At 58.5% G+C, this 88,476-nt stretch carries 75 protein-coding genes, 2 tRNA genes and 1 other RNA gene; 32 read left to right on the top strand and 46 right to left on the bottom strand.

Annotated features, from left to right (window positions below):
* Positions 1 to 134: 134 nt before the first annotated feature.
* From msrQ to mrcB, 9 genes are all read right to left on the bottom strand, one after another.
* The gene (gene msrQ / locus HBR93_RS21850; RefSeq protein WP_169961060.1) at positions 135 to 755 is read right to left on the bottom strand and encodes a protein-methionine-sulfoxide reductase heme-binding subunit MsrQ; all 621 of its coding nucleotides are present in this window, start codon (positions 753 to 755) and stop codon (positions 135 to 137) included.
* Positions 755 to 1,768, bottom strand: a complete 1,014-nt coding sequence (gene msrP, locus HBR93_RS21845) for a protein-methionine-sulfoxide reductase catalytic subunit MsrP (RefSeq protein WP_120731579.1) — start codon at positions 1,766 to 1,768, stop codon at positions 755 to 757. The genes msrQ and msrP overlap by 1 nt, the downstream gene beginning before the upstream one ends.
* Before the next feature lie 63 nt (positions 1,769 to 1,831).
* Positions 1,832 to 2,689, bottom strand: a complete 858-nt coding sequence (gene pssA / locus HBR93_RS21840) for a CDP-diacylglycerol--serine O-phosphatidyltransferase (protein ID WP_029298897.1) — start codon at positions 2,687 to 2,689, stop codon at positions 1,832 to 1,834.
* Positions 2,690 to 2,832: 143 nt separating this feature from the next.
* Positions 2,833 to 3,849 carry a ketol-acid reductoisomerase gene (gene ilvC, locus HBR93_RS21835; protein WP_003194132.1) on the bottom strand — a complete coding sequence of 339 codons (1,017 nt, stop codon included), beginning with the start codon at positions 3,847 to 3,849 and terminating at the stop codon, positions 2,833 to 2,835.
* A gap of 47 nt (positions 3,850 to 3,896) precedes the next feature.
* Positions 3,897 to 4,388: an acetolactate synthase small subunit gene (gene ilvN, locus HBR93_RS21830; RefSeq protein ID WP_003176102.1), complete on the bottom strand. Its 492-nt coding sequence runs from the start codon at positions 4,386 to 4,388 to the stop codon at positions 3,897 to 3,899.
* A gap of 2 nt (positions 4,389 to 4,390) precedes the next feature.
* Positions 4,391 to 6,115: an acetolactate synthase 3 large subunit gene (locus HBR93_RS21825; RefSeq protein ID WP_057960672.1), complete on the bottom strand. Its 1,725-nt coding sequence runs from the start codon at positions 6,113 to 6,115 to the stop codon at positions 4,391 to 4,393.
* Between the two features lie 431 nt (positions 6,116 to 6,546).
* On the bottom strand, positions 6,547 to 6,876 hold the full coding sequence (locus HBR93_RS21820) for a YqcC family protein (RefSeq protein ID WP_057960637.1): 330 nt from the start codon (positions 6,874 to 6,876) through the stop codon (positions 6,547 to 6,549).
* Positions 6,876 to 7,607 (bottom strand): tetratricopeptide repeat protein, encoded by a 732-nt coding sequence (locus HBR93_RS21815; RefSeq protein WP_057440150.1) that lies wholly within the window; start codon positions 7,605 to 7,607, stop codon positions 6,876 to 6,878. The genes HBR93_RS21820 and HBR93_RS21815 overlap by 1 nt, the downstream gene beginning before the upstream one ends.
* Before the next feature lie 16 nt (positions 7,608 to 7,623).
* Positions 7,624 to 9,948 (bottom strand): penicillin-binding protein 1B, encoded by a 2,325-nt coding sequence (mrcB, locus tag HBR93_RS21810; RefSeq protein ID WP_057444144.1) that lies wholly within the window; start codon positions 9,946 to 9,948, stop codon positions 7,624 to 7,626.
* A 117-nt stretch (positions 9,949 to 10,065) separates the two neighbouring features.
* On the opposite strand from mrcB, the gene HBR93_RS21805 reads away from it, so the two are divergent.
* From HBR93_RS21805 to HBR93_RS21795, 3 genes are all read left to right on the top strand, one after another.
* Entirely contained in the window at positions 10,066 to 11,622 is a 1,557-nt protein-coding gene (locus HBR93_RS21805) for a bifunctional aminoglycoside phosphotransferase/ATP-binding protein (RefSeq protein ID WP_169961059.1), read from the top strand.
* A gap of 91 nt (positions 11,623 to 11,713) precedes the next feature.
* Positions 11,714 to 12,058: a pentapeptide repeat-containing protein gene (locus tag HBR93_RS21800; protein WP_057960641.1), complete on the top strand. Its 345-nt coding sequence runs from the start codon at positions 11,714 to 11,716 to the stop codon at positions 12,056 to 12,058.
* Positions 12,059 to 12,259: 201 nt separating this feature from the next.
* Positions 12,260 to 12,532, top strand: a complete 273-nt coding sequence (locus HBR93_RS21795) for a TfoX/Sxy family protein (RefSeq protein WP_057440152.1) — start codon at positions 12,260 to 12,262, stop codon at positions 12,530 to 12,532.
* Between the two features lie 270 nt (positions 12,533 to 12,802).
* Here the strand turns inward: HBR93_RS21795 and HBR93_RS21790 are convergent, their stop codons facing one another.
* From HBR93_RS21790 to HBR93_RS21780, 3 genes are read right to left on the bottom strand one after another with little or no spacing between them, the layout of a single operon-like run.
* Positions 12,803 to 13,570 (bottom strand): heme ABC transporter ATP-binding protein, encoded by a 768-nt coding sequence (locus tag HBR93_RS21790; protein ID WP_120731575.1) that lies wholly within the window; start codon positions 13,568 to 13,570, stop codon positions 12,803 to 12,805.
* A complete protein-coding gene (locus tag HBR93_RS21785) occupies positions 13,570 to 14,607 on the bottom strand; it encodes an iron ABC transporter permease (protein WP_057440154.1) in 1,038 nt (345 codons plus the stop codon). Before HBR93_RS21785 ends, HBR93_RS21790 begins: the two co-directional genes overlap by 1 nt.
* A complete protein-coding gene (locus HBR93_RS21780) occupies positions 14,604 to 15,482 on the bottom strand; it encodes an ABC transporter substrate-binding protein (protein WP_169961058.1) in 879 nt (292 codons plus the stop codon). Before HBR93_RS21780 ends, HBR93_RS21785 begins: the two co-directional genes overlap by 4 nt.
* A 174-nt stretch (positions 15,483 to 15,656) precedes the next feature.
* Between HBR93_RS21780 and HBR93_RS21775 the strand changes: the two genes are divergently transcribed.
* Positions 15,657 to 15,974, top strand: a complete 318-nt coding sequence (locus tag HBR93_RS21775; RefSeq protein ID WP_057440156.1) for a Rieske (2Fe-2S) protein — start codon at positions 15,657 to 15,659, stop codon at positions 15,972 to 15,974.
* Here the strand turns inward: HBR93_RS21775 and sfsA are convergent.
* Both sfsA and HBR93_RS21765 read right to left on the bottom strand, forming a co-directional pair.
* Entirely contained in the window at positions 15,971 to 16,684 is a 714-nt protein-coding gene (sfsA, locus tag HBR93_RS21770; protein WP_057440157.1) for a DNA/RNA nuclease SfsA, read from the bottom strand. The genes HBR93_RS21775 and sfsA overlap by 4 nt on opposite strands.
* The gene (locus HBR93_RS21765; RefSeq protein WP_057960645.1) at positions 16,684 to 17,856 is read right to left on the bottom strand and encodes a pyridoxal phosphate-dependent aminotransferase; all 1,173 of its coding nucleotides are present in this window, start codon (positions 17,854 to 17,856) and stop codon (positions 16,684 to 16,686) included. Before HBR93_RS21765 ends, sfsA begins: the two co-directional genes overlap by 1 nt.
* A gap of 320 nt (positions 17,857 to 18,176) precedes the next feature.
* Here HBR93_RS21765 and dksA point away from each other — a divergent pair, with 320 nt between their 5' ends.
* From dksA to HBR93_RS21690, 15 genes are all read left to right on the top strand, one after another.
* Positions 18,177 to 18,620, top strand: coding sequence for an RNA polymerase-binding protein DksA (dksA, locus tag HBR93_RS21760; protein ID WP_057440158.1), 444 nt, complete (start codon positions 18,177 to 18,179; stop codon positions 18,618 to 18,620).
* Between the two features lie 84 nt (positions 18,621 to 18,704).
* On the top strand, positions 18,705 to 19,592 hold the full coding sequence (gene gluQRS, locus HBR93_RS21755) for a tRNA glutamyl-Q(34) synthetase GluQRS (protein WP_057960646.1): 888 nt from the start codon (positions 18,705 to 18,707) through the stop codon (positions 19,590 to 19,592).
* Between the two features lie 62 nt (positions 19,593 to 19,654).
* The gene (locus HBR93_RS21750; protein WP_003176118.1) at positions 19,655 to 19,831 is read left to right on the top strand and encodes a hypothetical protein; all 177 of its coding nucleotides are present in this window, start codon (positions 19,655 to 19,657) and stop codon (positions 19,829 to 19,831) included.
* Positions 19,815 to 22,769: a sensor histidine kinase gene (locus HBR93_RS21745; protein WP_169961057.1), complete on the top strand. Its 2,955-nt coding sequence runs from the start codon at positions 19,815 to 19,817 to the stop codon at positions 22,767 to 22,769. Before HBR93_RS21750 ends, HBR93_RS21745 begins: the two co-directional genes overlap by 17 nt.
* Positions 22,770 to 22,791: 22 nt before the next feature.
* The gene (locus HBR93_RS21740; RefSeq protein ID WP_057960648.1) at positions 22,792 to 24,219 is read left to right on the top strand and encodes a sigma-54 dependent transcriptional regulator; all 1,428 of its coding nucleotides are present in this window, start codon (positions 22,792 to 22,794) and stop codon (positions 24,217 to 24,219) included.
* A gap of 712 nt (positions 24,220 to 24,931) precedes the next feature.
* Positions 24,932 to 26,329 (top strand): polynucleotide adenylyltransferase PcnB, encoded by a 1,398-nt coding sequence (locus HBR93_RS21735; protein WP_057960649.1) that lies wholly within the window; start codon positions 24,932 to 24,934, stop codon positions 26,327 to 26,329.
* 5 nt (positions 26,330 to 26,334) lie between these two features.
* Positions 26,335 to 26,820, top strand: a complete 486-nt coding sequence (gene folK, locus HBR93_RS21730) for a 2-amino-4-hydroxy-6-hydroxymethyldihydropteridine diphosphokinase (protein ID WP_057440161.1) — start codon at positions 26,335 to 26,337, stop codon at positions 26,818 to 26,820.
* 272 nt (positions 26,821 to 27,092) lie between these two features.
* Complete coding sequence (gene panB / locus HBR93_RS21725; RefSeq protein WP_057960650.1) at positions 27,093 to 27,893, top strand: 3-methyl-2-oxobutanoate hydroxymethyltransferase; 801 nt, start codon at positions 27,093 to 27,095, stop codon at positions 27,891 to 27,893.
* A complete protein-coding gene (panC, locus tag HBR93_RS21720) occupies positions 27,890 to 28,744 on the top strand; it encodes a pantoate--beta-alanine ligase (RefSeq protein WP_169961056.1) in 855 nt (284 codons plus the stop codon). The genes panB and panC overlap by 4 nt, the downstream gene beginning before the upstream one ends.
* 298 nt (positions 28,745 to 29,042) lie before the next feature.
* A complete protein-coding gene (locus HBR93_RS21715) occupies positions 29,043 to 29,195 on the top strand; it encodes a hypothetical protein (RefSeq protein ID WP_178112233.1) in 153 nt (50 codons plus the stop codon).
* Positions 29,196 to 29,394: 199 nt separating this feature from the next.
* On the top strand, positions 29,395 to 31,059 hold the full coding sequence (gene pgi / locus HBR93_RS21710) for a glucose-6-phosphate isomerase (RefSeq protein ID WP_115127384.1): 1,665 nt from the start codon (positions 29,395 to 29,397) through the stop codon (positions 31,057 to 31,059).
* A gap of 122 nt (positions 31,060 to 31,181) precedes the next feature.
* On the top strand, positions 31,182 to 33,119 hold the full coding sequence (gene acs / locus HBR93_RS21705; RefSeq protein ID WP_169961055.1) for an acetate--CoA ligase: 1,938 nt from the start codon (positions 31,182 to 31,184) through the stop codon (positions 33,117 to 33,119).
* Positions 33,120 to 33,135: 16 nt separating this feature from the next.
* On the top strand, positions 33,136 to 34,005 hold the full coding sequence (locus HBR93_RS21700) for an oxygenase MpaB family protein (RefSeq protein WP_169961054.1): 870 nt from the start codon (positions 33,136 to 33,138) through the stop codon (positions 34,003 to 34,005).
* A gap of 130 nt (positions 34,006 to 34,135) precedes the next feature.
* Positions 34,136 to 35,152, top strand: coding sequence for a class I SAM-dependent methyltransferase (locus HBR93_RS21695; protein WP_115127382.1), 1,017 nt, complete (start codon positions 34,136 to 34,138; stop codon positions 35,150 to 35,152).
* 107 nt (positions 35,153 to 35,259) lie between these two features.
* A complete protein-coding gene (locus HBR93_RS21690) occupies positions 35,260 to 38,193 on the top strand; it encodes a DUF748 domain-containing protein (RefSeq protein WP_169961053.1) in 2,934 nt (977 codons plus the stop codon).
* 232 nt (positions 38,194 to 38,425) lie between these two features.
* Here HBR93_RS21690 and HBR93_RS21685 read toward each other — a convergent pair whose 3' ends face one another.
* The 16 genes from HBR93_RS21685 to rlmE all read right to left on the bottom strand — a co-directional run bounded on the left by HBR93_RS21685 (position 38,426) and on the right by rlmE (position 54,389).
* Positions 38,426 to 38,773, bottom strand: coding sequence for a BON domain-containing protein (locus HBR93_RS21685; protein ID WP_057440167.1), 348 nt, complete (start codon positions 38,771 to 38,773; stop codon positions 38,426 to 38,428).
* Between the two features lie 296 nt (positions 38,774 to 39,069).
* The gene (gene pnp / locus HBR93_RS21680) at positions 39,070 to 41,175 is read right to left on the bottom strand and encodes a polyribonucleotide nucleotidyltransferase (protein ID WP_057960656.1); all 2,106 of its coding nucleotides are present in this window, start codon (positions 41,173 to 41,175) and stop codon (positions 39,070 to 39,072) included.
* Positions 41,176 to 41,369: 194 nt separating this feature from the next.
* Complete coding sequence (gene rpsO, locus HBR93_RS21675) at positions 41,370 to 41,639, bottom strand: 30S ribosomal protein S15 (protein ID WP_003176135.1); 270 nt, start codon at positions 41,637 to 41,639, stop codon at positions 41,370 to 41,372.
* Positions 41,640 to 41,754: 115 nt separating this feature from the next.
* The gene (truB, locus tag HBR93_RS21670) at positions 41,755 to 42,672 is read right to left on the bottom strand and encodes a tRNA pseudouridine(55) synthase TruB (RefSeq protein ID WP_060764100.1); all 918 of its coding nucleotides are present in this window, start codon (positions 42,670 to 42,672) and stop codon (positions 41,755 to 41,757) included.
* A gap of 3 nt (positions 42,673 to 42,675) precedes the next feature.
* Positions 42,676 to 43,071: a 30S ribosome-binding factor RbfA gene (gene rbfA, locus HBR93_RS21665; protein WP_029298974.1), complete on the bottom strand. Its 396-nt coding sequence runs from the start codon at positions 43,069 to 43,071 to the stop codon at positions 42,676 to 42,678.
* Positions 43,072 to 43,230: 159 nt separating this feature from the next.
* Positions 43,231 to 45,756: a translation initiation factor IF-2 gene (infB, locus tag HBR93_RS21660; RefSeq protein ID WP_057440169.1), complete on the bottom strand. Its 2,526-nt coding sequence runs from the start codon at positions 45,754 to 45,756 to the stop codon at positions 43,231 to 43,233.
* Between the two features lie 27 nt (positions 45,757 to 45,783).
* Positions 45,784 to 47,265 carry a transcription termination factor NusA gene (gene nusA / locus HBR93_RS21655; RefSeq protein WP_038445977.1) on the bottom strand — a complete coding sequence of 494 codons (1,482 nt, stop codon included), beginning with the start codon at positions 47,263 to 47,265 and terminating at the stop codon, positions 45,784 to 45,786.
* A 59-nt stretch (positions 47,266 to 47,324) separates the two neighbouring features.
* A complete protein-coding gene (gene rimP, locus HBR93_RS21650) occupies positions 47,325 to 47,783 on the bottom strand; it encodes a ribosome maturation factor RimP (RefSeq protein ID WP_032862957.1) in 459 nt (152 codons plus the stop codon).
* A gap of 140 nt (positions 47,784 to 47,923) precedes the next feature.
* Positions 47,924 to 48,000 (bottom strand) — tRNA-Met (locus HBR93_RS21645).
* A 96-nt stretch (positions 48,001 to 48,096) separates the two neighbouring features.
* A tRNA-Leu gene (locus tag HBR93_RS21640) sits at positions 48,097 to 48,182 on the bottom strand.
* Positions 48,183 to 48,203: 21 nt separating this feature from the next.
* Entirely contained in the window at positions 48,204 to 48,587 is a 384-nt protein-coding gene (gene secG / locus HBR93_RS21635) for a preprotein translocase subunit SecG (RefSeq protein WP_029298979.1), read from the bottom strand.
* A 4-nt stretch (positions 48,588 to 48,591) separates the two neighbouring features.
* A complete protein-coding gene (gene tpiA / locus HBR93_RS21630; protein WP_169961052.1) occupies positions 48,592 to 49,347 on the bottom strand; it encodes a triose-phosphate isomerase in 756 nt (251 codons plus the stop codon).
* Between the two features lie 66 nt (positions 49,348 to 49,413).
* Positions 49,414 to 50,751, bottom strand: coding sequence for a phosphoglucosamine mutase (gene glmM, locus HBR93_RS21625; protein WP_169961051.1), 1,338 nt, complete (start codon positions 50,749 to 50,751; stop codon positions 49,414 to 49,416).
* Positions 50,752 to 50,767: 16 nt separating this feature from the next.
* Positions 50,768 to 51,619, bottom strand: coding sequence for a dihydropteroate synthase (folP, locus tag HBR93_RS21620; RefSeq protein ID WP_169961050.1), 852 nt, complete (start codon positions 51,617 to 51,619; stop codon positions 50,768 to 50,770).
* A gap of 8 nt (positions 51,620 to 51,627) precedes the next feature.
* Entirely contained in the window at positions 51,628 to 53,538 is a 1,911-nt protein-coding gene (gene ftsH / locus HBR93_RS21615) for an ATP-dependent zinc metalloprotease FtsH (RefSeq protein WP_029298988.1), read from the bottom strand.
* A 200-nt stretch (positions 53,539 to 53,738) separates the two neighbouring features.
* Positions 53,739 to 54,389 (bottom strand): 23S rRNA (uridine(2552)-2'-O)-methyltransferase RlmE, encoded by a 651-nt coding sequence (rlmE, locus tag HBR93_RS21610; RefSeq protein WP_038445965.1) that lies wholly within the window; start codon positions 54,387 to 54,389, stop codon positions 53,739 to 53,741.
* 105 nt (positions 54,390 to 54,494) lie between these two features.
* Here rlmE and HBR93_RS21605 point away from each other — a divergent pair, with 105 nt between their 5' ends.
* Positions 54,495 to 54,803 (top strand): YhbY family RNA-binding protein, encoded by a 309-nt coding sequence (locus HBR93_RS21605; protein WP_029298992.1) that lies wholly within the window; start codon positions 54,495 to 54,497, stop codon positions 54,801 to 54,803.
* A gap of 8 nt (positions 54,804 to 54,811) precedes the next feature.
* Here HBR93_RS21605 and HBR93_RS21600 read toward each other — a convergent pair whose 3' ends face one another.
* The 8 genes from HBR93_RS21600 to grpE form a co-directional block, all read right to left on the bottom strand.
* On the bottom strand, positions 54,812 to 55,216 hold the full coding sequence (locus HBR93_RS21600; protein WP_057444151.1) for a hypothetical protein: 405 nt from the start codon (positions 55,214 to 55,216) through the stop codon (positions 54,812 to 54,814).
* 28 nt (positions 55,217 to 55,244) lie between these two features.
* A complete protein-coding gene (gene greA, locus HBR93_RS21595) occupies positions 55,245 to 55,721 on the bottom strand; it encodes a transcription elongation factor GreA (protein WP_032862903.1) in 477 nt (158 codons plus the stop codon).
* Entirely contained in the window at positions 55,718 to 58,939 is a 3,222-nt protein-coding gene (gene carB / locus HBR93_RS21590; protein ID WP_057960660.1) for a carbamoyl-phosphate synthase large subunit, read from the bottom strand. The genes greA and carB overlap by 4 nt, the downstream gene beginning before the upstream one ends.
* A 105-nt stretch (positions 58,940 to 59,044) precedes the next feature.
* Positions 59,045 to 60,181, bottom strand: coding sequence for a glutamine-hydrolyzing carbamoyl-phosphate synthase small subunit (carA, locus tag HBR93_RS21585; RefSeq protein WP_057440173.1), 1,137 nt, complete (start codon positions 60,179 to 60,181; stop codon positions 59,045 to 59,047).
* Between the two features lie 259 nt (positions 60,182 to 60,440).
* Positions 60,441 to 61,247 (bottom strand): 4-hydroxy-tetrahydrodipicolinate reductase, encoded by an 807-nt coding sequence (gene dapB / locus HBR93_RS21580; RefSeq protein ID WP_057440174.1) that lies wholly within the window; start codon positions 61,245 to 61,247, stop codon positions 60,441 to 60,443.
* Positions 61,248 to 61,257: 10 nt separating this feature from the next.
* A complete protein-coding gene (gene dnaJ, locus HBR93_RS21575; protein WP_057440175.1) occupies positions 61,258 to 62,382 on the bottom strand; it encodes a molecular chaperone DnaJ in 1,125 nt (374 codons plus the stop codon).
* Positions 62,383 to 62,698: 316 nt separating this feature from the next.
* Complete coding sequence (gene dnaK / locus HBR93_RS21570) at positions 62,699 to 64,621, bottom strand: molecular chaperone DnaK (protein ID WP_169961049.1); 1,923 nt, start codon at positions 64,619 to 64,621, stop codon at positions 62,699 to 62,701.
* A gap of 103 nt (positions 64,622 to 64,724) precedes the next feature.
* On the bottom strand, positions 64,725 to 65,294 hold the full coding sequence (grpE, locus tag HBR93_RS21565; protein ID WP_038445951.1) for a nucleotide exchange factor GrpE: 570 nt from the start codon (positions 65,292 to 65,294) through the stop codon (positions 64,725 to 64,727).
* Between the two features lie 232 nt (positions 65,295 to 65,526).
* Here grpE and recN point away from each other — a divergent pair, with 232 nt between their 5' ends.
* Positions 65,527 to 67,200, top strand: a complete 1,674-nt coding sequence (recN, locus tag HBR93_RS21560; protein ID WP_128593140.1) for a DNA repair protein RecN — start codon at positions 65,527 to 65,529, stop codon at positions 67,198 to 67,200.
* Positions 67,201 to 67,296: 96 nt separating this feature from the next.
* Here the strand turns inward: recN and fur are convergent, their stop codons facing one another.
* On the bottom strand, positions 67,297 to 67,701 hold the full coding sequence (fur, locus tag HBR93_RS21555) for a ferric iron uptake transcriptional regulator (protein WP_010562662.1): 405 nt from the start codon (positions 67,699 to 67,701) through the stop codon (positions 67,297 to 67,299).
* Between the two features lie 98 nt (positions 67,702 to 67,799).
* Between fur and HBR93_RS21550 the strand changes: the two genes are divergently transcribed.
* A complete protein-coding gene (locus HBR93_RS21550; protein ID WP_057960664.1) occupies positions 67,800 to 68,327 on the top strand; it encodes an outer membrane protein assembly factor BamE in 528 nt (175 codons plus the stop codon).
* A gap of 61 nt (positions 68,328 to 68,388) precedes the next feature.
* On the opposite strand, the gene HBR93_RS21545 is transcribed toward HBR93_RS21550, so the two are convergent.
* Complete coding sequence (locus HBR93_RS21545) at positions 68,389 to 68,703, bottom strand: RnfH family protein (protein WP_057440178.1); 315 nt, start codon at positions 68,701 to 68,703, stop codon at positions 68,389 to 68,391.
* Positions 68,696 to 69,130 carry a type II toxin-antitoxin system RatA family toxin gene (locus tag HBR93_RS21540; protein WP_057440179.1) on the bottom strand — a complete coding sequence of 145 codons (435 nt, stop codon included), beginning with the start codon at positions 69,128 to 69,130 and terminating at the stop codon, positions 68,696 to 68,698. The genes HBR93_RS21545 and HBR93_RS21540 overlap by 8 nt, the downstream gene beginning before the upstream one ends.
* 168 nt (positions 69,131 to 69,298) lie before the next feature.
* Between HBR93_RS21540 and smpB the strand changes: the two genes are divergently transcribed.
* Positions 69,299 to 69,781: an SsrA-binding protein SmpB gene (gene smpB / locus HBR93_RS21535; protein ID WP_029299012.1), complete on the top strand. Its 483-nt coding sequence runs from the start codon at positions 69,299 to 69,301 to the stop codon at positions 69,779 to 69,781.
* A gap of 66 nt (positions 69,782 to 69,847) precedes the next feature.
* Here the strand turns inward: smpB and HBR93_RS21530 are convergent, their stop codons facing one another.
* Complete coding sequence (locus HBR93_RS21530; protein WP_057440180.1) at positions 69,848 to 70,615, bottom strand: FCD domain-containing protein; 768 nt, start codon at positions 70,613 to 70,615, stop codon at positions 69,848 to 69,850.
* 259 nt (positions 70,616 to 70,874) lie between these two features.
* On the opposite strand from HBR93_RS21530, the gene HBR93_RS21525 reads away from it, so the two are divergent.
* The 9 genes from HBR93_RS21525 (at position 70,875) to HBR93_RS21480 (ending at position 82,821) form a co-directional block, all read left to right on the top strand.
* The gene (locus tag HBR93_RS21525; RefSeq protein WP_057440181.1) at positions 70,875 to 72,569 is read left to right on the top strand and encodes a lactate permease LctP family transporter; all 1,695 of its coding nucleotides are present in this window, start codon (positions 70,875 to 70,877) and stop codon (positions 72,567 to 72,569) included.
* Positions 72,570 to 72,695: 126 nt separating this feature from the next.
* A complete protein-coding gene (locus HBR93_RS21520) occupies positions 72,696 to 75,530 on the top strand; it encodes an FAD-binding and (Fe-S)-binding domain-containing protein (protein ID WP_057960665.1) in 2,835 nt (944 codons plus the stop codon).
* 101 nt (positions 75,531 to 75,631) lie between these two features.
* Positions 75,632 to 75,916: a hypothetical protein gene (locus tag HBR93_RS21515; protein ID WP_057440183.1), complete on the top strand. Its 285-nt coding sequence runs from the start codon at positions 75,632 to 75,634 to the stop codon at positions 75,914 to 75,916.
* Between the two features lie 102 nt (positions 75,917 to 76,018).
* Positions 76,019 to 76,412: a transfer-messenger RNA gene (ssrA, locus tag HBR93_RS21510) on the top strand.
* Positions 76,413 to 76,585: 173 nt separating this feature from the next.
* The gene (locus tag HBR93_RS21505) at positions 76,586 to 77,791 is read left to right on the top strand and encodes an integrase arm-type DNA-binding domain-containing protein (RefSeq protein ID WP_169961048.1); all 1,206 of its coding nucleotides are present in this window, start codon (positions 76,586 to 76,588) and stop codon (positions 77,789 to 77,791) included.
* A 460-nt stretch (positions 77,792 to 78,251) separates the two neighbouring features.
* Positions 78,252 to 78,500 (top strand): AlpA family phage regulatory protein, encoded by a 249-nt coding sequence (locus tag HBR93_RS21500; RefSeq protein ID WP_169961047.1) that lies wholly within the window; start codon positions 78,252 to 78,254, stop codon positions 78,498 to 78,500.
* A 2,052-nt stretch (positions 78,501 to 80,552) separates the two neighbouring features.
* The gene (locus HBR93_RS21490; RefSeq protein ID WP_169961045.1) at positions 80,553 to 80,933 is read left to right on the top strand and encodes a hypothetical protein; all 381 of its coding nucleotides are present in this window, start codon (positions 80,553 to 80,555) and stop codon (positions 80,931 to 80,933) included.
* A 499-nt stretch (positions 80,934 to 81,432) separates the two neighbouring features.
* On the top strand, positions 81,433 to 81,891 hold the full coding sequence (locus tag HBR93_RS27065; RefSeq protein ID WP_262377352.1) for a hypothetical protein: 459 nt from the start codon (positions 81,433 to 81,435) through the stop codon (positions 81,889 to 81,891).
* 564 nt (positions 81,892 to 82,455) lie between these two features.
* Complete coding sequence (locus HBR93_RS21480; protein ID WP_169961044.1) at positions 82,456 to 82,821, top strand: hypothetical protein; 366 nt, start codon at positions 82,456 to 82,458, stop codon at positions 82,819 to 82,821.
* 384 nt (positions 82,822 to 83,205) lie between these two features.
* Here HBR93_RS21480 and mobI read toward each other — a convergent pair whose 3' ends face one another.
* The 4 genes from mobI to HBR93_RS21460 all read right to left on the bottom strand — a co-directional run.
* Positions 83,206 to 83,667: a conjugative transfer protein MobI(A/C) gene (gene mobI / locus HBR93_RS21475; RefSeq protein ID WP_169961043.1), complete on the bottom strand. Its 462-nt coding sequence runs from the start codon at positions 83,665 to 83,667 to the stop codon at positions 83,206 to 83,208.
* Between the two features lie 901 nt (positions 83,668 to 84,568).
* On the bottom strand, positions 84,569 to 84,955 hold the full coding sequence (locus HBR93_RS21470; RefSeq protein ID WP_169961042.1) for a hypothetical protein: 387 nt from the start codon (positions 84,953 to 84,955) through the stop codon (positions 84,569 to 84,571).
* Between the two features lie 358 nt (positions 84,956 to 85,313).
* Positions 85,314 to 86,168 (bottom strand): hypothetical protein, encoded by an 855-nt coding sequence (locus HBR93_RS21465; protein ID WP_169961041.1) that lies wholly within the window; start codon positions 86,166 to 86,168, stop codon positions 85,314 to 85,316.
* 80 nt (positions 86,169 to 86,248) lie between these two features.
* A partial coding sequence (locus tag HBR93_RS21460) for a YadA family autotransporter adhesin (RefSeq protein ID WP_169961040.1) occupies positions 86,249 to 88,476 on the bottom strand: 2,228 nt, incomplete at its 5' end.

Below are 88,476 nucleotides of genomic sequence, written 5' to 3'. Positions count from 1 at the left end.
TCTGGGCTTCGATGAACTGAAGCAACTCGCTGTCGAATTCTGCGTAACTCTTTGTTTACCAAGGAGTTTTCCGTTTCGACTGCGCCGGAAGTGGGGCGAATTATAGACTTCCAGAATCTGCCGTCAAGCGTTAATTACGCTTTTGTTGCAGAAGGTGCTTTTTTAGCAATAAGGCGGGGAATTCGGCGCATCACCGGTGGAATCCGCAGGACCAAAAGCAGCGCCCCTATAGAAGCATAGATAACCCACTCCTTCAGGTCGGCACGCACGATCCACAGCATATGCAACAAACCAAGCCCCAGAATCACATACACCAGGCGATGCAACTTCTTCCAACGGGCACCCAATCGACGCTGGCTATAGCGATTGGATGTCACCGCCAACGCCAGCAAACACAGGAACGCCAACGCTCCCACAATAATGTAGGGGCGTTTGCGCAGCTCGACGCCCAACTGCGACCAATCCAACCCAAGGATAAATACACAATAAGCCGCAAGGTGCAGCACCACATAAGCAAAGCACCACAACCCCAACTGCCGGCGCACAGCGATCCACCCCGCCCAACCGCTCAACTTTTGCAGAGGCGTCATCGTAAGCGTGACCAGCAGCAAGATCAGCGTTCCCAGCCCCAGCCGATCAACCAGCACTTTGCCGGGATCAGGCCCCAAGGTAAGACTCCAGGCCTCATACAACCAGTACAACGGCCACACTGCCGCAGCTATAAAGACGCCAAGGCGCCAGAGGGGGTAGCGCATCAGTAGTTCTTCCGCAGATCAAGACCCGTATAAAGAGAAGCGACCTCATCCGAGTAGCCATTGAACATCTGCGTCTCGCGCACATTCGGGCTGAACAAGCCGCTAGGCAGACGTCGCTCCCGCGCCTGAGTCCAGCGAGGATGATCGACCGTGGGGTTCACATTTGCATAAAACCCATACTCATCCGCCGCAATGCTCTGCCAGGTGGTTTTCGGCTGCTCACTCACCAGACTGATCCGCACGATGGACTTCACACTCTTGAAGCCATACTTCCAAGGCACCACCAGCCGCAGCGGCGCGCCATTCTGGTTGGGCAGTTCACGGCCATACATGCCCACCGCAAGGATTGCCAAAGGGTTCATCGCTTCATCCAGACGTAACCCTTCTATATAAGGCCAGTCGATCAGGCCGAAACTCGAACGCTGGCCCGGCATGCTCTTGGGATCCTGCAGAGTTTCAAAGCGGATGTACCTGGCCTTGGAAGTGGGTTCGACCTGTTTAAGCAAGGCCGATATAGGGAAGCCGATCCAGGGAATGACCATCGACCACGCCTCGACACAGCGTAAACGGTAGATCCGCTCCTCCAGCTGATACGGCTTCATGAAGTCCTCCAAGGCATAACGCCCAGGCTTGGCGACCTCACCATCAATCACGACGCTCCACGGCTCCGTCTTGAGGGAACCAGCATTCGCCGCCGGGTCGCCCTTGTCGGTACCGAACTCATAGAAGTTGTTGTAGTGGGTCGCATCTTTGAACGGGGTGATGGCTTCGTCTTTGACCGTCACCGCCTGCCATTGGGTGCCTGGCAGCTTCTCGGCAAACCAGCCGGGAGCCTTGCCCGGCTCGACATCGGCATAACGCGCGGTATCAGCTGCACTCGCCCAACGCGGCAGGCTGCTGGCAGCAATACCGGCAAGCGCACCACCGAGCAAACTGCGGCGGGAGAAATAGAGGGATTCCGGGGTGACATCCGATTCGTGGCAATCGGACGCTTTAGGCAACTTGATTAACATGGCAACTCCGCAGCATTGGAGAACTGATGCACCAATAGACTGCGGAGTATGGGGGAAATTACATTAAGGCAATGTTTTGTCCCGGCGCAGATGCAACAGGTACTGAACCGGACCCGAAGCCGCATACACCAGGAACGCCAGCAACAGAATCCGCGGCGGATCGCTGAAGACCACTGCGAAAACCAGCACCACCACCAGAATCGCCACGAAAGGCACCCGCCCCTTCAGGTCGAACTCCTTGAAGCTGTTGTACTTGATATTGCTGACCATCAGCATGCCGGCCGCCGCAACCATCAAGGCCACCAGGAACGACATCTTCGATCCCTGGATACCGTAGTCACTGAACGCCCAGACAATACCCGCCACCACACCTGCCGCAGCAGGACTGGCAAGGCCAATGAAGTAACGCTTGTCGGCAGTCCCCACCTGGGTATTGAAACGCGCCAGGCGCAGTGCAGCACCGGCCACGTAGATGAAGGCAACCATCCAGCCGACCTTGCCCATATCACCCAGGGCCCAGGCAAACGCCAACAGCGCAGGTGCGACACCAAAGGCAACCATGTCCGACAGCGAGTCGTATTCGGCACCGAAGGCACTTTGGGTATTGGTCATGCGCGCTACGCGGCCATCCAGGCCGTCAAGGACCATGGCCACAAAGATCGCGATGGCAGCAAAACCGAAGTATTTGCTGGCACTCGCCGCATCACCTGCCGCCAGCGCACTCTGGGCACTCATGGAATTGATGATGGAGTAGAAACCGGCAAACAGGTTCGCCGTGGTGAACAGGTTGGGCAGAAGATAGATGCCACGATGCCGGACCTTGCGGCCTTCCGCGTCATGCCCTTCTTCGACATGCTCATCGATCGGTAGCAGGCTTTCGGCGTCAGAGGCCTGGTTTGGCTCTTCGGGACGTTCGCTCATGGACTTTACCTTGCAACGGTGTGAAAAAATTCGACAGACACTTGCGGCGAGTGTTCGCCCGCAAACGATGCAGCTTTATACCAGAACCGGCCCGCAAACGAAAAAACGCGGCCTAGGCCGCGTTTTCCCTTGATGCATCCGACTTAGTTTTTGGCTTTGTCGACGATCTTGTTGGCACCGATCCACGGCATCATGGAGCGCAGTTGCTCGCCGATGACTTCGATACCGTGAGCAGCGTTGTTACGACGCTTGGCGGTCATCGAAGGGTAGCCGGTTGCACCTTCGCTGATGAACATTTTGGCGTACTCGCCGTCCTGAATACGTTTCAGGGCGTTGCGCATGGCCTGACGGGATTCGGCGTTGATCACTTCCGGACCTGTCACGTACTCGCCGTACTCAGCGTTGTTGGAGATCGAGTAGTTCATGTTGGCGATACCGCCTTCGTACATGAGGTCAACGATCAGCTTCAGTTCGTGCAGGCACTCGAAGTAGGCCATTTCTGGCGCGTAGCCAGCTTCAACCAGGGTTTCGAAACCGGCTTTTACCAGCTCAACGGTACCGCCACACAGAACGGCTTGCTCGCCGAACAGGTCGGTTTCGGTCTCGTCCTTGAAAGTGGTTTCGATGATGCCGGTACGACCGCCACCGACGCCAGCAGCGTAGGACAGTGCAACGTTCTTGGCGTTGCCCGAAGCGTCCTGGTAGATCGCGATCAGGTCAGGGATACCACCGCCTTTGACGAACTCGGAACGCACGGTGTGGCCCGGTGCTTTCGGCGCGATCATGATCACGTCGAGGTCAGCACGCGGCACGACCTGGTTGTAGTGGATCGCGAAGCCGTGGGAGAAGGCCAGGGTGGCGCCTTTCTTGATGTTCGGCTCGATTTCGTTCTTGTACAGCGAGGACTGGAACTCGTCCGGGGTCAGGATCATGACCAGGTCGGCAGCCGCAACAGCAGAAGCCACGTCAGTGACTTTCAGGCCGTGGGCTTCAGCCTTGGCAACGGTAGCCGAGCCTTTACGCAGGCCGACAGTGACGTCGACGCCGGAGTCTTTCAGGTTGCACGCCTGGGCGTGGCCCTGGGAGCCGTAACCGATGATGGCGACTTTCTTGCCCTGGATGATCGACAGGTCACAATCTTTATCGTAATAAACTTTCATGAGGTTCCTCTATATATCCAGGCCGTAAGGCCATTCGCTAATTTGGGTTAGATGCTGAGTACTTTGTCGCCACGGGCAATCCCGGTGACGCCACTGCGTACGGTTTCCAGAATCGAGGCCGTCCCGATCGACTGGATGAAGCTGTCCAGCTTGTCGCTGGTACCGGTCAGTTGAACGGTATAAACGCTGGCGCTCACATCGACGATCTGCCCACGATAAATATCGGTAGTCCGCTTGATCTCGGCACGTTGGGCGCCCGTGGCCTTGACCTTAACCAGCATCAGCTCACGCTCGATGTGGGCACTTTCCGACAAATCGACCAGCTTGACCACTTCGATCAGCTTGTTGAGGTTCTTGGTGATCTGCTCGATCACTTCATCATGGCCCACAGTGGTCAACGTCAGACGCGACAGGGTCGGGTCTTCGGTCGGGGCCACCGTCAGGCTTTCGATGTTGTAGTTGCGCTGCGAAAACAGGCCGACCACACGAGACAGAGCGCCCGGTTCGTTCTCCAGAAGCAGGGAGATAATGTGCCGCATGATTAGGTCCGCTCCGTCTTGTTCAGCCACATGTCGCGCATAGAGCCGTCTTTGATCTGCATCGGGTAGACGTGCTCGCTGGTGTCGACCTGGATGTCGATAAACACCAGACGATCCTTCATGGCGAACGCCTCTTCCATCTTCGGCTTGAGATCCTTCAAATCGGTGATGCGCATGCCGACATGGCCATAGGCTTCAACCAACTTGACGAAATCTGGCAGCGATTCCATGTAGGAATGGGAGTGGCGACTGTTGTAGCTCATGTCCTGCCATTGGCGAACCATGCCCAACACACCGTTGTTCAGGCAGACGATCTTCACCGGCAAGCCATATTGCAGGCAGGTCGACAGCTCCTGGATGTTCATCTGGATGCTGCCTTCACCGGTGACACAGGCCACGTCAGTGTCCGGGAAGCTCAGCTTCACACCCATGGCCGCCGGGAAACCGAAGCCCATCGTGCCCAGGCCACCGGAGTTGATCCAGCGGTTAGGCTTGTCGAACTTGTAGTACTGCGCAGCAAACATCTGGTGCTGGCCCACGTCCGAGGTCACAAAGGCGTCGCCCTTGGTCACTTCACACAGGGTTTCGATCACGGTCTGTGGCTTGATGATGCTGCCATCGCCCTTGTCGTAAGGGAACAGGCCGCGATCACCGCGCCATTCGTCGATCTGCTTCCACCAGCTGGCGACCGACTCCTTGTTCGGAGTTTCGCCAATGTCCTTGAGCGCGGCGACCATTTCGGTCAATACGCTCTCCACAGGACCGACAATCGGCACGTCGGCCTTGATGGTCTTGGAGATGGACGCCGGGTCGATGTCGATGTGGATGATCTTGGCATTCGGGCAGAACTTGCTCGCGCCATTGATCACCCGGTCATCGAACCGTGCACCCACGGCCAGGATCACATCAGCGTGGTGCATAGTCAGGTTGGCCGTGTAGCTGCCGTGCATGCCGAGCATGCCGACGAACTGACGATCCGAACCCGGGAAGGCGCCGAGGCCCATCAAGGTGTTGGTCACCGGCAGGTTGAGCATCTTGGCCAGTTCGGTCAAAGGTGCGGAACCGCCGCCCAGGATCACGCCGCCACCCGAGTACAGCACTGGACGCTTGGCCGCCAGGAGCATTTCTGCCGCCTTGCGGATTTGCCCCGAGTGCCCACGAACGGCCGGGCTGTAGGAACGCAGCTTGGCTTTCTTCGGGAAAACGTATTCGAATTTTTCCGCTGGGTTGGTCATGTCTTTCGGGATATCGACCACCACAGGACCCGGACGACCGGACTGCGCGAGGTAGAAGGCCTTTTTCATGATTTCCGGGATTTCCGAGGCGTGCTTGATCATGAAGCTGTGTTTCACGATCGGCCGGGAAATACCGATCATGTCGGTTTCCTGGAATGCATCAGTGCCCACCATGGTGCTCGCCACCTGGCCGGAAATGATCACCATCGGAATAGAGTCCATATACGCAGTCGCGATGCCAGTAATGGCATTGGTTGCGCCTGGGCCGGACGTTACCAGTACCACGCCGGCTTTGCCGGTGGCACGGGCATAACCGTCAGCCATATGGGTCGCGGCCTGCTCATGGCGAACCAGGATGTGGTTGACAGCCGGTTCCTTGAACAGTGCGTCGTAGACATGCAGCAGAGCACCACCTGGGTACCCGTAGATATAGTCGACGCCTTCGTCACGCAAAAAGCGGACGAGCATCTCACCGCCAGATAAAAGCTCCACGTTGTTCACCTCTAAAACGCCAGAATACCGTCCGTTAAAAACCGACGGGTCTTAATAGGTTTACTTCTCAACAGAGCATGAGCGACGGTGGTCGCCGACTACGTCAGCACTGACTGAGCAAGTATTGGGATCGTCCCAAGTGTTGCGGGCTTTTCCCACCCAGCGCGAGGTAACGCGTTGCGGGTGTAACAGGTCGGCGCGGATGTGCGCCTCATGATCTGCTGAGCGGGCCTGCTTCTGGCAGTCCCGATACAGCGGACTTTGGATTCTTCTGTTTCAGCCCCTTCAAGTCAAGCAATAATTGCGCTTTTTTCCAACTAAGCGCATGTGAACGTAGAAGAAAGGGCTTTGAGGAGGGATAAAACTCGCCTGAATGTCGTCAAGCGGTAGAAATGTGCGCAAGACTGCCGGAAAACCCGGCAGTCAGGCAATTAACGAGCGCCGACGATCAGTTGGTCGAACTTTTTCAGCGCCGACCGTAGGCCGAGGCTCTCTTGAAGACGATCGGCGTAGACCATCTCGGCCATCTCCAGAATGCCCGAGGCATTGGGCAACGGCAGGTCCTGCTCGAGGATCTGTTTCATGCGACCCAGGAAGATCCACTGCAACCACTGATGAAAATCCAGGGTATCAACCGAAAACGGCTCGACGCTGCTCAGCGCCTCGGCACTGGGGGACACTTCATCCCACCAGCCCGCCAGGCGCAATTCGCGCTCAATCAGCAATAACTGCTCGGCAATTGCCGGAAAACGAGGATCCATCAGAGACTGACCTTGGCCTTTTGCCGAGCCTGGGCAGCACCGGCAGCATCACCTTGCGCAGCGCGCGCGTCGCCAATCAGGGCCCACAGACTGGCCTGCAGGTCAGGACGACCGTTAGCCATGGTCAGGCCACGACGGGCGAACTGTTCGGCTTGTGGCGCATCCCCCTGGGCCATGCGCACTTGCGCCAGGCGGTAGAGCACCTGCGGTTCACGTGGCGCGACACGCTGGGCGCGCTCGAGGCTGGAGGATGCACCGTTCAAGTCGCCACCGGCCTGCTGTTGCTGGGCAGTGGTGAGCAAGGCCAGGACCGGACCGTCCAACTGCTCGTCGGCGGACAGGCCGCCGGCGTTGGCCGAAGGAATCCCGCTCGGGGTCGATGGCATGTTGTAGGTGCCCTGGTTGATCGGCGCGGTATCAATCGGCGCGGAGTTCGACGGCCCAGGTGTGATCGGGCCCGGTGTCCATGGCGCCGAGCTGATCGGCGCAGACGTAGTAGCGCCGCCCCCCGGAACCATTACCACCACTCCGGAATCCTGGGGTACAGCCTGGGTTGTGGCAGGGTTTGGACGCGTGGTCACGGTCTGGCGGAAGCCGCCGTTGGCCGAGATCCGGTCATTGTTGGACACGGCCGTGCCGGAATCCACCACCGGGATGGACCCGCGCTGCACGCTGGAGCAACCACTGAGCAAAGCTAACGTTGTAATAGCCGGAATCAACCACTTGTTCACTTGAAATCCTCTTTGCTTAATTCATCCAGCCCTTGACCCAATCCATCACCGAATCGGCATCCGTGGGCACACCTGTGCCACATGGAGCGCCGGCTGGCGGTTCACTGCCGCGAATATACGGCATCTGCACCGCGCCCGGACAGTTGGCATCCGAGCCCTGCCCGGTATGGGGGTCGATCCAGGCCTGCACGATGTTGTCGGGTTGCGGCATGTTCAGTGGCAGCGGGTCGGCCTTGCGCATAAAACTGGTCCAGACCTGCAAGGCGCCGGTCGCCCCCGTGAAGGGTGTCTTGCCATTGTCATCGCGCCCCAGCCACACCACCGCGAGCAGGTCCTGGCTGAAACCGGCGAACCAACTGTCCCGGGAATCGTTACTGGTGCCGGTCTTGCCGGCCAGCGTCAGGTTGCCCGGCAGTGAGCTGTACACCGAGCGCCCGGTCCCTTCGCGCATGACCCGCTGCATGGCGTTCTGGATCAGGTAGATGGAGGCCGGATCAAAGCGCTGCTCGATCTGGAACGGGTAGCGCTTGAGCGGCTCGCCTTCCGCCGTGAGCACACTGCGGATCCCGCGCATCGGTGTATTGAAACCACCGTTGGCCAGGGTCTGGTACATGGTCGCCACTTCCATCGGGCTCAAGCCCCCCGCCCCCAGCAACATCGAAGGGAACGCCGGGAACTCGCGGCTCACGCCCAGGCGCGCCAGGGTCTTGAGGACGTTCGGCACCCCCAGCTCCAGGCCCAGCCGCGCCGTGGACAGGTTGTAGGAATGTGCCAGGCCCTGGTACAGGAACACCGTACCGTGGGAGCGACGGTCATAGTTCTGCGGCTTCCACACCTGGCCATCGGCGCCCTTGACCGAAAACGCTTCGTCGGACAACCAACTGGTCAGGGTGTACTTGCTCGGTTTTTCCAACGCCGTGAGGTACACCGCCGGCTTGATCAGCGAGCCAATCGGCCGTACGGCATCCAGGGCACGGTTGAAGCCGGCAAAACTGGCCTGGCGGCTGCCGATCATGGCCTGGACTTCACCGGTTTCCGGATTGGTCACCACCATGGCTGCCTCAACCTCATCCGAACCCTTGCGCCCGGCCAGGCGCTTGAAGGTATCGCTGACCGAAGCTTCGGCCTTCATCTGCAGGATCGGGTCGAAACTGGTGAAGATCCGCAGGCCTTCTTCGGTCAAGTCCTCGTCGCGATAGTCTTCGCGCAACTGGCGCTTGACCAGGTCGATAAAGCCGGGGAATGAACTGTCGGCCAACTTGCCACGGGTAGTGACACCCAGGGGCATCTTCTTCGCGGCGGCGACCTGTTCTGCGGTGGCCACGCCCTGCTGTTCCAGCACGTCGAGGACCAGGTTACGACGTTCCAGGGCCCGCTCCGGGTTGCGGCGCGGGTTGTAATAGGACGGCCCCTTGACCATGCCCACCAGCAACGCCACCTGATGCAGCTTGAGCTCGGACAATGGCTGGCCGAAGAAGAACTGACTGGCCAGGCCGAAACCATGCACGGCGCGCTGGCCATCCTGGCCGACGAACACCTCGTTGAGGTAGGCCTCCAGGATCTCCTGCTTGCTGTAATGCAGCTCCAGCAACATAGCCATCATGGCTTCAGTGAGTTTACGGGTCAGGCTGCGCTCACTGGTCAGGTAGAAATTCTTGACCAATTGTTGCGTCAGCGTACTGCCGCCCTGGGTCATGCGGCCACCCGAGGTGTTGACCCAGATGGCGCGGGCGATGGACTTGGGCGATACGCCCCAGTGGCTGTAGAAATCCCGGTCTTCAACCGCGACCAGGGTTTCCAACAGATACGGCGGGACCTGATCAATCTTGATCAGGATGCGATCTTCAAGGTTCTTCGGGTAAATCCCGCCGATCAGCAATGGCTCAAGGCGCACCACCGGCAGCTTGCCGCCGTTGAGTGCGGAAAGCTCGGCCACGTAATCCCCGGAGAAACGCACACGCACCGGCTGGGCCTTTTCCAGGCCTTCATAGAACTGGAAGCCCCGGGTGTTCAAGTCCACGGTATTGCCGCTGACCGCCGCCGCCCCCGGACCGTTGGCCACGGCTTCGCGCCGGTAGCCCAGCGCATCGAGTTCGGTGAGAAAGTCTTCCTTGCTCAGCTTCTGGCCGGTAAACAGCTCCAGCGGGCGAGCGTAGACCTTCGCCGGGATGGTCCAGCGCTTGCCAGAGAACTTCTCCTGGACCACGGCATCGAGGTACACCGCGACGCCTGCGAGTGCCACCAGGCCAACCAGGCCGAGCTTGATCGCCCAGCCCAGCCAGGGGCGCAGGCTGCGGGGAGGAGGTTTTTTACGGGAACGGGGAGATCGGGTACGAGTCATGGCGGCGGATTATACGCATTTTATTGATGATCAACATGAACCGGACGGCGGTTTGCATGACCGACTTGAGCGGCCATAATGCGCTCCATTATTTTCCCAGACTCCGAAGGATCGCCCGTGAGCCAGCCCCTGATTGCCGCCCTGCAAAACCCGGCCCTGTTTCCTCATCCGGTCGAAGCGTTTCAAGTCATCGAAACCCATATTTCCTGGGTTCTGCTCACTGGCCCCTACGCCTACAAGATCAAGAAACCGGTGAACTTCGGCTTCCTCGACTTTACCCAGTTGGACGCCCGCTCCCACTTCTGCAACGAGGAACTGCGCCTCAACCAGCGCCTGACACAAGATTTGTATCTTGAAGTGTTACCGATCACCGGCAGCGTTGAAGCCCCGCAACTGGGCGGCGAAGGTCCGGCCATCGAATATGTGCTGAAAATGCGCCAGTTCCCGCAAAGCCAACTGCTGAGCACCTTGCAGGCCAATGGCGAGCTGACCAGCAGCCACATCGACGAAATGGCCAGCCAGATTGCGCAGTTCCACTTGAACGCGCCCAAGGTTCCCGAGGCGCACCCGGCCGGCACGCCGGACGAGGTGATGGCACCTGTACAGCAGAACTTCGAGCAGATCCGCCCGTTCCTCAGCGACAAGGCCGACCTGGCCCAACTGCAAGCACTGCAAGCCTGGGCCCAGAGCAGCTTCGAACGCCTCAAGCCACTGCTGGAGCAACGCAAGCTCAATGGCTTTATCCGCGAGTGCCACGGCGACATTCACCTGGGCAACGCAACGATGATCGACGATCACGTGGTGATCTTCGACTGCATCGAGTTCAACGAGCCGTTCCGCTTCACCGACGTGTGTGCCGACACTGGCTTCCTGGCCATGGACCTGGAAGACCGTGGCCTCAAGTCCCTGGCCCGACGCTTTATCAGCCAGTATCTGGAACTGACTGGCGATTACCAGAGCCTCGAACTGCTGAACTTCTATAAGGCCTACCGTGCCCTGGTGCGGGCCAAGGTCGCCCTGTTCAGCATGCCGTCCGAAGCAACGCCTGTAGAGCGTGCGACCACCCTGCGCCAATACCGTAACTACGCCAACCTGGCCGAAAGCTACAGCACCATCCCTTCACGCTTCCTGGCAATTACCCACGGTGTGTCGGCCACCGGCAAAAGCCATGTGGCAATGCGCCTGGTCGACGCGCTCGGAGCCATACGCCTGCGCTCGGATGTAGAACGCAAGCGCCTGTTTGGCGAGCAGCAAGTGGAGAACACCCCACAAGCCGGGATCTATGCCTCGGATGCCAGCGCAGCGACCTACGCCCGCCTGCATACTCTCGCCGAAACCGTGCTGCGCGCGGGCTTCCCGGTGGTCCTGGACGCCACCTACCTCAAGCGTGAACAACGCGACGCCGCCGCCAAAGTCGCAGAGGCCACTGGCGCGCCCTTCCTGATCCTCGATTGCAATGCACCACAGGCAGTGATCGCCAACTGGCTGGCGAAACGTCAGGCAGATAAAAACGATCCTTCTGACGCCACCCTGGAGGTCATTGAGCAGCAGCAAGCCAGCCGCGATCCTCTGAGCGCCGAGGAACTGCTACTGAGCAAGCGGGTCGAGACCAATGAAAGCGGGACGCTGGACGCGTTGGTTGCCCATGTTCGTCAACACCTGCCAGGGCTGTAAGAAATATTTCCTGGCTGTGAAGCAGTTAACAGCTCACAGCCAGCAATAGTGGCACTATAATGGCGCCATAAATCCAACAGGAGATGCCGCCATGGGCCAGCCGAAGTTGCTTGATACCCCACTCTACGCGCTGCTGCATAAAGATGACATCCATGGCTTCAATCAGGAACGCCCCAAGGATGGCCCCATTGATATGCGTGGCGGGGACTTCCGCGGGCTCGACCTGCGCCACCTGGATGCCGAGGGCGTGGATTTTACCGACGCCTATTTCCGTTCGGCCGATTTGCGTGGCCTGGACCTGCGCGCTTGCGCGCTGGAAGGCGCCAGCCTGGCCCATGCGCAGATTTCGGGCACTTACTTCCCGCCTGAGCTGAGCGCTGACGAGATCCTAATGTCAGTCAATTTCGGCACTCGCCTGCGTTACCGCACCCGCTGACAACACGCCCTTATCCCCAGTTACGCGCAACGCGGGCTGGGGGCTTGCGCCACTCGCCGTCAATAATCCAGCGCCAGCCTTAGAAGCGTTTACATCGTTTCTGAGCAAAGAACTACGCTTTTCCTACTGAGCGCTACACTCCTTTCAGGCTTGCCTGGTCACGATACCCACCGAACCATTCGGCCGTCGCAAGGAGGCTTAATGAACGATGAGCTGCAACACCTGAAAAACCTTGGCAAGACCTCTGCGCAATGGCTGCATGCGGTGGGCATCCATAGCGCTTCAGACCTGCGTCGCCTGGGCGCCGTGGACGCCTATCGGGCGGTACGCAGTCGTGGCTTTCGGGCGTCCAAAGTCCTGCTGTATGCCATCGAAGGCGCATTGATGGATGTGCATTGGAACGATATTCCAACTGAGCGCAAGGAAGCCTTGAATCGCCAATTGGAAGTTTTGTCGGTACGCAACAAGAACTGAAACAGTCAGGAACCCAGGGTTTACGGGGATTTCAAACATGCGTTTGAGGAAAGGCCCCCTGGGCGTAAAAACAAATGTTGACTCTCAAATGAGAATCGTTATGATTATCACAACTGGTCGCGAGATCAGCCGATAACTGAAAGACCCTTGGTTCGGACTCTCAGTTTATCTCCTCATCAGGCTAATCACGGTTATTTGACCCGGCTCTTGCCGGGTCTTTTTTTGCCTGGGTTTTATGAACCCGGCACATGGCTGCAGCCACGACGAACCTCAGCGGGCAATGACCAATGGATGACCTAGTTCAGGATGGGGCTGCACCAGCACATCCAGGCCAAACACGGCCTTGAGCAATTCCGGGCGCAATACCTGCGCCGGCGTACCCAGGGCATGGGGGCGGCCGTTTTCCAGCAGCAGAATGCGGTCACAGTAGCGCGCCGCCAGGTTCAGGTCGTGGAGGATCACCAGCACAGCCGCGCCACGATCAGCAAAGCTGCGGATCGCCTGTAAGGTGGTGTGCTGGTGCAGCGGGTCGAGCATCGACGTCGGTTCGTCCAGCAACAATGTCTGCCCCGCCTCGCCCGGCCAGAGCTGCGCCAGCACTCGCGCCAGGTGCACACGCTGGCGCTCGCCGCCAGACAAGGCCAGGTAACTGCGCCCGCTCAAGTGGCTCACGTCAGCGGCCTGCAAGGCGGCGTCGATGATTTCAGCGTCGCGCGCCCGACCGGTCTGATGGGGCAGTCGCCCCATGCCCACCACTTCCTCGACGCGAAACGCGAAATCCAGGGTCGACACCTGGGGCAGCACCGCCAGCCGCTGGGCCCGTTGCGCCCCCTGCCAATCCTTGAGTTCGCGGTCATCCAGCCAGACCTGGCCTTCATCCGCCTGCAACTGCGCGCACAACGCGCCCAGCAACGTACTTTTGCCGGCGCCATTGGGGCCGAGCACACCCAGGACTTCACTGGGCTTCAGGTCCAGGGTCACGTCGGCCAAGACGGTTTTGCGACCGCGGCGGATCTGCAGGTTTTCCACTCGCAGCATCAGGCGCGCCCTCGCAACAGCAGGTAAAGAAAAAACGGCGCGCCAATAAAGGCGGTAACAATGCCAATGGGCAACTCAGCGGGCGCCAGGGCCAGGCGGGCCACCAGGTCGGCGAATAACAACAGGCTCGCCCCCGCCAGCACCGAGGCCGGCAGCAGCACGCGATGATCCGGCCCCGCCAGCAGGCGCACCAGATGCGGCACCACCAGCCCGACAAAACCAATCAACCCCGCTGCGGCGACTGCCGCGCCAACCCCCAGGGCCGTGCAAAACACCAGCTCACGCTTGAGCCCCTCGACATTGATCCCCAGATGACTGGCTTCCGACTCCCCGAGGAGCAAGGCATTGAGCGCCTTGGCCCGGCGCGGCAGCCACAGCGCCACCCCGGCACTGACCAGCAGCAACGGCCACAGCCGCGAGTAACTGGCGCCATTGAGGCTGCCGAGGTTCCAGAACGTCAGGGTGCGCAAGGTGGCGTCATCTGCCAGGTAAGTGAACAGGCCCACCGCCGAGGCCGCCAGGGCGGTCAGGGCGATACCGGCCAACAGCATGGTTGCGACATTGGTCTGGCCATCACGCCGGCCCAGGCGATAGACCAGCGCCGTCACACCCAATCCACCGAGGAATGCACACAGCGACAGCAGATACGGCCCCACCGCATCCGGCAGGCCACCAAAGGCCGCGCCACCAACGATAGCCACCGCCGCCCCGAGCGCGGCGCCACTGGACACACCGACCAGCCCCGGGTCGGCCAAGGGGTTGCGAAACAACCCCTGCATGGCCACCCCCGACAGCGCCAGCACCCCGCCGACCGCCAACCCCAACAAGGTGCGCGGCAAACGGATCTGCCCCAGAATCAACTCCGCCTGCTCCAACCCCTGAGCCTCAAGGGGCACGCCAAGCAAGCGTAACGCGGCGCGCAATGTGTCGAGCAACGGCAGGCTGACCGGCCCCAGGGCCAAGGACAGCCAGATCGCCAATACACACAACAGGCTCAGGCCGATAAACAGGGCGCGTGGTTTAACCAGAGTGGTCATGGGGCAGCTTGGGTTTTAGCGGGGTAGAACCCGGCGGACAAGGTTTGCAGATTGGCCGGCAACCGTGGGCCCAGGCCCCCGACCAACAAGGTGGGGTCCAACTCAACGACCCGACCGGTCTTGGCCGCCGAGGTGTTCGCCAGAATCGGATTTTCCTTGAACAAGGCTGCGCGGGCCGCCTCGCCACTCAGGGCACGGTCGGAGAACACCAGCACTTCAGGGCTCAGCCCCGCCAGGGACTCCACCGAAAACGGCTTGTACCCGGTGTGCGTCGCCAGATTGCGCCCACCGGCTTGTTGCAGTACCCAATCGGCGGCGGTGTCCTTGCCGGCGATCAACGGCTTGCCGCCGGCATGTCCGAGCACCAACAGCACGCCTGGGGCCTTTTGCCGGGTTTGCGCCTGGGTCACGGCGGCTTTTTGCAGGTTTAGTTGCTGTTGATACGTACTGAACAGCGCCATGGCCCGGTCTTCAGCCCCCAGCAACGCGCCCAAATGTTGCAGGTTGCCTTGCAGGGTCGGCAGGTCCGGCTGTGCGGAGAACAGCTCCACTTGCACCCCGGCATTGCGAATCTGCGCCAGCACCGGGGGCGGTCCCATTTCCTCAGTGCCCACCAGGATTTGCGGGCGCAGGCTCAAGATCCCTTCGGCCGACAGCTGGCGCTGGTAACCGATACTGGGTAATGCCTTGAGCGATTGTGGGTGCTGGCTAGTGGTATCGACGCCCACCAGCTTTGACTCGCCCCCCAGGGCCACCACCCACTCCGACAACGCCCCGCCGGCGCTGACCCAGCGTTGTGGCGGTTCAGCGGCTTGCGCCACGTGGTTGACCAGCAGTCCGACAACAAGCGCAATAGCGCTGGTACTCAGGCGCATAAAAGGGTTTCCTTCCAGGGGGTGGAGCCAGTCATGCGACCGTCTGAGCACGCAGTCAGCTAACAGGCGAAGCCGGCATTTGATAATTGTTTGCATTTGAACGTCAAGCACCGGGCTCACCCGCAAACCCCGGATCACTCTACAGCCCTTGACCCGCACCACCTGAGAACGCTTATGAAGTTTCTATGCCCCTCCCACGAACTGGCACCCGACAGCAGCCGCGGCTTCGATATCGACGGCCGCAAGCTGTTTGTCGTGCGCCGCGAAGGCCGGGTATATTTCTATATCAACCGCTGCCCTCATCGCGGCGTTCCGCTGGAATGGCAGCCGGACCGCTTTCTCGATCCCAGCGCGAGCATGATCCAATGCGCCACCCACGGCGCGCTGTTTCTGATCGAAAACGGTGAGTGCGTGGCCGGCCCGTGCGCGGGCCAAAGCCTCAGCCCCCTGCCCGGCCGCGAAGACGCACAGGGGTTGTGGGTGCAACTCTAGTCGTTGAGCAACACCGTCAATGGCCGATCAATATAGATTTGCTGCGCCCCCACCTGGACGCCGTACGCCAGGACTTCCACCCCGGCAGCTTTGGCTTCACGCAGTGCCGCCGCGTAGCCCGCGTCGATTTCCTCGGCCGGCCTTACGCTGTCGATGCCCGACAGGTTCACACAGTACAACTGCACCGCCCGCACGCCGCTGCGGGCCAAATGCGCCAATTCGCGCAAATGCTTGGCCCCACGCTGAGTCACCGCATCGGGAAACGCCGCGACAGAGGTGCCGTCAAACCCCAGGGTGACACTTTTGACTTCGACATAGGCCGCGCCGTCGGGATAGTCCAGGCGAAAGTCGATGCGGCTTTTTTCCTGGCCATACGGCACTTCACGCTTTAGTCCGGTAAAGCCATTGAGCTCGGTGATCACCCCGGCATGCAGCGCTTCTTCGACCAACGGGTTGGCGCGCGCGGTGTTGACGCACGCCAGGCGCCCCTGGGGCGTTTCAGCGATTTCCCAGGTGCCCGGCAGCTTGCGCTTGGGGTCGTTGGAGCGGCTGAACCAGACTTGTCCGCCCTCGACCATGCAATTGAACATCGAGCCCGTGTTCGGGCAGTGAATGGTGAGCAATTCGCCGGTAGCGGTTTCGATATCGGCCAGAAAACGCTTGTAGCGGCGAATCAGCCGACCTTCTTCGAGGGGAGGATGAAAGCGCATCAGCCTTGCCAGCTCCGCAAACCACGGGCAATCCGCTCCACCGCCTCCTGTAGTCGATCGAGATTTTGCGTGTAGGCAAAACGCACATGATGCCCCGCCTGGAAGCGACCAAAATCCAACCCGGGCGTGAATGCCACGTGCTCGGTTTCAAGAAAATGCCGGCAAAATGCAAAGGCATCGCCACCAAAGGCGCTGATATCGGCATACAGGTAAAACGCCCCTTCAGGCTCGACCGCAATACCAAAACCCAACTCGCGCAAGGCCGGTAGCAAAAAGTCTCGCCGGCGACCGAATTCGGCCCGTCGCTCTTCAAGGATCGCCAGAGTCTGCGGGGTAAAGCAGGCCAATGCCGCATGCTGGGCCATGCTCGGCGCGCTGATGTACAGGTTCTGCGCCAGCTTCTCCAGTTCGCCCACGGCTGCGGGGGGTGCCACCAGCCAGCCCAGACGCCAGCCGGTCATGCCGAAATACTTCGAAAAACTGTTTAAGACAAACGCCTCGTCATCCACTTCCAGCACGCTGGCCGCGTCAGTGCCGTAGGTCAGGCCGTGATAGATCTCATCCACTACCAGGTGGCCGTTGCGGGCCTTGATCGCGCTGGACAGGCCCGCCAGTTCATCACGGGTCAGGATGGTCCCGGTCGGGTTGGCCGGCGAAGCGACCAAGGCCCCCACGCTGTCCTGGTCCCAGTAGCGCTCCACCAGATCGGCAGTCAGTTGGTAGCGCACCTCGGGGCCGACCGGCACCAGTTGCGCCGCACCCTCCACCAAGCGCAGGAAATGCCGGTTGCAGGGGTAGCCCGGGTCCGCGAGTAGCCAATGCTTGCCGGGGTCCACCAGCAGGCTACTGGCCAGGAGCAAGGCTCCGGAGCCGCCCGGGGTGATCAGGATGCGCTCGGGGTCGATACTCAAGCCATAACGCTGCTGGTAGAAACCACTGATGGCCTCGCGCAGTTCCGGCAAGCCACGGGCGGCGGTGTAGCGGGTTTTGCCGTTGGCCAGCGCGGCCTGGCCGGCCTGGATGATCGGTTCGGCGGTGGTGAAGTCCGGCTCGCCGATTTCCAAATGAATCACATCATGGCCTGCGGCCTGTAGCTCATTGGCCCGCGCCAGTAACGCCATGACATGAAAAGGTTCGATAGCTCGACTGCGAGCACTGTAGGGCTGAGCCATTATCCTTCCTTAACAATGAGGACAAAATCGGGATTCTACCGAACCCGCGAGGTAAAACATGCTCTATTGCCTGCCTGGCCCAGGGCAATGAGCCGGGCAAGCACCTGCAAAACGACTAAAATCAACATTCGAGACAATGTATACCCAGCCATTGCCGGTCGCAGCAGTTTGCAACCCCGGCACGACGGGCCTCGACAACCGGGAGTGGCGCACCCCGAAGCTATCTGGTAAGTTCGCCCGCTTGCAGCCGCAGGGCCGGCAGGTGTCGGTGATGTTGCAATCCTGCGCAATGGATTAGAAGAGTGAGAGGCGGTCTATTCATGTCCACCCAAGCAAAGCAACAGCAGACTCAAGGTCTCGGCGGCTTCGAACCTTACGTAGAAAAGAAGGGCGAAGAATACATGGGCGAGCCCATGCGCGAGCACTTCACCAAGATCCTGAACAAGTGGAAACAGGACTTGATGCAGGAGGTCGATCGTACCGTTGGCCATATGAAGGACGAAGCAGCCAACTTTCCTGACCCGGCAGACCGTGCCAGCCAGGAAGAAGAATTTGCCCTGGAATTGCGTGCGCGCGATCGCGAGCGCAAGTTGATCAAGAAGATCGACAAGACGCTGCAACTGATCAAGGACGAAGAATACGGCTGGTGCGAATCCTGTGGCATCGAGATCGGTATTCGTCGCCTGGAAGCCCGTCCGACCGCAGACATGTGTGTGGACTGCAAGAACCTTGCAGAAATCAAGGAAAAACAGGTCGGCAAGTAATCCCTGCCGGGCCGAACAAATGGGGCGTGCAAACGCCCCATTTTTGTTTCTGGGGTTTGGCGGTTTTCCAGTAATATCCAGGCCATGACAGCCTCTCCTTATATCGGGCGTTTCGCCCCCACCCCCAGCGGCCATTTGCACTTCGGCTCCCTGGTTGCAGCCCTCGCTTCCTATCTCGACGCCCGCGCCAATCAAGGCCGCTGGCTGATGCGCATGGAAGACCTCGACCCTCCCCGTGAAGAGCCCGGCGCCCAGGCGGCGATCCTGCATGCTCTGGAAAGCTATGGTTTTGAATGGGACGGGGAACTGGTCCGACAAAGCGAGCGGCATGATGCCTACGCCAAAGTCCTGAACGACATGTTCAACCATGGCCTGGCCTACGCCTGCACCTGCTCACGCAAGCAACTGGAACCGTATAACGGCATTTACCCGGGCCTGTGCCGCAACGCCGGCCACGCTCAGCAGGATGCCGCCATTCGCCTACGGGTACCCGAACTGGAATACCATTTCACCGACCGTGTACAAGGCCAATTCCGACAACACCTGGGCCGCGATGTAGGCGATTTCGTCATCCGCCGCCGCGACGGCCTGTATGCCTACCAACTGGCGGTGGTGCTCGACGATGCCTGGCAAGGTGTCACCGATATCGTGCGCGGCGCCGACCTGCTGGACTCCACGCCGCGCCAGCTGTACCTGCAAGAACTGCTGGGCCTGCGCCAGCCGCGCTACCTGCATGTACCGCTGATCATCCAGCCGGACGGTAACAAGCTGGGTAAATCCTACCGCTCGCCACCGCTAACGCCCGACCAGGCCACACCTCTGCTACTCAGAGCCCTGCGCGCCCTCGGCCAGCAGCCGGGGGATGAGCTGCTCCACGCCAGCCCACAGGAACTGCTGGGTTGGGGCATCCGGCACTGGGATGCCACCCGGATCCCGCGCACACTGACCCTGGCCGAAGCGCAATTGCACTGAAGACGCTTGCAGCCTGCCAACCATCCGTTAACATCGCCGCAGTTTTTCAATCAGAGGCCAACATGTACATCTATCGATTGGTCCTGCTGCTGGTCGTCGGGATCTACCTGTTTTCTCCCGCCATCATGGACTGGTGGATCGACGCCACGGGCGCCTGGTATCGCCCCTATCTGCTGTGGTTGATCCTGATCGTCGTGACTTTCATCCTGCAGAGCCAAAAAGATGCCGATGAGCTTTAGCCTGACCCAGATGCTGCTGATCAGCGCCGCCTACCTGGCCGCGCTGTTCGGGGTGGCCTGGATCAGTGAGCGTGGGATGATCCCGCGGGCGATCATTCGCCACCCGCTGACCTACACCTTGTCCCTGGGCGTCTATGCCAGCGCTTGGGCGTTCTATGGCACGGTGGGCCTGGCCTACCAATATGGCTATGGGTTTCTTTCCAGCTACCTCGGGGTATCCGGGGCCTTCCTGCTGGCGCCGGTGCTGCTGTACCCGATCCTGAAAATCACCCGCACCTACCAACTGTCGTCGCTGGCCGACCTGTTTGCCTTCCGCTTTCGCAGCACCTGGGCCGGCGCGCTGACCACGATCTTCATGCTGATCGGCGTACTGCCGCTGCTGGCCCTGCAGATCCAGGCGGTGGCCGACTCCATTGGCATTCTCACCCACGAGCCGGTGCAACATCGGGTGGCCCTGAGCTTTTGTGCGCTGATCACCCTGTTCACGATTTTTTTCGGCTCGCGGCATATCGCCACCCGGGAAAAACACGAAGGCCTGGTATTTGCGATTGCCTTCGAGTCGGTGATCAAGCTGATCGCCATCGGTGGCGTGGGCTTGTACGCGCTGTATGGGGTGTTCGACGGCCCGCAACAACTTGAGCTGTGGCTGCTGCAAAACCAGACCGCCCTCGCCGCCCTGCACACCCCGCTGCAGGAAGGCCCCTGGCGCACGTTGCTGCTGGTGTTCTTTGCCTCGGCCATCGTCATGCCGCACATGTACCACATGACCTTCACCGAGAACCTCAATCCGCGTTCGCTGGTCAGCGCCAGCTGGGGCCTGCCCCTGTTCCTGTTGCTGATGAGCCTGGCGGTGCCGCTGATCCTCTGGGCCGGGCTGAAACTGGGGGCCACCACCAACCCGGAATACTTCACCCTCGGCATCGGCATCGCCGCCAACAGTAAATCCCTGGCGCTGCTGGCCTATGTCGGTGGGTTATCGGCGGCCAGTGGCTTGATTATCGTCACCACCCTGGCGCTGTCGGGCATGGCCCTCAACCACCTGGTGCTGCCGCTGTATCAGCCGCCCGCCGAAGGCAATATCTACCGCTGGCTGAAATGGACACGCCGCGCGCTGATCGTGGCCATCATCATGGCCGGCTATGGCTTCTACCTGCTGATGGCGGCCGAGCAAGACCTGGCCAACCTCGGCATTGTGGCCTTCGTCGCCACCTTGCAGTTCCTGCCGGGGGTGTTGTCGGTGCTGTACTGGCCAACCGCCAATCGGCGTGGGTTTATCGCCGGGCTGCTGGCGGGGATCCTGGTGTGGCTGGTGACCATGCTGCTACCACTGGTCGGCAACCTGCAGGGTTTCTACATCCCGCTGCTGAACATGATCTACGTGCTGGATGACACCAGTTGGCACATGGCAGCCATCGCCTCACTGGCGGCCAACGTACTGATGTTCACCCTGATCTCCCTGTTCACCAACGCCAGCCCCGAAGAAACCAGCGCGGCCGAAGCCTGCGCGGTGGATAACGTACGCCGCCCGCAACGCCGCGAACTGCATGCCGCCTCGCCCCAGGAATTCGCCACGCAACTGGCCAAGCCCCTGGGCGCCAAGGCTGCACAAAAGGAAGTGGAACAGGCACTGCGCGACCTGTACCTGCCTTTCGACGAGCGCCGCCCCTATGCCCTGCGCCGCCTGCGCGACCGCATCGAGGCCAACCTGTCCGGGTTGATGGGCCCCAGCGTGTCCCAGGACATGGTCGAGACCTTCCTGCCCTACAAGGCCGGCGGCGAAAACTATGTAACTGAAGATATCCACTTTATCGAGAGCCGGCTGGAAGACTACCACTCACGCCTCACCGGCCTTGCCGCCGAACTTGATGCCCTGCGCCGCTACCACCGCCAGACCCTGCAGGAACTGCCCATGGGCGTGTGCTCCCTGGCCAAGGACCAGGAGATCCTGATGTGGAACAAGGCCATGGAAGAGCTGACCGGCATCGCCGCCCAGCGCGTGGTCGGCTCGCGCCTGACCACCATCGGCGATCCCTGGCGAGAGTTGCTGCAGGGCTTTATCAACCTGCCAGACGAACACTTGCACAAACAGCACCTGGCCCTGGATGGCCAGACCCGCTGGCTGAACCTGCACAAAGCGGCCATCGACGAACCCCTGGCCCCAGGCAACAGTGGCTTGGTATTGCTGGTCGAAGACCTCACTGAAACCCAGATGCTCGAAGACAAGCTGGTGCATTCCGAGCGCCTGGCCAGTATCGGGCGCCTGGCGGCAGGCGTGGCCCACGAGATCGGCAATCCGATCACCGGTATCGCGTGCCTGGCGCAGAACCTGCGCGAGGAGCGCGAAAAAGACGACGAAATCACCGAAATCAGCGGGCAGATCCTCGAGCAGACCAAACGCGTCTCGCGCATCGTGCAATCGCTGATGAGCTTCGCCCATGCCGGCGGCCACCAGAATCACGATGAAGCGGTGTGCCTGGCTGAAGTCGCCCAGGATGCCATTGGGCTGCTGGCCTTGAACCGGCGTAATTTCGAAGTACAGTTCTATAACTTGTGCGATCCGGAACACTGGGTGGTCGGCGACTCACAACGCCTGGCCCAGGTGCTGATCAACCTGCTGTCCAATGCCCGCGACGCGACACCCGCCGGCAGTGCGGTAAGGGTCAAGAGCGAGGCTTACGAGCACACGGTAGACCTGATCGTCGAAGACGAAGGCAGCGGTATTCCACAGAACATCATGGACCGATTGTTCGAACCCTTCTTCACCACCAAGGATCCTGGTGAAGGTACCGGTCTGGGCCTTGCACTGGTCTATTCCATCGTTGAAGAGCATTATGGACAAATCACCATCGACAGCCCGGCTGACACCGAAAGCCAACGCGGCACCCGTATTCGGGTGACCTTGCCGCGTCATGTCGAAGCGACGTCCGCTGTGAACTGAGACCGTCGAGAGAATTGAATCAATGCCGCACATTTTGATCGTCGAAGACGAAACCATTATCCGCTCTGCCTTGCGTCGCCTGCTTGAACGTAATCAGTACCAGGTCAGCGAAGCCGGCTCGGTGCAGGAAGCCCAAGAGCGTTTCAGCATTCCCACATTCGACCTGATTGTCAGTGACCTGCGCCTGCCTGGCGCGCCCGGTACCGAACTGATCAAGCTGGGCCAGGGCACGCCGGTGCTGATCATGACCAGCTATGCCAGCCTGCGCTCGGCCGTAGACTCCATGAAGATGGGCGCGGTGGACTACATCGCCAAGCCCTTCGACCACGACGAAATGCTCCAGGCCGTGGCGCGCATCCTGCGTGACCGCCAGTCCACCAACAGTGCCCCGGCGGAACGGCCGGCCGGCAAGGCCGCCAGCGACAAACCCGGGGTCGACAACAGCAATGGCGAAATCGGCATCATCGGCTCCTGCCCGCCCATGCAGGACCTGTACGTCAAGATCCGCAAGGTTGCGCCCACGGACTCCAATGTCCTGATCCAGGGCGAGTCCGGCACCGGCAAAGAGCTGGTGGCCCGCGCCCTGCACAACCTGTCCAAGCGCGCCAAGGCCCCGATGATCTCGGTGAACTGCGCGGCAATCCCCGAATCCTTGATCGAATCCGAACTGTTCGGCCACGAGAAAGGTGCCTTTACCGGCGCCAGCGCCGGACGCGCCGGCCTGGTGGAAGCGGCGGACGGCGGCACGCTGTTCCTCGACGAAATCGGTGAGCTGCCCCTGGAAGCCCAGGCACGCCTGCTGCGCGTATTGCAGGAAGGCGAGATTCGCCGGGTCGGCTCGGTGCAGTCACAAAAAGTCGATGTGCGCCTGATCGCCGCGACTCACCGGGACCTGAAGAGCCTGGCGAAAATCGGCCAGTTCCGCGAAGACCTGTATTACCGCCTGCACGTAATCGCCCTCAAGCTGCCGGCCCTGCGCGAACGCGGTGCCGACGTCAACGAGATTGCCAATGCGTTCCTGTTGCGCCAGAGCGCGCGCGTCAACCGTACCGACCTGACGTTTGCGGCCGACGCCGAGCAAGCCATCCGCCACTATTCGTGGCCAGGTAACGTGCGCGAGCTGGAAAACGCTGTGGAGCGAGCAGTGATTCTTTCGGAGAGCCCGCAGATCTCCGCCGAGCTGCTGGGCATTGATATCGAACTGAGTGACCTGGACGATGACGACTTCATTGGCCTGGCACCACAACAGGGCGGCAGTAACACCAGCCATGAGCCTACGGAAGACTTGTCCCTGGAAGACTACTTCCAGCACTTCGTCCTGGAGCACCAGGACCATATGACCGAGACCGAACTGGCGCGCAAACTGGGCGTCAGCCGCAAATGCCTGTGGGAACGGCGCCAGCGCCTGGGCATTCCACGGCGCAAGACCGGGGTTGCCAGCGAAAGCTGAGGTCAACTCACATTGGGTAACACCCCAAACGTGAAAAAACTGTTACCTCAGATATTCACGTAACAAAAAGCCGGGGCTTACGGTAACGAAGCCCCGGCTTTTTTTCGTCCTCCAAACACCCAAAACCCGGCCAACCCCCTGATTTTGCTGGGGCTCGCAAAAGTTGGCACGCACCCTGCTATATGCTTAGTACAAGAACAATAAAAAGCACCGTACACACACAATAAAAATAAGACGAATCGACTCACGCACAATAAAAACAACACGGCGGAGGCGCAGCTAACTGATTCTTTTGGAGAGGCGTTGCATTTGGGGCTTGCCCCGCAACCAGGCCGAGAACAACAAAAAATGCCCTAAGGCAGAGCCTGAACTGGTTGGATCATTGATCATCGCAACACAGCGACCAAAGCAATCCGTTTGCTCTTGACTCCCGATTGGGAGTGTCATGAAGGTCAAATCTCATGGCGAGGGCGATCAACAAAAACAAGAAGCCCGAAACCAATAATAAAAATAGAGCACGCAACTACTTTCTGGGGGAGCTTCGGCTCCCCTTGTAGTTTCTGTGATTTGAGCGCCACACCGGCTTATTTAAGCATCTGGCTCAACGCTTGCAGCTAGTTCCTACACCATCCCCTGACTAAATGCTAGAATCCCGGCCCATCATGCGGTCATTCTTCGTTATGGCCGAACATTCCTTCAAACAGTGCATCCCATGCTGAAGAAGTTGTTCCAGTCATTCCGTTCCCCCTTGCGTCGTACGCAACACATTCGCAGCACGCCTGAAGTGCTCAACAGCAATCAACATTCGCTGCAGCGCGCCCAGTTCAGCCGTTATGCGGTGAACATCGTCGAACGCCTGCAGAACGCTGGCTACCAGGCCTACCTGGTCGGTGGTTGTGTGCGCGACATGTTGCTCAACATCACTCCCAAGGATTTCGACGTCGCCACCAGCGCCACGCCTGAACAAGTGCGCGCCGAGTTTCGCAACGCGCGGATCATCGGTCGGCGCTTCAAGTTGGTGCATATCCACTTTGGTCGCGAGATCATCGAGGTCGCCACCTTCCGAGCAGGCCACCCGCAAAACGATGAAGAGGAAGACAGCAACCAGTCTTCCCGCAACGAAAGCGGACGCATCCTGCGGGACAATGTGTACGGCACCCTGGAAGAAGACGCGCAACGCCGCGACTTCACCATCAATGCCCTCTATTACGATCCGGTCAGCGAGCGCATCCTCGATTACGCCAACGGCGTACACGATATTCGCAACCACCTGATCCGCCTGATCGGCGACCCTACGCAGCGCTACCAGGAAGACCCGGTGCGCATGCTGCGGGCCGTGCGCTTTGCCGCCAAGCTGAACTTCGGCATCGAGAAACATACGGCCGCGCCGATTCGCGAGCTGGCGCCGATGCTGCGGGAAATCCCTTCGGCACGCCTGTTCGAGGAAGTGCTCAAGCTGTTCCTTTCCGGGCATGCCGCCGACACCTTCGAAATGCTGGTGGACCTGCAGTTGTTCGACCCACTGTTCCCGGCCAGCGCCGATGCACTGGAGCACAACCCCACGTACACCCACACGCTGATCAGTGAAGCGTTGATCAACACTGACCTGCGGATCAAACAGAACAAACCGGTGACCCCGGCATTCCTGTTTGCCGCCCTGCTCTGGCCGGCGCTGCCCGCCCGCGTGCTGCGCCTGCAGAACCGTGGCATGCCGCCGATTCCAGCGATGCAGGAAGCGGCGCACGAGTTGATCGCCGAGCAATGCCAGCGCATCGCAATCCCCAAGCGTTTCACCATGCCGATCCGCGAGATCTGGGACATGCAGGAACGCCTGCCACGGCGCAGTGGCAAACGTGCCGACCTGCTGCTGGACAACCCGCGCTTCCGTGCCGGCTATGACTTCCTGCTGCTGCGTGAAAGCGCCGGCGAGCAGACTGATGGCCTGGGCGAATGGTGGACCGACTACCAGGACGCCAATGACAGCGAACGTCGCGAGATGATTCGTGAACTGAGCAGCAAAGGCGAACCCACTGGCGACGGCCCGAAAAAGCGCCGCCGCAGCAGCGGTAGCAAACGCAAGCGCAGTGCCGCCGATACCTCTGGCGAATAAGCACCGTGGAGCGTATCTACATCGGTATGGGCAGCAACCTTGCTGCCCCGCAGCAACAATTGCGCAACGCCATCGAGGCGTTGGCGCAGTTGCCGAACACCACATTCGTCGGTGTTTCTGCCTTCTACCAAAGTGATTCCCTACTTCCCGGCCAGCCGCGCTATACCAATGCGGTGGCGGCGCTGGACAGCACCCTCGCGCCACTGGAACTGCTGGATGCGCTGCAAGCCATCGAGAACGACCAGGGCCGCGAACGCCTTGAGCGTTGGGGCCCACGCACCCTGGACCTGGATATCCTGCTGTTTGGCGATCGCCTGATTGATGAGCCGCGCCTCAAGGTGCCTCATTACCAGATGCATCTAAGGGCTTTTGTGTTGTATCCACTTGCCGAACTGGCACCGGCCACTTTGCAACTGCCTGACGGTCGCCTACTCAGTGATCTGCTCGATCAATGCCCATTCGTCGGCCTGGAACGCCTGCCTCCTGCTTGACTCAAGCCCTGTAGGCGCTGGCCGAACACGCCTTTTACCTGCTGAATCGCATCAGTAACAGCGGTAACACCCCGCTCGTAACAATGCGGTAACACATCCAATTGACTTCCAGAGTCCTCCTCACGACTATAGGCGTCCCGCTGCCGCCAACCCGGCGCTGAAGGGCGCAATCCAGGCCTTATAAGCACTGCTCTGAAGAAAGTGCGCCTGTATAAACGAAGACTCACGCGCGTTACTCGCTGTTTCCAAGCGCCTGAACGAGGACCCTTTTCATGCCAGACATTACCCTGACCACCTTGCAGAGCCTCAAACTCAAGGGTGAAAAAATCACCATGCTGACCTGCTATGACGCCACGTTCGCCCAGGCTTGCTGCCAGGCCGGGGTCGAGGTGTTACTGGTGGGCGACTCCCTGGGCATGGTTCTTCAAGGGAATGACAGCACCCTCCCGGTCACCACCGATGAACTCGCCTACCACACCGCCAGCGTCAAGCGCGGTAACGAAGGCGCCTTTATCATCGCCGACCTGCCGTTCATGGCTTACGCAACGCTTGAGCAGACCTTCCAGAACGCCGGCAAGCTGATGCAGGCCGGGGCACATATGATCAAGGTCGAAGGTGCCTTGTGGCTTGCCGAGTCGATCCGCTTGTTAGCTGAACGCGGCGTTCCGGTATGCGCACACATGGGCCTCACGCCACAGTCTGTCAATATCCTGGGTGGCTACAAGGTCCAGGGCCGTAATGAAGCCCAAGCCCGGCAGATGCGGGCCGACGCCATCGCCCTGGAGCAGGCCGGCGCTGCAATGATTGTGCTCGAGTGCGTGCCTAGCGAACTGGCGGAAGAAATCACCCAGGCGGTGAAAATCCCGGTGATCGGCATTGGCGCCGGCAGCGCGACCGACGGCCAGGTCCTGGTGCTGCACGACATGCTCGGCCTGAACCTCACCGGCCGCGCCCCCAAATTCGTGAAGAACTTCATGACCGGCCAGGACAACATCCAGGCCGCGCTGAGCGCCTATGTGGCTGAAGTCAAAGCCGTTACCTTCCCTGGCCTCGAACACGGATTCTCTGCATGAACACCGTAAAAACCCTGCGCGAACTGCGGGCCGCCGTCACTCACGCGCGTAACGCCGGCAAGCGCATTGGCTTCGTGCCGACCATGGGCAACCTGCATGCCGGCCACGCTACGCTGGTGACGCGCGCCGCCGAACAAGCCGACTTCGTGGTGGCGAGCATTTTCGTCAACCCGCTGCAGTTTGGCGCCGGTGAAGACCTGGACAAGTACCCGCGCACTCTGGCCGCCGACCAGGAAAAGCTGCTGGTGGCGGGCTGCAACCTGCTGTTCGCCCCCACCGTCGACGAGATGTACCCCGACGGCATGACGGTGCAGACCCGGGTCAGCGTGCCGCAACTGTCCGAAGGCCTGTGCGGCGCCAGCCGCCCGGGTCACTTCGAGGGCGTGGCGACGGTGGTGAGCAAGCTGTTCAACATGGTCCAGCCTGACCTCGCAGTGTTCGGGCAAAAGGACTACCAGCAACTGGCGGTGATCCGCGCCATGGTGCGCGACCTGAACATGCCGATCCAGATCATTGGCGAGCCCACCGTGCGCGCCGAGGACGGCCTGGCGCTGTCCTCGCGCAACGGTTACCTGACTGAAGAACAGCGCGCCATCGCCCCGGTGCTGTACCGCAGCCTCCGTCATATCGCCGCCGCCATTGAAAACGGCGACCGCGACTTCGCCAAGCTAAGGGCCGAGCAGGTCCAGCACATCGAGGCCGCCGGCCTGCGCATGGACTACCTGGAAGTCTGCCAGGGCCAGCACCTGCGTCCGGCAACCGCCGAGGATCGTGATGTGGTGATCCTGGTCGCCGCGTACATGGGCGCGACCCGGTTGATCGACAACCTGCACCTCAACCTCAGCGCTTAAGCCTGGCAATCTCCCCATGTGGGAGCGGGCTTGCCCGCGATGGCGGGCGGTCAGTCGATGTATTTGTCGCTGACCCAGCACCATCGCGGGCAAGCCTGCTTGTATGGTTAGACTTGTAGGGGTGGTGGGACTAAAAGCCAGCATCTGACTCTAGCCAGTACAGACCGTGGGAGACTTCGCCCCACCCCTTCACCAAAGCGCCGATAAGGAATGCATCGGCCATGACCGACGATAGAAGCAAGCCAGCGCAACGGTGAAGCCCCGACAAGCCCGTAAACCCTAACCCGGAGCTTTTCTCATGGCAATGACTGTCTCGCAATCAATCATTGGAGTGGATGTCGCTAAAGCCGAAGTAGTTGTTTATCACAGTGAAACTGCTGAAACAAAGATCGTATCGAACAAGAAAAACGAGCTGAAGGCATGGCTGAAGTCTCCCACATTCGGTTTTTAGCGTCTCCCAGGCCCCGGTATAAAAAAGTACCGGCTTGCGCGCAGACAAAGCCAAGACATATCGACACGCTAGGTTTAATGTAATCGCCCGGCGTTATAGTTAGCGCTGTCTGGAACCCAAACCTTGATACAAAACTGGATGTTCCGGGTTTAGAAGTGTCCTAAAAGCAGTCCCAGTAATAAAAAGGAAACCCGCAGCGATGGCGTACTACCGCACCCCTCATGACGTTACCGCTCTGCCCGCCTGGCAAGCGCTCAATCAACATCGCCAAGCCATGCAGGATTTCAGCATGCGCGAAGCGTTTAATGCCGATCCCCAGCGCTTTACCCAGTTCACGTTGAGCAGCTGCGGACTTTTCCTCGATTACTCGAAAAACCTGATTACCCCTGAAACCCGCGACCTGCTGGTGGGCCTGGCCAACGAAGTCGATCTCAAAAGCGCAATCAAGGCGCTGTTCGATGGCGAGCCGGTCAACTCTTCGGAAGGTCGTCCGGCGCTGCACACCGCACTGCGCCGCCCGGTGGGCGACAAGTTGTCGGTCAACGGCACCAATATCATGCCCGACGTGCACAAGGTGCTGAACCAGATTACCGACCTGGTGGGCCGCATCCATGACGGCCTGTGGCGCGGCTACACCGAGAAGCCGATCACCGACGTGGTCAACATCGGCATCGGCGGTTCGTTCCTCGGCCCAGAGCTGGTCTCCGAGGCACTGTTGTCCTACGCCCATAAAGGCGTGCGCTGCCACTACCTGGCGAATATCGATGGCAGTGAATTCCACGAGCTGACCCAGAAGCTGCGCGCCGAGACCACGCTGTTTATCGTCTCGTCGAAGTCCTTCAATACCCTGGAAACCCTGAAAAATGCCCAGGCCGCCCGCGCCTGGTACCTGGCCCAGGGTGGCTCGGAAGCCGAGCTGTATCGCCACTTTATCGCCGTGTCGAGCAACAACGCGGCGGCCGTGGCCTTCGGTATCCGTGAAGAGAATATCTTCCCGATGTGGGACTGGGTCGGCGGCCGTTACTCGTTGTGGTCGGCCATCGGCTTGCCAATCGCCCTGGCCATTGGCATGTCCAACTTCAAGGAACTGCTGTCGGGTGCCTACACCATGGACCAGCACTTCCAGACCGCGCCGTTCGAGGCAAACATGCCGGTGCTGCTGGGCCTGCTGGGTGTGTGGTACGGCAACTTCTGGGGCGCCCAGAGCCACGCGATCCTGCCGTACGACCACTACCTGCGTAACATCACCAAGCACTTGCAACAGTTGGACATGGAATCCAACGGCAAGAGCGTACGCCAGGACGGCACGCCGGTTTCCACCGATACTGGCCCGGTTATCTGGGGCGGCGTGGGCTGCAACGGTCAGCACGCGTACCACCAGTTGCTGCACCAGGGCACCCAGTTGATCCCGGCCGACTTCATTGTGCCGATCGTCAGCTTCAACCCGGTCTCCGACCACCATCAGTGGCTGTATGCCAACTGCCTGTCCCAGAGCCAGGCGCTGATGCTCGGCAAGACCCGCAGCGAAGCCGAAGCCGAGTTGCGTGACAAAGGCATGGCCGAAGACGAAATACAAAAGCTGGCGCCGCACAAGGTGATTCCGGGCAACCGCCCGAGCAACACCCTGGTGGTGGAGCGGATCAGCCCGCGCCGTCTGGGCGCGCTGGTGGCGATGTATGAACACAAAGTGTTTGTACAAAGCGTCATCTGGGGCATCAACGCCTTTGACCAATGGGGCGTGGAGCTGGGCAAGGAGCTGGGCAAGGGCGTCTACAACCGCCTGACGGGCGCCGAGGAAACCTCGGCCGACGATGCCTCGACCCAAGGCTTGATCAACTACTTCCGTGGTCGTCACCGCGGTTGATGTGATCGGCACTACAATCAGGGATTGAACCTGCACAAGCGCCCCCTGTGGGAGCTGGCTTGCCAGCTCCCACAGGGACCAGCCTTGAACTCTTGTCTCTATAACAAGAAGAGGGATCCCTAATGTTCGATATCAGCCAGTTTCCCCATGCCGATGCAGTGCGCCGGGGCGCGCAACTCAGTCAAGAGGACTATCAGCGCCTCTATCGGCAATCCATCGAACACCCCGATACGTTCTGGGCCGAACAGGCCAAGGCGCTGCTCGACTGGATCACGCCCTGGCAGACCGTCCAGCACTGCGATATCAACACCGGCGCCGCGCAGTGGTTTGCCGGTGGCCAGTTGAACGTCAGCTACAACTGCATTGACCGTCACCTGGCGCAACGCGCCGATCAGCCGGCCTTTATCTGGGAAGGCGATGATCCTGCAAAATCTTCCAAAATCACCTACCGCCAACTTCACCAAAACGTCAGCCGCCTGGCCAATGTGCTGAAAAGCCGTGGCGTGAAAAAAGGCGACCGGGTGTGTATCTACATGCCGATGATTCCGGAAGCCGCCTACGCGATGCTGGCCTGCACGCGGATTGGCGCGGTGCATTCCGTGGTGTTTGGCGGGTTCTCACCGGATGCCCTGCGCGACCGTATCCTGGATGCCGACTGCCGCACCGTGATCACCGCCGACGAAGGCGTACGCGGCGGCAAACCCGTGGCGCTGAAACAGAATGTCGACAAGGCCCTGGCCAGCTGTCCGAATGTCACGACGGTACTGGTGGTGGAACGAACCGGTGCGGCCGTAGCCTGGACTGAAGGGCGCGACCTCAAGTACCAACAGGCGGTGGACGCGGTCAGCGACGCATGCCCGCCCGAGCCGATGGCTGCCGAAGACCCGCTGTTTATCCTCTATACCTCCGGCAGTACCGGCAAGCCCAAGGGCGTGCTGCACACCACCGGCGGCTATCTGCTGCAAGCGGCGATGACCTTCAAATACGTGCTCGATTATCGCGAGGGCGAAGTGTTCTGGTGCACCGCCGATGTCGGCTGGGTCACGGGCCATAGCTATATCGTGTACGGGCCGCTGGCCAATGGCGCCACCTCCCTGATGTTCGAGGGTGTGCCGAGTTACCCGGACAGCTCGCGCTTCTGGCAGGTGATCGATAAACATCAGGTGAATATTTTCTACACCGCGCCCACCGCCCTGCGGGCCTTGATGCGCGAGGGTCATGGCCCGCTGGAAAGTACGTCCAGGGCCAGCCTGAGATTGCTCGGCAGTGTCGGCGAACCGATCAACCCGGAAGCCTGGGAGTGGTATTTCAACGCCGTCGGCGAGCAGCGCTGCCCGATTGTCGATACCTGGTGGCAGACCGAGACCGGCGGCATCATGCTCAGCCCGCTGGTCAGCGCCCAGCGCATCAAGCCCGGCTGCGCGACCCAGCCGATGTTTGGGGTGCAGCCGGTATTGCTCGACGAGCAGGGCAAGGAAATCAGCGGCGCCGGCAGCGGCGTCCTGGCGATCAAAGCCAGCTGGCCGGGGCAGATCCGCAGCGTGTATGGCGACCCGCAGCGGATGATCGACACCTACTTCAAGCCCTACCCCGGATACTACTTTACCGGCGACGGTGCGCGGCGCGACGAGGATGGCGACTACTGGATCACCGGGCGCATTGATGACGTGATCAACGTCTCCGGCCATCGCATCGGCACCGCCGAGGTGGAAAGCGCGCTGGTGCTGCATGACAAAGTGGCCGAGGCTGCCGTCGTCGGCTACCCCCATGACCTCAAGGGCCAGGGCATCTATGCGTTTGTCACACCGATGAATGGCGTCGAGCCCAGCGATGCGCTGAAAAAACACCTGCTGGACCTGGTCAGCAAGGAAATCGGCAGCTTTGCCAAGCCTGAGCTGATCCAATGGGCGCCGGCCTTGCCGAAAACCCGTTCAGGCAAGATCATGCGGCGTATCCTGCGCAAGATCGCCTGCAACGAACTGGACAGCTTGGGCGATACCTCTACCCTGGCCGATCCGAGCGTGGTCGACGGCCTGATCGACAAGCGCCTGAACCGATAGGAACCCCCAAGCCACCATGGAATTTCTGCGCAACCGTATCGAATCCCAACTGATGAGCCTGACGGGGCTGTCCCTGGGCAATCTGGACCTGGAAAGCCCCAAGGGCGACCCAGGGCTGTTCGGGCCGGACTCGGTGAGCTGGAAGGTCCATGGTGACTTCAGCAGCATGCTGATCGGGGGTATCAGCGCCTTGATGTTGCAGGCGCTGCATCCCCTGGCGCTGGCCGGCGTGTGGGACCATTCGAATTTTCGCCAGGACATGCTTGGGCGTTTGCGCCGCACTTCGCAGTTTATTTCCGGTACTACGTTTGGCTCGCGCCGCGACGCGTTATGGCTGATCGAAAAGGTGCGCACCATCCACCTGCAAGTGGTCGGGCACGCACCTGACGGGCGCCCCTACGCGGCCAGTGATCCTGAATTGCTGACGTGGGTTCACGTCGCCGAAGTCAGCAGCTTTCTGGCGGCGCATTTGCGCTACAAAACCCCGGATTTATCGCCCAGAGACCAGGATCGGTACTACAGCGAGATTGCCCTGGTCGCCGAACAACTGGGGGCTCGCCACGTGCCGCGCTCAAGGCAGGAAATTGCTGATTACCTGCAACGTATTCGCCCACAACTGCTGTGTGACGAACGCAGCCGCGAAGTACTGCGCCTGTTGCTCGATGCCCCGGCTCCCAGCGCCCTGGCCAAGCCGTTCGGGGCGCTGATGATGCAGGCCGGGATCGACCTACTACCGGACTGGGCGGGTGACATGCTGGGTCAACAGCAAAGCCCGCTGCAACGCCAACTGATCCGCGCCGGGGTCAGGCGCAGCGCGCCGCTGCTGCGCTGGGCGATGCGCAATGGTTCGGTGCAACGGGCCCACAGGCGGATGGGCCTGCTGTAACGACACACACCCTGTGGCAACTGGCTTGCCCGCGATACTGATCGACCTGCACCCGCGCCATCGCCGGCAAGCCGACGCCCACAGGAGCTGTTAAACTTGCGCGCTTAAATTCCCCAGCAAGGCGCGCTCCATGTCGTCCCTGAATCAGGCGCTGCGCGCCGCCCTCGATCACCGCCAAGACCTGCTCGCCGAGCTGCATGCCCAAGGCACCGATTGCTATCGGCTGTTTCATGGCAGCCAGGAAGGCGCGGGGGGCCTGACCATCGACCGTTACGGCCCGCAATTGATGGTGCAGAGCTTTCACCAGTCCCTGGACAGCGATGCGCTCCTGCAATTGCACCTGATGATCAACCAGTACCTGGGCCTGGAGTTGCTGCTGGTCTATAACGACCGCTCCCGAGGCAACTCGCGTATCGACCGCGAAGACACGGTGTACCGCGCCGAACCTGCGGCCCTGGAAGACCTGGTTGGCCACGAATGGGGCCTGAACTATCGCGTGCGCGGTCGCCACCCGGGGCAGGACCCGCTGCTGTTCCTGGACCTGCGCAATACCCGCGGCTGGGTCAAGGCGCACAGTGCCGGCAAAAGCGTGCTGAACCTGTTTGCCTACACCTGCGGCGTCGGCCTCAGTGCAGCGGCCGGCGGGGCCCGCGAGGTGTGCAACCTGGACTTCGCCGAGGGCAACCTGGCAGTCGGTCGCGAAAACGGCGAGTTGAACCCGCAACTGCCAGCCATGACGTTTGTACAGTCCGATTACTTCCCGGCAATCCGCCAACTGGCCGGGCTGCCGATCACCCAGCGTCGCGGGCAAAAACTGCCGAGCTACCCGCGCCTGGAGCAACGTCAATATGACCTGGTGCTGCTCGACCCACCCGCCTGGGCCAAGAGCGCCTTTGGTACCGTGGACCTGTTGCGTGACTACCAGAGCCTGCTCAAGCCGGCATTGCTGGCCACCGCGCAAAACGGTGTACTGATCTGCTGCAACAACCTGGCAAAGGTCAGCATGGATGACTGGCGCGAGCAGGTCTTGCGCTGTGCTGAAAAGGCTGGCCGCCCCGTACGCGACTGGACAGTGATGACACCCGGCGCTGACTTTCCCTCACAAGACCAGCAGCCGCCGCTGAAGACTCTGATCCTGCAGTTGTAGGATTGCCCTGAAAGAACCTGACTGGCGTAATAAAGGCGCGGTTCTTCGGAACCGTAAACCCGTGCCATACTCCAAGGCACTCCTGATCGACATAGATGGCGTCACCCATGCCCAAAGGATTGATTCGCGCCACAGGCGCCTTGCTGACCGCCCTTGCACTCTACAGCTTGCTGGGCTTTTTGATTCTGCCCGGTATTGCGCTTCGCGTGGCCAACCAACAGTTGGCCAATTACGCCACCGTGCCGGCCCGTATCGAGCGTATCGAGCTCAACCCGTTCAGCCTGGAACTGACCCTCTGGGGCCTGAAAATCGGTGAGCCGGGCAAGGAACAGGTGGGATTTGAACGCCTCTATGCCAACCTGCAGATCGACAGCCTCTGGACCCGCGCCCTGCACCTGGCCGATGTGCAGTTGGACAAGCCGAAGACCGAAATCCTCTTCGACAAGACCGGTACCCTCAACCTGGCGCAACTGTTCAAGTTGCCGCCGAGCGAACCGACCCCCGATGACCCCGAAAGCAAACCGTTCCCGCTGCGCATCGAACGCATCAAGCTGGCGAGCGGTTACGTGCACTTCGAAGACGTGCGCCCCAGCGAGCCTATCGAGTTCCTCTACGACAAACTCGACTTCGAGCTGAAAAACCTCAGCACCCTGCCCGAAGACAATGCCGACATGACCCTGGTCGCCGCTGGCCCCGAGGGCGGGCAGATCGACTGGACCGGCAATTTCAGCCTGGTGCCGATCGCCTCTGAGGGTAAGTTGAAGGTCACAGATGGCAAGATGAAAGTCTGGTGGCCCTATGTGCGGGACGCCGTGCCCCTGGTCCTGGAAGATGGCACCCTTAATTTCAGTACCGACTACAAGCTGAACCTGGCCAAAGAAACCGAACTGAACCTGACCAACGTCTCGGCGAGCATCGCGCCGTTCGCGATCAAGGCCCCGGATGGCCGGCCACTGGCCCGCCTGGAGCGCCTGGATGTCAGCGAAACCTCGATCGACCTGGCCAAGCAGCAAGTGATCGTGGGCAAAATCCGCAGTAACAAGCTCGAAACCTGGGCCGCCCGTGAAGCCGATGGCCAACTGGACTGGCAGAAACTGTTCGCCAGCCAGCCGAGCAAGCCAGCCACCAAGCCTGAACCAGCAAGCGCTCCCGCCGCGGCCGATTCGCCAAAACCCGAGTCGACAGCGCCGAGCAAGCCTTGGCAAGTGCTGCTCAAGGATGTGCAACTGCGTAACTATCAGGTGCACTTGGCTGATCGCCAGGTAAAACCTGCGGTGGCCCTGGAGCTGGGCCCGCTGAATGTCGATGTACAAGACTTCGACAGCCTCAATCAAAGCCCCTTCACCCTCAAGATCGACAGTGGCCTGGGCAAGCAGGGCAAGATCCAGGCGAGCGGCCAGGTCAACCTGAACCCGGTCAGCGCCAAGTTGAAAGTCGACACCAAGGATATCGACCTGCGGGTTGCCCAGTCCTATATCAGCCCCTTTATCCGCCTGGAACTGCGCAGCGGCATGCTCGGCAGTAACCTCGATGTGAACCTCAAGAGCACCGAGCCCCTCGCGCTGCAGATCACCGGCCGCGCCCAAGTGGATCAGCTGCACACCCTGGACACGCTCAAGACCCGCGACTTCCTCAAGTGGCAGCGACTGGTGGTGGAAGGCTTGAACTACCAGCACGGCAACAGCCTGTCGATCGACAAGATCAACCTGCTGCAACCCTATGCGCGCTTTATGATCAACGATGATCGCACCACCAACGTCGATGACCTGCTGATCCCACAGCCTGCCGACAGTGGCGCCAAATCGACGGCCAAATCCAGCGCGAGCAATGAAAAACCCCTGGGCATCCGTATCGGGCAGATCGCGATCAATGACGGCTCGGCCAACTTTGCCGACTTCAGCCTGACGCCGAACTTTGCCACGGCGATCCAGCAACTCAATGGCCAGATCGGCACCATCGACAGCCGCCAGGCCAAACCGGCCAGCGTGGACATCAAGGGTAAGGTTGACCGCTATGCACCCGTGACGATCAAGGGCAGTGTCAACCCGTTTGACCCGATGGCCGCGCTGGATATCGCCACCAGCTTCAAACGCGTCGAGCTGACCACCCTGACACCGTACTCGGGCAAGTTTGCCGGGTTCCGTATCCGCAAGGGCCGACTCAACCTGGACCTGCACTACGTGATCACCAAGGGCCAGTTGAAGGCCGAGAACAAGGTGGTGGTAGAGCAACTGCAACTGGGCGAGAAAGTCGACAGCGCCGATGCGGTGGACCTGCCGATTCGCCTGGCAATTGCCCTGCTCAAGGACACTGACGGCAAGATCTCCATCGAGTTGCCGGTGACCGGCGACTTGAACAACCCGCAGTTCAGTGTGATGCCGATTGTCTGGCAAACCCTGCGCAACCTGGTAGTGCGCGCGGCAACGGCGCCGTTCAAGTTCATTGGCGGGCTGGTGACCGGTGGAGGCTCGGAGGATCTGGGCAACGTGTCGTTCGCCGCTGGCTCCAGCGCCCTGAGCAGAGACGCCGAGTCGGCCCTCAACAGCCTCGCCAAAGCCCTCAAGGAGCGCCCTGCCCTGCGCCTGGAAATCGAAGGCACTGCGGCAGCCAGCAGCGATGGTCCGTTCCTGGCCGCCGAGCGGCTTGAGCGTGAGTATCAGTACAACTACTACAAGATACTCCAGCGCCGTGGCGATAAAGTCCCGGCCCAGGCTTCATTGCTTGTAGTACCGGAAAAGGAAAAGGCGCCACTGCTCGAAGGCATCTATCGCACCCGCTTGAAGCAACAACCGCCGGCTGAGTGGAAAGACCTGGGCAGCGATGAGCGCTCGGCAAAGCTGCGCGACGGCGTGATCAAGTTCTGGAGCGGCAGTGATGTGTTGCTACGCAAACTGGGCCAGGACCGCGCGAGTGCGATCAAGGACTATCTGGTCGATAAGGGCCAGTTGGAAGACGATCGGGTGTACTTCATTGATGCCAGCCTCGGCCAGGCCGAAAAAGATGGCCGGGTAATTACGCCAATGCACCTGGATGCCGAGTAACTACCGGACACCATAAGTCCAAAGTGTGGGAACTGGCTGCCTGCTCCCACACTTGATCTGCATAATCCGCAAACATGTTTTCCCCGCCACAATAAAACGGGCCCCGACACAAGTGCCGGGGCCCGTAGTGACCACATCCCTGTGGTCGGTCGCATGAACCTGTAAGGTGCATTGAGCGGATATCTGCCTCGCTCGTGGCCGCCTTGCCTAAGTCCAGTCGAGTCGTTGCGCGTTACTCTGCTTTCAGGCCATCGGCCGATACAGCTTTAACGCCTTTGATTTTCTTGGTGATGGCTACTGCCATTTCCTTTTGTGCATCAGTCACAGCAACAGTGGAGGACAGGGAGACCACACCTTTGTTGGTTTCGACTTTGATGTCGGTGCCAGGAATGCCTTTCTCGGTAACCAGGTCAGCTTTGACTTTAGTGGTGATCCAGGTATCGGTGGTCGCTTCTTTGGCCTTGGTCACTTCACCGGCGGCTACAACCATTGGAGCCTGGGAGGTTTGGGCGAACGCAACGTTAGCCATGGTCAGGGTCAGCGCGGTGGCAGTTGCAGCAGCGATAGCGAACTTCTTCATACGAGTAACTCCTGTTTTTTCGAAGGTCTGCAGCGTTTCAACGTTAATGCTGCAGGGTTACCAGTACTGTTGCAGGCGCTGTGCCAACTTTCGCATACGAATAAAAACCTTTAAATTCAATAGCTTATGTTTTTTGCCGAAATTCAGAATCGTGCAACTTGCATGAAGCCCATCGTGCCTGCATGCAAGTTGCGGCTTTTGTCCTGGGCTAAACGGCTGATTTACCTTCACTTTCCTGCAGCCCAAAAAAAAGGACTCCGAAGAGTCCTCTTTTTCAGCGTAAAGCCTGGGAGTTATTAAACGCCCGAAGCCTTGGCTGCTGCTACGTCCTTGATGGACAGCTTGATACGGCCGCGGTTGTCCACGTCCAGTACCAGCACTTCCACTTCCTGGCCTTCTTTCAGGATGTCGGTCACTTTCTCTACGCGAGCATCGCTCAGCATGGAGATGTGAACCAGACCGTCCTTGCCCGGCAGGATGTTGACGAACGCGCCGAAGTCGACGATGCGCTCAACCTTACCGACGTAGATCTTGCCGATCTCGGCTTCAGCGGTGATGCCCAGGACGCGCTGGCGTGCAGCTTCAGCCGCTTCCTTGGTTTCGCCGAAGATCTTGATCGAACCGTCGTCTTCGATGTCGATCGAAGCCTTGGTTTCTTCACAGATCGCACGGATGGTCGCGCCGCCTTTACCGATGACATCACGGATTTTGTCGGTGTCGATTTTCATCGCGATCATGGTCGGAGCATTTTCCGACAGCTCGGTGCGGGACTGACCAATGATCTGGTTCATCTGGCCGAGGATGTTCAGGCGCGCTTCCAGGGCTTGGCCCAGAGCGATTTCCATGATTTCTTCGGTGATGCCCTTGATCTTGATGTCCATCTGCAGCGCGGTAACACCTTTGGCGGTACCGGCTACTTTGAAGTCCATGTCGCCGAGGTGGTCTTCGTCACCCAGGATGTCGGTCAGGACGGCGAACTTCTCGCCTTCTTTAACCAGACCCATGGCGATACCGGCAACTGGCGCCTTCATCGGCACACCAGCGTCCATCAATGCCAGGGAAGCACCGCAAACGGAAGCCATGGAGCTGGAACCGTTGGACTCGGTGATTTCCGACACAACACGAATGGTGTACGGGAACACGTCGGCGGCAGGCAGCATGGCTGCAATCGAACGACGGGCCAGGCGGCCGTGACCGATTTCGCGGCGACCAGCACCCCCCATGCGACCACACTCACCTACCGAGAACGGAGGGAAGTTGTAGTGAAGCATGAACGGGTCTTTTTTCTCGCCTTCCAGGGTGTCCAGCAGTTGTGCGTCACGGGCAGTACCCAGAGTCGCGACTACCAGGGCCTGGGTTTCACCACGGGTGAACAGGGCCGAACCGTGGGTCTTCGGCAGAACGCCAACTTCAATATTCAGCGGACGTACGGTGCGGGTGTCGCGACCGTCAATACGTGGCTTGCCGTTAACGATATTTTCGCGAACGGTGCGGTATTCGATTTCGCCGAAGGCTGCTTTGACTTCGCTGGAAGAAGGCTGGCCTTCTTCACCGGACAGCTTGGCAACAACCTGGTCCTTCAGTTCACCCAGGCGAGCGTAACGGTCGGCCTTGATGGTGATGGTGTAGGCGTCGGAGATCGCAGCACCGAACTCGGAGCGGATAGCGCCCAGCAGCTCAGTGGCTTCTGGCTGAGGAGCCCAGGTCCAGGTCGGCTTGGCGGCTTCGGCAGCCAGTTCTTTAACAGCGTTGATCACAACCTGGAACTCGTCGTGAGCAAACAGTACAGCGCCCAGCATCTGGTCTTCGGTCAGCTCTTTGGCTTCCGATTCAACCATCAACACGGCTTCCGAAGTACCGGCAACGACCATGTCCAGGCTCGAAGCTTTCTGTTGTTCGTAAGTTGGGTTCAGCAGGTAGCCGGTGCTTTCGTGGAAAGCAACGCGAGCTGCGCCGATCGGGCCATCGAAAGGAATACCGGAGATGGCCAGGGCAGCCGAGGTGCCGATCATCGCAGCGATGTCCGGATCGGTCTTCTTGCTGGTGGAAACGACGGTGCAGACAACCTGCACTTCGTTCATGAAGCCTTCTGGGAACAGCGGACGGATCGGACGGTCGATCAGTCGGGAAGTCAGGGTTTCTTTCTCGGAAGGACGGCCTTCGCGCTTGAAGAAACCACCAGGGATCTTACCGGCAGCGTAAGTCTTTTCCTGGTAGTGAACGGAAAGAGGGAAGAAGCCTTTGCTTGGGTCAGCGGTCTTGGCGCCCACAACGGTCACCAGTACGGTAACGTCGTCGTCAACGGTGACCAGCACTGCGCCGGAGGCTTGACGGGCAATACGGCCTGTCTCGAGGGTAACGGTCGACTGACCGAACTGGAATTTTTTGATTACCGGGTTCACGGTGTCCTACCTTCTTTGTGGCTCTTGGGGAACTTGTCTTCTTGCGAAATTCTTGGGCAATGTCGGGAATCGGCCCAACCCTTGTCCAGGGTAAAACGTGTATCCAGATAAAACTTGAGGCTGGGAGCCTGCCATGGGCCAGCGGGAAACCCACTGACACACGGCAAACAACCAACCTCTAGCGCAATCGCTGATTAGCGACGCAGACCCAGGCGACCGATCAGAGCCTGGTAACGGCCCAGATCCTTGCCTTTCAGGTAGTCCAGCAGCTTACGGCGCTGGTTTACCATGCGGATCAGACCACGACGGGAGTGGTGATCTTTACCGTTGGCCTTGAAGTGACCCTGCAGCTTGTTGATGTTGTGGGTCAGCAGTGCAACTTGCACTTCTGGCGAACCAGTGTCACCAACAGCTTGCTGATAGTCAGCTACGATTTGTGCTTTTTCTTGAACGTCGAGAGCCATGAGGCAATCCTTTTTTCAGGAAACCACCCAAAGGGCAGTTTCAACAGGCCAGGGACAAATCCCTGTATCTAAAAATGAGTGTTGACCGTGCCTGTTAACAGCCACACTCGTTCGGTCATTCTGACCGAATCAGCCGACGCGGCGCGATGCGCCCGTCTTCGCTCACTTCACCGATACCGATAAAGCGACCGTTATGATCTTGTACCCGCACCATGCCGAACTTCGGAGCATCCGGTGCGCGGACCGGCTGGCCGTTGAGCCAGTAGAACGCGCTGTGTTCCGAGAAGTGCAGCAATGGCCAATCCAGCAAACCGCTGTCCGACGGCATCAGGAAGCGATCAACTGCTTCATTGCCACCTTCGGCATGTACAGCTTCCAACTCTTCCAACGTGACCGTCTGGGCCAGGGTGAAAGGGCCAGCCTGGGTGCGTCGCAGTTCTGCAACGTACGCGCCGCAACCGAGCTGTTCACCAATATCTTCCACCAGGGTACGGATATAGGTGCCTTTGCTGCAGTCCACGGCCAAGCGGGCGGTGTCGCCTTCACAGGCGAGCAATTCCAAGCGCGTAATAGTAACAGAACGCGGTTCACGCTCCACTACTTCGCCCGCACGTGCCAGCTTGTAAAGAGGCTGGCCATCACGCTTGAGAGCCGAGTACATCGGCGGTATCTGACTGATTTGCCCACGAAAAGCGGGTAAGGCAGCCTCGATATCTGCACGACCAACGGTCACGTCGCGAACCTGCAGAACATCACCTTCGGCGTCTGCCGTGGTGGTGGTCTTGCCCAGCTGCATAAGGGTTTCGTAACCCTTGTCCGAATCGAGCAGGTATTGCGAGAACTTGGTGGCCTCGCCAAAGCACAATGGCAACACGCCAGTAGCCAGGGGGTCGAGGCTACCAGTGTGCCCGGCCTTTTCGGCATTGAGCAGCCAGCGGACCTTCTGCAACGCCGCATTGGAGGTAAAACCAATGGGCTTGTCGAGCAGGATGATGCCGCTGACGTTACGACGGATACGTTTGACCTGAGCCACCGCTTACTCCTTGGCGTCTTCAGGTGTGGACGGATGCTGATTGTCTTCAGCCACGGCGCGCTCGATCAGGGCCGACAGGTGCGCACCACGCACGACGCTTTCGTCGTAGTGGAAGTGCAACTGGGGCACGCTGCGCAGCTTCATCTCACGGGCCAACTGCATACGCAGGAAACCTGCAGCGGAGTTGAGCACCTTGATGCTTTGCGCGATTTCTTCGCTGTTGTCCTGACCCATCACGGTGATGAAGATCTTGGCGTGACCGACGTCACGGCTCACTTCAACAGCGGTGATGGTGACCAGGCCAACGCGCGGGTCTTTGACTTCGCGACGGATCAGTTGGGCCAGCTCGCGCTGCATCTGATCGCCGATACGTTGGGTACGGCTGTATTCTTTTGCCATGTCTTGTTACCTGTTACTGCCACACGGTGAAACCCGTGGGGTCTGAAAGCGGCAAACGCCCGGCCTGACAAAAGCCAGACCGGGCGTTGCGTTTAGAGTCCGGACACTGCGCGGGGCATTTGCATGCCCACACGCGGCGTGGCTCCTGAAGTGCGCGAGTTAGAGGCTGCGAGCAACCTGAACCTTCTCGTAGACTTCGATCTTGTCGCCAGGCTTGACGTCGTTGTAGCTCTTGACGCCAATACCGCACTCCATGCCGGCACGTACTTCGGAAGCGTCATCCTTGAAGCGGCGCAGGGATTCCAGCTCGCCTTCGAAGATAACGATGTCTTCACGCAGTACACGGATTGGACGGTTACGGTGCACAGTACCTTCGATAACCATGCAACCGGCGATCGCGCCAAACTTCGGCGAACGGAACACGTCACGAACTTCGGCGACACCCAGGATATTTTCCCGAACGTCACTGCCAAGCATGCCGGTGAGGGCTTTCTTGACGTCTTCGATGATGTCGTAGATGACGTTGTAGTAACGCATGTCCAGGCCTTCCTGCTCGACGATCTTCCGTGCGCCAGCATCGGCACGCACGTTGAAGCCGAACAGTACAGCGTTGGAAGCCAGTGCCAGGTTGGCGTCGGATTCGGTGATACCACCGACACCGCCACCGACAACACGCACTTGCACTTCGTCGTTACCCAGGCCGTTCAAGGCGCCGTTCAACGCTTCGAGGGAACCACGGACGTCAGATTTGAGGACGATGTTAAGCGTCTTCTTCTCTTCCTGGCCCATGTTCTCGAAGATGTTTTCCAGCTTGCCGGCGTGAGCACGGGCCAGCTTGACTTCGCGGAACTTGCCTTGACGGAACAGAGCCACTTCACGGGCTTTCTTCTCGTCGGCAACTACGCTCATCTCGTCGCCAGCGTCCGGAGTACCGTCCAGGCCGAGAATCTCGACAGGGATGGCTGGACCGGCTTCCTTGATTGGCTTGCCGTTCTCGTCGAGCATGGCACGTACACGGCCGTAGTTCGAACCGACCAGCACCATGTCGCCTTGGCGCAGGGTACCGTCTTGAACCAGAACGGTCGCAACCGGGCCACGGCCCTTGTCGAGGCGGGATTCAACCACAACACCACGGCCAGGAGCCGATGGGGTAGCGGTCAGTTCCAGGACCTCGGCTTGCAACAGGACTGCTTCGAGCAGTTCGTCAACGCCGGTACCCATCTTCGCCGAGACCGGTACGAATGGAGTGTCGCCACCCCACTCTTCGGAAGTCACGCCATGAACCGACAGTTCGCTACGGATGCGATCGAGATCAGCGCCCGGCTTGTCGATTTTGTTCACGGCAACCACCAGCGGCACGCCAGCTGCTTTAGCATGCTGAACGGCTTCGATGGTTTGCGGCATCACGCCGTCGTCCGCTGCAACCACCAGGATCACGATGTCGGTCGCCTTGGCACCACGGGCACGCATGGCGGTAAACGCGGCGTGACCAGGGGTGTCGAGGAACGTCACCATGCCACGGTCGGTTTCAACGTGGTAGGCACCGATGTGCTGGGTAATGCCGCCGGCTTCGCCCGCTGCAACCTTGGCACGACGGATGTAGTCGAGCAGGGAAGTCTTACCGTGGTCAACGTGGCCCATGACGGTCACGACTGGAGCACGGGAAACCGCTTCACCTTCAAACTTCAGGGACTCGGCCAGGGAATCTTCCAGGGCGGTGTCGCTGACCAGGGTCACTTTGTGGCCCAGCTCTTCAGCAACCAGTTGGGCAGTTTCCTGGTCCAGTACCTGGTTGATGGTGGCTGGAGTACCCAGCTTGAACATGAACTTGATGATTTCAGCAGCCTTGACCGACATCTGCTGAGCGAGATCGCCAACAGTGATGGTCTCGCCGATCTTCACTTCACGCACGACAGGGCCGGTTGGGCTCTGGAAACCGTGGGCGTTGCGTTTCTTCAGCTTGGCCTTGCCGCGACCACCACGACGGAAGCCATCGCTTTCTTCGTCGGTAGTACGTGGGGCAACGCGCGGAGCAGGCGCTTTCTCTTTGACCGAAGCACGATGTGGAGCGTTTTTACGCTCGCCATCGCCACCGCCGCTACGACGATTGTTATCGTCGGCACGTGGTTTGTCCGGACGACGAGGTTCGTCGCGCTTGCGAGCGTCAGCAGCAGGCGCTGGTGCAGCGGCAACCGGAGCGGCCTCACGCACAGCTTCTACAGGCGCGCTAGGCGCAGCGACTGCGTCAGTACCAGCAGGTTGCGCAGCAGCAGGCTGGCGACGCGCTTCTTCTTCGGCGCGACGCTTGGCTTCTTCTTCAGCCTTCTGACGTGCAGCATTTTCTACTGCGCGACGTTCGTCCATCTCGCGTTTGCGCTCGGCTTCGATTTCTTCCGGGCTGCGCTGTACGAAGACTTTCTTCTTACGCACTTCAACGCTGATGCTCTTGCTACCAGCCACCCGCAGGGTGCTGGTTGTTTTGCGCTGCAATGTAATCTTGCGCGGTTCTTCCACTTTCGCCTTGTGGCTGCTTTTCAAGTGAGTCAGCAACGATTGCTTCTCACTGTCGCTCACATGTTCCTCGGCGGCGGTGTGCGGCAGACCTGCCTCACGCATCTGCTGCAACAGGCGCTCTACCGGTGTTTTGACCTCATCGGCCAGTTGTTTCACCGTGACTTGCGTCATGCACTTCTCTCCTCAGGCCGCGCCTAATTACTCGAACCAATGGGCTCGGGCGGCCATGATCAACTTGCCGGCACGATCATCGTCAATGCCGTCGATGTCGAGCAGGTCGTCAATAGACTGCTCGGCCAGGTCTTCGCGGGTAATTACGCCGCGCACCGCCAGTTCCATCGCCAAATCCTTGTCCATACCCTCAAGCGAGAGCAGGTCTTCGGCCGGATGGGCGTCTGCCAGCTTTTCCTCAGTAGCGATGGCTTTAGTCAACAAGCGATCCTTGGCCCGAGCGCGAAGCTCGTTGACGGTGTCTTCGTCAAAGCCGTCGATGTTGAGCATTTCCTCCACCGGTACGTAGGCAATCTCTTCCAGGCTGGTAAAGCCTTCATCTACCAGCACCTGTGCCAGATCTTCGTCGACTTCCAGCTCGTCGATGAAGTTGCGCAGGATGTCGCCGGTTTCTGCTTGCTGCTTAGCCTGGATGTCCGATTCGGTCATGACGTTCAGGGTCCAGCCAGTCAACTGGCTGGCCAGACGCACGTTCTGACCACCACGACCGATGGCCTGGGCCAGATTGTCTGCGCCAACGGCGATGTCCATTGCATGGGCATCCTCGTCAACAATAATTGCCGCGACTTCAGCCGGGGACATGGCGTTGATCACGAACTGCGCCGGGTTATCGTCCCACAGCACGATATCCACACGCTCACCGCCCAATTCGCCCGACACTGCCTGGACGCGCGAACCGCGCATACCAATGCAAGCACCCTGCGGGTCGATGCGTTTGTCCTTGGAGCGGACCGCGATCTTGGCGCGCGAACCCGGGTCGCGGGACGCAGCCATGACTTCGATCAGGCCTTCGGCAATTTCCGGCACTTCGATACGGAACAGCTCGATCAACATTTCCGGCGCGGTACGCGACAGGATCAGTTGAGGGCCACGGTTCTCAGTGCGGATTTCCTTGAGCAGCGCACGCAAACGCACGCCGACACGGAAGGTTTCGCGGGAAATGATGTCTTCACGGGCCAGCAACGCTTCAGCATTGTTACCCAGATCGACGATCACGTTGTCGCGGGTCACTTTCTTCACGGTGCCGGAGATGATTTCCCCCAGGCGCTCGCGATAGGCGTCAACGACTTGAGCGCGCTCGGCTTCACGGACCTTTTGCACAATGACTTGCTTGGCAGTCTGTGCAGCGATGCGGCCGAACTCGATGGACTCGATCTTTTCCTCGACGACGTCACCCACCTGGGCGCCCGGATGCGTTTGCGCAACCTTGCTTGGCCAGGTTTCGATGGCCGGATCATCAAGATCGGCTTCTTCAACGACTGTCCAGCGACGGAAAGTCTCATAAGCTCCGGTGTGGCGATTGATTTCCACACGCAGATCAACTTCGTCTTCAAAACGCTTTTTGGTAGCAGTGGCCAGGGCCAACTCCAGCGCTTCAAAAATCACGTTAGCCGGTACGCCCTTTTCATTGGATACCGACTCAACAACCAGCAGTACTTCTTTGCTCATCGTACGCCTCGCCTTTCGCAAGCCATTGGATCCGCGGGATCCGCAGTTTCTGGCACGTCTCAGTCAAAACTGGGAATAATGTTGGCCTTGTCGATCATATCGATCGGCAACAGGAACTCGTGGTCTTCTACCTGCACCACTACATCCTGTTCTTCTACACCGCGCAGAAGGCCCTGAAAGTTGCGTCGCCCTTCGAAAGGGGATCGCAGCTTGATCTTCACTTGTTCACCGACATATTTAGCAAACTGCTCAATAGTGAACAGTGGGCGTTCCATGCCTGGCGAGGAAACTTCGAGGGTGTATTCAACGGCGATCGGATCTTCAACATCCAGGACACCGCTGATCTGACGGCTGACGATGGCACAATCGTCCACCAGCACACCGCCCTCTTTATCGATATAAACGCGCAACATTGAGTGGCGACCTTGAGCCGAAAACTCAATACCCCAGCATTCATAGCCTAGGGCCACGACCACCGGGGCCAGCAAGGCCTGCAACTCTTCTAGCTTGCTCGACACCTGAACCCCCTCGTGCATGTATGTGCATGCTGTGCAAAATAAAAAAATGGGCGAAACGCCCATCCTTGAAACGCCGTCGAACAGCGGCGTTGAAAGTGTCCAGCTAACAAAAAGCCCCTTAAAAGGGGCTCCGCTAAAACTGGTTGCGGGGGCCGGATTTGAACCGACGACCTTCGGGTTATGAGCCCGACGAGCTACCAGACTGCTCCACCCCGCGACAAAGCTGGGGCGGAAGTATACGACCGATCCCTTACAGGGTCAATGTAACCTTCCACCTACAAGAAAGCCCGCAACAGCGGGCTCTCCTGATAATTGGTACCGAGAAGGGGACTCGAACCCCTACACCCTATGGGCACAACCACCTCAAGGTTGCGTGTCTACCAATTCCACCACCTCGGCAATACAGCGTTTACAACCTTCTTACTTCTGCTCTTGAGCTGGAGGCACGTCAGTCGCTGGAGTAGCCGACTTTTGCTCTTGAAGCACCGGGACATCATCAGAAGCCGGTTTTGCTTTTGGAACTTCCAACACTGCTGGATCTGGCAAACCTGCTTGAGTCAGCACATGAGCTTTCTCTTTAGCAAAGTAACCTAACCCCAGGCTGGTTATGAAGAAACCGGCGGCAAGTATAGCAGTAAACTTACTAAGAAAGGTAGAGGAACCTTGGCTTCCGAACACAGTATTTGAAGCACCTGCCCCGAAAGACGCACCAGCGTCCGCACCTTTACCCTGTTGCAGCAATACCAGGGCAACAACGCCCAGTGCACCCAACAGATGAAAAACGACTACGACTGTTTCCAGCATTTTCTCAGTTTCCCGCGGCGCGACAAATCGCACCGAACTCATCTGCATTCAGGGAAGCTCCACCAATGAGCCCCCCATCGATATCCGGCATGCCGAACAGTTCGACCGCATTGGCCGCCTTCACGCTGCCGCCGTATAGAAGCCGCACACCTTGTGCGACCTCAGAATTCTCTGCCGCCAACTGCGCGCGGATGGCTGCGTGCACATCCTGCGCCTGTTGCGGTGTAGCAGTCAGCCCGGTGCCAATGGCCCAGACCGGCTCGTAAGCAATCACTGCCTTTGCAAACGCACCAACACCCAACTCCTCGATGATGCTGCCCATCTGACGCGAGACAACTTCAAGAGTCTTGCCCGATTCACGCTGCTCAAGGGTCTCCCCTATGCACAACACCGGAATCAGGCCACAAGCCTGTGCTGCTGCGAACTTGCGATTGAGTATCCCATCACGTTCGCCCATCATCTGACGGCGCTCGGAGTGCCCAACAAGCACATAGGAACAACCCGCATCCACCAGCTGACTCGGTGCAATCTCACCGGTCAACGCACCCTGCATGGCTTCCACCGCAGAATTCTGCGCGCCGACCTGGATCGACTTGCCTTTCAAGCCATCAACCACTTGGTTGATATGCAAGCAAGGCGGGAATACCGCGATATCAACACCGCTCGGCAGGGCCAGGTGACGAAGGCCATTGACCAGCTCAGCGACACTGGCGCGGGTACCGTGCATCTTCCAGTTACCAGCTACCATAGTGCGACGCATGCTGTACCTCGTCGGTCAAAGTGGGCGCAGATGTTACCCAACCACATCAACACTGGCAAGCCGAATTCAGGCGCAAACTTCAGTTACCAGTTTTGCCAGCTCTTCGGCGTAGCCGCGAACCTGTGTTTCATCATCGCCTTCGACCATCACACGCACCAAGGGCTCGGTCCCAGACTTGCGCAACAAGACCCGACCACGCCCCGCCATAGCGACGGTTACGCGCTCACAGGCTTCCTTGATCGCCGGGTGCTCGATAGGGTTTTCGCCGCCCGAAAAGCGCACATTGAGCAGCACCTGCGGGCACTTGCGCAGTGCCTGGCGCGCCAGGGCCAGGCTTTCGTCACGCCGACGCAGGGCCAACAGCACCTGCAGCGCCGCGATGATCGCATCCCCGGTCGTGGTGTGCTGGAAGCACACGACATGCCCCGAATTCTCGCCACCTACCAGCCAGTTGCGTTCCAGCAGCTCGGCAATCACGTAGCGGTCGCCCACATTGGCCCGCACGAACGGGATCCCCAGGTCTGCCAGGGCCAGCTCCAGCCCCAGATTACTCATCAGGGTACCGACCACACCACCTTGCAGCTTGTTACGCTCATGCAGGTCGCGGGCAATGATGAACAGCAGGTCGTCACCGTCGACGATGGCACCGGTATGATCGACCATCAACACGCGGTCACCGTCACCATCGAAGGCAATACCCAGGTCCGCGTGCTCGGCCAATACCGCTGCCTGCAATTGCCCCATATGGGTCGAACCACAGTTATCGTTGATGTTCAGGCCGTTGGGCTGGGCCGACAGCACTGTAACCTCGGCACCCAACTCCTTGAATACACTGGGAGCAACCTTGTAGGTTGCACCATGGGCACAGTCGATGACCACCTTGAGCCCGGCAAAATTGGTGCTGGTAGGCACGCTGCTTTTGCAAAACTCGATATAACGGCCAGACGCATCGTTAATCCGTGAGACCTTGCCCAGCTTGCCCGATTCGACGACGGTCATCGGCGCATCCAGCAACTCTTCAATCATGTGCTCGATCGCGTCCGGCAGCTTGGTGCCCTGGCCCGAGAAGAACTTGATGCCATTGTCATCATGGGGATTGTGCGAGGCGCTGATCACAATACCGGCTTCAGCGTGAAAGGTACGCGTCAGGTAAGCGATCGCCGGCGTAGGCATCGGCCCCAGCAACATCACATCCGCCCCGGCGGCAGACAGGCCCGCCTCGAGTGCAGACTCGAACATATAGCCAGAAATCCGCGTGTCCTTACCCACCAGAATGCGGCATGCCCCCATGCTGCGGAAGGCCATCCCGGCCGCCCAACCCAGCTTGAGCATAAAGTCCGGAGTGATCGGGAATTCGCCGACCCGACCACGAATACCATCGGTGCCAAAATATTTCTTTGTCATAAGTGCTCCATCATTCTTATTCGGCTGATTTTACTGCTTCGATCATCCGTACAACGTCAACTGTCTCGGCCACATCGTGCACCCGCAGAATACGCGCGCCCTTGGCCACGGCAAGCGCCGCCAGGGCCAGGCCGCCATACAGACGCTCACCCACAGGGCGATTCAAGGCCATGCCTATCATGCTCTTGCGCGACACCCCAACCAACAGGGGGCGACCAAGGGCATGCAGCGATTCCATATGTTTGAACAGGCTCAGATTGTGCTGCAGGGTTTTGGCAAAACCAAACCCGGGATCGAGAATGATCCGCTCAGGGGCAATTCCCACAGCGGCGCATTGGGCAATGCGATCGACAAGAAATGCCGTCACTTCTGCGACCAGGTGATCATAGTGCGGCGCGTCCTGCATCGTCCCGGGCTCGCCGAGCATATGCATCAGACAGACAGGCAACCCGGTGGCCGCCGCCGCATCCAGCGCGCCGTCGCGCTGCAGCGAGCGCACGTCATTGATCAGCCCGGCCCCGAGCCGCGCGGTTTCGCGCATGACCGCCGGGGTCGAGGTGTCTACCGAAATAATGACATCCAGTTCGCGGTGAATACGCTCGACAATCGGCGCAACACGCTCCATTTCCTCCACAGGGGAAACAGCACGCGCGCCAGGCCGGGTTGATTCGCCCCCCACATCAATAATGGTCGCACCCGCAGCTACCATTGCCGCTGCATGGCGCAAAGCCGCGTCCAGCCGGCTGAAGCGACCACCATCGGAAAAGGAATCAGGGGTTACATTGAGAATGCCCATAACATGCGTATGGGCCAAATCAAGAACCCGGCTGCCGCAAGGCAACCGGGTGGAGGACAACACAGAAGTCATTTCAAGCCTTAAAGGTCGGCAGCCGGGCCGCCGATTGGGTTTTCCGGGCGTTCGTTCTGTACCACTGGCGGCGTGCCTGAAGTACCCGAACCACCTTCCCAATCACGAGGCTCGCGAGGCGTACGACCAGCCATGATGTCGTCGATCTGCTCGGCATCAATGGTCTCGTACTTCATCAGGGCATCGGCCATGGCGTCGAGCTTGTCACGGTTATCGGTGAGGATCTGCTTGGCCGTGCCGTAGCACTGGTCAATGATGCTGCGCACTTCAGAGTCGATCAGCTTGGCAGTCTCGCCGGAGAAGCTGGCACTTTGACCGCCACCACCACGACCCAGGAACACTTCGCCTTCTTCCTCGGCATACATCAGCGGGCCGAGTTTTTCGGACAGGCCCCACTTGGTAACCATATTCCGGGCAATCTGGCTGGCACGCATGATGTCGTTGGAAGCGCCGGTGGTCACACCGTCAAAGCCCAAGGTCATCTCTTCAGCGATACGACCGCCGTACAGCGAGCAGATCTGACTGATCAGAGCGCGCTTGGAGAGGCTGTAACGATCCTCTTCCGGCAGGAACATGGTGACACCCAGTGCCCGGCCGCGAGGAATGATCGACACTTTGTAGACCGGGTCGTGCTCAGGCACAACGCGACCGACAATGGCGTGACCAGCCTCATGATAAGCAGTGTTCTGCTTCTCTTTCTCGGACATGACCATGGATTTGCGCTCGGCACCCATCATGATCTTGTCTTTGGCCAGCTCGAATTCTTTCATCTCGACAATGCGCTTGCCGGTACGGGCAGCGAACAGCGAGGCCTCGTTCACCAGGTTGGCCAGGTCGGCACCGGAGAAACCAGGGGTACCGCGGGCAATCACGCCTGGAGCGACGTCGTCGCCCATTGGCACTTTGCGCATGTGGACCTTGAGAATCTGCTCGCGGCCACGGATATCTGGCAAGCCAACCACAACCTGACGGTCGAAACGGCCCGGACGCAGCAGCGCCGGGTCAAGTACGTCAGGACGGTTGGTGGCGGCAATCACGATGATGCCGTCATTCATTTCAAAGCCGTCCATCTCGACCAGCAACTGGTTGAGGGTCTGCTCACGCTCGTCATGACCACCGCCCATGCCAGCACCACGATGGCGACCGACAGCGTCGATTTCGTCGATGAAGATGATGCATGGCGCGTGCTTCTTGGCCTGCTCGAACATGTCACGCACACGGCTGGCGCCCACACCGACGAACATCTCGACGAAGTCGGAACCGGAAATGGTGAAGAACGGCACCTTGGCTTCGCCGGCAATCGCCTTGGCGAGCAGGGTTTTACCGGTACCCGGAGGACCGACCATCAGTACACCGCGAGGAATACGGCCACCCAGGCGCTGGAATTTGCCCGGATCGCGCAGGAACTCGACCAACTCGCCAACTTCTTCCTTGGCTTCGTCGCAACCGGCAACGTCAGCCAGGGTGGTTTTTACCTGGTCTTCGGAAAGCAGGCGGGCCTTGCTCTTGCCGAAGCTCATCGGCCCGCCCTTGCCCCCTGCGCCGCCTTGCATCTGGCGCATGAAGAACATGAAGACGGCGATAATCACCAGGATCGGGAAGCTGGCCACCAGGAGCTGGGTCCAGATGCTCTGCTGCTCAGGCTGCTTGCCCTCAACGACCACCTTGTTGTCCACCAGGTCGCCGATCAGACCATTGTCCTGGATCGCCGGACGGATGGTCTTGAAGCTGTCGCCATCGTTGCGCTTGCCAGTGATCACGTAGCCATCAACCGCTACGCGCTCGACCTTGCCATCCTTAACTTGCTGGATGAAGTCGGAATAGTTGAGGGTCTGCGGCTCGTTAGGGCTGGAGAAGTTGTTCATCACCGTCACCAGGACAGCCGCGATGATCAACCACAGGATCAGATTCTTTGCCATATCGTTCAATTAACTACCCTCTGAAGCAAGCTCCGCTACTGGCGCGCGCTTCGCATGATATTCACCGGCCTAACTTACTACATTACCTACAACTCTGGCAGGCGCCGTCTGTAACCCTTTGTGAAACTTTGACTACACAATATTCGTAAAGCTTCGTGACGAAAGCGATATAAAAAAACCTATCGACTCCCTTAAAACCTTTAAAGACGCTCATCACTGGCAGCGCCTTCGACACCGCGATAGCCGCGGCCCAGCAAATACTGCTCGCGAGACCTGTCCCTCGAGGAGTCAGGCTTGCGGGTCTGCACCTTGTCGAACAGCTTGCGCATGTTCTTGTGGTACTCGTCAAAACCTTCCCCAAGGAAGACCTTGACCAGAAAATCACCACCCGGACGCAGAACCCTTCCTGCCAGATCCAGTGCCAATTCGCACAGGAACATGGCGCGTGGCATATCCACGGCTGGTAATCCACTCATATTGGGGGCCATATCCGAAATCACAAGGTCTACCTGCGAATTTCCGACAGCCTCGAGGATCTGTGCCAGTACATCATCACGGGTAAAGTCGCCATGCACGAAGGTCACATCAGGGATGCTATCCATTTCCAGGATATCGGAAGCGATCAAACGGCCTTGCCCACCAATCAGACGACTGGTCACCTGGGACCAGCCACCGGGGGCTGCGCCGAGATCAATTACGCTCATGCCGGGACGGATCAACCGGTCCTTTTCCTGGATCTCCAGCAGCTTGTAGCTGGCCCGGGAACGGTAGCCATCCTTTTGCGCCTTTTTGACGTAAGGATCGTTGAAATGCTCTTTAAGCCAGTTAAGGCTAGTTTTGGAACGGGCCACGGGCCACCTCGAAAATAAAACGGGTCGTGATTAACTGGGCGGTCCCGGACTCGCTCGGGTAAACTGGCCGCCGCTTTTTACAAGATCAGACGCAGGGGTCAGATTATGCCGCTCACTCAAGAGCAGAAGAAACAGTACAAATCCATTGGCCACCATCTGAAACCAGTTTTGATTGTGGCCGACAACGGTTTGACTGAAGGTGTGTTAGCCGAACTTGAACGCGCATTAGGCGATCACGAGCTGATCAAGATCAAGGTCAATATCCTTGATCGCGAAGCGCGCCTGGCCGCCATTGCAGAACTGTGCAAGGTGGGCAAAGCGGACCTGGTTCAGGTCATCGGCAAGATGGCGCTGCTGTATCGCAAGAATTTCAGCGCCAACAAGCAACTGTCGAACGTTCATCGCTTCAAATGATGCAAGGGTCACGGGCGCGCTTCGCGCGCCCTGCCACTCCATCCCGGCGCAGGCTGTACCACCAGCACCAAGCCAGAAAACCCTAGCACAAGATAGCTGAACAGCTGCCAGCGCAACGCTTCCGGCAGCAATATGCGCACCACGCAATACATTGCGCACGCATACAGCGCCATCAACAGCAGTTGCCCGCGCATATCCCGCCACAAGCTCCCCAAGCCCTCGGCCTTGACCAGCACCAATGCCTGGAGAATCACGCACGCCGCCGCAAATCCCACCAGCAGCGCACTCAATAATCCGCCGATCTCATCGATCAGCAACGGCGCCAGGCCAATCATGCCCAGCACCGGCAATACACCAAGATGCAACAGCCATAGCCCGCCAACCCAAAGCATCTGAGCCAACTGCCAAAGCATGGCGCCCGCTCGAAGCGGGCGCCGTTTTTCAGATGTGACGAACTTCGACAATCTCGTACTCGATCACGCCACCGGGCGTCTTGACGGCCACCACATCACCCTCTTCCTTGGCAATCAAGGCGCGGGCCAGGGGCGAACCGACGGAGATCTTGCCGAGTTTGAAGTCAGCCTCGTCCTCACCCACGATGTGGTAAGTCACGCTTTCATCCGTCTCGACGTTGGCGATTTCTACAGTCGTGCCGAAAATCACCTTGCCGGTCTTGGGAATAGTCGTGACATCAATGATGACCGCATTCTGCATGCGCCCTTCGATATCACGGATCCGCGCCTCGACCATCCCCTGCTGCTCACGGGCAGCATGGTATTCGGCGTTTTCCTTCAAGTCGCCCAGCTCACGGGCCGTACCGATGTCCTGGCTCAGCTTTGGACGTACGACCTTGGTCAGATGGGCGTGCTCCTCTTCCAGGGCCTTGGCGCCCTGGACAGTCATTGGGTATTTGATCATGCCTTCAATCCTGCGTGTAGATCCTGCAAGCGACGCACGGTCTTTTCCGGACCGAACTTGAGCGCTTCACAGATGGCTTCGCCAGCAGCAATGGTGGTGGTGCAGTAGATCTTGTGCTGCAAGGCGTTACGACGAATGGAGTAGGAATCCGCGATCGACTGGCGACCTTCGGTGGTGTTGATGATCAGGGTGACTTCGTCATTCTTGATCATATCGACCACGTGCGGACGACCTTCCGTTACCTTGTTCACGCGACGCACTTTCAGGCCAGCGGCTTCAATCAGCTTGGCGGTCCCGGCGGTGGCCACGACTTCGAAGCCCAAGTTGATCAGATCACGGGCCACGCCTGCAACCAGCGGCTTGTCATCATCACGCACGCTGATAAACGCAGTACCGCCGGTCGGCAGCACTTCGCTGGCGCCCATCTGGGCCTTGGCGAATGCTTCGCCGAAGGTATCGCCCACGCCCATCACTTCACCGGTGGACTTCATCTCTGGGCCCAGGATCGGGTCCACACCAGGGAATTTGGCGAATGGGAATACCGCCTCTTTCACGCTGTAGAAGTTCGGAATGATTTCCTTGGTGAAGCCGATTTCCTTCAAGGTCTTACCGGCCATGACACGGGCAGCAATCATCGCCAGGGACACACCGATGCACTTGGAAACAAACGGCACGGTACGCGAAGCACGCGGGTTGACTTCGATGACGTAGATGTCTTCGCCTTGCAGCGCCAACTGTACGTTCATCAGGCCGACCACGCCCAGCTCCAGGGCCATTTTCTTGACCTGCTCGCGCATCTCGTCCTGGATGTGCAGCGGCAGCGAGTACGGCGGCAGGGAGCACGCGGAGTCACCGGAGTGAACACCCGCCTGCTCGATGTGCTGCATGATCGCGCCGATCACCACGTCGGTACCGTCGCAGACCGCATCCACGTCCATCTCGATGGCGCAGTTGAGGAAGTGGTCCAGCAGCACCGGGCTGTCGTTGGACACTTTCACCGCATCACGCAGGTAACGCTTGAGTTCTTCTTCTTCGTAGACGATTTCCATCGCCCGGCCGCCCAGCACGTAGGACGGACGCACCACCAACGGGTAGCCGATCTTGCTGGCTGCACGGATGGCTTCGTCTTCGCTGCGCACGGTCGCGTTTGGCGGCTGGCGCAGGTTCAGGCGCTCGACCATTTGCTGGAAGCGCTCACGGTCTTCGGCACGGTCGATGGCGTCAGGGCTGGTACCGATGATCGGCACGCCAGCCGCTTCCAGGGCACGCGCCAGTTTCAGCGGGGTTTGCCCGCCGTACTGCACGATCACGCCTTTTGGCTTCTCGACGCGACAGATTTCCAGCACGTCTTCCAGCGTTACCGGCTCGAAGTACAGGCGGTCGGAAGTGTCGTAGTCAGTGGAAACAGTTTCCGGGTTGCAGTTGACCATGATGGTCTCGTACCCGTCTTCGCGCAGGGCGAGGGCGGCGTGTACGCAGCAGTAGTCGAACTCGATGCCCTGACCGATACGGTTTGGACCGCCGCCCAGGATGATGATCTTGTCGCGGCCCGACGGCGCGGCTTCGCACTCTTCCTCGTAGGTGGAGTACAGGTACGCGGTGTCGGTGGCGAACTCTGCGGCGCACGTGTCAACACGCTTGTAGACCGGGAAGATGTCCAGTTTGTGGCGGTGGGTGCGCAGGTTTTTCTCGGTCACGCCCAGCAGTTTGGCCAGACGCTGGTCGGAGAAGCCTTTGCGCTTGAGACGGAACATCAGGTCGCGGTCGATAGAGGAAAGACCCAGGGTCTTGACCTTCTCTTCTTCCTTGATCAGATCTTCGATCTGCACCAGGAACCACGGATCAATCATGTTCATGCCGAAGATGTCTTCGACGGTCATGCCCGCGCGGAAGGCGTCAGCCACGTACCAGATACGCTCGGCGCCCGGCACGGTCAGCTCGCGCTTGAGGATGCTCATGCTTTCCGGGTTGCTCAGGTCGAGCTTCTCGTCCAGACCGCAAACGCCAACTTCCAGGCCACGCAGAGCTTTCTGCAGGGACTCCTGGAATGTCCGACCAATGGCCATGACTTCACCGACCGACTTCATCTGAGTGGTCAGGCGGGCGTCGGCTTTCGGGAACTTCTCGAAAGCGAAGCGTGGCAGCTTAGTAACTACGTAGTCGATCGACGGCTCAAAGGACGCCGGCGTAGCGCCGCCAGTGATTTCGTTTTGCAGCTCGTCCAAGGTGTAACCGATCGCCAGCTTGGCAGCGATGCGCGCAATCGGGAAGCCGGTAGCTTTTGATGCCAGCGCCGAAGAACGCGACACACGCGGGTTCATCTCGATCACGACCATACGGCCTGTGTTCGGGCAAATACCGAACTGAACGTTGGAACCACCGGTTTCAACGCCGATCTCACGCAGTACCGCCAACGAGGCGTTACGCATGATCTGGTATTCCTTGTCCGTCAGGGTTTGCGCAGGAGCAACGGTGATCGAGTCACCGGTGTGCACACCCATCGGGTCGAAGTTTTCGATCGAGCAGACGATGATGCAGTTGTCCTTTTTATCGCGGACAACTTCCATCTCGTACTCTTTCCAGCCGATCAGGGATTCGTCGATCAGCAGCTCTTTGGTCGGTGACAGATCCAGGCCGCGGGCGCAGATTTCTTCGAACTCTTCACGGTTGTAAGCGATACCGCCGCCGGTGCCGCCCATGGTGAAGGACGGCCGGATAATGCACGGGAAGCCGAGCTTTTCGAGAACCGCGTTGGCCTCTTCCATGCTGTGGGCGATACCCGAGCGCGGGCAATCAAGACCGATAGACTTCATGGCCTTGTCGAAACGCGAACGGTCTTCAGCCTTGTCGATGGTGTCGGCATTGGCGCCGATCATCTCTACGCCGAACTTTTCCAGGACGCCTTCGCGCTCCAGGTCCAAGGCGCAGTTCAGTGCAGTCTGGCCACCCATGGTCGGCAGCAGTGCGTCCGGACGCTCTTTCTCGATGATCTTGGCAACGGTCTGCCACTTGATCGGTTCGATGTAGGTGGCGTCGGCCATGTCCGGGTCGGTCATGATGGTGGCCGGGTTGGAGTTCACCAGGATGACGCGGTAACCCTCTTCGCGCAGGGCCTTGCAGGCCTGGGCGCCGGAGTAGTCGAATTCGCAGGCCTGGCCGATCACGATCGGGCCAGCGCCGAGAATCAGGATGCTTTTTATGTCTGTACGTTTTGGCATGGGTTTGTCACTCAAATCCGCAGGTCAGTCGGCAAGCCGTCTTGAACAATCTTTGAAGAGCCTGCGGGGGCCACCGAGAGTCGGGGCCGCCCGCAGGCCACTCAGTCAGCGTCGCTTGGCCATCTCATTGATGAAACGGTCGAACAGCGGCGCTACGTCGTTCGGGCCCGGGCTCGCTTCAGGGTGGCCCTGGAAGCTGAACGCGCTCTTGTCGGTGCGCTCGATACCCTGCAGGGAACCGTCGAACAGCGACTTGTGAATGGCACGCACGTTGGCCGGCAAGGTGGCTTCATCCACCGCAAAACCGTGGTTCTGGCTGGTGATCATCACGACACCGGTGTCCAGGTCTTGTACCGGGTGGTTGGCACCGTGATGGCCGTGGCCCATTTTCAGGGTCTTGGCGCCGGAGGCCAGGGCCAGCAGCTGGTGGCCGAGGCAGATACCGAATACCGGGATCTCGGTGTCCAGCACTTCCTTGATGGCCTTGATCGCGTAGTCGCATGGCTCAGGGTCACCCGGGCCGTTGGACAGGAACACGCCATCCGGTTGCAGGGCCAGCACATCGCTGGCCGGGGTCTGGGCCGGGACCACGGTCACACGGCAACCGCGCTCGACCAGCATGCGCAGAATGTTGTACTTGATGCCGTAGTCGTAGGCCACGACGTGATACGGCAGCTCAGCCGCTTCGATGGTCGCGTGGCTGTCGGTCTTCAAGTCCCAGACAGTGGAGCGCCACTCGTACTTCTCTTTGGTGCTGACAACTTTCGCCAGGTCCATGCCTTTGAGGCCAGGGAAGCCCTGCGCTGCAGCAATTGCCGCCTCTTCGGAAATATTGTCACCGGCCATGATGCAGCCGTTCTGCGAGCCTTTTTCACGCAGGATGCGTGTCAGGCGGCGCGTATCGATACCGGCGATCGCCACAACATTGTTGGCTTTCAGGTAATCGGACAGCGACATCGTGTTACGCCAGTTGCTCGCAACCAGTGGCAGGTCACGAATCACCAGACCGGCCGACCAGACACGATCAGACTCGACGTCTTCCGGTGTAGTACCGGTGTTGCCGATATGTGGATAAGTCAGGGTAACGATCTGCTGGGCGTAGGAAGGATCGGTAAGGATTTCCTGATAGCCGGTCATGGCGGTGTTGAACACCACCTCTCCAACGGTCTGACCGTCGGCTCCAATGGCTTCGCCGCGAAAAATGCTGCCATCAGCAAGGGCGAGTATGGCTGGCTTAGTCAAGAAGACCTCCCGTAAATAAAGCCTGAAAGGGCGATCGCAGGTTGCAAAAAAGCGGAGTGACGTATGGACACGTCACCCCGCTTCTTCACTGAATTATTCTGCGCGCTTTTAGTGGACACACTAAAGCTGTAGCTTACAGAAAAAGGCTTTTTGGGTCCACCGCTAATGAGCCGAAAAGGCAGGAGAATGCGACAGGACGTCGCTTAGCGGGTAAAAACGGGGCCCTAGAGTAATCCTCCGGGCCCGTTTTTGCTACTGATTAACGCAGATCCAGCACGTCTTGCATGTCGTAGAGACCCGCTTCGCGACCCTCCAGCCACAATGCGGCACGCACCGCGCCCTTGGCGAAGGTCATGCGACTGGAAGCCTTATGGGTAATCTCCAGGCGTTCACCTTCGGCAGCAAACAGCACCGTATGGTCACCCACCACATCACCACCGCGCACGGTGGCAAAGCCAATGGTTTCACGCTCGCGCGCCCCGGTATGACCTTCGCGACCATATACTGCGACCTTCGACAGATCACGCCCCAAGGCATCGGCAATCACTTCGCCCATGCGCATGGCAGTGCCCGATGGCGCATCGACCTTGTGCCGGTGATGCGCCTCGATGATCTCGATATCCGCGTCATCACCCAACACCCTTGCCGCCATGTCGAGCAACTTCAGCGACAGGTTGACGCCCACACTGAAGTTGGCGGCAAACACGATAGGAATGTCCTTGCCTGCCGCGACGAGCAATTGCTTTTGCTCGGCATTCAGGCCCGTGGTACCGATAACCATGGCTTTGCCCGCCTTGCGGCAGAACGCCAGGTTTTTCAGCATCACTTCGGGCAGGGTGAAGTCGATCAATACATCGAACTCATCAGCCACCTGCTCCAGGCTGCCGGACAATGACACACCGATCCGCCCCAGGGAGGCCAGCTCGCCAACATCGGCGCCTATCAGCGTACTGCCGGGGCGTACGATCGCCGCAGTCAGCCCCGACAGAGGCGAGCGCTGCTGCACCGCCTCCACCAGATTCTTGCCCATGCGCCCGGCGGCGCCCATCACTGCTATACGTCGCATATCCACGTCCTTACAGGTCGCCGAAGAAGCGCTTCACGCCTTCGAACCAGCCAGCGGTCTTGGGCGAATGGGAGCCATCACCGGCCAGCGAACCGCGCAGCTCTTCGAGCAACTCACGCTGACGACGATCCAGGTTGACCGGCGTCTCGACAGCCACACGGCACATCAAGTCACCCGCACCACCACCGCGCACCGGCGCTACACCTTTGCCACGGATCCGGAACTGCTTGCCGGTCTGAGTCCCCTCGGGGATCTTCAGCTTGACCCGCCCTTCGAGGGTCGGAATCTCCAGCTCGCCACCCAGGGCCGCATCGACAAAACTGATCGGCACTTCGCAGAACAGGTGCTTGCCGTCACGCTGGAAGATCGCGTGCTCGCGCACATTGATCACCACGTACAGGTCGCCCGTCGGACCACCCTGCGCGCCCGCCTCGCCCTCGCCCGACAAACGGATGCGGTCGCCAGTATCAACACCCGCCGGCACTTTCACCGACAGGGTCTTGTACTCTTCGACGCGTCCTTCGCCGTGGCAGGAATCGCACGGATCGGAAATGATCTTGCCCTGGCCATGGCAGCGCGGGCAGGTTTGCTGCACCGAGAAGAAACCCTGCTGCATGCGCACCTGGCCAATACCGCCACAGGTCGGGCAGGTGATCGGCGAGGAGCCTTTCTTGGCGCCCGAACCGTCACACGGCTTGCAATTGACCAGCGTCGGCACGCGGATATTGACGCTGGTGCCGCGTACGGCCTCTTCCAGATTCAGTTCCAGGGTGTAGCGCAAGTCGCTGCCACGCTGGGCACCGCCACGCTGACCACCACGACCGCCGCCGAAGAAGTCGCTGAATACATCGCCGAAGATATCGGAGAAGTTCTGCCCGCCAAAGCCAGCCCCGCCGCCGCCCATGCTTGGATCGACACCGGCATGGCCATACTGGTCGTAGGCTGCACGCTTGTTCGGATCACACAGGCATTCGTAGGCCTCATTGGCCTCTTTAAACAATTCTTCGGATTCTTTGTTATCCGGATTACGGTCCGGGTGGTGCTTCATCGCCAGGCGACGGTAAGCCTTCTTCAGGTCCGCCTCGCTGGAACCGCGCTCCACACCCAATACTTCGTAATAGTCACGCTTTGCCATAAGTCTTTGCACTCTTAAGGACGTCCGGCAAAACCCTCCTGAGCCTGCCAAACTCGTTGAGCCCCAATACAGGCCCGGACCCAACTCACGTCAAATTCAACGATCCTGGTCTTTACTGCTTTCAGCCGAGACCCAGCCAAAAACGCGGTGCCTGTCGATCGCAAAGCAGGAGCATTCCCGATCACACCGCCAACATCCGAACCTTGTCGCATGCTGTAAAAATTCGCGTACCCCAGACACGCCAACGCGGGAGCAAGCTCCCGCGCGGCGACATCCTACCAGTCACCGCTTGATAGCGGTCAACCGGGCGACCAAGTTACTTCTTCTGGTCTTCTTTTACTTCTTCGAACTCGGCATCGACAACGTCGTCGTGCTTGGCTTCAGGTTCTGCCTGTTGCGCAGCACCGTCACCTTGCGGAGCCTGCTCGGCGTACATCTTCTGAGCGACCGGCGCGGAGACTTTCGACAGCTCCTCAACCTTGGCTTCGATGGTGGCCTTGTCGTCGCCTTTAACAGCGGCTTCCAGGGCAACCACGGCGGCTTCGATTACGGTCTTCTCTTCAGCAGTCACTTTGTCGCCAGCATCCGCGATCATTTTGCGAGTCGAGTGAACCAGTGCATCACCCTGGTTGCGGGCAGCGGCCAGTTCTTCGAACTTGCGATCTTCCTCGGCGTTCTTTTCAGCATCGTTGATCATCTGCTGAATTTCTTCCTCGGACAGACCGGAGTTGGCCTTGATCACGATCGACTGAGTCTTGCCAGTAGCCTTGTCCTTGGCGCCTACGTGCAGAATGCCGTTGGCGTCGATGTCGAAGGTCACTTCAATTTGTGGCACGCCACGTGGAGCGGGTGGAATCTCGGCCAGGTCGAACTTGCCCAGGGACTTGTTCTGTGCAGCCTGCTTACGCTCACCTTGCAGCACGTGAATGGTCACGGCGCCCTGGTTGTCATCGGCAGTCGAGAACACTTGCGATTTCTTGGTAGGAATCGTGGTGTTTTTCTCGATCAGCGCGGTCATCACGCCGCCCATGGTTTCGATACCCAGAGTCAGCGGGCTGACGTCCAGCAGCAGCACGTCTTTCACGTCGCCGGCCAGTACCGCACCCTGGATGGCAGCACCCATGGCAACAGCTTCGTCCGGGTTCACGTCTTTACGTGCTTCTTTACCGAAGAACTCGGTGACCTTCTGCTGTACCAGCGGCATACGGGTCTGACCGCCAACCAGGATCACGTCGTTGATCGAACCAACGTCGATACCCGAATCTTTCAGGGCGATGCGGCAAGGTTCGATAGTGCGCTGAACCAGGTCTTCAACCAGCGATTCCAGCTTGGCGCGCGAGATCTTCACGTTCAAGTGCTTAGGACCGGTGGCGTCTGCAGTGATGTACGGCAGGTTCACGTCGGTCGAATTGCTCGAAGACAGTTCGATCTTGGCTTTTTCAGCAGCTTCTTTCAGGCGCTGCATCGCCAGCGGGTCACCTTTGAGGTTCATGCCGCTTTCTTTCTTGAATTCGTCAACGAGGTAGTCGATCAGACGAATGTCAAAGTCTTCACCACCCAGGAACGTGTCACCGTTGGTCGCCAACACTTCGAACTGGTGCTCGCCATCGACTTCAGCGATTTCGATCACGGAAACGTCGAAAGTACCGCCACCCAGGTCATAAACGATCACGGTGTGGTCGCCCTTGGCCTTGTCCATGCCGTAAGCCAGAGCGGCCGCGGTAGGTTCGTTGATGATACGTTTTACGTCCAGGCCCGCGATGCGGCCGGCGTCTTTGGTCGCCTGGCGCTGGCTGTCGTTGAAGTAGGCCGGAACGGTAATCACCGCTTCAGTCACTGCTTCACCGAGGTAGTCTTCGGCAGTCTTCTTCATCTTTTTCAAGATTTCAGCCGAGATTTGCGGTGGCGACATTTTCTGGCCGTTCACTTCAACCCAGGCGTCACCGTTGTCAGCCTTGGCGATTTTGTACGGCACCATCTTGATGTCTTTCTGTACGACTTCTTCGTCGAACTTACGACCGATCAAACGCTTCACCGCGTACAGGGTGTTATGCGGATTGGTCACAGCCTGACGCTTGGCGGACTGGCCTACCAGGATCTCGCCGTCGTTGGCGTAAGCCACGATGGACGGAGTGGTACGCGCGCCTTCTGCGTTTTCAATAACCTTGGATACGCCGTTTTCCAGCACGGAGACGCAGGAGTTGGTAGTCCCCAGGTCGATACCGATAATTTTGCCCATGATTCACTCTCCCGAAACTTTGGATTTGGTTGCCGCAGCAGTGGTGGCTAACTGCGGTAGCACTTAAACGCTTGACTTATAAATGGGGTCGTTACGAACGATTTCAAGCCTGCTCGTCAATCGACGGCGAAACCGGTGCGGGAGCCTTGCTCACCACCACCATCGCCGGGCGCAACAGGCGACCATTGAGCTGGTAGCCCTTCTGGAACACCTTCAACACGCTGTTAGGCTCAAGGTCAGCATTTTCCTGCATGGCCATGGCCTGGTGATGCTCCGCGTTGAACGGCTCGCCGCCTTGCGGATCGATTGCTTCCAGCTGATAACGCTTCAGGGTGTCCTGGAACATTTTCAGAGTCAGTTCGATCCCTTCGCGCATGGCACGGATGTTTTCGTCGTCCGGACTGGACAGCTCCAGGCCACGCTCCAGGCTGTCGATGATCGGCAACAGATCACCGGCAAACTTCTCCAGCGCAAACTTGTGGGCTTTCTCTACATCCTGCTCGGCGCGGCGGCGGACGTTCTGCAGATCGGCAGCAACACGCAAAGCCTGATCCTGAGCGCCTGCCAGTTGCTCTTCGAGCACTTGCACACGAGCCGCCAGGTCTTCACCCGCTGCCTGCGAGGCCTGGTTGGCGTCTGGGTTTTGCGTATCCAGCGTCTGTTCGTCAGCCATAGTTTTCTCCTTTCGAAATCCTGCGCGAACTCAACTCGCGCTTCTGTTCCGGTATATGGGGCCACAATTTCCAGGTTCAAGGGCGGACATACCCCGACTCACACTTTCCCGCACATTCCACATAGAGCTAAAAAAAACCTTTATCCAAGCAAATTGAGCTAAGTCGCAGGATTGTCAGCGCCAAACAAAACACTGTATAAATAACCATACCTAAAGCCTGGGAGCGGCCACTATGCTGGTTCACCTGTCCGTACATAACTACGCCATCGTTGAGCATCTGGATCTTGAACTGGATCGCGGGATGAGCGTAATCACAGGCGAAACCGGCGCCGGCAAGTCGATCATGCTCGACGCCCTGGGCCTGACCCTGGGTGATCGCGCCGACAGCGGCGTGGTTCGCCCCGGCGCAGACAAGGCCGATATTCTGGCGACCTTTGACCTGGCAGATATTCCGGAAGCCAGCGCCTGGCTGGCCGAGCGCGACCTTGACAGCGATAGCCCGTGCATTCTGCGCCGGGTGATTACCGCCGAAGGCCGCTCGCGGGGCTACATCAATGGCACGCCCTGCCCCCTCGGCGACCTGAAGGCCCTCGGTGAGCTGCTGATCGACATCCACAGTCAGCACGAACATCAATCCCTGCTGAAAACCGATACCCATCGCCGACTGCTGGATGAATACGCCGGCGCCACCGACCTCGCCCGCCAGGTGCAATTGGCCGCACAACGCTGGCGCCAGACCCGCCTGGAACTGGAGCGCCTGTCCAATTCCGGCGACGAGCAACGCGCCCGCCACCAACTCCTCAGCTATCAGTTGGAAGAACTGGAAAGCCTGGGCCTGGGCGAAACCGAGCTGGAACAGCTGGAGCAGGAGCACAAGAACCTGACCAATGCCGAAACCCTGCTGGGCATCTGCCGCCAGGTTGTCGAGCAATGCAGCGAAAGTGACTCAGGCAATGTACTGAACGCACTGACGGCAAGCCTTAACCGCCTGTCGAGCGTAAACAGTGGCTCTGGCTCCCTGAATGAAGCCACCACCCTGCTGACCAGTGCGCAGATCCAGGTCGAAGAGGCCGTTGGTGAACTGAACCGCTTCCTTGACCACTTCGATGCTGACCCGGCCCGCCTGCAAGAGATCGAAGAGCGCCTCGACACTATTTATACCCTGGCGCGCAAACATCGGATCCAGCCGACCGAAGTGGCGGCCATGCAGCAAAAGCTGCTGGACGAGATCGAAACCCTGAATGCCAATGATGAATCCATCGAGCGCCTGGGCGATGAACTGGCTTCCTTTGCCCGTCATTACCAGGAAAAGGCCCGGGAACTGAGCGACCTGCGGCACCAGGCCGCAACCGGACTGGCCTGCGCCGTTGAGCAGGAGATCCAACGCCTGGGCATGCCGGGTGGACGCTTCACCATCGAGTTGCACGCCAACAGTGGCAACGAACTACAGCCCAATGGCCTGGAACAGGTCGAATTGCTGGTAAGCGCCAACCCGGGCCAACCCCTGAAGGCTCTGGCCAAAGTCGCCTCCGGCGGTGAACTGTCACGGATCAGCCTGGCAATCCAGGTTATTACCGCCCAGACCTCGCGCGTACCGACCCTGGTCTTCGACGAAGTGGATGTGGGGATTGGCGGGCCGACCGCTGAAATTGTCGGCCAATTGCTGCGCCGCCTGGGGGAGCGCGGACAAGTGCTGACCGTTACCCACTTGCCACAAGTTGCAGCCCAAGGGCATCAGCATCTATTTGTGCACAAGGTACGGGGCAGCGACGCGACACATACCGCCGTGTCCAAGCTGAACAAGACCGAACGGGTGGAAGAAGTCGCGCGCATGCTTGGCGGCATCGACCTGACCAAGGAGTCCCTGGCCCACGCGAAGAAAATGGTGGTAACGGCGAAGGTTTGAATCCTTTTTTTTCGGATTTTCTCTGGCGGCAGATAGCATGAAGGCGACCCTAGGGTCGCCTTCGATCGTTGCGCAGAGCGAATCTGCAGCGCTTTTTTACTTTTTCTTACGGATGTACAACACAAGATTGTGGTCAACCAAATCGAATCCATGCTCCTCAGCGATTTCGTGCTGAAGCTTTTCGATTGCCGGGCTGGTGAACTCAATAACCTCATTGGTATCCAGGTCAACCATGTGGTCGTGATGACCACCGTCAGCCAATTCAAACACCGCATGACCGCCGTCGAAATTATGACGAACCACCAGCCCTGCGGCTTCGAACTGGGTCAGTACACGGTAAACCGTGGCCAGGCCGACGTCCTCGTTAGACTCCATCAGCGCCTTGTAAACATCCTCGGCACTCATGTGGCGCTGCTCGGCGGAATCGAGCATTTGTAGAATCTTGACTCGTGGCAGAGTCACTTTAAGACCGGCTTTGCGTAGTTCGCTATTTTCAACCATGGTTAGCTTTCTCGCGGATGCTGCTTCGCAGCTTCTCTTAATACGGGTATGATCGGCGTTTACGTTGTCCCAGCCAAGATAGTGGAAGTCGCCCACCGATGCAAAACACCAAGCTCTTGCTAACCAGTTTCACCCTTGTGGGACTGCTCGCACTCGCCGGTTGTTCATTCCCCGGGGTTTACAAAATCGACATCCAGCAGGGCAATGTCGTCACGCAGGACATGATAGACCAGTTACGCCCGGGAATGACCCGACGGCAAGTACGGTTTATTATGGGCAATCCCCTGCTGACCGACACATTCCATGCCGATCGCTGGGATTATCTCTATAGCCTGCAGCCTGGAGGCGGAGAGCGCCAACAGGAGCGCGTCAGTGTCATCTTTAATGGCAACGACCAACTGGTCAGCCTTTCCGGTGACTTCATGCCCGGCGTAAGCCGTGATGAAGCCCTGTTGGGCAAGGACAGCGGGACCAGCGTCACTGCGCCAGCGCAGAATGCTGAAAAACCCAAGTCCGAGGTGCCGGCCAAGCCTGGCTCCTTGCTGGATACCATCCAGAAAGACATCGACAGCGTGGAAACCGTTCCGGTGCCAACGCCAGAACCTCTGGATACAGCCCCGCAATAATTTGTATCGCTCAACAAAAAGCCCGGCATGCCGGGCTTTTTGTTGCCTGCTATTTCACAGGTTATGGATTTTGCCGCCGGGCTTCAGCCGCTTTAGCTGCTCGCAAGCGCCTGACCTCTTTGGGATCCGCCAGCAAGGGGCGATAAATCTCGATGCGATCGCCAACCTGGACATTACGGGTTTCAGCGTCCGCCACAACCTTGCCGAAAATCCCCAAGGGGCAAGCGGCGATATCCAGCTCGGGAAACTGTGCCGCAATGCCCGACGCCAGCACCGCAGCCCTCAGGCTCGTACCCGGCGCAACCGCCAGGCTCAACAACCGTTGCCGGTCTACCGCAGCGTAGACCACCTCAATTTCGATCAACGACTCAGCCATGCAGTTGCTTGGCCCGCTGGCAAAACGCATCCACCAGGGTATTCGCCGCCTGATTGAACAGCGGCCCCAAGGTCGCCCGCACAATGGAGCCCGCGTAATCAAACGTCAGGTCCAGGCTGATCTTGCAGGCCTTCTCCCCCAGCGGCTTGAACACCCAGACGCCGTGCAGTTGAGTGAACGGCCCTTCTTCCAGATTCATCTCAATCGACTGACCGGGAACCAGTACATTACTCGTCACAAACTTCTGACCAAGCCCGCCCTTGGATACCTCCAGGCTCGCGCGCATATGCTCATCGCTGCTCTCCAGCACCGTGGATGAGGAGCACCAGGGCAGGAAATCCGGGTAGCTCGCCACGTCATTGACCAGGTCATAGAGCGCTTGCGCCGGGTAAGGCAGCAGGGCCGAGCGTTGAATATGCGTCGTCATGGGAGCGTTATTTCCGAAGCTGAGCGGCAAACATCGCGAAAAGACTGCCCGATTCGCGAGAGAAAAAAACCAGAAAACTGGCGGTATTGTCCGGGATTCATCCAACACGCTCAAGCACGCAGGTTGACCGTAGCCGACACGCTCGCAACTGCCTATAATGCCGCCCCTATGGCTAAACAAAAGAAACACCCAACAGGGACCATCGCGCAGAACAAAAAGGCGCGACACGATTACTTCATCGAACATCGGTTCGAGGCTGGTCTGGTCCTGGCCGGCTGGGAAGTAAAAAGTCTGCGCGCCAGCAAGTTGCAACTGGTCGACAGTTACGTGCTGCTCAAGGATGGCGAGGCCTGGCTGCTCGGCAGTCATATCACGCCGTTGATGACCGCCAGTACCCACGTCATTGCCGACCCGGTGCGTACACGCAAGCTGCTGCTCAATGCCCGCGAACTGGAAAAGCTCGCTGCTGCGGTCCAGCAGAAGGGTTATGCCTGCGTCTGCCTGTCGTGGTACTGGAGCAAGCACCTGGTCAAGTGCGAGATCGCACTGGGCAAGGGCAAGAAGGAATACGACAAGCGTGATACCGAGCGCGAACGCGACTCCAATCGGGAATTGCAGCGCGCCGTACGCAACAAGGGCAAGGAAGACTGATCTTCCCCGCCTCTTGAAGCGAGCCGATGTGGCCAGGGAGCCTGCTCCCTGCGCCGCAATTGCAGGCTATATCCCCTTGCGCCGCTCTGCCCGAGCCATGCGCTGCACTTCCTGACGCACCTCTTCCAACACTTCCTGCACATACAGCAGGTGACGTGTTGAGACCTCGCGCGCCTGTTCCGCCCGCCCCTCGATAATCGCCAGATACAAATCCCGATGCTGGTTGATCAGCATATCCCGGGTTTCGGTGCGTTGCTGGTACATGCCGCCGATATTGGTCACCACGTTGCGCTTGAGCAAATCAAACAAGCCCCGGATGGTGTGCAGCAATACCGCGTTATGGCTGGCTTCGGCGATAGCCAAGTGAAACCTGGCGTCGGCTGCGCCCTCCTCAATGCGACTCACCTCATCATCCCGCGCATAGCAATCCTGCAAGGCGTCAAAGGCGGCAGTCAGCCGTTCGCGATCCACTTCCGTGGCACGCAAGGCGGCGTAATAAGCGCAAGACGCTTCAAGCGTCTGACGAAATTCCAACAGATCACGCTGGGCTTCGGGGTTGCTTTCCAGCAGATGCAACAATGGATCGCTGAAGGTTGAACCCAGCGTCTCCACCACATAATTGCCGCCGCCCTGGCGACTGACCAGCAGCCCCTTGGCCGCCAGCTTCTGGATCGCCTCGCGCAATGACGGACGCGACACACCGAACTGTTCAGCCAGTGCGCGCTCGGCTGGCAATCGCTCACCCGACTTCAACGTGCCCTCAAGGATCATCCCCTCAAGCTGCTCGACAATATCGTCGGACAAACGGCGCTGACGCACCTGATCAAACGCCATAACTGACTCTCCACGATCCCGGCCACTCGCCGGGCCCTCTATTCTGGCCTATTGCGCCGGCGTCGGCACCTATCAGAACCCCTTTGATTGCACCGATCAGACCCCGCCCCGCCGACATACGACCAAAGTTTCTCAAGCGGCAAATTGACACGCCACCCCGAAGGCTCTTAACCTAGCCCACAGCGATTGTAAATTGGTCTTACCAATTACCCAAATCAGCTGAGCATGCATGACCAACAACAATTAGGGGCCACCCCATATGCAAACCTGGCAACAGCTCTACAGCCCACTCGGCAGCCTTGGCCTGTCCGCACTGGCCGCCGTTATCCCGATCATATTTTTCTTCCTGGCCCTGGCGGTGTTTCGCCTTAAAGGCCATGTTGCCGGGAGCATCACCCTGGCGCTGTCGATCCTGGTGGCGATATTTGCCTTCCAGATGCCGGTCGATATGGCATTCGCCGCTGCCGGTTATGGCTTTGCCTACGGCCTGTGGCCAATCGCCTGGATCATCGTCGCCGCGGTATTCCTCTACAAACTGACGGTCAAGAGTGGCCAGTTCGAAGTGATCCGCAGCTCGGTGCTGTCGATTACCGATGACCAGCGCCTGCAAGTGCTGCTGATCGGCTTCTGCTTCGGCGCATTCCTGGAAGGTGCCGCCGGTTTCGGCGCACCCGTGGCGATTACGGCCGCGCTGCTGGTCGGCCTGGGGTTCAACCCACTGTACGCCGCCGGCCTGTGCCTGATTGCCAACACCGCGCCAGTAGCGTTCGGCGCCCTGGGGATCCCGATCATCGTGGCCGGCCAGGTCACCGGCATCGACGCCTTCAAGATCGGCGCCATGACCGGTCGCCAGCTGCCGCTGCTGTCGCTGTTCGTGCCGTTCTGGCTGGTGTTCATGATGGACGGCCTGCGCGGCGTCAAGGAAACCTGGCCTGCGGCATTGGTGGCCGGCTTGAGCTTTGCCATCACCCAGTACTTCACCTCCAACTTCATCGGCCCGGAACTGCCGGATATCACCTCGGCCCTGGCCAGCCTGATCTCCCTGACCCTGTTCCTGAAAGTCTGGCAGCCCAAGCGTACAGCGGGCGCACAGATTGCTGGCGCCACCTCCAGCGTTTCGGTTACCGGCAGCGTCGGCGGTTTCGGCCAGCCGCGCACTTCCGTGGCTTCGCCTTACAGCCTGATGGAGATTTTCAAAGCCTGGTCGCCGTTCCTGATCCTGACCGTGCTGGTGACCATCTGGACCCTCAAGCCGTTCAAGGCGATGTTCGCCGCCGGCGGCTCGATGTACAGCTGGGTGTTCAACTTTGCGATTCCGCACCTGGACCAGATGGTGATCAAGGTTGCACCCATCGTCACCAACGCGACGGCTATTCCAGCAGTGTTCAAGCTGGACCCGATTTCCGCCACCGGCACGGCGATTTTCTTCTCCGCACTGATCTCCATGCTGGTGCTGAAGATCAATTTCAAAACTGGTCTGACCACTTTGAAAGAGACCTTCTACGAGTTGCGCTGGCCGATCCTGTCCATCGGCATGGTGCTGGCGTTCGCATTCGTGACCAACTACTCCGGCATGTCTTCGACCATGGCTCTGGTACTGGCTGGCACCGGCGCGGCATTCCCGTTCTTCTCGCCGTTCCTCGGCTGGCTGGGTGTGTTCCTCACGGGTTCCGATACCTCGTCCAACGCCCTGTTCAGCTCCCTGCAAGCCACCACCGCACACCAGATCGGCGTCAGCGACACCCTGCTGGTAGCGGCAAACACCAGTGGCGGCGTAACCGGCAAGATGATCTCGCCACAGTCGATCGCCGTGGCCTGTGCCGCGACCGGCCTGGTCGGCAAGGAATCCGACCTGTTCCGCTTTACCCTCAAGCACAGCCTGTTTTTCGCCACGATTGTCGGCCTGATCACCTACGCCCAGGCGTACTGGTTCACCGGCATGCTGGTGCATTAAGACCACAGGCAATACCGTAAGAACCGACGCCGCAACCGCTTTGCGGCGTCAGCTATTCACAACCCAGTCTGCAGGACCGTGGCGCCAAGGCTCCCCAGACTGGGTGCTGCTGATCCTGGAGGCCCCATGAGTCTGCCCATCGCGTTCCTGGATGCCGTCGCACGACTGATCCCGAAAGATCGACGCTTCGACGATCCTCTTTCCACCCTGGCTTTCGGCACCGACGCCAGTTTTTACCGACTGATCCCACAACTGGTGGTGCGCGTCGAATCGGAAGATGAAGTGGTCGAGTTGCTGCAACTGGCGCAACGTGACCGCGTACCAGTGACCTTTCGCGCAGCCGGCACCAGCCTCTCCGGTCAGGCCATCAGCGATTCGGTGCTGATCGTGCTCGGCGATAACTGGAACGGGCGTGAGATTCGTGGCCAAGGTACGCAAATCCGCCTGCAGCCCGGCGTCATTGGGGCCCAGGCCAACGCCTGGCTTGCGCCGTTCGGGCGTAAGATCGGTCCGGATCCGGCGTCAATCAACGCCTGCAAGATCGGTGGGATTGTCGCCAACAATGCCAGCGGCATGTGCTGCGGCACCGCCCAGAACACCTACCACACCCTGGCCGGGATTCGCCTGGTGCTGGCCGACGGCAGCCGCCTCGATACCGAGGACGCCACCAGCGTCGCGGCATTCCGCCAACAACACAGCCAGTTGCTTGAGCGCCTGGCCACCCTGGGCCGCGAGACCCGGGCCAATCCCGAATTGGCGGCAAAAATTCGCCATAAATACCGTCTGAAAAACACCACCGGGCTGTCACTTAATGCCCTGGTGGATTTCGACGAGCCACTGGATATTCTCAGCCACCTGCTGGTGGGTTCCGAAGGCACCCTGGGCTTTATCAGCGCAGTGACCTACGACACCGTCATTGATCACCCGAACAAAGCTTCGGCGCTGATCGTATTCCCGGATGTAGAAACCTGCTGCAACGCCGTAACCGTGCTGAAAACCCAGCCGGTGTCAGCGGTTGAGCTGCTGGACCGACGCAGCATGCGCTCGGTGCAGGACAAACCCGGCATGCCCGCTTTCGTACAACAACTATCGGAAAGTGCCTGCGCGCTATTGATCGAATCCCGCGCCGCCTCGTCCTCGCTGCTCCACGAACAACTGGCGCTGATCATGGCCTCGCTGGCCGACTTCCCGGTCGAGAAGCAAGTCGACTTCACCGAAGACCCGCTGGAAAACGCGCGCCTGTGGGCGATCCGCAAGGACACCTTCCCCGCCGTCGGCGCCGTACGCAAGACCGGCACCACGGTAATCATCGAAGACGTGACCTTCCCGGTGGAGCAACTGGCCATTGGTGTGAACCGCTTGATCGAGCTGTTCGACAAACATCACTACGACGAAGCCATCCTTTTCGGACACGCCCTGGAAGGCAATCTGCACTTTGTGTTCACCCAAGGCTTCAACAGCGCCGAAGAAGTCACACGCTATCAAGCGTTCATGGATGATGTGGCACAACTGGTGGCCGTGGAGTTCGGCGGTTCGCTGAAAGCCGAGCACGGCACCGGGCGCAATATGGCGCCCTTCGTCGAACTAGAATGGGGCAGCGATGCCTATCAGTTGATGTGGCAACTCAAGCGCCTGCTCGACCCCAACGGCATTCTCAACCCGGACGTGGTGCTCAGCGAAGATCCGCAAATCCACCTTAAAAACCTCAAACCCCTGCCCGCCGCCGACGAGATTGTGGATAAGTGCATCGAGTGCGGCTTCTGCGAACCGGTATGCCCCTCCAAGGGCCTGACCCTGAGCCCGCGCCAACGCATCGTGATCTGGCGTGACATCCAGGCGCGCAAACGCGCCGGCATCGACACCACCGAACTGGAAGCGGCGTATCACTATCAAGGCATCGACACCTGTGCCGCCACCGGGCTGTGCGCCCAGCGCTGCCCGGTAGGCATCAATACCGGCGACCTGGTGAAAAAACTGCGCAGCCGTGAAGCAGGCAGTACGAAAACCGCCGAGTGGCTGGCCAGCCACTTCTCCACCGCACTGCAAGGCGCACGCTTCACCCTGCATGTGGCCAACGGCGCCCGCATGCTACTGGGCGCGCCACGCCTGGCGAAACTCTCGGCCTCCATGACCAAGCTGTCCAAGGGGCAAATCCCGCAGTGGACCAGCGCCATGCCACAGCCGGAAAAAGCCATCCGCTTCAGCCCCGCCGTCAACGATGAACGCCCACGGGTGGTCTACCTCGCGGCCTGTGTATCGCGGGCAATGGGGCCGGCGGCCGGGGACAAAGAGCAAATGTCGCTGTACGACAAAACCCGCGGCCTGCTGGAAAAAGCCGGTTACCAGGTGGTCATCCCGGACAACCCGGACAGCCTCTGCTGCGGCCAGCCCTTCGCCTCCAAAGGCTACGCCGAACAGGCCGAACACAAACGCCAGGAACTGATCGGCGCCCTGCTCCACGCCAGCCGTGGCGGTCTCGACCCGATCTACTGCGACACCAGCCCCTGCACCCTGCGCCTGGTCCAGGACCTGGGGCAAACGCGCCTGGACCTCTACGACCCGGTCCGGTTCATCCGCACCCACCTGATGGACCGCCTGGACTTCACACCCCAGGATGCACCGATTGCCGTGCATGTGACCTGCAGCACCCAGCACCTGGGCGAAAGCCAGGCCCTGATCGACCTGGCCCGGCGTTGCAGCAACAACGTGGTAATCCCCGAAGGCATTCACTGCTGCGGGTTTGCCGGCGACAAAGGCTTCACCACGCCGGAGCTCAACGCCCACTCCCTGCGCTCCCTCAAGGACGCCGTGCAGTACTGCAGCGAAGGCATCTCCACCAGCCGCACCTGTGAGATCGGTCTGACCCAGCACGGTGGGATTGATTACCACGGCCTGGTCTACCTGGTTGACCGGGTGACCCAGGCCCGCGCAATAAAAACGAACCCCTGCGAACTGGCGTAGTCACTTGCTTAAGCCCCGGGCAACCGGGGCCGACCCATGACCTCGCCGACTGCCCGCACGTACCGCGCAGCATCGAGACCTCTTTGCACAAGGAGATACCCATGAAACGTTCCGTACTGGCTGGTGTATTCGTTACCGCTGCGATGCTGGCCTCCCCCGTGTTTGCCGCAGGCAACGAAGCAGATCTGTGCCAGATCAACCTGGATAAAATCAACAACGGCAAAGCACTGCTCGCCACGGACACCAGTGGCAAAAGCGGCGAGATCGACACGGCCGTCTCCCAAGCCAAAGCAGCCCACGCAGCCGGTGATGAGAAGAAGTGTATCGAGATCACCTCCAAAGCCCTGCAAGACCTGCAGAACCTGGACAAAGGCGGCAATCCATAACCCGCCAACCGCTCAAGGCCAACCTTTCGGGTTGGCCTTCTGTGACCGTTTGACGTACACTGCGCAGGCTTGTCGCTCACGATCACATCGAGCAACAAGCACGGGGCCGTTTAGGATTCGACGCCGGTTGCGAACCTTTAGGTGCATGCCGAGTTGGTAACAGAACTCGTAAATCCACTGTTGCAACTTTCTATAGTTGCCAATGACGAAACCTACGGGGAATACGCTCTCGCTGCGTAAGCAGCCTTAGCCCTTCCCTCCTGGTACCTTCGGGTCCAGCAATCACCAGGGGATGTCTGTAAACCCAAAGTGATTGTCATATAGAACAGAATCGCCGTGCAGTACGTTGTGGACGAAGCGGCTAAAACTTACACAACTCGCCCAAAGCACCCTGCCCTTCGGGTCGCTGAGGGTTAACTTAATAGAAACGGCTACGCATGTAGTACCGACAGCAGAGTACTGGCGGACGGGGGTTCAAATCCCCCCGGCTCCACCATTTAGTCTTCCCAGGAAGACCCAGAAAAGCCGTAAAGCCTAGAGAAATCAAAGCTTTACGGCTTTTTTCTTGCCCGCGTTTTCCCACCTGATCCCAGGGCATCCCACAGTTGACGGGGGCATATATGGGGGCATAAAACGCTCATCAGCTCGCTCGGAGAGGATGTGCCCCCAATGCCCCTGAAAGATACCAACTGCCGCAACGCCAAGCCCCAGGACAAGCCCTATCGCCTGTACGACGAACAGGGCCTGTACCTTGAAGTGCAGCCCAACGGAGGTCGCTACTGGCGCTTGAAATACCGTTTTCTGGGGAAGGAAAAACGCCTGGCGCTTGGTGTTTATCCTGAGGTCGGCCTGCAGGAGGCACGTCGCAAGCGTGATGACGCTCGTGCTCAGCTTGCAAGCGGCCAAGACCCTTCGCTGCAACGGCGTATGGCCAAGATGGTCAGCCAGCTCGATCACCAACACACCTTTGAATCGGTAGCTAAGCAATGGCTCACTATTCGCGAATCCACCTGGGATCCGGAGTACACCCGCACGGTGCGGCAGCGCCTTGAGCTCAATGCCTATCCCTGGTTGGGAAAACTCCCGATCAGCAGCATCAGCACACCCATGCTGGTCGAAAACCTACAGCGCATCATCAAGCGCGGTGCTCGCGAGACTGCACGCCGTGTAGCCCAAATCTACAAACAGATTTTCGAGTTCGCCGAAGCTGCCGGTATCACCCCACCCAACCAGATTGGCAATCTTTCACGTACGCTCCCAGCCAAGCGAGTGAAGCACTTTGCCGCCGTGACCGATCCTGAAAAACTCGGCGCACTGCTTAAAGCACTGGATAGCTACAGCGGAACGATGCCTGTTTGTTGTGCGTTGAAGTTGGCCCCGTTGCTGTTCTGCCGGCCCGGTGATCTGCGGCACATGGAGTGGTCGGAGGTCAATCTGGATGCTGGCGAGTGGTTGATTCCCGGCCACAAGATGAAAGGGCTCACTGTCACCAAACAGGATCGCCCGGATCATTTGGTTCCCCTGAGCCAGCAAGCAATCGCTGTTCTGCGCGAGCTGAAACCACTCACCGGCAGACATCGATACGCCTTTCCCTCGGCACGAGGAGGCGACCGGCCGATGTCCAACAATGCCGTACTCAGCGCGTTACGCCGCATGGATATCAGCGGCGACGAAATGACTGGACACGGCTTTCGTGCGACAGCGAGAACCATAGGCGCGGAAATATTGGGTTTTCGCCCCGATCTCTTGGAGCATCAGCTTGCTCACACGGTAAAAAATCCACTGGGGCGTGCGTACGACCGAACCTCATTTTTGCCTGAACGGCGCGACATGATGCAGCGCTGGTCAGATTACCTAGATGCTATTAAGGCCTAAGCTCATAACTTGGGCTTGCAATACCGATCCCCGCTTGGTAAGAATCTAGCATCCTTCGGACGTTCATAGGACTCCGTGGGATCGTCACGCTGCCCCGGTTACGGCGTTAAAAATCCGAAGTCCATCTGCTGTTAGCAAATGGACTTTCTGGCTACCTCGTCAGGGTATCGCCAGCATCTCGCAGGTCCTTTTGCACCTGCTCGTCAGCAACAAAGCTACTAAAGAAACGTACGGACTCCTATTCCGTACCCGCAGGGTCTTTCCTCTCCCCCACGCCAAAGACACAGCTTCAGCTGTCATGCGCACAGCTGCCGCCGGCAATACATCTCGGAGGCCCGCAACACGAGGCCCGACAGACGCCCCTGCTTTCCATCAGGAAAATCCGAGCGCCACTCCCAACACATTTGCGTATTGCAGCACTTGAGGACTGCTGCAACGTCACTGCCTGAGCATTTTCTAAATGTCAGCACAAAATTTAAAACAGCACTCCGATGAACCGCGCTTCCTCCGCCTGCCCGAGGTTGAATTAGCGGTAGGTAAAAAGCGATCGACAATATATCGCGACATAGCCGCAGGAAAATTCCCAGCACCATATGATCTGGGCAGTTGCAGAACGGTTGGCTGGCTCAGCACGGAGATATCTGCCTGGATTATGAGCCGCCCGCGTGTGCAGCTCCGCGCCTCTATTTCGACGGAGTGCGAGCAATGAGCAACGAAATAACGCGCGCTATCTGGAAACTCCACGGGATTCCCGCCACTACCAAATTCGTGTTCATCTCACTGGGCGACCAGGCAGATAAAAACGGGCGCTGCTGGCCATCTGTACGTCACACAGCTACACGTACGGGCCTCTCTGAGCGAACCGTTCAGAACGCGATTGCGTGGCTGGTAGATGCGGGGCTAGTCACCAGAAAACTCCGACATGGCCGCTCCTCAATGCTGAGCGTGCACCCTGCAGGATATTCACTACGCAGCACTAACGACTACGCAGCTGAGGACAAACCAGCTGCCAAACCTCTCACCCGCCCCACGCAGGCAGTGCACCCGCACCCCGTAGCAGCTTCACTCATAACCCCCATAGAACCATCAGGTAACCCCCAAACAGCTAGAGCGCTCTCCGTCACGGCAATACAGGAGAACATCAATACAACAGTAGCCAGACCCGGGCCGATATCCACAAATAGCAAAACCTATCTCACCTGGCGTCAGTACGCTGAGGCCTATATCGGGCGCTATAGGGTCTGGCCTGTCTGGAATGGCAAAGCGGCTGGACAGATCAGTCACCTGATCGACCGACTTGGCCCCGATGAGGCCCCGCTAGTCGCTGCGTTCTACATCGCGATCAATGACGCACGGATTCTGAACAATTGCCACAGCCTGAGCGACCTGCTAGCACGAGCGGAGTCCTACCGAACCCAGTGGGCAACTGGGCAGCAGATAAATTCGACTACAGCTAGGCAAATGGAGGCAACCCAGGCAAACCTCAATTCAGCGGAGATGGCAAGCCGTACATTCCAAGGGGGAGATCAAAATGCTTTCCTCTGAACAGCAAGCAGCGCTGGCATCCGCCATCTGCGCAACCGCTGAGGCGCTTGGTCAGACAATCAGTCCGACTGCCGCGAGAATTTTCGCTCAGGATCTCGTCAAATATCCTGCCGAGGAAATTCGAAGTGCTCTGCTCGCGTGCCGCCGCACATTGACGGGTAGGCTGACTCTTGCGGCAATACAACAACAGCTCCACGAACTGGACGGTAGGCCTGAGCCGAACGAGGCATGGGCAATAGCAGTGACAGCAACGGATGAGGACGACAGCGTTGTCCTCACAGAGGAAATTCTGCTCGCACTGGGTGCAGCCCGCCCAGTGCTCAATGCAGGAGATGCGGTAGGTGCGAGAATGGCGTTCCTGAACGCCTATCAACGCCTAGTAGCTGACAGCCGCAGTGAGGTAGCTCCTGTCAAATGGCTACTCAGTCAAGGACACGCGTCAGATCGTAGACAGACTGCCATCTCAGATGCTGTGCGTCTAGGACGTATAAGGCCGGCGATAGCCAGCCGTTTGGCTCTGCAGCTAGCGCACACCCCGGAGCCAGGAGAAGCGCTTATGGGCCCTAATACGGCGTCAGAGTCATCACAATCACTACCGCCCAACCACGAGGTCAGAAAACGCCTGGAGTCTCTTCTCAAAATACTGAAGCGGCCTAAATCGCAATCAGTTGCTCCGTGATAGTGCCCGCTCTCCCAACAAACGGGAGGCCAAGTGTCTTGAAGGGTTTGGGGTAAGACGCGTTTTGGCGCATGGCGATCCTTGCGATAAGGCTAATGGTGTCCACGTCATTTCTTCTGGATACCATTGCCTTATTGCAGGGGATACTGAAGATGGGATTGCGGACGGCTGCTACTCACTGCATACAATGTCCATATCACACCCTATCGTCTCCTTGAGGTACGCCACAGCAGCTGCCAGCACAAGATTTTGATCAGCGGTACGACTACCCGCAGATAGGCCCGGTTGAACAATGAGAATTTCGGCTTCAATGGGCTTGAAGCGCGCTGTCTTGATCAAATCATTTAGCCTCACCCCATTACCAGCAAGTAAGCGCGTTGGACGGCTTAGAGAGCGCAACCGATCCTCGCGCCCTTGCATGTGCTTGCCGAGCTCAGAAAAGCGCCATTTCCACTTGGCAGACCTGATCGCTTGGGAACAGACCTCCACGACATCCTTCACGCGCTCGCCGGCGGTATCTCCTCCGGAATATTTGCAGTGAATCAGCGCAAGTCGGATACGATCCGACTCCTCCTTGAAACAGACAAGATCCGCAGCCTCACCGGCGCCGTCGTCGTCGAAGACGATATCGAAATCACCCTGAATGAAATGTTGTGCAGCTTTCCACTGGATAGCATCAGCGCGCGCAATGCCGTCCTACCAGTACGATTCTTTTGTGATGTCGACCCCTGCCGAGTCCCAAGCCTCGAATCGCTCTTCTCCGATTTCAAGATGCCTGGGGTCTTTGGGCTCGATCAGCATATTGCAGTCCAGCTCGCTTACGCTCGTCAATTTCAGGCGCTAAATGCGATCGAAAACGAAGCCCAGGATATTTTTTCTCGCTCAACATTTCCTTTAGCAGCTCAGCACCTGAGCTGAATGGAGGAATGACCATGAAGCAGAGTTTCCAATCACATTTTGATCGGGACTTGACCAAGGCCGGCTCGGCAATACTCGGGGAGGCAGTCCGGCGCGGGCTACTCAGTCATCACGAGGCCATGATCCACGACCAGCAATGGGCGCAGTTTAGTGTTTATGCCAGGTAGTCCCATGAGGTGGATATCCTGGAACTCGTCAATAAAACTGGTGAGGGAGTACGGGGAAGAGCTCTACATCCAGGCATACCAAGGGAATCTTCCGCTGCAAAGCGTGTCGGTCCTGCTTGAGACTGTATATTCAGTGATGGGCTTCGCAACTGATGGCCTTTGGAAGGGCGCAGCTGCTAACGTCGATAGCCGTCTTGGTTTCCCAAGCCACGCACGTATTACTGTGCCGCGCAGTCTTGACCGAACTAAGTTTGAATCCGCGATGATGGATATTCAGGCTTTCTACTCAGAGCAGCTAGCAACGTTAATCACGTCTAGTTCGATACCTCGGCATGTCAATGCTTGAGGCTTTTTACTTCGACGCAGAAGATGCTCAAAAGGACGCCAAAGAAGAGAATATCTTTTATGTGTTCAGCAAAGATAAGCATGAGCATCGGATCGTTAATATTTCTGCCCCTGAGCAAATTGTAATTTTGGAGAAGGCCGCGGCATTTCAAAAACTTCAGGGCAGCAGTCACGCGACGCCAGCAGCTTGGCGTACATGGAAATTAAAGAGCCTACCTGCAGCTCAAGAGCTTTTACTTTCTCACGGACTAAACATTGATGATTGTCGCGCGGCATATGCCTGCGAGCTCTACCGGCGATTGTCTGGTCACCACGCCCCGATTCTTAGGGGCAAAGCTCCCAACGATGAGGATCTGGAGGCCCGGAATAACGTCGCCTACGAGCTCGGGAATAAGCGTATCTGGGAAACTGATGCGTACGTCGGTGCCCGAGCCAACCTGAGGTAGGAAGCCACCGGTACCAGTCGCTAAGCCATCACACAGCAGATTTGGGATTGGATCAGACGCCCTTAACCTTGGCAGAGCTCGAATTAAAGGAGTCAGGGTATGGATCGCTTTGAATTGCTTGTATATGCCGTGCTTGCCGTCATCAGTGCGCTGACTATCGCAGGTGTAATTGGCTATATGGTCGCAGCGTACCTGGACAAGAAGCACAGCGACGATTGAGCCTTCAGCGGAACGGCCAGATACCTGCAACGAACTGCCCGCTGCCTCTTGGCTGCGGGCGCTTACCCAAATCTATCGGTAAGGCAATCTACCGCTGCGCTACGCGTATTTCCCCCAAACCCATGAGGTGATCAGATGACTTCGGGAGGGCTTTCAATTTCCGCACCATAGCGAAAGTGACCGGAGCGCCGAAGCGTTTAGATCAGCGACATGCACGCCCTCCATGTGACAAGTTAGCTTGCCGATTACACTAAAACCCATGCGCCGACTCGCAGGCAGCATCTCATCTTGGGTTTTTCGAAAGCTTCCGGAGAGTGTCTAGCGACCTCATCTCGGAGCAGCACCATGGAATTTCGTCACCTTGGTAACGGGCAGTACTTCCCACCTATTGCACCAAACGGTCGGATTTATGCTGTACCTCTTGGGCAGGAAACCCAGGTAGAAATTTTCTGCCTGACCCCAGTAGGCATCATGGGCGCGGGCATCCAATCGCACTGGTCAGAAATCGTTGGTTGTTACTACGACGACGAATCATGGGAGATCATCCCACGCAATTGCTCGGGACGAGGAATGCGCTTCCGCAGAGGCCTATCCTGCATCATGGTGATCGCAGGCAACGAAGCCTTCAAGACACACATCCAGGGCTACCCCATCCCCATGTGCGTAATGAACCGCATTTCATTCGAACAGCAGCGAGGCAGTGAGGGATAGCGCGTTACCGTCACAACCCGCTACGCGACACGGGTACCAGCTAGGCCGGCACCTACCAAAGATTATTTTATGAAAGTGAAGCCTTTCACTACTAATACCGATCACAGTTGGCCGACTGACTTGGTCATAAGCGTCACTGCTAATAGCACATACGGCCTGCGCGCCCCCCCGCGTGCGCGGGCCTGCTGGCTTACAGCGAGTAGATTTAGCGCATTACACTGCTTATAGCCCGCACCCGACGTCTGTCCCGACCAAGCGCAGCAACATGTCTCGCCGGAGTTCACTGCTGATACGAGAAAGCCCCGTCAGCCCAAGCTGCACGGGACTTTCGGGTATTGAAGTCGGTTCAGATACGGTTTGCACTGCTTATAGTGTGCACACACTCTACTCCTCAGAGCAGAGGTTGCCATGATCAAGCGCTTGATATCTAGAAAGCTTTTTCTCATAGGCGACCAACGTCCGACGCAGCTGACGATTCTCACTGGCGATGCTGCGAATCTCAGCCAGACGCTCCTCAACCTGTAAAACGAGGCGCCGGTAATGGGTTTTAACAAACTCAAATGAGGAAGCCGGGTATTTGTGTTTACCGTTGCCTTTGGAAATAGTCAGGGGAGCGAACTTGTTTTTTTGCCCTTGCAGTGGCACCAGTTTGCACCAGTAGATTGAGTACGCATTCGGGCTCGTTTGCTTGATTGAAACGGCAGCCACTACAGATTTAACCCCGGTCTTTTTGTATATCTTCATGGACGCATCCATGTAGCTTGCGGCCAGGCATCTCGCGTCCGCAAGCAGCTGTTCGTACTGATGATCCAGCAGGGTAACTATCGTTTGTACTTCTTTACTCATGACCAAGACTCTCTTCGCTGTAAGAGCCAAAATGGTGACCGATCTCTGAGCACGCGGAATTCGATTTCAGACCGTTCTACCGTCGGAAATCTACCGAAAGTGGGTAGTCTGGCTCAGGCTGTCACCCTACCTCGCGCCAGATGATCAACGGATGACGACATGTCAGTCGCAGAAAAACATAACGTGCAAAGGATGCACAATAGATGACGACGGCAGCCTTGACCCTCGGCTGAACAAGCAGATGATAGCGAGCGGGTGTGTATACCCGCCTAGCTGCAACTGGCCGACTTCTGCCAGTTACGGCAGGCAGAAATTGGCCGATTCTGTTGAAAAAGTCGGTTTTCCCAAAGCGCTCGAATATTGATGAACGAAAACATCTCTTTTGCACGCTGCTACGTGAAATCCAAGTCCTGAATCTTCTGCCCGAAACTCAAATTTAAATCTCAGGTGCGTACTTTTCTGCCGTGGAATTCGAAGCCGACTTTTTCAACAGGATCGGCCAAAAGCCGCCGGTCGGGTCAGGCGGCTTCCGACCCGCTTCCATCATTCAGAACTGACTTATTGGTAAAAGTCACAGAATTGAACGCGTCTATGAAATCAGGAGCGATTCAGTAAGGTGCAATACAGAATTCCTTGTGCATGTCGACGCCAGTGGCGTCAAGGCGATGGCAAACGATGTTATGCCAAGCAAACACAAGGCCCGATTTAAGTTTCTGAACATGACTCAGATCAATTTTCTTCTGTCGACAGCAGAAACCCTCGCATCGGACTACGATTTTGTTAGCGTTGCACGCAGCCTTGACTGTAACAAAATTACAACCAATGTTATTTCGTTCGCCGAACTGCTGCATGGCGAAGAAATTTCCGAGCATGCAAGAAGTTTAGATTTAAAACAACAGAATCATTTTTTAAGCGAGAGTGACTCGATAGCTTCAATTTTATCTCTTAAGGTAAAAAAATCAGGAAGAAGCGAATAGCCGGCCTCAGAAGAGCGCTGATTTTTCCCAACCACAAAAAATTCACCGGCCTCATTGTAAGGCATAAAATTTTCCACATGAAAACTATTGCGAACAAATGAACCACAATGATTATGCCTTTCACAATCCTGCACATTGTAGATCACCAAACCAATAGGTAAAACCGCGTTCTCTATAATCCTCACAAACTCTTCATATATCGACACTGGCGCAACCCTATAATAACCCAAACAGTTTAGCATCCTTTCAATATAAAGGCAGTTAAAGTGCTGATGATCAAAAATAATTATGCGCAGCTGTTTTTTTTGCATTGATAATTCCCATCAAGCTCACGAACCAAGCTAGCTATATTATTAATATCCGTACGAGCAACCTCAATGATCGAACAGCTTTTTACCAGATGTACCCCTAAAGCTTTTCACGGGTTACGATATATCCTTATCAAGACTGAAACTTACCTTCAAAAAAATCCAACCATCACAAAATAAAACTTGCATGCCACGTAGAAAAACATGATATTTGCCCCTCCCTGCGAACGACATCCCCTTTGAAAAATCCTTATTTTTAAAGGTACAGACCTAGCTTCACAACCAGAGTGCAGTCATAAATCAAATCAACCTCAAACAACACCGCCTCTTATCACCCAATTTATTTTTATTATTACCCCAACTACTCTCTTGGAAAAACAAGTAGTGCCGGCTCAAAGTAATTTACTTTCAGCCGATACTTTTGACCAATCATCACATTACCGCCGAACCATAAGGATTTATTTAAAGCAAGGTAAAGCCCATCATAACCCAGTTCAAACCTATAACCTGAGCCGCTTTTAAATTTAAATGTGTTATTGGATAGCTCTTCAAGAGTATGGCTTTGCCCCTGCTCCATCTCAGCGAACGTTTTAACTCGCCGCAAATATACCGGAGCGATTTTCTTGAACAATTGCTTAGCTTGCTCGTCATACTGCACAAGAGTTTTTCCCTGGTTTCTTTTCAGCTCCCGAGCAATTAAAGCATAGACGTCTGAGTTAGATTTCGCGATAGCCAATTGCCTCCCAAGAAGCTGATCCAACTTAACCGGATCAATTCTTTCCGAATTATCACCTGCGCTCATCCCCTCTTTGTAATCAATCACAATGTCATTCAAACTTGGAATTTTCATTACGGACGTCGCAACATAGGCTGCACACGCCGAAATCCTTTCGGCGGCGTCCCTGTTCACCAATAAAGACAGCGGGTGGCCTTGTAAAGGAACGCTAGACAGATCTACGCCTTGCTCCTTCATAATTTTTGAGATTTGTTCGGGTGACTGCTGCTCTCGAGCAAGAGCACATACAACTTTCATCACCACGTCATTGTTTTGCCCACCGAACATCGGAACAAGCGAAGCAACTGCACGCTGTATAATTGGCAAAGCAGAAAACTCTATGCTATCGCGCTGATCAGAACTACTATATCCACAGCCACTCAACACTGAGAACATTAACGCGATTTTAAACCGGCCTTTGCCAATCAAGTTTTGGTACATAGTATATCGCTCTTGATTTTCAACTTTAAACCAGGCCGCCTGCGCGGCCTGGCAACAACCAACATCCTCTCAGGACATGTTTACCACTGATATCCTATCCCTGCTGCAACACCCGCATCGCCTTTTGTATTCGTATTGGCCTGCAACTTTGTCACCCACTTACCATCATCGGAGACTCTGGAAAATCCGAACGAAATCGCCGATTGGCCACGGTAGTTGGCGGCAGCCAGTGAGGTCATACTCTTTCCTGCCGAGTAAGGCTGAGGCAAAGTCGCCATAGCCATAGCCCCCGCAATACCAGCACTTAACGTGTCGTCCTGGTTTTTTAGATCATTCTTAAGTTCGGAGTAGCGCTGATCAGTGTAAGATTTTGAAATATCGGTTAGACCAGAGACACTTTTGCTAAGCTGATCAAAGTTCACTGCATCGGTACCTTGAGTCGCTGCGGCTACATTGGTAATTTGCCGCTCATTTCCAGCAGAACCGACGGATACGCTATTGTCACGATCCGCAGTAGAGTTCGCACCAATGGCAACAGCACTCCCAGCTGAAGCATTGGCCCCACTGCCCACGGCTATTGAGTTTTGTCCCGAAGCTTTTGCCTTAGAGCCTATAGCCGTACTTTTACTACCGGTTGCTATTGCACCTGCCCCACCGGCTACTGAGTCAGTACCAGACGCTGTAGGTTTGGCTGCCAAACTACTGTTATTAACCTGAAACATGCCGTCGGTACCGTTCTGTATCGAGCTGACGGTACTCTGAACCCCAAACAACTGCGAACCGTTAACGGCGTCGGTAGACGTCGCCGACACGGTGCCCGCCGCCAAGTTGCTCAGCTTCTGTGCTGCACCAGGCGCTGTAGCGCTGCCCCCCGCTGCGGTCAGTACGGTTTCATTCGCCGTGCTGCTTCGTTGCACCACTCCGACACTACCGCTGTTTACGCTACCGGAAAGATCCGTGAGCTTGGAGTCAACCGCGCCAATGGCTCCGCCGACGTTGTTGTATTGACTGCCCTGCACTGTGTAGCTCGGTGCACTGACCGTACCAGTGACAGGGTCATAAGTTGCCCCACCACCCAGGTTGCTGGCCGTTGCAGTGCCCAGGTTGGAGACCTGGGTGTTGGTTCCAAACAGCTGTGAACCATTAACCGCATCGGTAGACGTCGCCGACAAGGTGCCCGCCGCCAAGTTGCTCAGCTTCTGTGCAGCACCTGGCGCTGCAGCGCTACCGCCCGCTGCGGTCAGTACAGTTTCATCCGGCGTGCTGGTGCGCTGCACCACCCCGATAGTACCGGTGCTGACGCTGTTGTTGAGGGTCGTCAGGCTACCGTCGACCGCACCAATGGCTCCGCCGACGTTGTTGTATTGACTGCCCTGCACTGTGTAGCTCGGTGCACTGACCGTACCGGTGACGGGGTCATAAGTTGCACCACCGCCCAGGTTGCTGGCCGTTGCAGTGCCAAGGTTGGAGACCTGGGTGTTGGTTCCAAACAGCTGCGAGCCGTTAACCGCATCGGTAGACGTCGCCGCCACAGTACCCGCCGCCAAGTTGCTCAGCTTCTGTGCAGCACCTGGCGCTGCAGCGCTACCGCCCGCAGCGGTCAGTACGGTTTCATCCGGCGTGCTGGTGCGCTGCACCACCCCGATAGTACCGGTGCTGACGCTGTTGTTGAGGGTCGTCAGGCTACCGTCGACCGCACCAATGGCTCCGCCGACGTTGTTGTATTGACTGCCCTGCACTGTGTAGCTCGGTGCACTGACCGTACCAGTGACAGGGTCATAAGCTGCCCCACCACCCAGGTTGCTGGCCGTTGCAGTGCCAAGGTTGGAGACCTGGGTGTTGGTTCCAAACAGCTGCGAGCCGTTAACCGCATCGGTAGACGTCGCCGCCACAGTACCCGCCGCCAAGTTGCTCAGCTTCTGTGCAGCACCTGGCGCTGCAGCGTCACCGCCCGCTGCGGTCAGTACAGTCTCATCCGGCGTGCTGGTGCGTTGCACCACTCCGACAGAACCGTTGCTGATGCTGTTGTTGAGAGTCGTCAGATTACCGTCGACCGCACCAATGGCTCCGCCGACGTTGTTGTATTGACTGCCCTGCACTGTGTAGCTCGGTGCACTGACCGTACCAGTGACAGGGTCATAAGTTGCCCCACCACCCAGGTTGCTGGCCGTTGCAGTGCCCAGGTTGGAGACCTGGGTGTTGGTTCCAAACAGCTGTGAACCATTAACCGCATCGGTAGACGTCGCCGACAAGGTGCCCGCCGCCAAGTTGCTCAGCTTCTGTGCTGCACCAGGCGCTGCAGCGTCAC

It is taken from the genome of Pseudomonas sp. WS 5411, assembly GCF_012985595.1.
GTDB classification, from domain to species: Bacteria; Pseudomonadota; Gammaproteobacteria; order Pseudomonadales; family Pseudomonadaceae; genus Aquipseudomonas; species Aquipseudomonas shahriarae.
Note: the sequence above shows the minus strand (reverse complement) of the source record. Positions and strands in the feature narration are given on the sequence as shown.

Bases quoted from the DNA above. Each gene is read 5' to 3' on its own strand.
- msrQ (WP_169961060.1), bottom strand. From the start codon at position 755: ATGCGCTACCCCCTCTGGCGCCTTGGCGTCTTTATAGCTGCGGCAGTG.
- msrP (WP_120731579.1), bottom strand. From the start codon at position 1,768: ATGTTAATCAAGTTGCCTAAAGCGTCCGATTGCCACGAATCGGATGTC.
- pssA (WP_029298897.1), bottom strand. From the start codon at position 2,689: ATGAGCGAACGTCCCGAAGAGCCAAACCAGGCCTCTGACGCCGAAAGC.
- ilvC (WP_003194132.1), bottom strand. From the start codon at position 3,849: ATGAAAGTTTATTACGATAAAGATTGTGACCTGTCGATCATCCAGGGC.
- ilvN (WP_003176102.1), bottom strand. From the start codon at position 4,388: ATGCGGCACATTATCTCCCTGCTTCTGGAGAACGAACCGGGCGCTCTG.
- HBR93_RS21820 (WP_057960637.1), bottom strand. From the start codon at position 6,876: ATGGATCCTCGTTTTCCGGCAATTGCCGAGCAGTTATTGCTGATTGAG.
- mrcB (WP_057444144.1), bottom strand. From the start codon at position 9,948: ATGACTCGTACCCGATCTCCCCGTTCCCGTAAAAAACCTCCTCCCCGC.
- HBR93_RS21800 (WP_057960641.1), top strand. From the start codon at position 11,714: ATGGGCCAGCCGAAGTTGCTTGATACCCCACTCTACGCGCTGCTGCAT.
- HBR93_RS21795 (WP_057440152.1), top strand. From the start codon at position 12,260: ATGAACGATGAGCTGCAACACCTGAAAAACCTTGGCAAGACCTCTGCG.
- HBR93_RS21790 (WP_120731575.1), bottom strand. From the start codon at position 13,570: ATGCTGCGAGTGGAAAACCTGCAGATCCGCCGCGGTCGCAAAACCGTC.
- HBR93_RS21785 (WP_057440154.1), bottom strand. From the start codon at position 14,607: ATGACCACTCTGGTTAAACCACGCGCCCTGTTTATCGGCCTGAGCCTG.
- HBR93_RS21780 (WP_169961058.1), bottom strand. From the start codon at position 15,482: ATGCGCCTGAGTACCAGCGCTATTGCGCTTGTTGTCGGACTGCTGGTC.
- HBR93_RS21775 (WP_057440156.1), top strand. From the start codon at position 15,657: ATGAAGTTTCTATGCCCCTCCCACGAACTGGCACCCGACAGCAGCCGC.
- sfsA (WP_057440157.1), bottom strand. From the start codon at position 16,684: ATGCGCTTTCATCCTCCCCTCGAAGAAGGTCGGCTGATTCGCCGCTAC.
- HBR93_RS21765 (WP_057960645.1), bottom strand. From the start codon at position 17,856: ATGGCTCAGCCCTACAGTGCTCGCAGTCGAGCTATCGAACCTTTTCAT.
- dksA (WP_057440158.1), top strand. From the start codon at position 18,177: ATGTCCACCCAAGCAAAGCAACAGCAGACTCAAGGTCTCGGCGGCTTC.
- gluQRS (WP_057960646.1), top strand. From the start codon at position 18,705: ATGACAGCCTCTCCTTATATCGGGCGTTTCGCCCCCACCCCCAGCGGC.
- HBR93_RS21750 (WP_003176118.1), top strand. From the start codon at position 19,655: ATGTACATCTATCGATTGGTCCTGCTGCTGGTCGTCGGGATCTACCTG.
- HBR93_RS21745 (WP_169961057.1), top strand. From the start codon at position 19,815: ATGCCGATGAGCTTTAGCCTGACCCAGATGCTGCTGATCAGCGCCGCC.
- HBR93_RS21740 (WP_057960648.1), top strand. From the start codon at position 22,792: ATGCCGCACATTTTGATCGTCGAAGACGAAACCATTATCCGCTCTGCC.
- HBR93_RS21735 (WP_057960649.1), top strand. From the start codon at position 24,932: ATGCTGAAGAAGTTGTTCCAGTCATTCCGTTCCCCCTTGCGTCGTACG.
- panB (WP_057960650.1), top strand. From the start codon at position 27,093: ATGCCAGACATTACCCTGACCACCTTGCAGAGCCTCAAACTCAAGGGT.
- panC (WP_169961056.1), top strand. From the start codon at position 27,890: ATGAACACCGTAAAAACCCTGCGCGAACTGCGGGCCGCCGTCACTCAC.
- HBR93_RS21715 (WP_178112233.1), top strand. From the start codon at position 29,043: ATGGCAATGACTGTCTCGCAATCAATCATTGGAGTGGATGTCGCTAAA.
- pgi (WP_115127384.1), top strand. From the start codon at position 29,395: ATGGCGTACTACCGCACCCCTCATGACGTTACCGCTCTGCCCGCCTGG.
- acs (WP_169961055.1), top strand. From the start codon at position 31,182: ATGTTCGATATCAGCCAGTTTCCCCATGCCGATGCAGTGCGCCGGGGC.
- HBR93_RS21700 (WP_169961054.1), top strand. From the start codon at position 33,136: ATGGAATTTCTGCGCAACCGTATCGAATCCCAACTGATGAGCCTGACG.
- HBR93_RS21695 (WP_115127382.1), top strand. From the start codon at position 34,136: ATGTCGTCCCTGAATCAGGCGCTGCGCGCCGCCCTCGATCACCGCCAA.
- HBR93_RS21690 (WP_169961053.1), top strand. From the start codon at position 35,260: ATGCCCAAAGGATTGATTCGCGCCACAGGCGCCTTGCTGACCGCCCTT.
- HBR93_RS21685 (WP_057440167.1), bottom strand. From the start codon at position 38,773: ATGAAGAAGTTCGCTATCGCTGCTGCAACTGCCACCGCGCTGACCCTG.
- rpsO (WP_003176135.1), bottom strand. From the start codon at position 41,639: ATGGCTCTCGACGTTCAAGAAAAAGCACAAATCGTAGCTGACTATCAG.
- rbfA (WP_029298974.1), bottom strand. From the start codon at position 43,071: ATGGCAAAAGAATACAGCCGTACCCAACGTATCGGCGATCAGATGCAG.
- infB (WP_057440169.1), bottom strand. From the start codon at position 45,756: ATGACGCAAGTCACGGTGAAACAACTGGCCGATGAGGTCAAAACACCG.
- nusA (WP_038445977.1), bottom strand. From the start codon at position 47,265: ATGAGCAAAGAAGTACTGCTGGTTGTTGAGTCGGTATCCAATGAAAAG.
- secG (WP_029298979.1), bottom strand. From the start codon at position 48,587: ATGCTGGAAACAGTCGTAGTCGTTTTTCATCTGTTGGGTGCACTGGGC.
- tpiA (WP_169961052.1), bottom strand. From the start codon at position 49,347: ATGCGTCGCACTATGGTAGCTGGTAACTGGAAGATGCACGGTACCCGC.
- glmM (WP_169961051.1), bottom strand. From the start codon at position 50,751: ATGACAAAGAAATATTTTGGCACCGATGGTATTCGTGGTCGGGTCGGC.
- folP (WP_169961050.1), bottom strand. From the start codon at position 51,619: ATGACTTCTGTGTTGTCCTCCACCCGGTTGCCTTGCGGCAGCCGGGTT.
- ftsH (WP_029298988.1), bottom strand. From the start codon at position 53,538: ATGGCAAAGAATCTGATCCTGTGGTTGATCATCGCGGCTGTCCTGGTG.
- HBR93_RS21605 (WP_029298992.1), top strand. From the start codon at position 54,495: ATGCCGCTCACTCAAGAGCAGAAGAAACAGTACAAATCCATTGGCCAC.
- HBR93_RS21600 (WP_057444151.1), bottom strand. From the start codon at position 55,216: ATGCTTTGGCAGTTGGCTCAGATGCTTTGGGTTGGCGGGCTATGGCTG.
- greA (WP_032862903.1), bottom strand. From the start codon at position 55,721: ATGATCAAATACCCAATGACTGTCCAGGGCGCCAAGGCCCTGGAAGAG.
- carB (WP_057960660.1), bottom strand. From the start codon at position 58,939: ATGCCAAAACGTACAGACATAAAAAGCATCCTGATTCTCGGCGCTGGC.
- dapB (WP_057440174.1), bottom strand. From the start codon at position 61,247: ATGCGACGTATAGCAGTGATGGGCGCCGCCGGGCGCATGGGCAAGAAT.
- dnaJ (WP_057440175.1), bottom strand. From the start codon at position 62,382: ATGGCAAAGCGTGACTATTACGAAGTATTGGGTGTGGAGCGCGGTTCC.
- dnaK (WP_169961049.1), bottom strand. From the start codon at position 64,621: ATGGGCAAAATTATCGGTATCGACCTGGGGACTACCAACTCCTGCGTC.
- grpE (WP_038445951.1), bottom strand. From the start codon at position 65,294: ATGGCTGACGAACAGACGCTGGATACGCAAAACCCAGACGCCAACCAG.
- recN (WP_128593140.1), top strand. From the start codon at position 65,527: ATGCTGGTTCACCTGTCCGTACATAACTACGCCATCGTTGAGCATCTG.
- fur (WP_010562662.1), bottom strand. From the start codon at position 67,701: ATGGTTGAAAATAGCGAACTACGCAAAGCCGGTCTTAAAGTGACTCTG.
- HBR93_RS21550 (WP_057960664.1), top strand. From the start codon at position 67,800: ATGCAAAACACCAAGCTCTTGCTAACCAGTTTCACCCTTGTGGGACTG.
- HBR93_RS21545 (WP_057440178.1), bottom strand. From the start codon at position 68,703: ATGGCTGAGTCGTTGATCGAAATTGAGGTGGTCTACGCTGCGGTAGAC.
- HBR93_RS21540 (WP_057440179.1), bottom strand. From the start codon at position 69,130: ATGACGACGCATATTCAACGCTCGGCCCTGCTGCCTTACCCGGCGCAA.
- smpB (WP_029299012.1), top strand. From the start codon at position 69,299: ATGGCTAAACAAAAGAAACACCCAACAGGGACCATCGCGCAGAACAAA.
- HBR93_RS21530 (WP_057440180.1), bottom strand. From the start codon at position 70,615: ATGGCGTTTGATCAGGTGCGTCAGCGCCGTTTGTCCGACGATATTGTC.
- HBR93_RS21525 (WP_057440181.1), top strand. From the start codon at position 70,875: ATGCAAACCTGGCAACAGCTCTACAGCCCACTCGGCAGCCTTGGCCTG.
- HBR93_RS21520 (WP_057960665.1), top strand. From the start codon at position 72,696: ATGAGTCTGCCCATCGCGTTCCTGGATGCCGTCGCACGACTGATCCCG.
- HBR93_RS21515 (WP_057440183.1), top strand. From the start codon at position 75,632: ATGAAACGTTCCGTACTGGCTGGTGTATTCGTTACCGCTGCGATGCTG.
- HBR93_RS21505 (WP_169961048.1), top strand. From the start codon at position 76,586: ATGCCCCTGAAAGATACCAACTGCCGCAACGCCAAGCCCCAGGACAAG.
- HBR93_RS21500 (WP_169961047.1), top strand. From the start codon at position 78,252: ATGTCAGCACAAAATTTAAAACAGCACTCCGATGAACCGCGCTTCCTC.
- HBR93_RS27065 (WP_262377352.1), top strand. From the start codon at position 81,433: ATGTCAATGCTTGAGGCTTTTTACTTCGACGCAGAAGATGCTCAAAAG.
- HBR93_RS21480 (WP_169961044.1), top strand. From the start codon at position 82,456: ATGGAATTTCGTCACCTTGGTAACGGGCAGTACTTCCCACCTATTGCA.
- mobI (WP_169961043.1), bottom strand. From the start codon at position 83,667: ATGAGTAAAGAAGTACAAACGATAGTTACCCTGCTGGATCATCAGTAC.
- HBR93_RS21470 (WP_169961042.1), bottom strand. From the start codon at position 84,955: ATGCAAAAAAAACAGCTGCGCATAATTATTTTTGATCATCAGCACTTT.
- HBR93_RS21465 (WP_169961041.1), bottom strand. From the start codon at position 86,168: ATGTACCAAAACTTGATTGGCAAAGGCCGGTTTAAAATCGCGTTAATG.